This is a genomic window from Phaeobacter sp. A36a-5a (genome assembly GCF_037911135.1).
Lineage (GTDB): Bacteria > Pseudomonadota > Alphaproteobacteria > Rhodobacterales > Rhodobacteraceae > Phaeobacter > Phaeobacter bryozoorum.
In genome coordinates, this window is record NZ_JBBLYU010000002.1 from 172,730 (window position 1) to 283,286 (window position 110,557).

A 110,557-nucleotide genomic window follows, 5' to 3' on the forward strand; every position below is an offset into this window, starting at 1 on the left:
TGGCGGAGGTGACCCAGGATTTTGTCAAAGGCATACGTGGTCCTTTTCGTTTGAGAGCAGCTGCTCTCGTCATCTTTCCCGAAATACTCCGGGGGTGAATGCGGCCTTCAGGCCGCAGAGGGGGCAGCGCCCCCGTTGGATTACTTCTTGCCTGGTGTGCCGTCGAATTTCTTCTCGATATCGGCCCAGCAGTCGATGTAGTCATCCTGCAGCGGTGCTTCGTTCGCGGCAAAGCCTGTCAGATGCTGCGGGAAACGGGTCTCGAACATGAAGGACATTGTGTTCTCGAGCTTCTCGGGGCCGAGGTTGGAGTTCGACGCGCCTTCAAAGGCGTTCTTGTCCGGCCCGTGCGGCAGCATCATGTTGTGCAAGGACATGCCACCCGGCGCGAACCCTTGCGGTTTGGCATCATACTGGCCGTAGATATTGCCCATTAGCTCCGACATGATGTTCTTGTGATACCACGGCGGGCGGAAGGTGTTCTCAGCCACCATCCAGCGCTCGCGGAACAGCACAAAGTCAATGTTGGCAGTGCCCGGCACCCCCGACGGTGCCGTCAGCACGGTAAAGATCGACGGGTCCGGGTGGTCGAACAGGATCGCGCCGACCGGGCAATAGGTGGTCAGGTCGTATTTGTAGGGCGCATAGTTTCCGTGCCAGGCCACCACATCCAACGGCGAGTGGCCGATCCTGGTCTCATGGAATTGACCGCACCATTTGATGGTCACGGTGGACGGCGTCTCGCGATCCTCGAACGCCGCCACCGGCGCCTTGAAGTCGCGCGGGTTGGCCATGCAGTTGGCGCCGATGGGCCCGCGGCCGGGCAACTCGAATTTCTGGCCGTAGTTCTCGCAGACAAAGCCGCGGCAGGGGCCTTCCAGCACCTCCACCCGGTACACCAGACCGCGCGGGATGATGGCGATTTCCTGCGGTGCGAGGTCGATGATACCCAGCTCAGTGGCAAAGCGCAGGCGTCCTTCCTGTGGCACCACCAAGAGTTCAGAATCGGCGGAGAAGAAGTAGCTGTCCACCATCGACTCGGTGACCAAATAGATGTGGCTGGCCATGCCGACCTGGGTGTTCACATCGCCTGCGGTGGTCATCGTGCGCATGCCGGTGAGCCAAGTCAGGCCTTCATCCGAATGCGGCACCGGATCCCAGCGGTACTGGCCCAGCGAGATCACGTCCGGATCGACGCAGGGGGCAGACTTCCAATGCGGCAGGTCGATCTTCTGATAGCGGTGCGAATGCTTGACGGACGGGCGGATGCGGTAGCACCAGGTCCGCTCCGGCACATCGGCGGTAAAAGCGGTGCCGCTCAGCTGTTCGCCGTAAAGACCATAGTTGCACTTTTGCGGGCTGTTCATGCCTTGCGGCAGCGCACCGGGCAGCGCCTCGGTTTCAAAATCATTGGCAAAGCCCGGCATATAGCCCTCGTGTGGCCCGGTAAGGGACGGGGCCTGGATCATTTTGTGGGCATCGACTTTGCGATTCATGGCGCGCTCCTTTTCTTAACTCTCTGTTTCGGTAATAGTTGATTTTGTAACTAACAAGGCATAGGTCACCCTCATGACCGAAAAAGATGACTTCGCGCTGCAGGATTTCTTACCCTATCTCCTCAATCGCGCCGCAGAAGAGAGCTCGCTTGAGTTTCAACAACACTACAAGAATCGCTACGGGATGCTCCGTACCGAATGGCGGGTCCTGTTTCATTTGGGCAGCTACGGGCGCATGACCGCAAAGGAAATTGGCCAGCGCGCCAAAATCCATAAGACCAAGATCAGCCGTGCCGTTGCGAAGCTCGCCGAGCGTCGATTTGTATTGCGTCACCGGGATGAACGAGACCGACGATCGGAGCATCTGGAACTGACCCCGCAGGGGCAGGCCGCCTATCGCGATCTTCGGGAGCAGGCCGCCATCTATGATGGGCAGCTTGCATCCCGACTCAGCGAAGGTGAAAGCGAGGCGCTACGCCACATGCTGCGCAAACTGGCCGGAATTGAACCATAGACATCCGTTGGTTGAGGCTTCAGATTGGGCCGGAACCACAATGTGAGGCCGTGCACAATGACGGATGCTGCTCTGCGCGCCACGCCGATAATCGACTGGCTGACTGCTGAAGGACTAAGAGGGGCAAGCCGTCAGGAGATGCTGCAAGGCTTTTGCCAGAGGCTTGCTGACGACGGCGTGCCGCTCCTGCGGTTTCATCTGGCGCAGCGTGCCTATCACCCAAAATACGGTGGTATCGGCTTTAGCTGGACCCGCGCGGACGGCTTGTCGCATGAATTTTATGAACACAGCGATACACCGCGGGATGAGTGGCTCTACAGCACCTTCTATTATATGTTGGAACGCCAAGTGCCTGAGTTTCGCACCAAACTGACCGGGCATGTGCTGGAGCGGTTTCCTGCACTAGCGCAGTTCAAACAGCGCGGGGCCACGGATTACTTTGCGCTGGCAATGCGCTTTGGTGATTTTGCCGATGCCCCTTTTGATCCTAAGCGGCCGGGAGAGGGCATCCTGTCATCCTGGTCAACCGATCATCTCGATGGTTTCTCAGAGGCGGATCTCACGTTGATCCGTTTTATCTACCCGCATCTGGCGCTGGCGCTGCGGGCGGCCTCTGCCCAGCAGATGGCCAAGGATCTGCTTCAGGTCTATCTCGGTCGCGATGCTGGTCAGCGGGTTCTGTCAGGAGAAATACAGCGGGGCTCGTCACGCCAGATTGATGCGGTGATCTGCTATTTCGATCTGAAAGGCTTTACCCAACTGGCTGAGCAAATTCCGGGCGCCGAATTGATCGACATGATTAACGACTACTTTGGTCTGGCGGTCGAGACCATTCAGACCCATGGAGGGAATATCCTCAAATTCATGGGTGATGGCATATTGGCGATGTTTGACCTTGGCAGTATCGGCGAAGATGCAACAGCAGCGCTCGCGGCGGCCAGTGGCTTGCAGAGCAAGATACGCAATCGCAATGTCGAGCGTGCGCAGCAGGGTAACCCGGTTGCTGATTTCACGCTGGCCCTGCATGCCGGCGAAATCCTCTATGGTAATATAGGATCTGAGAACCGGTTGGATTTCACGGTGATCGGACCAACCGTCAACCTGACGGCACGGCTGTCAGGTATGCACGCCTCTGTTGGTCGCAGCATCATTGTCTCGGAACAGGTTCAACGGGCAGCCCAGCCGACCAGTCACGATCTGGTGTCGCTGGGTCGCTATATGCTGCGCGGTGTTGCCGAGCCGGTTGAGCTCTTCACGATTTACGAAGGCAGCGCAGCGGGCCTTTCTGATCGGGCGTCAGAACAACGCTCAGCCTGAACAAAGGTAAAAATTGCCATAATTTACGCATTTTTTCCGCGTAGAGCAGAGCTGGGACAGATTATGGCCAACGAGATTCGTGCAAGAAATCTTGAACTGCCATGCCTGACTTTATTGAGAGAGCAGCGAGGAAAGTGTGATGAAACTGGCAGTGCGCATACATGACCTGATAACCGTTGCGGCCGTTTTGTGTGCAACTGCCCCCATGGCATTTGCGGCTGGTGAATGGCCTGACGCGGGCGGACCGGGCAATGGGAACGGCAATGGCAATGGTTGGGGCAATGGTTGGGGCAACGGCGGGGGCAATGGGAACGGCAACGGCAATGGCCAGACCGTGCCTGAGATCGACGTCAGCGCAGGTATGCTCGCCGTGGCTGCGGTCGCCGCTGCTTTGCTTCTGAGCTGGGAGTTGCGCCGGCGCCGGTCTGTCTAGAACCAATGGCTGCCAGGGCGTCGCTTGAGTCAACCATTCTTGACCTAGATAAGTGTCCAGTTCCCGGTCGCAAAGGCAACATAGGCGATCAGGGCATTTGCCACCATATGGGCCAATATGGCGGCCGGTAACCCGCCCCCACGCAGATATAGGGCGCCAAAGATTGCGCCAGCGGCCATACCAAGCGCGAAGCGGTCATGCATCAGACCGAACAGAAGGCTGCTGACGACCAAGGCGATAACCGCCCGTAGAACCTGACCCTGCCCGGCCATGCGGCGCAGCAGATACCCGCGAAAGAACAGCTCTTCGATGATGGGCACCAGAATTATGGTCCCGAGCAGGCGTGTCGCAATCCATAGGGTATCCCGGTGCTCTGTAATGTTGCCACGGCTGATGTCGGGTGTGGCCATCACGATCCAGACGGCTGCAATTGCGGCCCCGGCGGTGATATCCATAGGGCGTGGCCTGTAGGCCAGCGCCCTAAGGGCAGGCCAGAACAACAGCAATGCGGCTGCCATCATTGCGGTACGCAGCGGATATCCGTCGGCAGGTTCTGCCCAGATTGCAGAAACCAATACGCCGCTCAGCATCATCACGACAAAAGGCACTATGCTCGCGATCAGCATATCGGCGCGCAGCGGTGGCAGGTCGGCGGTTGCGGCGGCCACCCTAGCGGGGTTGCTCTGCAACCAGCGAGAGCGATGGGCAATCGCCAGGATCAGCAGCGCAAGACAGGTGAACATCAGCCAGCCGGCATAGCTGTGAAATCCGTTGACCGCATGTTCCGGTGCAATCCAGGCGCCGATCAGGATCAGTATAGCGATACGCGCGACATTGAAGCCCCAGCTGAGCAGCAGAGCGGCGGGAAACAGGAACAGCCAATATCGTGTCTGCCTGAGATCGCGGCCCATCAACAGCGCATAAAGCCCCATAAAGGTCGTGACGAGGGCAAACCCTTCGACGCCTGAGCAGGGTTCGCCGATCTCCACCAGAAAACCGTCGACACGGATCAGATGCAACGCCGGATCGGACCAGACAGTGGCACCTGAGTTTTCCAGAACCCATGTCACGAGGAGGAACGTCACCGACGTCAGCGCTTCTATGTTCCAGATCGGCTCCATCATGCGAGTGATATCGGGCATGACCAGTGCCACAAGAAGCGCCAGGATCAGAGGCAGGCCGCAGCCGCGCAGCCAGACAACCCAATCTCGAAGTGGCATCAGGGCCAGCAGACCGCCTAGCCCGGCGATGCCGCCGCCTAGGCAGACCAGAATAAGGGTCGGCGAAATCCATGCGTTGATACCACTGGGCCCAAACAGGGCCAGCGGGACCAGCGCGATCAGAAGACCGACGAGGTTCAGGATAACTGCCGATGGGCGTTGCGAGGCGCGCCCGACAAATGCGGCCAGCGCAGTATAGGCGCTGCGCACCAGCACAAGATAAAGGCTGAGCACGGTCAACAACGCCAGCAAGCGCCCGGCGAGTGATCGCACGGTGGTGCAGGCCAGATCCGCGCCGGTGAATTTGCAATGCACATTGGCCAGCAGCTGGTAGGCGACCATGACAAGCAACAGCTCGGCAATCGCCAACCCGAGGATCAGGAATAACCGTCGGCTGCCCTTGCCCAACACCTGGTCGATAGGGCGCGACGGCTGTGGCTGATCAGATATCGACATCCACGCCTGGCAGATTCAGCGATTTCATCATGTCGCGCAGTTCCTGCCGTGCCGCGATGTTGGAGATATTCAGCTGTTTGACGCCAATATCCTTGAGGTCCAGCAGGGTCAGCCCGCGCGGAAACAACTCCCGGAACACCACCCGTTCCGAAAATCCGGGGGCAACGCGGAATCCGATCCGTTTCGAAAGCATGGAAATCGCGCGTTCCATCTTTTCCTTGTTCACCATGCGCTGAGTGCCAACTCGATTTCGGATCACAATCCAGTCAATTGGTTTCAGGCCAGCCTGCGCGCGCAACTGTCGCGCGTTCCAGACCATTTCGGAATAAACGGACGGCCCGGTGATCTTTTCACCCTTTTGGTCAGTATGCGCCAGGAGGTCGAAATCGACAAAACTGTCGTTCAGTGGCGTGATCAGCGTGTCGGCCAGGGAATGGGCGACCTGACTGAGCCGGGTGTGCGAACCCGGGCAGTCGATCAGGATAAAGTCGTTGTTGGGTTCCAGCTCGGAGACCGCCGCAGACAGCCGGTGGTCATAGATGTTCTCGCCGGGTTGCAGGCTTTCGGGATCGATTTCGGGCAGCTCATGCAGCTCCACCAGCGGCAGGTCCAGCGCGGCCTTTTCCATGAACGCCTTGCGGTTTTCCAGATAGCGCCCCAGTGAACGTTGACGCAAGTCGAGGTCCAGGGCGGCAATCTTGTATCCCAATCGGGCCAGGGTGGTTGCCACATGCATGGAAACGGTGGATTTGCCCGCGCCCCCTTTTTCGTTGCCGACGACAATAATATGCGCCACGTTCGCTTCCCCCAATCACTGCGCAAAATACCGCGCATTTTGGGATGAGTATACTGCCCGCGCGAATCGATGGAAAGCGGGATATCCGCACGTTAGGCCCTGTTTTAGGGTCTAGGGTTCATCCCGCGTTAACCGGAGAGGGCGCTGCGCGGGCAGGCGTGGCACCAATAAAAAACGCCGCCCAAAATGAGCGGCGTTTTCCGAAAGAACAAGACCGGATCGGCTTAGAAGCCCAGGCCTTCGTATTTTTTCTTGAACTTCGATACGCGACCACCGGCGTCCATCAGGCGGGTCGAACCACCGGTCCATGCGGGGTGCACGGTGGGGTCGATGTCCAGCGAGAGAGTGTCACCCTCTTTGCCCCAGGTGGAGCGCATCTTGAGGATGGTGCCATCGGTCATTTTGACGTCGATGAAGTGGTATTCGGGATGGGTGTCGGCTTTCATGATACCACTCCTTACGCTTTGGCTTTGTAGTTTGTATCTTCTGCAATCCGTGCGGATTTACCGCGACGGGCGCGCAGATAGTACAGTTTCGCACGGCGAACACGGCCGCGGCGCACAACAGTGATGCTGTCGATGTTGGTCGAGTGCAGCGGGAAAACACGCTCCACACCTTCGCCAAACGAAATCTTGCGAACGGTGAACGAACCGGCGATGCCGGAGCCATTCTTGCGGCTGATGCAGACACCTTCGTAGTTCTGCACGCGCGAGCGGCTGCCTTCGGTCACTTTGTAGCCAACGCGGATGGTGTCACCGGCTTTGAAATCGGGGATCTCTTTCCCCAGGGCGGCAACTTGTTCCGCCTCCAACTGTGCGATCAGATCCATCGCAGGTCTCCTATGGTTGCTCGTGGTTTTGTCCACGAAGTTTTGCGCGGTTGCGAGAGCTCTTGGTCTTCATCGGGTCCCGCCATTTGCAGCCCGCCAGAGATCGTCCCGTTCTTTCCTGAGAGCGAGCTGACATCCCCCCAGATTGCCGAAGAAGGCGGGTCGGAGGTTTCATGATGCAACAGCACACCGGTCCATAGACGCAAAAGCGAATCCAGACAGGGGCCTTCTATGCCTGTTTTGCTGGCGGATCAAGAGCCCAGGTTCAGTCTGGGACCGGCCTGTCCACTTGCGGGCGCTCACTCGGCCTTTTTGCGGTTCAGAAAGGCCTGCCAAAGGTCAGGGCGCCGCGCCTGCGTGATCTCTTCGCTCATTTTCTGGCGCCATTCAGCGATCTTGCCGTGATGGCCGGACATCAGAACATCAGGTATGGGGTGACCCTTCCAGTCTGCCGGGCGGGTGTATTGCGGGTGCTCGAGCAAGCCTGAGGAGAAGCTCTCTTCCTCGGCAGAGGCTTGGTTGCCCAAGACGCCTGGGATCAGCCGAACGGTGGCATCAATCATGGCTTGGGCGGCAATCTCGCCGCCGGTCATCACAAAATCTCCAAGGGAGACTTCCTGAATGCCATAGTGCTGCAAGACGCGCTCGTCGACACCCTCGAATCTCCCGCAGAGCAAGGTGACCCCGTCGCAGCGTGCGAGGTTCTGCATCAACGCCTGATCCATCCGGCGACCGCGCGGAGACAGATAGATCAGGGGCCAGTTACCGGAGGTGCCTGTCATTGTGTGTTCAATAGCGTTGCCAAGAACGTCGGCCCGCAGGACCATGCCGGCGCCGCCACCTGCCGGAGTGTCATCGACATTGCGATGCTTACCGATGCCGAATTGGCGCAGGTCAATGGTTTCCAGCTGCCATAACCCTTCCTGCAACGCCTTTCCGGTCAGGCTTTCGCCAAGTATGCCGGGGAAGGCATTCGGGAACAGCGTCATGATCTTGGCCTTCCAGACGCCGACCAGATCCGGCGTCGGCGTCATCAGCTCGCGCGGTTTAAATGAGGGGCGAATGGCTTTGCGGCCATGAGATTTGTTTTGTGCACTCATGTGGTGCTGTTTAATCCAGTTAGAACGACACGCAATAAAAAGCTTTGGTGTTTGGATGAATTCGGAAATGGCCCTTATTGTTACCGACCGTGAGTATCAGGCCGCAATCGACGATGTGCAGGCGCGCGCAAAAGCGTTCTGGCCACGTATTGCGTCGGATCTAGGTCTGCCGCCCCATGGGGTCAGTTTTCGCAGACTACAGGTGCATAGTCGGCGCCAACACTGTCGCAGTGTGCTCGAGGTCAAAACGGCCAGTGGGCAAAGCTATGTCTTGAGGGCGGTTTTTGACGAAGCCAACGCCGCGCGGCAGATCAGGTTTCTTGACCGGCATCAGCAAGCGGCGCTTGGCCTGCAATCGGTCTGCAGTGTGTCATCGCCTGACGTGCTGTGGCGAGATCAAGATAGTGCTGTGGTTTTGATGGACTTTGTCCAAGGGGATACCGCCTACCGCGAGCTGGCTATGACCGAATACGGGTTTGGTGACCGGGCAGAGGTTCTTCGACGGATTGGACATGCGGTCGCTGAATTGCACAGGGTTTCGGATGCCGGAGATATGCAATTCTGGCCAAAACCGTTTCTGAAACAGGTCTCAGCGCGGGCGGAGGCGGTACGTGCCGGGGAGTTCCAGGTCTTGAAGCCCAAGAGGTACCTGGGCCTCTGCGCGCTGCTTCACCGGGAGGCACGGCGCGCCCGTGCACAGACATTTCGTGGTGCATTGGAGCATGGAGATCTTCATCTACGCAATATCTTGATGTGCGATGGTGAGGTGTCATTCATTGACTATTCAAACCACGACGGAACATTCCCGCAGCGCGATATTGCCGATATCTGGTTGTCCAACTGCCCCGACCACCTGGCTGCAGAAGGGCGCGCGCCTGGTTTCGGAGGTGTTGCCAAAGCCGATTGGGCAGCATTTGAGGACGGCTATGGTGCAGAACTGACGACGGATCCGATCTTTAGGTTCTTCTTTACTTGGCGCCTGTTCAAGCTGTGGTCAGCGCTGGGCGGCAAACTATCGGAGCCGCGACAGAGAACAAAGGATCTCGGGGTCGCTGTTGAACATGTGCTGGAGCAGCTGTTGGCAGCTGAAGGCTGACGGGCTCAGAATACGCCGTCCGGCGGGTCTGCGATGATGCGTCCGCTGGCAAGATCGACCGTCGGCACCGCAGCCAGTGTAAAGGGCAGCAATACTGTTTTGCTGTCTGCCGGGAGGGCGACTTCCAGAAGATCACTGGCGCCGTGGTTCTGCACAGATTTCACGGTCCCCAGCAGGGTCCCGCCGGTGTCGTACACCTCCAGCCCCATCAGATCGGTGTGGTAGTATTCATCATCCGGCAGGCTCGGCAGACGGTTACGCGGTGCAAACAGGCGGACCCCCTTTAGAGTATCGGCCTGCTCCTTGGTCTCGATTCCGCCGATACGGGCGGTAAACCCGTTCTTGATGGCGCGGACCAAGGTGATCGTATAGGTCTGGCTGCCGTCTTCGGTGCTGAGCGGGGAATAGTCTTCGATATCCTCGGGCATCGCACAAAAGCTCTTCAGCCGCACTTCGCCCCGCACTCCGTACGAGCCGGAAATGGCACCAACGCAAATCTGCTCAGTCATTCAGTCCATCCTTTGCAGAACCGCGCAGCAGTCCAAGTGCCGCCCGCGAGTCCGCAGCGTTCTGTTTGGTAATTGCGTTCATATAGAACGCCTGCGGTAAAGGCGATCAGAACAAAAACCGCAAGCCGTATCAATCGCCACATGGGCGGATTACCGAGTTTCGATCGGCAATGCGTTGCGACGGGTTTCCCAACCCAGTTGTTCCAGTTCGGGCGTCTTGGACATCCGCTCCGGGTGACCAACACAGAAATAGCCGATCAGCTGCCAGTCCGCTGGCACATCCAGATCCCTGTTCAACCGTTGTGGTTCAAGGATGGATACCCAGCCCAGCCCCAGCCCTTCGGCGCGCAAGGCCAGCCAGAACAGAGTCACGGCGGTGACCACCGAATAGCGACGCATCTCCGGCATGGTGCCGGCGCCCAGCTTGTGACCTTTTGTGGTGGAATCGTCGCAGTAGATCGCCAACTGAACCGGTGCTTCGCGCATGCCGGAAAGCTTCAGTTTGGCGTAGCGTTCGGCCTTGGCTTCGGAGAAACCCGCTAGCGCTTCGGCGTTTGCGCTTTCAAAATTGGCAAGTGCGGCGGCCCGGGCTGCGTCACTTTCGACGCGAATGACCCGCCATGGTTCGCTGAGACCCACGGAGGGAGCCAGCTGAATGGTGTCGAGACAGCGCGCAAGCACTGTCTCGTCCACCGGATCAGAGCGGAACCGGCGCACATCGCGCCGGACACGCATCAACAGATCAAGTTGCATGCGGAAGTCTTCAGAGAATGAATTGTCCCGCATGTTCATCAACTTACTCCGCTTCTGCAGTCGCTTCAGCAGCTTTGGCTGCTTTCTCTTCAGCACGTTCCTGGGCTTTCTTGCCCGGGGTGCCTTTCTTAGGGTTGTTGCGTTCAACCTTAGCGCGTACGCCGGCGGATTCCAACATGCGAGCGATACGATCTGTGGGCTGGGCGCCCTGGTCCAGCCAGTGCTGCACACGCTCCATGTCCATTTTCACGCGCTCTTCGCTGTCTTTCGGCAGCAGCGGGTTGTAGGTGCCCAGCTTTTCGATGAAGCGACCATCGCGCGGCATGCGGCTGTCGGCAGCCACGATGCGGTAGAAGGGACGCTTTTTCGAGCCGCCGCGGGCCAGACGAATTTTCATTGCCATGGGTTCAGTCTCCTTTAATGGCGTTTGCAGGGAAGTCCCTGTTATTCCTGGTGTTTCTTGTGGTGTCGGATGACTTCCTGAATAATGAAATTCAGGAAAGCCTTGGCGAAATCGGGGTCCAGGTCGGCCTGTTTCGCCAGGTCTTCGAGCCGTGCGATCTGCGCTGTCTCACGCGTCGGATCGGACGGGGGAAGGTCGTGTTCTGCCTTGAGTCGGCCCACCGCCTGGGTGTGCTTGAACCGCTCGCCCAACGTGTAGACGAGGATCGCATCGAGGCGATCAATACTCTCGCGGTGGCCTTTCAGCAACGCCGCTGCGCGGGCGACGGGATCTTGAGTCTCTGTCGTCATTTCTGGCTCCACAAGGCAATGAAGGCATATCGCATCAGGCAGCGTTGGGTGAATAGATCAGTCAAGCGCCCAACCCTCCGGTTTGAACATGGGATCTGCGTAGTGGCTTATCTCCATCTCGATCCCATGGGACAACTGGCTGTTTTTGAGCGCTTCTGGTGCGGGATGCCTGTAGACGGCGTCGTTGCCATCAATGGTTGCGGCGTCCTGGTCCTTCTTGGCACCCAGCCGTTCGGCAAGACGGATCGAATCCAGGTTCTTGGGGTCAATATAGCTGACCGCCCCATCCCAGCCGAGCGTATTGTAATAGTAGTTCCGTGCCGCGTGGGTTGCTTCCAGCGCATAGCCTTTACCTGCTGCATCGGGCCAGATGATCCAGGCGATCTCACGCTCGGGCCAGCCAGCAGGCATCCAGCCACCGGCCATGCCGTAAGTTTCCTCGGTGGTCTTATCGTGGATCATCCACATGCCAAAGCCACGCACCTGCCAGTGGCCGATTTCGGCGGCATAGAGCATCCAGGCCTCATAGGGGTTCAGTGGACCGCCCATGAAACGCGCACGATAGGAACTGAACGTGGCTTTGAAGTCGGGATAATCCACGGCTTCCGGGCCACGTAGAATCAGGCGCTTGGTTTCGATTACGGGGATGGACGATGGCATCAGATGCCCCCCGCGCTGAAGTCGCAGTGGCAATAGATCATTGAAGGCGCCCTGTGATTGCAGGCCGGTCCAGCAGATGTTTGCGGGGCTGATGGCGCCAGGTGCGCATATTGTGTGCAGGCGCGAGGCGGAACGATACCAATTTTTCTGGGCGGGCGCCGATTCGCTGCGCTAGGGCAATGGAGGCTGCGTTGTCCTCGGGAATGAAGGAGGCGATGCTGCTCCAGTTTTTCTCGCGGAACAGCCAGTCGAGAACGACCTCTGCGGCCTCGCTTGCGTAGCCTTTACCACGGGCATCCTCGGTCAGGTGCCACGAAAGCTCCGGCTCTGGCCAGCCCTTCGGGAACCAGGGGCCAATCATGCCGACCGGGCGCCCGGTATTGCGCTCGATGAGGGCGAATAATCCGTAACCACGCAGGTGCCAGTGGCCGATGATCGTCGCTATCGACCACCACAGCGCATCAGGATCGTCGACCGCGTCGATGAAGCGCGGCGCACCAATGCGCAGGAAGGCATCATGCGCGTCAAAACCGGCCTCCGCAGGGGAGACCAACAATAGCCTCTTCGTCATGAGGCTAGGGAAACGATTGTCTGTGTCTGGCATACCCACACTCGTTTCGGCCCCTGCCGCGCGCGCACCAGTGACCTGTTTCGGCATCAATGACGGCTCGATCATGCCAGATGCCGGGAAACAAGGGGTTAAGGCGCTGTTGCGCTGTGGCAAGGCGGCCACAGCGGAGCGGATGTGGGTAAAGACGCGTGTGGGAAGGTGGGTGGCCATCATGCGTAGGCCTCCGGTCCGCGCAGGACCAAGTGTTCGGTTTCAAGCTGAAGGATAGCCGGGATCTGCATCATGCCAGCCCCCGCAGATCATGCACGATCACCACGTCGTCGGCGCATTCGCCCTCTGCGTCGGGGTCGATAACACCGCCGAGACGCTGGCCCAGGGCGATTGATCGGTGGTTGTTCGGGTCGATAATATTGATCAGACTGTCCCAGCCGAAATTCTGTCGCGCCCAGGTCATGACAGCTTGCGCGGCCTCGGCAGCGATTCCCTTTCCTTCAGCTTCGGGGACGACGAACCAGCCCAGTTCCGGGCCGGGATAGCCGTCGGGTTGGTAAATCCCGACCTCGCCCGCATAGGCGCCGGTTTCTCGGATTTCGACACCGAAGGGGCCGTACCCACGAAGTGTCCAAAGTGCCACATCCCCGGCCCAGACTCTCCACGCTTCGCCGCGCGGCAGGATGCCACGCTCGTAGCGGGCGCGTTCGGACGCAAAGAACGCGGCCCAATGCTCAAAATCCTCAAGCTTGGGGGCGCGCAGCGTCAGGCGCTCGGTCTGAAGGGTAGGGATGGAGGCGATCATGCGGCTTATTTCTTCTTGCCGAAACCGGAGAGGCCGCCGGGCAGCCCCATGCCACCCCCAAGACCACCAAGCCCGCCGAGACCGCCGGGCAAACCGCCCTTGCCGCCCATCGCCTTGGCCGCCGCTTCCAGCGCATTTGGGTCCATCTGGCTCGGATCCATGCCGACCATTTCGGGCATGCCACCTTTGCCGAACATGCCTTTCATAGCCTGCTTCAGCATCTTGCCTTTGCCCATCTTACCCATTTTCTTCATGACGTCGGCCATCTGGCGATGCATTTTCATGAGCTTGTTGAGGTCAGAGACCTGCATGCCGGATCCTGCTGCAATCCGTTTCTTGCGAGACGCCTGGAGCAGGGCAGGATTGGCGCGTTCTTTCTTGGTCATCGACTGGATCATGGCGATCTGCTGACGCAGAACCTTGTCGTCGAACCCCGAATCCTCAACCTGCTTGGCCATCTTCGCCATGCCAGGCATCATCTGCATCATGCCCTGCATGCCGCCCATCTGGATCATCTGCTCAAGCTGCATCTTCAGGTCATTCATATTGAATTGACCCTTCATCATGCGCTTCATCATGCGCTCAGCCTGTTCGGCCTCGATGGTTTCTTGGGCCTTTTCGACCAGTGCAACGATGTCGCCCATGCCGAGGATCCGGCCCGCGATTCGATCCGGCTCGAAGGTTTCGATGGCGTCCATTTTCTCGCCGAGACCAACAAAGCGGATCGGCTTGCCGGTGACAGCGCGCATCGAAAGCGCCGCACCGCCACGGCCGTCGCCATCCATCCGGGTCAGGACCACACCGGAGATGCCAATTTTGGCATCGAATTCTTCGGCCACTTCAACGGCGACCTGACCTGTCAGCCCGTCAACAACAAGCAGGGTTTCGCGGGGGGAAACGACATCACGGACGTCTTCGACCTCCCGCATCAACACTTCGTCGATCTGCAACCGGCCCGCCGTGTCGAGCATATAGACGTCGTAACCACCAAGCGCCGCCTGCTGTTTGGCGCGTTTGGCGATATCGACGGGTTTCTGGCCTGGAACGATGGGCAGCGTGTCGACACCGATCTGTGTGCCCAGCACAGCCAGCTGGTCCATCGCGGCAGGGCGATAGACGTCAAGCGACGCCATCAGGACGCGCTTGCCTTCTTTATCTTTCAGGCGCTTGGCAAGCTTGCCGGTGGTCGTGGTCTTACCTGACCCCTGCAAACCGACCATCAGGATCGGCGCGGGAGGATTGTCGACCTTCAGCTGTCCGGGATCTTCGTCGCCGCGCAGCACGTCAACCAGTGCGTCATGGACGATCTTTACAACCTGCTGGCCCGGGGTGACCGATTTGGTGACGGCTTGGCCCGTTGCCTGCTCCTGTACGCGCTTCACAAAATCGCGGGCGACCGGCAGGGAGACATCTGCCTCGAGCAGCGCGACACGGACTTCGCGCAGGGCGGTCTTTACATCTTCTTCAGAGAGCGCGCCCTGTTTGGTCAACCGGTCGAAGACACCGGATAGGCGTTCGGATAGATTTTCAAACATGCCTGCGGCCTCCTATGCCGGTTTCGAAGTGGACGCCCCACATGTAGGGAGCAAATGGTCCATGCACAATCGCCCCCACGGGCGTAACACGCTGGTGGGGGGCGATCCCTGACACGGGCAGGGACCGGAAGACTCATCATGGCTCCCGGATTTGCAGCATGCGTTACGCCTTTGTCCGGAGTGAGTCAACCCGGCGCGCCCAGACAGAGCGAGGGGGAGGCTGCCATGCGCTGGGTGCAACGGTTGACGTGAGCCACCTCCCTGAGGGAATATCGCAGGGAGACGGCACCTCGGCGACCACCTTCACAGGCGCTTATTCGGGTGTTCCCCCATATGACGAAACTACGGTGTCGAGTAAGCGGCACCACGCGAGAGGCAGTTATTCTCAAGGCATCTGTTGCGGCAATCTAATGCCGCATTCCTTCATCGGGCGGCTTTGCAGCCATTAGAAGGATCATGACAGATGCGTGTATTTTCGATCATCGGCCCCTCCCAATCCGGTAAAACGGAGTTGGCAACGGCACTGGCGACACTTCAGGAGCCTGGGCAAAAACCACAGCACGCCACGGGCGTTGCAGATCTGAGAGCCTTCCAGTTCATGGAGGAAAACTGGGGGGTGATTGATATCGCCGGCGGGGTTGAAAACCTGGCCATCGCCGGGCCCGCTTTGGCCGCCAGTGATGCAACGGTGGTCTGCGTGCCTGCTGATCCCGCCGCCGGGGTCTTGGCCGCGCCCTATCTGCGTATGGTCGAAGAGGCGGGTGTTCCCGCCTTTCTTTTTATCAACCGTATGGATCAGGCCGCAGGGCGGGTGGCGGATATTGTTGCTGCGCTACAAACCTATTGTCGGCACAATATCGTACTGCGTCAGATCCCTATGCGGGCGGGTGGTGAGGTGATCGGGGCAGTAGACCTGATCTCCGAGCGGGCGTGGAAGTATCAGGAGGGGCAGCCCTCGGCCCTTGTGGCCTTCCCTGACAGCATCCATGCACGCGAGCGTCAGGCGCGCGGAGAGATGCTGGAGGCGCTGGCGGACTATGACGACGATCTGCTGGAGCAATTGATCGAGGATCGCAAGCCGCTGACCGAAGCGGTCTATGATGTCGCCACGCGGGTATTGCAGCACAATGACCTGATCCCTGCGTTGCTGGGGTCGGCGCTGCATCGCAACGGGATTGTGCGGCTTATGAAATCCCTTCGGCATGAGGCCCCGGCAGTTGATGTTGCTGCGCAGCGGTTGGCGGGGGACGGAACGCCCCTTGCAGTGGGCTGCATCGGTGACCTCGTCAAACATCTTGGCAAGACAGTTGTGGTCCGCGCGCTCAGCGAACCTGTCGGGATCGGCGCACAGGTCGGTGGCGGCAACCTGGGGGCGATGACCCAACTGAACGGTGATGGCGGGCTTGCAAAGAACGGGGCAGGCGTCCAGACGCCTTCACGATCTGCGGGGAATGGCAGCAATGGTGCCTCATCTGATGCCGGTGAGTTGGCGCCAGGCGATATCGCGCAGGTGGTCAAGTCTGATCATCTCAGTCTTGGATATACCTATCTTAAAGACCACGCTGCGGAACTGCCGGACTGGGCGCAGCCACGCCCGGCAAGTTATCAACGGATCCTCACCCCTTTACATGATCGCGATGATGTCCGCCTTACCTCTGCACTGGAAAGAATTGCTGAGGTAGATCCGGGGCTGCGAGTTGATCAGGATGAAATGAGCGGTCATGCGCTGCTCCACCTCCAGGGGCCGTTGCACCTGCGCCGGATTCTGTCGCTGCTAAAAGGGTCGTTTGGCATTGAGGTCAGTGACGAACCGGTGCCACCCGCCCTTCGGGAGACGATCACCCGTCCTGCCACAATCCATCATCGCCACCGCAAGCAGTCCGGGGGGGCGGGCCAGTTTGCGGATGTCGTGCTGAGCATCGCCCCCGCAGCGCGCGGATCAGGGTTTCAGTTTACAGATGAGGTCAAGGGTGGTGCCGTACCCAAAGGGTATATTCCTTCAGTCGAAGCCGGCGCGCGAGAGGCTCTGCAAGCGGGTGTCAACGGTCACCCTGTGGTCGACGTGAAGGTAACCCTGCTGGATGGCAAACACCACTCCGTCGACAGTTCCGATTTTGCTTTCCGCACCGCTGGCAAATCTGCGGTGCGTGAGGCATTGGCGCAGGCCGGGTCTGTGGTGCTGCAACCGATTATGCGCGTGGAAATTCACGTACCCTCCGTCTTTACCGGCGGGCTGGTCCCCGTGGTGAGCGGAATGCAGGGGCAGATCCTGGGCTTTGCCGCCCATCCAGATGCCGCCGGGTGGGATGTGTTTGAAACCCTACTGCCTGTCGCCGCGCAGGAGCAGCTGTGCAACAGCCTGGCCAGTGCGACCCGCGGTACGGCGTGGTTCTCAAGCGGTTTCGATCATTATGAGGAGGCACGGCGGGTGTAGCCGGTCTATGGCAGACTGACCAACCAACATTGAAACGCCGGCGAAACTATGATGTTACCCCTTGCGTCCTTGTGGGTTTCTTATTGATCTGCTGACATCACGTGATTTGCAGAACGATAACAGCATGAGGCCGCAATGGATGCATCAACCGAGCTACAGGACAGCCTACCGGTTTCCTGCGATAAACTGCTGGCGCAGCTGGATGTCTGGGGCATCGGCTACCGGTTGCACCGCCATCCACCGCTGCGCACGGTTGAGGAGGCAAAAGCGGTCGAAGCGGAGTTCGTAGAGCCGGGGAAGACCGCATTGCGGTTGAAGAACCTTTATTTGCGGGACAAGAAGAAACGCAACCACCTGATCAGCTTGGAACAGGACCGCGACGTCGATCTGAAGCGTCTCGCCGCTGAGCTGGGGCTGGGGACGCTGTCATTCGGCTCGGCAGAGCGGCTGTTTCAGACCCTCGGTGTGCGCCCAGGAGCGGTGACGCCGCTTGCGATGATCAATGGTGTCGAAAGAGATGTGCATTTCTACATGGACAAGGCTGCCCAGCAGGTCGACCTGATCTACATGCACCCGCTGGTTAATGATCGGACGGTCGCGCTGAGCCGTCCGGCCTTTCTCGATGTGATGCAGCGTTTGGGTGTGGCGATCACCTGGGTCTGAACTGCTCAAACTCTGGCTGACCTTTGCGCAATTGCGAACCTTTCTCTGGCCGTCCTTGGTGGAATGTGCATGTTTGCAGTAAGTGGGGCGCAAGTTGAGAGATAGCCATGGAGAACTGGGACGAGGTACGCACTGCCTATCAGGTCGCGCGCATGGGGACGGTCAGCGGCGCCGCCGAAGTTTTGGGGGTTCACCATGCCACGGTCATTCGCCACGTCGATGCTATTGAGGCGCGGTTGGGCGTGAAGCTGTTCCAACGCCATGCCCGTGGCTACACACCGACAGAGGCCGGGCAGGATCTGCTGCGCGTGGCGCAGGCCACAGATGATCAGTTTGGCCAGCTTGTCGGTCGGCTCAAGGGGCACGGCGATGCTGTCTCGGGCGAACTGGTCGTGACATCGCTGTCGTCGATGTCGGCGCTTCTGGTTCCTGCACTGACCGAGTTTCAGCGTCAGCATCCGGAGCTGGTGATCCGGTTCCTGACCGGCAGCCGCCTGTTTCGCCTGGAATACGGTGAGGCGCATGTGGCGATTCGTGCCGGATCTCCGCCTGAGCAGCCTGACAACGTGGTTCAGCCGTTTATGCGTCAGCAACATGGGCTTTACGCCAGCAGGTCCTATCTGGAGCGGTTCGGCCCCTTGAACGGGCTTGAGGATATGCCCAATCATCGCTTCATTTGTAACGATGATATCGACAGCCGCGCGCCTTACTCCCGCTGGCTGCGAGCGCATGCCCCCGAGAGCGCGCTGTCGTTCCGCTGCGTCAATGGGGCGTCGATACAGGACGCGCTCTTGGCCGGGGCGGGGATCGGTTTTCTGACCAAATGGGAAGCTGCGCGGCATCCCGAGCTGACACAGATCATGGAGCCGCTGCCCGAGTGGAGTGGCGATTTGTGGCTGGTCACCCATGTGGATCTGCACCGCACCACCAAGGTTCAGAGCTTCCTCAGCTTTCTGAAAGCAGAAGCCAAGGCCTGGGCCGAATGACACCGGCCCATCGTGGCCATCTGGCTATGCTGCTCTTCTCGGCGTTGGTGGCCGGATCGTTTTCGCTTGGCTCCATGGTCGCCAACGACATCGCTCCGATGGCCCTGAACGCGGCGAGGTTCATAATTGCTGCGGTTGTGATTGGCATTGCCGCCCAGGTGACTCATGGCCTGCGGCGACGGAATTTTCAGGCGCCCTGGCGCTTCATCCTTCTGGGCGGCTTCTTTGCGGTCTATTTTGTTCTGATGTTCTATGGCCTGCAAACGGCAGCGCCGGTCAGTGCGGCCGCCGTCTTTACGCTGACACCGGTTCTGAGCGGCATTTTCGGCTGGCTGCTGTTGCGCCAGGTTACGAGCTGGCGGATGGCGTTGGCTTTGGCGATCGGCGCGGCGGGCGCGATCTGGGTCATATTTCGTGGTGATCTGGCGGCGATCTGGGCGTTTGAGGTCGGTCGCGGAGAGGTGATCTATTTCTGGGGCTGCGTGGCTCATGCCGTCTATACGCCGATGGTGCGGCTGCTGAATCGCGGGGAACCTGCGGTGGTGTTTACCTTTGGTATGCTGGTTGCCGGGGCCATCATCCTGGTGGTGGTGGGTTGGGCTGATATCCGCGCGACGGATTGGGTCGGGCTGTCACCGCTTGTCTGGCTGGTTCTGCTTTATGTGGCGCTGATTGCCAGTGCCGCGACCTTTGTCTTGCTGCAATACGCGACGCTTCATCTGCCGTCCGCCAAGGTGATGGCCTATACCTATCTGACGCCGAGCTGGGTCATCCTGTGGGAAATCGCATTGGGTCGACCGGCTCCGGGCGGTATCGTGGCGCTGGGCGTGCTCTGCACGATCTGGGCGCTTTGGCTTCTGCTGCGGGAAGGTCGCCCACCGATGGCAGCGGCAGAGGCTGGCGGATCGGCGTCAATCCGATGACAGATCGTTCGCCGGGGTTCCGAGTTCGGTTTCCAGGAACCGCTCGAACGCATCCAGATTGACGGGCTCGTACTGACCAAACCCCTGCATCCAGACACTGGCGGACCGCATGGCATCCGGTTGTAGCTTGCACCATTTGACCCGGCCCCGTTTTTCCTGCGCGATCAAACCGGCGCGGCTCAGGATCGTCAGGTGTTTGGAGATTGCCGCCAGCGACATGTCAAAGGGATCCGCAACGTCTGTAACAGCCATATCATCCTCCAGCAGCATGGTCAGAATGCTGCGTCGTGTTGGATCCGCAAGCGCGGCAAAGACAATATCAAGGGGGTCGCTCATTCTGACACACCTAAACCGCAGAATGCGGGTCGACAATCCCAAGCTGTGAACCCCATAACTCCCGGGTCAGAGATTGCAGCACCGGAGAGACGTGACATGGCACTGAAATATTGGGCGGCGATCTTTGTGCTGGGCATCGGTTGGGGCATGTCCTTCATGTTCAACGCTGTGCTGCTGCGCGAATTGGGGCCGCTGTCGGTTTCGATGGGCCGTGTCGGCTTTGGGGCGCTTGGATGCTGGATCTATGTTTTGGCGGCCCGCAAGCGGGTGCCGGAGCAACCGTCGCGCTGGTTGGCTTTGTTTGGCTTCGGCGTATTGAGCTACGCTGCGCCCTTTGCCTTTTACGCACTGGGTCAGCAGCATATTGCCAGCGGCGTGGCCGGGATACTCAATGCCTTTACCCCGGCGCTAGCAGTTGTTGTGGCGCATTTCTGGCCGGGTGGAGAGCGGGCGACAGTGCTGAAATCAATGGGTGTGATGTTTGGGTTCCTCGGTATTCTGGTGCTGTCGTTGCCGCTTTTGCAAGGGGGGCGGCAGTCCGAGATATGGGCCGTGCTCGTGACGCTTTGTGCGCCGCTGTGCTACGCGTTCTCAGTCAATATTGCCCGGCAGTTTCGCGATATGGATCCGGTGGTCCTGGTTGCCATCGCCCTTACCGGAGCAACAGCCGCGATCGCGCCGCTTGCGATCTGGGCCGAAGGCGTGCCTGTCATCACACGGCTGGAGACCTGGGGTGCGCTGCTGGTGATTGGCTTCATTCTGACCTCCGCCGCCTTTATCCTGTTCTACTGGGTTCTGCCGCGGGTGGGGCCAACCAATATTACCCTGCCCACCTTGATTGCGCCGGTTTCGGCTTTGGTGATGGGGGCCTGGGTGCTTCAGGAACCTCTTAAAGTGGAGCATCTGGCGGGCATGGCTGCGATCTTGCTCGGGCTGGTGATGATCGACGGCCGTTTGGTTGGCAAAATCCGGCGCAAACCCGCGCTCTGAGGAAAATCAACCTTTTGGTTGAATATGAGTTTTCAGGGTGAGTTTCACGGGGCCGCTACGAAAAGTCATCCGCGGCCAAGAGGGGTTGTCTTTAATATTTATTATTTTCAGTATCTTGCGCGTCCTGCCGCAGTGCAATCTGCGTTGTTGACTCTGGACCTAGGACTCCTTAGCACCGCATCAGAATTCACGTGAGGATGGCGCCCGTGTCACAAGAGCCGGAAAAGCAGCGTTTGGCGCAGCTCGAGGCCAGGCTGGCAGAGGCGCGTAAGGCCCATGAGCCCAAGCCGCGTGTGGACGAACATTATTCGACGGCAAGCGATGCCTGGAGAATGGTGATTGAATTGGTGGCCGGTCTGATGATCGGCTTTGGCATCGGGTACGGTTTGGATCTTCTTTTTGGGACCATACCGATCTTTCTGGTGCTGTTCACAATGCTGGGTTTGGCGGCCGGGGTAAAGACAATGCTCCGCAGCGCGCAAGAGATCCAGGAAAAGAAACTGGCCGAAATGGCCGAACAAGATGCGCAAGACCGGGATTGATCCCCCGGCGACAGGAGAAACGGGACAATGGGCAAACTAATCTTTGGTGCAGCTTTTCTGCTGGTACTTGCGTCTGGGCTGTTCTTTGCGCCCGCTATTCCGGGGCTCCAGATTCACCCGACTGACCAGTTCCTGGTAAAGCCGCTGGGTGGCGCAGCAGAGCTGAACTTCTACACCCCGACCAACGTGACCCTGTGGATGGGGCTGGCGATTGTCGCAATCTTCGCTCTGATGGTACTGGGATCGTCCAAGCGCGCGATTGTTCCGTCGCGCATTCAGTCGGTTGCTGAACTTGCCTACGGGTTCATCTACAAGATGGTCGAAGACGTCACCGGTAAAGACGGTCTGAAGTTCTTCCCCTACATCATGACCCTTTTCATGTTCATCCTGACCGCGAACATGCTGGGCTTGATCCCCGGCAGCTTCACCACCACCTCGCATTTTGCAGTAACTGCGGTTCTGGCGATGCTGGTTTTTGTGACCGTGACCGTGACCGGCTTTGTGCTGCACGGCACCAAGTTCCTGGGCCTGTTCTGGGTCAGCTCCGCACCGTTGGCGCTGCGCCCGGTGCTCGCGATCATCGAACTGATTTCCTATTTCGTGCGCCCCGTCAGCCATTGCATTCGTCTTGCAGGTAACGTGATGGCTGGCCACGCGGTTTTGAAGGTATTCGCAGGTTTTGCAGGCGCATTGGGCCTGTTCAGCTTCCTGCCGATCTTTGCCATCACCGCGGTTTACGCACTCGAAGTTCTCGTGGCCTTCATTCAGGCCTACGTGTTCACAATTCTGACCTGCGTGTACCTGAAGGACGCGCTTCATCCGTCGCATTAAGTCGCGGTTAGGTCCGAACAACAAGATCCTCAACTTCCAATCGTAAGGAGATACACAATGGAAGGCGAACTCGCACACATCGGCGCTGGCCTGGCTGGCATGGGTACTGGTATTGCTGCACTGGGTGTTGGCAATGTTGCTGCTAACTTCCTGGCAGGCGCTCTGCGCAACCCCTCCGCGGCTGCTTCCCAGACCGCAACCCTCTTCATCGGCATCGCATTTGCAGAAGCTCTGGGCATCTTCTCGTTCCTGGTCGCTCTGCTGCTGATGTTCGCCGTCTAAGACCCTTCGGAACCATTTTCCTTACGGCCGGGCGGTGTGGACGACTGCGCCGCCCGGTGTAACGGCAAGTTCCCTAGGAGGACGACATGGCAACTCAGACGCAGGACGCAGGTCACGGTGCCGCAGAGGCTGCCCACGGTTCGGGCGGCATGCCGCAGCTGGACTTCTCGACCTATTCGAACCAGATCTTCTGGCTCGTGGTCACGCTCGTCGTGATCTATTTTATCCTGTCGCGCATCGCGCTGCCCCGCATTGCGGCAGTGTTGGCCGAGCGTCAGGGAACCATTACCAACGACCTCGCCGCGGCTGAAGACCTGAAGGCCAAAGCCGTTGAGGCCGAAACCGCTTACAATCAAGCTCTGGCGGATGCCCGTGCCGAGGCTCAGCGCATCGCTGCTGAGACCCGTGCGGAAATCCAGGCAGATCTGGATGAGGCCATTGCCAAGGCAGACGCACAGATATCGGCCAAAGCAACGGAATCAGAAGCCGTCATCGCCGAGATCAAGGCCGGTGCCATCGCCAGCGTCGAAGCCGTCGCTGTAGATACCGCCGCCGAAATCGTCGCCGCATTTGGTGGCAAGGCAGACGAAAAAGCCGTCGCAGCCGCGGTTGCCGACCGGATGAAAGGATAAGAACATGCGCTCAGTATTGGCTCTTGCTCTGACCTTTGGTGCCACCAGCCCCGCGTTTGCGGCGTCTGGCCCGTTCCTGTCGATGAGCAACACCGACTTTGTCGTGACGCTCGCGTTCCTGCTGTTCGTCGGTATCCTGCTCTATGCCAAGGTGCCCGGTCTGCTGGGGGGTCAGCTTGACGCCCGTGCGGAAGGCATCAAGAAGGACCTCGAAGAGGCCCGTGCCCTGCGTGAAGAAGCCCAGACCATTCTGGCGTCTTACGAACGTAAGCAGCAGGAAGTTCAGGCGCAGGCCGACCGGATCGTTGCTTCGGCACGTGAAGATGCTGCCAAGGCGGCTGAGCAGGCCAAGGCGGATCTGGAAGTCTCGATCGCCCGTCGTATGACGGCTGCCGAGGAGCAGATCAAGGCAGCGCAGGATTCTGCGGTGAAAGAAGTACGCGATCAGGCCATCCTCGTTGCTATCGCGGCGGCGGATGCTGTGATTTCGAAGCAGATGACAGCGACAGAAGCCAACAAGCTGATCGACGCTGCTATCGCTGACGTGGACGCCAAGCTGCACTAACCTGCACTTGTTATCGGCGCGTATTAAAAAAACCCGGCTCATGTGGCCGGGTTTTTTGTTCGCCCAGCTGTGGGCTTGGCCATTGGAGTGGGGCGGTTGCTGACCTAAATGGTGGATCGGGCGCGGGCCGAACGATAGAAGTGAGCCAAGATCCCGAGCCGGAGCTCGGGCCTCCAAGTCCCGAAGGAGACTCACATGCGCGCCCACCCGACGGCTATTGTCAGCCCCAATGCCAAGATTCACCCAAGCGTGGAAATCGGTCCGTTCTCGATCATCCATGACAATGTCGAGATCGGTGAGGGCACAAGCATAGGAAGCAATTGCGAACTCGGCGTTGAAACCCGGCTTGGGGATGGGTCGCCGCTGCGGATCTCGGCACGCTCCAACATACGTTCACACAGCGTTTTCTATGAAAGCTCGACTTTTGGAGAGGGGCTGGTGACCGGTCATCGTGTCACCGTCCGTGAACTGACCTCGGCCGGACGCGGTTTCCAGATAGGCACTCTGGGCGATATTCAGGGTCATTGCACCGTTGGTGATTACGTCCGGCTGCACAGCAATGTCCATATCGGCCAAAAGAGCGTCATCGACGATTATGTCTGGATCTTTCCCTATGTTGTGCTGACCAATGACCCCCATCCGCCCAGCGAGGTATTGCTTGGTGCTCGGATCAAGTCATTTGCTGTGATTGCCACGATGACCACTGTCCTCCCCGGGGTGACTGTCGGCGAGGGTGCCCTGGTTGGAGCCTGTAGCGCAGTCACGAGAGATGTTGCAGATCATCGGATCGCGGTTGGGAACCCGGCGGTCGACAGGGGGGATGCGAATAAGGTCCGGCTGAAAGACGGCACCGATCGGCCAGCCTACCCGTGGAAGTCGCATTTCCACCGAGGATACCCCGAAGAGGTCGTGGCGGAGTGGCTCGCGTCCATGCCCGAAGCCTGACCCCGGCCGTGCTGAATGGGGTCGGCGCCTGGCTCAGGATTTGCTGATTTCGTGCTCAAGCCTCTGCTTGGCGATTTCCGCGTTGCGCAGGGTGCGCTGATGGTCGCTGAGCGCCTGTTTCACGTAATCCAGATGGGTTTCGACCGCCGCCCGCGCTGCATCCGGGTCGCGCGCCTGCAAAGCGGCGTTGATGGCGCTGTGCTGCGCGAGCAGGGCCTCGCGCGTGGTGTGCTGTTGGAACATGATCTGGCGGTTGTAGAAGACCCCCTCCCGCAGCAGGTCAAACATCGACCGCATCATATGCAGCATGACGACATTGTGGCTCGCATCCATGATCGCGGAATGGAACTGCGCGTCCAGAGCTGCCGCTTCCTCTGAAGTGGCAGGATCACCGGCCTGTTCCATCTTTTCAAAGATGGTCTGAATGACCTGAAGATCATAGTCGGAACCGTATTTGGCCGCGCGCTCCGCCGCGAGGCCTTCCATGTCCCGGCGAAAGCTGAGGTAGTCGAAGACGGCCTCATCATGGCTGGCAAAGAGCTGCACCAGGGCAGGCGAAAAGGCTGAGCCGAGCACATCGGCAACAAAAACACCGGCACCGGCCCGCGACGTGAGCAGGCCTCGGCTCTGCAATTCTGCCAGTGCGTCCCGTAGGGATGGCCGCGATACGCCCAGACGCTCCGCCAGTTCGCGTTCCGCAGGCAACCGCTCGCCCGGTGTCAGGATGCCTCGCAGAATGAACTGTTCGATCTGGCGCACCACTGAAGCAGAGAGTTTTTCGGGCTGAACTTTTTGAAAGGGCATGATGATTGCCTTCTGAGGTGCGTTATTGGTCAAAACATATGACCACGCGGCAGGTGCGGCTGCAAGAGGGCGGCATCCATTCGGCAGACAACCTGCGCGTTCCATGCTAGCTGTGAGAGCAAGACCGAAGAATTTGTCACAACCGTCACGGTGATACGCATGTTCGACCCGGCCAGATCCACGGTTCTATTCCGCTCGATTTTTACATTCCTCCTTGTCGTATTACTTGCCGCCTGCGATACCGCAAGTCCGCATTTTCGGGGCCAGACCGTGCAGAGGATTGCCGTGGACGGCAGCGTTTTTGATGTCAGGATGCGCGGTCGGTTGGCAGAAGCCGTTCGCGTCAACCCACAGTATGCGCCGCGGCTTGGACCGATCAGAGGTCGGGCGGCCCGTGCCATGGAATTGGCCAGTGGGTGTAGCGTGGGCTATGTACTGGGCGATCAGGCCGTGCTGGTCGGGCGATTGGACTGTGTAGCCGGTTAAGCGGGAAATAGAAAGTTATCCACAATATATGGTGGCGATATCGCGCTGAGCTAGCGGATTTGGGGGGCGGCCACATTGACAGTGGTGTAACAAACCCATGACACTTGGACCCCAATGAATCACAGGATATCGGCTTGCGCTTCTCGAAACTCAGACTGAATGGCTTCAAGAGCTTTGTGGACCCAACGGATCTGCTGATCGCGGATGGCCTGACTGGGGTTGTCGGGCCAAATGGCTGCGGCAAATCGAACCTGCTCGAGGCGCTGCGTTGGGTGATGGGCGAAAACCGCCCGAAGGCCATGCGCGGCGGTGGCATGGAGGACGTGATCTTTGCGGGGACAAGTTCCCGGCCTGCGCGTAACTTTGCTGAGGTCAGCCTGCAAATCGACAATAGCGAGCGGCTTGCGCCGTCCGGATTCAACGAAAGTGACAATCTGGAAATTCTGCGCCGCATCACCCGTGATGTTGGCAGTGCCTACAAGACCAATGGCAAGGATGTGCGCGCCCGCGACGTGCAGATGCTGTTTGCTGATGCCTCGACCGGCGCACATTCGCCAGCGTTGGTTCGACAGGGACAGATTGCCGAACTGATCAATGCCAAACCGAAGGCCCGGCGGCGTATTCTGGAGGAGGCTGCAGGTATTTCGGGACTCTACCAGAGGCGGCATGAGGCTGAACTGAAGCTCAAGAACACCGAACAGAACCTGCTGCGCGTGGATGACGTGATCGAGCAACTGGCTGCTCAGCTTTCACAACTGGCCCGTCAGGCCCGACAGGCGCAGCGCTATCGTGATATCGGTGAGCAGCTGCGCCGGGCGGAGGGGATGTTGCTGTATCGCCGCTGGCGCGAGGCCGATGACGCGCGGCTTGAGGCAGAAGATGTCCTACGCGCGCGTGAGACGCAGGCCGCCAAGGCCGAGGCGCTGGCCCGTGTCGCAGATGGGAAGCGACTAGAAGCAGAGGGTGCATTGCCGCCTCTGCGCGAGGAAGAAGCGATCGCAGCGGCGGTCCTGCAACGTCTGTTCGTGCAGCGCGATGCGCTGAGCGATCAGGAGGCACAGGCACGCCAGACAATCGAGACGCTGACCAACCGTGTGGCGCAGTTGGGCCTTGATATCGAACGTGAAAGCGGGCTGAACCGGGATGCCGGCGAGACAATCGAGCGGCTGGACTGGGAACAGCGCGAATTGGCGCGGGCGGCCATTGGCCATGATGACCGCATGGCCGAAGCCGTTGAGCGATCCCGCGAGGCCGGATCTGTTCTTCAGGCGCGCGAAGAGCATCTGACGAGTTTGACCGAAGATGTGGCACGGCTAGCCGCGCGCCACCAGTCCGCGCAGCGCCAGGTTGAGGATTGCCGTCGCGCACTGAGTCGTGCGGAAGAGGAAGGCGGCAGTTCCCGCGAGGCGATGGCGGCCGCCCGCGAAACACTGGCCGAAGCCGAGGCCGCATTTGCAGCGGCAGTCGACGCTGAAGAAGAGGCGCGCGCGGCTGCAGAACTGGCAGATGAAACCCTCGCGGCGGCGGATGAAGCCCGCAATGACACCCAGTCGCGAGAAGCAGAGGCCCGTGCTCGCCGCTCCGAAGCTGAAGGAGAGCTGGGTGCGCTGCGTGCTGAGGTGACGGCCCTTGCGAAGCTGGTGGAACGTGACACTGCCGAGGGCGGGCATGTTCTGGATGAAATGCGTGTCGCCGCCGGTTATGAAAAGGCACTCGGGGCGGCGCTGGCAGATGATCTGCGTGCGCCTCTTGCTGAGATCGACGGGCCAAGTGGATGGGTTACCCTGCCGCCTTATGACGGCGATGCGGCTCTGCCTGCGGGCGCTGTGCCGCTGTCTCTGCATGTCAGCTGCCCGGCAGCGCTGCAGCGCCGGATTTCGCAGGTTGGTCTGGTCGACGGTGATGCCGCAAGAGACCTGCATTCGCGCTTGTTGCCGGGGCAGCGTCTTGTGACATTGGAGGGGGATCTCTGGCGCTGGGACGGGTTCCGCGCCTGGGCGGAGGATGCACCCAGTGCTGCAGCGCTGCGTTTGGAGCAGATGAACCGTCTCGAGACGCTGAAACAGGACATGGAGCATGTAGGAGCGCGTGCCGATGGCGCCAGGGCGGCACATGAGGTCCTGATGCGAAAGCTTGAGGAGGTGACCGCCGCTGATCAGGCCGCCCGTCAGGCGCGCCGGGTCGCGGATCAGCGCGTCGCCGATGCTGCGCGTGCGCTGAGCAGGGCCGAAAGCCATCGCAACCTCTCCGAAGGTAAACTCGAAACTCTCAGCATTGCAGTGACCCGCCATGACGAGGATGCAGCGGCGGCAAAGGCGCAGCTGGCTGAGGCTGAGACTGCGGTGGAGGGCCTTGAAGACCTCTCCGAAGCGCGCGCCAAGGTCGAGGATGTGAAGCAAGCGGTCGAAGCCGCGCGGATCACTATGCTGACGCATCGATCAACGCAGGATGAATTGCGTCGCGAAGGCGAGGCTCGGACCGCACGCGGACAGCAGGTGACCAAAGAGCTCTCCGGCTGGCGTCATCGTCTGGACAGCGCCGAGAGGCGCATTGCCGAGCTGACCGAGCGTCGCGCGGCAACAGAAGACGAGCTGGAAGAGGCCCATGCGGTTCCAGCTGAAATTGCGGAGAGACATGACGAACTGAATGCCGCGATTGAAGAGGCAGAGGCGCGCAAGGCTGCCGCGTCGGACGCGCTGATCGGCGCTGAAACCGTGTTGCGCGATGCCGTGCACGCCGAGCGCGAGTGCGCGCGCCTTGCGTCAGAGGCACGTGAAGCACGAGCCCGCTCCGAAGCGCGTTGCGATGCCGCCCGTGAGGCGGTGGGACATGCGGAGGCGCGGATCCGTGAGGAACAGCAGACCGTGCCGGACGACCTGTTGGCCCGCCTTGATGCTACGCCTGAAGACATGCCCAATGCAGAGGAGCTGGAAGCGGAGGTCAACCGTCACAAGCGCCAGCGCGATGCGCTGGGAGCCGTCAATCTGCGCGCCGAAGAAGACGCCCGTGTGGTGCAGGAAGAGCATGACCAGCTGGTCACCGAGAAAGCCGATCTGGAAGAGGCGGTGAAGACGTTGCGCGCAGGGATCGCCAGCCTCAATCGTGAGGGACGTGAACGGCTTCTGACCGCCTTTGAGGAGGTGAACGCCAGCTTTACCATGCTGTTCACCCATCTGTTCGGCGGCGGCGAGGCCAATCTGGTTATGGTCGAAAGTGACGACCCGCTGGACGCCGGGCTTGAGATCATGTGCCAGCCACCGGGTAAGAAGCTGTCAACGCTCTCACTGTTGTCCGGCGGAGAACAGACTCTGACCGCTATGGCCTTGATTTTTGCGGTGTTTCTGTCGAACCCGGCACCGATCTGTGTGTTGGACGAAGTCGACGCACCTCTGGATGATGCCAATGTCACCCGTTTCTGTGATCTGCTGGATGAGATGTGCCGACAGACCGACACCCGTTTTCTGATCATCACGCACCACGCGGTGACCATGGCGCGGATGGATCGGTTGTTTGGCGTGACCATGCAGGAGAAAGGCGTGAGCCAGCTGGTGTCTGTCGATCTCAAGAAGGCCGAATCTCTGGTCGCCTGAACCCTTGTTCAACAAGGCCGCTGGTTCTATCGTCGCCGCGACAATGACAGGATTTGCAATGAAATTTCTTTCTCTACTGACAGCCGCAGCCCTGGTCGCCATTCCTGATCTGGGGCACGCTGAAAATATCCTTGCGAAGGATGCAACCACGCTTGCGAATTTTTTTGAGACTGAAGGGGTCGATTTTGAGGTCACAACTGACGATGTGGGCGACCCCAAGCTAAAGGTCGACTATTACGGCAATGACTTCTCAATCTATTTCTATGGCTGCGAGAACAATAGGAACTGCGATGCGATACAGTTCTTTTCGGGCTACCAGACGGATGGCGGCGTGCGTGTGGCGAAGATCAACGAATGGAACACGGAGAACCGCTTTGGCCGTGCTTATATCTCGGACGAGGGATCCGCTCGGGTTGAGCTGGACGTCTATCTTGGCAAAAGCGGGATGAACCCGGACGATTTCGCCGAGCTCTTGAGCTACTGGTCCAGGATCATACAGGAATTCGAAGAATTCATTGATTGGTGACCCAGAAGGTTTCGTCACCGAAACGTGACAGATCAGGCTCTGAAATACCGCTAGGCTGGCTGCATGAGATACCCCATGTTGCTGGCCTTTTATGTTTTCCTTGCTGCAGTTGCCGGCTTCGGTACCGTGTCGGCCCAAGACGGTGCGATGCGCAGCGGAGATCGACCTTTTGATGCCGAGGCCTTGGCGGCGCTGCCCGGACGTTCCTTTGTCTTTTACGATGATGGCGAGGCGCTGTTCGGCTCGGATGGGGCCTACGCCTACACATATTCTGCGAAGAATGGCGGAGGTACGGCCTGGGGCAGCTACAGCGTCAAGCCGGACGGCCTCATATGCGTAACCTTTGTCAACGGCGCCTCACGCTGCGATCAATATGTGACAAACCGTGACCGCACGGTGGTAATCACCTCCGACGGTCAGAGGTTCCCGGTGCGCTCGATCCGGTGAATATCAGGGGTGCTGCACCAGCTGATCAGAGACGCGACAGCAGCGTTTCGGTCGGCCAGGCGTCGGCTGGTAAGCCCAGGCGCTCCTGCTCTTTTTGCACCGCGATCCGTGTCTTGGCGCCAAGGATGCCATCCACATTGCCGACGTCATGGCCCCGCGCGATGAGTTTGCGCTGAAGCTGTTCCATCTGCTTGGCCACAAGACCTGTATCAGGTGCGCCCGCATCATAGGGGGCGGCTCCTGACAGGCGGGTGGCGAAATATGCCGCCGTCAGCACATAGGTAAAGCTCTGGTTCCACTCGAAATAGACGTCGAAGTTCGGATAGGCCAAGAAGGCAGGCCCTTTGTGACCCTGTGGCAGAATGAGTGCAGCCTTGGTGCCGGTGGCTGCCAGCCGACCGGACCGGGACCGCACGCCCAAAGCCCGCCAATCGCCGACTGTCTGCTTGTGATGAACACCACTCAGGCGGAGGTCCAGATCTTCGGGGATTGTCACCTGCTGCAACCAGGGTTCGCCGGGCCGCCAGCCCAAATGCGACAACATCTTCGCCCCGGACATCAGCGCATCGGGAGCGGAGGTCTTGAGGCTGACGAGGCCGTCACCATCCGCATCGACCCCGTTTTCGAGGATATCGCCGGGCAGCATCTGCACCATTCCGATTTCGCCCGCCCAGGCGCCGGTGGTGCGGCGTGGATCAAAGTTGCCCTGACGAAACAGTTCCAGCGCCGCAAACACCTGCGGGCGGAACAGCTCAGGTCGGCGGCAGTCATGGGATAGGGTTACAAGGGCGTTCAGCGTGTTGAAATCCCCTTGAACGGCGCCATAGTCGGTTTCGAAGGCCCAGAACGCAAGCAGCACGCTGCGATCTATGCCATAGGTCGTCTCGATCCGGCGGAAGGTCGTATCATATTTGCGCGCCATCGCCAGACCCCGGTCCAGCCGGTTTTTGGAAATCAGGCGCCGCGAAAATTCGATGAACGGTTTTTGGAATACACCCTGCGCGCGGTCCGCTTTCAGGACCGACTGATCCTGCCGAACACCTTCGAAGAACCGGTTCACCGTAGCGCTATCATATCCGCCGGTCAGCGCTTCTTCTTTCATCAACTGGACGAAATTGCGAAATCCGCCGCCACATTGTGCTTGGGCCTGAAGAGGGAGCAGGAATGAGACGAGGGCGAGAAGGCTGGGGCGCAACACGGTTGGCGTGTCCTTTTTGAGAGTGCTGCCCCTTGTTAGCTACAATAGCGCGGCAATGGCAACCGTTAGCGCAAGCCCCAGCGCCCAAGACATCCAAAGCAGGCGAACGCAACGGGTGATACTATGGGCACTGGCGCTTTTCGAGCCGACAGCATTGACCCAAGGAAAATCCTGCATTTTTCCATCGTAGGAGCGGGGCCCGGCCAGCGCGACCTGAAGCGCGCGTGCCATCGCAGCCTCGGGCCAGCCTGCATTCGGGGAGCGATGGCGGCCTGCGTCCTGTGCAATTTCGGGCCAGCTTGGCAGCACGCGGCCAACGGCTGCGATCATCAACGCTGACAGCCGCGCCGGTATCAGGTTCAGCGCGTCATCCAGCCGTGCAGCTGCCCAACCAAAATTTCTGTGGCGCGGCGTTTTATAGCCAATCATGCTGTCGGCTGTATTGGTGATCTTGTAGATCATCAGCCCGGGCAGGCCACCGACAAGAAACCAGAATGCGGGGGCGATCACCCCGTCGGAGAAATTTTCGGCACCGCTTTCGATGGCTGACCGCGCGATCTGCGGGGTTGTCATGCCGGTGGTATCGCGGCTGACGATCATAGAAACCGCCGTACGACCCTCTGCGAGATCGTGGCGCAGGCCGTGGGCAACAGCTTCGACGTGTTCGCAAAGCGATCGTTGTGCCAGCAGAACTGCAGCTACCAGAAACTGCATGACCGGCCCAAACAGCGACAGAACCCAGCCAAGCCAGCCTGCCCCCAGAACCAGAAGGACGATGGCCAGAACACCTTTGGCCCTGCGTTGTTTGCCGGTGTTGAGCGACCGGTCGGTAAGCTCAACCGCACGACCCATCAACACCGCAGGGTGCGGCAGCCGCGTCCAGAGCCAGCGTGGTTCGCCAAAAACAGCATCCAGCAGCAAGGCCGGTATCAGCAGTTCCGCAGTTGTCACAGAGCCGCCTCAAGCCTCGCCCAGCCATCCCCTGTGGGCAGGCCGAGACGCAGATAGTTTTTTGAATAGGGGAAAATACGCGTCCAGATATGTGCACGTGCAAGCTGGGTTTGCCAGGCCGCAGCGTCGTCCACATCATATAGGCGGAACAAATCGGTGCCACCGACAATCTGGGCGCCCTTGGCGATGAGCATCTGATCCAGGCGCTCGGCATCCTGCCGCAGCCTCAGCCGTGTGGTGGTGGCCCAGTCCTCGTCCCGCAACGCCTGCGCGCCGATGCGCAAGGCCGGACCGGAGACCGCCCAGGGGCCTTGCCAAGCTGCCAGACCGTCGATCAGGCAGGGGTCGCCGATAGCAAAGCCAAGCCGCAGGCCCGCGAGGCCCCAGAATTTGCCGAAACTCTTGAGGATGATAACGCCCGGGCGATCTGCAAGATGAATAAGGCTGTCCTCAGGGCAGACATCGCAAAAACTCTCATCAATCACGACCAGCGGGGCCTGTGCATCCTCAGCACTCCACCGGCGTCCGTCGGGATTGTTTGGATGGACCAGAACCCGCGCCTCTGCCGGGCCCCCGGTGACTGTCTGCCACCCGTGAGTGGTAAAGGCAGCGGCATGTTCGTTATAGGTCGGTGGCGTGATCTGCACCCACCGTGGGTCAGCCAAGGCCGGAATGGCGGCAATCAGCGCCGAGGCGCCTGGGGCAGCGAGGATTTTTGCATCTTTCGGCACCTTCCAGAAAGCGCGCGCTGCGGCAACCAGATCGGCCTGTGCCGCCTTGTCGGGCAGGGCACCCCAATCCGCAGATGTCAGGCCAGTGATCGGATATGGCACGGGGTTGATCCCGGTCGAAATATCGACCCAATCTCTGGCTTCACCACCATATTCCGAAATAGCGGCACTAAGGTTGCCGCCGTGGTCCCGCTGAGGGACCTCTGTCAGATCCAGCATGCCTGTCATCTTGGGCCTTAACAAATGAACCAGAACCGAGGGCCAAGAAAACCGCTGACCCAATACCGCCGTATGGAGCAGCAATGACGAGAAAGCAACCATAGCCCCATGCAATCAACAATTCGCTAATCTCGGGGAGATTGCGGCGCGGAAAATCTCGCTATGGGTGTGCTTGGCGAATGCCCGACAATGGGGACGTAATATCTCGTTTGCCGGAAACCGGCTGTCCGGGAGCAACTGTCGATTCCCGCATCGACGGTTTTGATCGCCGATCACAGCGGCAAGGAACATCCATGGGCGACAATCCGTGAACCAAGTGAGGATTGTCGCCCGCGCATTCGGCGTACCACGAATGCGCGGTTGCAGGCAGGCACGGCAGCAACCATGCGACAGTGGCAGGCTGACAGGTCAGTCGCGGCCGTGAGGCGCCATCCAGTCGATCTGCGGGTTGATCGGGATGATCCGATGCGGGTTGATGGTCTCATGGCTGTAATGATAGTGGCGCACGATGTGATCCATTCCGACGGTGCCAGCCACGCCGGGCCATTGATACAGCGCGCGAGTATAGGCCCAGAGATTCGGATAATCGATCAGCCGTCGCCGATTGCATTTGAAATGCAGGTGATAGACCGGATCAAAACGGACAAGGGTGGTGAACAGCCGCCAGTCTGCCTCGGTCAACGCGTCGCCAAGCAGGAAACGATGTTCGGACAGGATGTCTTCCAGCCAGTCGAGGGTCTCGAACAGCGGCTCAACAGCGGCGTCATAGGCCTCCTGCGTGGTGGCAAACCCGCATTTGTAAACACCATTGTTCAGCGTGGAATAGACCCGATTGTTCACGGCTTCGATCGGTTCGCGCAGTTCTTCGGGCCAGTAGTCATCATCATTGTGGCTGATGCCGTCGAAGGCGCTGTTGAACATGCGGATGATGTCGGCGCTTTCATTGGAAACGATGGTATTTTGCGTTTTGTCCCAGAGGATTGGCACGGTGACCCGACCGGAATACTGTGGGTCGGCGCGGGTGTATATCTGGTGGAGATGATCATTCCCGAACAGCGTGTCACCCGTCGCGCCGTGGTCGTCCTTGGCAAAACTCCACCCTGAGTTCAGCATATCCGGGTGTACGACCGAAACGCTGATATGATCTGCCAGCCCTTTGAGTTGGCGGAAGATGAGCGCACGATGCGCCCATGGGCAGGCCAGCGAGACATAGAGATGATAACGCCCGCTCTCCGCGGCAAAGCCTCCTTTGCCGGTTGGCCCGGCCAGACCATCTTTGGTGATCCAGTTTCGAAATTGCGCCTGCGAGCGTTTGAACGCGCCACCGGTTGATGCTGTGTCGTACCATTGGTCGTGCCAAACGCCATCAATCAAGAGGCCCATCACCGTCTCCTGTATGCTGTGAATACATATGTCGAGAGGTAACCTAGGTTGAGCGGGGGCGCGCGCCCATCGCAGTTTACGCGCATTATCCCTGCGCCAGTGCACAGCTGCGACAAGGGGCGTATCCAGCCTGCAACGCGCAGATCAAAAGTGGTGCTGCGCGCAAGATGTGGAAATGACTCAAAAAGTTCACTTGATTTTATCCTTTCCAAGTTCACACTTGTGGTGAACCGGGCAAAACGCCCGCTCGCGCTGGAACAATTATCGCCATGCGATGACGCCAGCGTTTGCCAGATCGAAAGGTCACTGCGATGACGACATTTGTTCCGAAGTCTGTGCTGGACGCGCTGGATGCCGCGCGGCTGGATGGAATGAAACGCAAGAGCCGCCTGCGCGTGGCTGTAGACGATCACATGTTTCCGGTCTTGCGCATGTGGAAAGACGGCTTTTCGATCGAGGCAGCAGATGCACCGCAGCTGCGGGGCCTGGTTGATCTGTTTGACGGCAGTCGGCATCTGTCCCAATGCCTGATCGTTGCCTCTGATGAGGAGGGCGGCGAAATGCGGTATGAGTTCAAACGCGCAACACCGGCCTCGGACAAGGCACCATTGGATTTCTACCGTGCTCCGGACGCGCCGGTGGGGCTGATTGCACAGGATGACCTGCGGCTCTGAGCCGGGCGAATTTGCTTGGGTATATTGATATTTGATTGGAAAACGGGGGCCTTAAATAGAGCCCCCGTTTTTTTCTCCTCGGTCTCGCGTATCTGAGCGAGACCGATTTTCCACCCGGCATTATTGAAGGTCGGCGAATGCCCTGCGCAGACGCTCGCAGGCCTCTTCGACCCGTGCGCGCTGGGTGCCTAGGTTGAACCGCAGGAAGCTGCCGCCACCAGTTCCAAAACTGGGCCCGTGGTTGGCAGCAATCTTCGCGTCGTTTTCAACCCGTGCGGTGAACTCCTCGCGGCTCATGCCAGTGCCGGAGAAATCGACCCAGGCCAGATAGGTCGCTTCCAGCCGGGTTGAATGTAGACCGGGGATCTCGTTCACGGCGGCATCGAAGATCTGCCGGTTGCGGTCCAGATAGGGCACCAGTTCATCCACCCAGGCGGCGCCTTCCGGAGAGTAGGCGGCAGCCGTTGCCCATTGGCCGGGAGAGTTCGGCGACAACGCCAGCGCCAGCATCCGGCGGGAGAATTTTGCGCGCAGATCGGGATCGGGAATGATGACCTGGCCGGTGTGCATACCGGCAAAGTTGAACGTCTTGGACGGCGCGGTCAGCATCAACAGGCGATCGGTGATATCCGGTGCCGCGTTTTGCATCGGGATATGAGTTGCACCGTCGAATACCAGATCGTGATGAATCTCATCGGAGAGCAGGATCAGATCGTGCCGCTTGGCAAAATCGGCAACGCTGCGCAGTTCATCCTGGGTCCAGACACGGCCGACCGGGTTATGGGGAGAGCAGAGGATGACCATCTTTTCCGAACCGGTCATCTGCGCATCATAGGCCGCAAAATCCATTTCGTAGCGCCCATCGTTGACGGCAAGTTCGCATTCGACCACCTCACGTCCGGCGTTGCGAATGACCTTGGCGAAGGCGTGATAGACTGGCGTGAACAGCACAATGCCGTCACCCGGTTGCGTATAGGTATCCAGACACATACCGACGCCGTTCACTAGACCGGTTGTCGTGAAAATCGCGTCGGGGTCGACCGACCAACCGTGACGGTTCTGCATCCACCAGCAGATTGCGGACCGGTAGGGGCTGTCGCAGTTCACATAGCCATAGACACCATGGTCGGCCATTTCCCGCATCTTGTCGGTCACGACCGATGGCACTGCGAAATCCATATCGGCCACCCACATCGACAGACCTTTGTCTCGTGGCACGCCATAGAGATCCTCCATCATGTCCCATTTGATGCAATGTGTATTCCGGCGGTCAATGATCTTGTCAAAATCCATGTCTGAACTCCCGTTGTTCAGGGGCGAAGCTAACGGCAATCCAGCGACACGCAAGGGGGCCGTTGCAGGGCGGGCGTCAATGGCCTAAATCAGCGGCATGAAACGACCGATCCTGATCCATCCTGATCCCCGCCTCAAGAAGGTATGCCCAGCTGTTCCCGACCTTTCGGACGCATTGCGCACGCTGGCCGACGACATGCTGGAAACCATGTATGCTGCGCCGGGTATCGGCCTTGCCGCGCCGCAGATCGGCGTGCTGGACCGCCTTATCGTGCTGGATTGTGTCAAGGAAGAGGATGGCCCGGCCCGCCCTCTGGTCATGTTCAACCCAGAAGTGGTTGCAGCATCGGATGACATCAATGTCTATGAGGAAGGCTGCCTGTCCATTCCCGATCAATACGCCGAGGTGACACGCCCCAAGGTGGTTGACGTCGAATGGATGGATCGCAACGGCAATCCCCAGCGGGAAACCTTTGATGGTCTTTGGGCGACCTGCGTCCAGCATGAGATCGACCATTTGAACGGCAAGCTGTTCATTGATTACCTGAAACCGTTGAAACGGCAGATGATCACACGGAAAATGCAGAAACTGAAGCGCGAGCGCGGACGCGGTAGCTGACGTTGGGCGGGTGGCTCCGTCTGTGGACAAGATGGCGTACGTTGGCTGCTTTGACCCGGAAAGGTGGACAAGATGACGGTTCTCCAGATCAGGGCTTGGCCCGACCCGGTGCTGAGTAGCCCAGCTACGCCGGTGACTGACCCGTCAGAGGTTGCGGATCTGGTGCGCGATATGCTCGATACCATGTATGCCGCGCCGGGTCGTGGACTGGCCGCGCCCCAGGTCGGTGTTCTGGCACGGGTATTTGTTATGGATACGACCTGGAAGGAAGGCACGCGCGACCCGCTGGTCTGCCTGAACCCAGAGATCATCGCCCTTTCCGATGAGATGGCGACACGCACCGAGGGGTGCCTGTCGATCAGGGGCCTCAGTCTCGATGTGACGCGCCCAGCCTGGGTAGATCTCGGTTGGACCGACATGAAGGGCGTGCGCCATCAGCGCCGGTTTGACGGGTTTGCTGCGGCTTGCGTGCAGCATGAATACGATCATCTTGATGGTCGTGTCACTTTTGACCGGGTGGACCCAGAGGCGCGCGCTGCGGCCCTTGCCACCTATGAAACTAATCTGGAGACACCCCGATGACCGTGCGCCCCTGCCTGCCCTGGCCCGACAAGCATCTGCGCAGCCGCGCCGAGGACGTGAGCGAAATCACCGAGGATACGCTGACCCTCTGGCAGGATATGATCGACACGATGGAGGCAATGCCCGGTGTTGGCTTGGCCGCAAACCAGATCGGCGTCCTGCAGCGACTGGCAGTTGTCGACGGCTCCAGCGAACGAGGGCGCGCTGTCCGGCTGGCGAATCCCGAAATCCTGCATGCTTCGGTCGCGCTGCGGGAACATGAGGAGGCCAGTCCCAACCTCCCCGGCGTCTCGGCCAAAATCAAACGACCGCGCGCGGTGACCGTGCGATATATGGATGAAACCGGCGCGGTGGTCGAACGGGATTTCGTCGGGATCGAGGCCACCAGCGTGCAACATCAGATCGATCACCTGAATGGCCGTATGTATTTTGACCGGCTGTCGAAGGTGAAACGCGATATGCTGATCCGCAAGGCGAAGAAGCTGAATGGCTGAGACACGTGCGGGGACAAACCCGCGGTTCGGGGCCTGTTTCAGGCGAATGGATTGAGAGTAAGGGGCAGCGGATGCGTATTGTTTTCATGGGGACGCCGGAGTTTTCGGTTCCGGTGCTGGATGCCCTGGTTGACGCGGGTCATGAGATTGCTGCGGTCTACTGCCAACCGCCCCGTCCGGCCGGGCGCGGCAAGAAGGATCGACCAACGCCCGTTCATGCCCGCGCGATTGAACTGGGTCTTGATGTCCGTCACCCGGTCAGCCTCAAGGGGGCCGAGCAGCAGGCCGAATTCGCGGATCTACGGGCGGATGTCGCGGTGGTCGTGGCCTATGGTTTGATCCTGCCACAGGCGGTGCTGGATGCCCCCATACACGGCTGCCTCAATATCCACGCGAGCCTGCTGCCGCGTTGGCGCGGAGCGGCACCCATTCACCGCGCCATCATGGCGGGCGACAGTCAAACTGGCGTCTGCATCATGAAGATGGAGGCGGGGCTTGACACCGGCCCGGTCCTGCTGCGCGAAGCGACCGAGATTGGCCCGGAGGAAACCACCGCCCAGCTCCATGATCGGCTGTCGGAAATGGGGGCAGACCTGATCGTCCGTGCCCTGGACGGGCTGTCTGACCTGACACCTGAGGTGCAGCCGGACGCGGGCGTGACCTATGCCCATAAGATCGACAAGGCCGAAGCCCGCATCGACTGGCAACGCTCCGCGGTGGAGGTTGATCGGACGATCCGCGGGTTGTCTCCGTTTCCCGGTGCCTGGTGCGAGATCGAGGGTCAGCGCGTAAAACTGTTGGCATCCCGCGTTGTCGACGGGGCCGGCGTGGCGGGAATCGTTCTGGACGATGCGCTGCGGGTTGCCTGTGGTGAGGGCGCGGTTGAGCTGTTGCGATTGCAGCGGGCAGGCAAGGGAGCACAGGAACGCGAGATTTTCCTGCGTGGCTTTCCCGTAGCGCGCGGCACACAGCTTTAAGGGAGGCGGGTATGTTTCTGGCCCTGTTCGGCAGCGTCGTTATTGCCGGGATCGTCGGCTACCTGGCGGAGCGCACCGGTTTTACCCACAATGGGTATCTCTCGTCGATCATCATCTGCGTTGGCGGCGCGTTCCTGTTCCATTTTGTGGTGATCATGTTTGGCGTCGGCTTTCGCGCACCGGGTTGGAACGCCATCGCCGCATCCGTCGGCGCGTTGGTCATCGTGCCGTTTCACTGGCGCCGCTGAACCTTCCTGCCGACTGTTGCTCAGCTGCGCGGCGGGCGTGAACGATAAACTGGCAGATGCCAGCCAAATGCGATTGAGCCCGCCCGCAAAACCCAGCAGACCACCGCGCAGGCCACAAGCGCCCAGCGGGTCGGCAGGCCAAATGCCATGCTGACCACCGCCGTAATCGCGCCTGCCATGGCGCATGAGATATAGAGCTCGCCCTGTTTCAGCACCAGCGGCACTTCATTGCAGACCACATCACGCATCAACCCGCCCAGGGTGCCTGTTGCCATGCCCATCAGCACAACGATCACCGGCGTCTGGCCGGTTAGCAAGGCAGCGCCGGTGCCCGCCGAAACTGCGATTGCCAGTGCAAAACTGTCGAGCCAGACAATCCAGCGCAGCCGACTTTCCACCAAATGGGCGGTGAAGAAGACAATCACCGCAGTCACCGCCGCCAACAGGATTATCGTAGAATCGCCGATCCAGAACACTGGGTTGCGATCCAGCAAAAGATCCCGCACCGTCCCTCCGCCGACGGCGGTCAGGCAGGCCACGAAAGCAAAGCCGACAATGTCGAGCTGTGCCCGGCTGGCCACCAGGGCGCCGGAGGCCGCAAAGACCAGAACGGACGCATAGTCCAGAAGGGTAAGGATGGTCATGCCTTTGCTTTGCCAGTCTTGAACGGGGCCATGCCTGCACGCGCAAGTTCATCGGCGCGTTCGTTCTCGGGATGGCCTGCGTGGCCTTTGACCCATTCCCACGTGACCGTGTGACGGCGCTGCGCCTCGTCCAGACGTTGCCACAGCTCAACGTTTTTCACGGGTTTCTTTGACGCGGTCTTCCAGCCATTTCGTTTCCAGCCGTGGATCCAGCCGGTGACACCGTTTTTGACGTAGGCTGAATCGGTCACCACGGTGAGGGTAGAGGGGCGCGCCAGGCTTTCCAGGGCATTGATCGCTGCCAGCAGTTCCATCCGGTTGTTGGTGGTCTCGGCTTCGCCGCCCTGCAGTTCCTTTTCCTTGACAACAGTGTCGCCGTCCATTGCGCGAAGCAAAACCCCCCAGCCACCCGGGCCAGGATTGCCGGAGCAGGCGCCATCCGTGTAGGCGAAGAGATCAGCCATGACAGGCCACCGAAATCCAGCGCGCCATGGCGCCGTCCAGCCCTGCGTTTTCGCCGGTGGTGCGGTTGTCCGGGGTGAACCCAGCAGTGCGCAATAGATCGATCAATTCGTCTTCCTCGTAGTAGGTATAATATCGCCCAAGGGCATCGCGGGCCTCGCCCTTACCGAGCTTTAGCGCGATGTAAAAGGGCCGACCTGACCGCAGCGCCTGCCGGATGGCCCTCAGGTGACGCGGAAAATCGGCACGCGGCGCATGTAGCAGACTGAAATTGGCCCAGATGCCATCATAGATGTCGCACCCCGACAGCTCATCAAAACTAGCGAGACACGTCTCAACACCCGGCATCTGTTCCGCCAGTGCGATCATTTCCACGGAAGCATCCATCGCCACAGGGCGCAACCCGGCTGCGGCCATAACCGCGCTGGAGGTGCCGGGACCGCAGCCCAGATCCAGCACCCGTGCGTTCGGCGGGCAGGCAGCGATGAACTCGTGCAGGCGTGGGTCTTCTCGCAGGTGTGTCTGGTTCCGGTCAGCATAATCCGCTGCCTTGTTGTTGTAGATCTCCAGTGTCTCGCGGTCAGGCCCGCTCACAGGTAGACACCGACGGCGAGGCTGGCGACCACGATGCCGGTCAGCAGCAGGCGCAGCTGCATCCACCATGATGGGGTCAGACGCCAAACGTAAAAGGCATAATCCAGCAGCAACAGGCCGGCAAAGCCGTAGATCAGGTTTATGCCCGCGCTGGTCGGTCCACCGCCGGTCATGAAGAATGCCCAAAGCGCTGGCAGCACCGACAGGGCATAACCAGTTGCCGCCTGCATACCCGATGTCTTGGTCGCAAATCCCCAGAGCACGCCGGACATGAAGCTGAGGATCACAGAGCCGTAGAACAGCTGCACATAGGGGCCGACAAACCGCGCCCCAAGATGGCTGGCACCCCAGACCTGCAACGCCGGGATCTGCGTGGTGAGTGCTCCCCAGACGAATGGGATCAGCCCGGCCAGCCCCAAGACCAGCGGTGCCGGTGGTATCCTGCTCATGCCCGTTCCATCGCCAATCGGGCCGCCAGCGCGGCAAACAGCGCAGCAAAGCTGCGATTCAGCCATTTGATCACGGTGTCCGACCCCAGGATCAAGCTTCGCGCCTGCGCTGCAAAGAGCCCGTAGAACACAAAGACACCAAAAGTCATGGCCATGAAAATCAATCCAAGCACGACCATCTCCTGTGTCGCTGTTGCGGCCGCGCCTGACAGGAACGGCGGGAGAAGCGCCAGAAAAAACACCGAAAGTTTCGGGTTCAGGATGTTGATCAGGGCGCCGCGCTTGGCGATCCTTAGACCATGATCCGGAGCAGCAGGCGCGCCGGACAATGACAGCGCGCCGTCAGTTTTCAGCATTTGCCAGGCCAGATACAGAAGATACAGAACGCCCGCAATCTTCACCGCCTGAAACAGCACCGCCGAGGTGTGCAGAACCGCAGCCAGCCCCAGTGTCGCAGCCACAAGATGGGGCACGATGCCAAAGGTGCAGCCGACCGCTGCCCAAATCGCGGCACGCCGCCCCTGACCAAGACCAAGCGCCAGCGTGTAGAGCACACCGGTCCCTGGCGCGAGGACGACGACAAATGCGGTGATCAGAAATTGCAGTGAAATCAATTGACCAGCTCCTTTGATAGACAAGGTGGTTCAGGCCAAGGGTAATCGGCTGCCGGTCAGTTGCAAGACAAAGAAATCCGCAGACCGGCAAAGCGGCTGCGTCATTATCGTTTGCAGGGGACAAGCCGCCTCAGGCTGTTTCCCGCAGAACCCGGGGAACTTTGAACTCAACCCGTTCAATCGCGGTTTCCACCAGCTCGACTGTTACCTCGAACCGCTCGCGGAAGGCATCGATGACTTCGTTCACCAAGAGCTCGGGCGCAGAGGCTCCAGCGGTGATCGCGACCGAGGAAATTCCCTCAAGCGCGCGCCAATCAATGTTTTCGGCCCGTTGTACCAGCTGTGCATATTGGCATCCCGCCTTGGCGCCAACTTCGACCAACCGTCGTGAGTTCGATGAATTGGGAGCGCCGACAACCAATAGGGCATCTGCCTTCGGGGCGACTTCCTTGACGGCCTCCTGGCGGTTGGTGGTGGCATAGCAGATGTCTTCCTTGTGAGGGCCGACAATATTCGGAAACCGAGCCTGAAGTGCTGCAACAATATCCTTGGTGTCATCGACCGACAGGGTCGTCTGGGTGACATAAGCGAGATTGTCAGGATCGCGAACCGTCACCGTGGTGACATCATCCGGGGTTTCCACCAGCAGCACTTCTCCCTCGGGCAGCTGTCCCATGGTGCCAATGGTTTCAGGATGCCCCTTGTGACCGATCATGATCATCTGGAGCCCGTTTTCCGCATGGCGCTGCGCCTCGATATGGACCTTCGACACCAGCGGGCATGTGGCATCGACATAGATCATCTCGCGCCGGTCTGCCTCGGCCGGGATCGACTTCGGGACGCCATGCGCTGAAAAGATCACCGGCCGATCATCGGGGCATTCATCCAGCTCTTCAACGAAGACGGCCCCTTTGTCGCGTAGCCCGTCGACCACATATTTGTTGTGCACGATCTCATGGCGCACATAGACAGGCGCCCCCCATTTCTCGAGCGCCATTTCGACGATCTTGATCGCCCGGTCGACACCGGCACAAAAGCCGCGCGGCGCGGCGAGATATAGCGTGAGGGGGGGCTTGGTCATTGCGGTCTCCTTATCGCTCAGAGCTAGGGCTTTCTGTCGGCGAGGTCCAGCCCCGTGGCAATTGATTAAGCGGCGGTCCCCGGGACAAGGAAACCAAAAACAGCGCAAGCAAAAGCCCGCAAACAATGAATATCACTGCTGCGGGCCATGTCTGGGTCGTGGTGGCCTCCGGCAGGCCACAGATCTGTATCAGCCGGTGGCGGCTGATACGGAGCGCGGGTCACTTTGTTCGCGGGGAGGGCGGCCGATCACGTCCTTCAACTCTTCCAGCTCGATGAAATTATCGGCCTGTCGGCGCAGCTCGTCCGAGATCATTGGCGGCTGGCTGCGGATGGTGGAGACAACGGAGACGCGCACACCCTGCCGCTGCAGGCTGGCGATCAACGGGCGGAAATCACCATCACCGGAGAACAGCACGATATGGTCCACGCGGGGAGCAAGTTCCATGGCATCGACCGTCAGCTCGATATCCATATTCCCCTTCACCTTACGCCGACCCATGCTGTCGGTATATTCCTTGGCTGGTTTGGTCACCATGGTGAAACCGTTGTAATGCAACCAGTCAACCAATGGCCGGATCGGAGAGTACTCATCATTTTCCAGCAGAGCTGTGTAGTAAAACGCGCGCAACAACTTGCCCCGGCGCATGAATTCCTGCCTGAGCAACTTGTAATCGATGTCAAACCCAAGCGCCTTTGCTGCCGCATATAGGTTCGATCCATCGATGAACAGCGCGAGCCGTTCGTCCTTGTAAAACATCAAATATGTCCTTCCGGTAGGTCCGTCCCAGCAGTGAGGTTCCGTGAGTGAATGCTGAAATACGCTAAAACGGGTGGACTTAATGTAGGTTATTTGACATTTGCCGCAAGTGTATCGGGATTAAGAAACGAGGGCAAAAATGACCGAATTCCGGTCAGAGGCGCTTATCGCCATGGGGGGAAACCTGCCTATCGGCGAACAGTCGGTTAAGCATACCCTCATAGGGGCTGTTGGGCAGTTGTCCGAATCAGACATCAGGCTAAGGGCAATCTCGCGCTTCTATCAAACGCCTTGCTTCCCGGCGGGCTCGGGTCCTGACTATGTGAACGCAGCGATTGCGATCGGCACAAACCTGCCCCCGCGTGAACTGTTGGAACTGTTGCATGAGGTGGAGGCGGATTTTGCCCGCCGACGTGTGCAGCGCTGGGGCATGCGGACACTGGATCTGGATCTGGTCGCTTATGACGATCTGGTCTGTCCGGATGTGGCGACCTTCGAACGGTGGAGGGATCTGCCACTGGATCTGCAGATGAAAGAGGCGCCGGGCCAGTTGCTGTTGCCGCATCCCAGGCTTCAGGATCGTGGCTTTGTGCTGGTGCCTCTGCGCGATGTTGCACCTGATTGGCGCCATCCGATTCTGGGTCAGACCGTGCGTCAACTCTGTGCGGCGCTGCCAATGTCCGATTTGACCGAGATTTCGCCGGTCTGAGCCGCCAATGCGCCCCATTCGGCGCTTGTCAAGAGAAAGCTTTGGTTTTAGAAGTCACCCTTCTGGACTTATTTTTGATTTGGAGAGTCGCCCATGGCCCGCGTGACGGTTGAAGACTGCGTAGACAAGGTTCCCAACCGCTTTGAGCTGGTGATGCTCGCAGCGCATCGCGCTCGTGAGATTGCCGCTGGTGCGCCGCTCACGGTTGAGCGTGACAACGACAAGAACCCCGTCGTGTCCCTGCGTGAGATCGCTGATGAAACGCAGAGCGCCGACTCCCTGCGTGAGCGTCTGATCGAAAGCAACCAGACCCAGATCGAGGTTGATGAGCCGGAGGATGACTCCATGGCCCTGCTGATGGGCGCGGAAAGCGACAAGCCTGCCACGGATGATATGTCGGAAGAGAAACTGCTGCGTGCGCTGATGGAGGCGCAAGGGCAAGGTTAAGACGTCGCAAGACATAATGAGCTGAGGCTGCGGACCGGAAATGATTTCACCAGAAGACCTGATTGCTCTGGTCCGCAACTACAATCCCAGGACCAATGCGGACAGGATCGCTGATGCTTATGCGTTCGGCGAACAGATGCACGACGGGCAGTTTCGCCATTCGGGTGAGGCGTATTTCACCCATCCCGTGGCGGTTGCTGCCATCTTGACAGAGCAGCGGCTGGATGACGCCACGATCATCACGGCGCTGCTGCACGACACCATCGAAGATACCAAGGCGTCTTACGACGAAATCGCCAGCCGCTTTGGCAAAGAGGTGGCGATGCTTGTTGATGGTGTAACCAAGCTGACCAATCTCCAGCTGTCCAGCCGCGAAACCAAACAGGCAGAAAATTTCCGCAAGCTGTTCATGGCAATGTCCAAGGACCTGCGGGTTATCCTCGTGAAGCTTGCCGACCGTCTGCACAACATGCGCACCATCAAAGCGATGCGCCCGGAGAAACAGGCCCAGAAAGCCCGTGAAACCATGGATATCTACGCGCCACTGGCTGGTCGCATGGGGATGCAATGGATGCGCGAGGAGCTGGAGGATCTGGCCTTTCGCGTGCTCAATCCAGAAGGTCGCCAGTCAATTATCCGCCGCTTTGTCACGCTACAGCGGGAAACCGGCGATGTGATCCATCGGATCACCGGGGACATGCGGGCCGAACTGGAAAAGACCGGGATCGAAGCCGAAGTTTTTGGCCGCGCCAAGAAACCCTATTCCATCTGGCGTAAGATGCAGGAAAAGGATCAGGGCTTTTCGCGACTGTCCGATATCTACGGGTTCCGCATTATCACAACGAGCGAGGAAGACTGTTACCGGGCCCTGGGCGCCATACATCAGCGTTGGCGTGCTGTCCCTGGGCGGTTCAAGGATTACATCAGCCAGCCAAAGTCCAACGGCTATCGGTCGATCCATGCAACCGTCTCCGGGCGCGACGGCAAGCGGGTAGAGGTGCAGATCCGCACCCGGCAGATGCACGATGTGGCAGAAACCGGTGTGGCGGCCCATTGGTCCTACCGCGATGGCGTGCGCTCTGAGAACCCCTTTGCGGTTGATCCGGCCAAATGGATTGCGTCCCTGACGGAGCAGTTTGATGCGGAGGAGGATCACGATGAATTCCTCGAAGCCGTCAAACTGGAGATGTATTCCGACCAGGTGTTCTGCTTCACTCCCAAAGGCGATGTGATCAAGCTCCCAAAGGGCGCGACTCCGATCGACTACGCCTATGCCATTCACACCCGTATCGGCCACGCCTGCGTCGGGGCAAAGGTGGATTCGATCCGCGTGCCGCTTTGGACACGCCTGCGCAATGGCCAGTCGGTCGAGATCATCACTGCTGAGGGCCAGACCCCGCAGGTAAGCTGGCTGGATATTGCAACCACCGGCAAGGCGCGTACCGCGATCCGCCGTGCCCTGCGCGAGGCTGACCGCGCCCGGTTCGTGAAACTGGGCCACGAGTTGGCGCGATCCGCGTTTGAACATGTCGGGCGCAAGGCCACTGACAAGGCGTTGGAGACGGCGGCCCGTGCGCTTCGCGTCAGCACGGTCGATGAATTGCTGGCCCGTTTGGGGGCTGCGGTACTCACCGCGCATGATGTGGTTCAGGCGGTCTATCCGGAACTGGCCGCTGACAACAGCGATGAGGTTTCGCCGCGTCGTGCGGTGATTGGCCTTGAGCCGGGGCAGAGCTTCGAGCGGGCCCCCTGCTGCCAGCCACTGCCCGGCGAACGGATCATCGGCATCACCTATCGTGGCCGGGGTGTTGTGGTCCATGCTGCAGATTGCGACGCTTTGGGAGAGGTCGAGGATCAGCCCGAACGCTGGGTCGATCTGCACTGGCACAGTGGGACCCACCCCGCAGTCTACGGCGTGACGCTGGAGCTGACGATTGGCAATGACGCCGGTGTCCTGGGACGCATTTGCACATTGATCGGCGAAAAAAAGGCCAATATCTCCGACCTTGAATTTGTCGATCGGAAACCAGACTTTTACCGGCTGATGATTAATGTCGAACTGCGGGATGTAGAGCAGCTGCATTCGCTGATGTTGATGCTGGAAGCAGAGAGCGATGTCGCCGCCGTTGCACGGTACCGCGATGTGCCGGAAAGCCGCCCAAAGCTCGGGTAGCCGTTCAGTAGGATTTGGGAAGGACGCGAACCTTTGGTATTCAGGCGCCGTGATAGACGTCCGCCTCTGCGCGCGGTTGCCGATTTCCTGTGGCCGCGGGGCGGGTGGGGGCGCGCGTTTCACTATGTGAAGCATCGTGTGCGTCGTCTGCCCGATTCGCCGGAGCGGATCGCCCGCGGTGTCTGGGCGGGGGTATTCACCACCTTTACCCCATTCTACGGGATGCATTTCGTTGTGGCCGCGATTATCGCGCGGCTGATGAACGGCAATATCCTCGCCGCCCTCAGCGGCACGTTTTTTGGCAACCCGCTCACCTATGTGCCGATCGGCGTTGCCTCTCTGCAGACCGGCCACTGGATCCTTGGGACAGAGTTCGACGCCGATGTCGACAAGTCTCTGGTCGGGAAATTTCTGGCCGCCGGGAATGATCTTTTTGACAACCTGATCGCTTTGGTAACTGATCGTCCGGCGGATTGGCAGGGGCTGACCCTGTTCTACCACGATGTGTTCTATCCTTATCTCGTCGGTGGCGTGATCCCCGGCCTCATCACTGCAACCGTCTGCTATGTGCTGAGTGTACCGGTCATCCGCGCCTATCAGCAGCGCCGCCGCACCAAGATCAAGGCTAAGTTCGACGTCATCAAGAAACGCGCCTCGCTGGACGCCGCAGACGACAGCAGCAGCTAAGCCGCTGCCAAACTGCGCGATTTGGCGGTTTCCGGGCTTGCCCTTGCCAGCGCAACCCCTAGTGTCAGGCAAAAGGCACTCAATTGGGAACTGCGATCCATGGCACAGACTTCCTCGCACAACACAGGCCTGCGGCTTGGCGTGAACATTGACCACGTGGCCACCGTTCGCAATGCACGCGGCGGCCAGGTACCTGATCCGGTGCGCGCTGCCAAGCTGGCCGAGGAAGCCGGAGCCGACGGGATCACCGCTCATCTTCGCGAAGACCGCCGTCACATCACTGATCGCGATATCGACGGGCTGATGGAAGCGTTGAGCGTGCCTCTGAACTTTGAGATGGCCGCGACCGAAGAAATGCAGAAGATCGCCCTGCGCCACAAACCCCATGCGGTTTGTATCGTGCCGGAAAAGCGGGAAGAACGCACGACCGAGGGGGGGCTGGAAGTGGCCCGCGAGGAAAACAAACTCGCCCATTACATCGCGCCGTTGCGCGATGCCGGGTGCAGGGTGTCGATCTTCATTGCCGCTGACCAGCGGCAGATCGAGGCGGCACATCGCATCGGTGCTGAGGTGATCGAGCTGCATACGGGTGCCTATTGTGAGGCTCATGCCGAGGGCGATTTTGCCAAGCGCGATGCCGAGCTGGCAGCCCTGCGCGAAATGTCCAGCTTTGCCCATTCCCTGGGGCTGGAGGTTCACGCGGGCCATGGTCTGACCTATGATTGTGTGCAACCGATCGCGGCCTTTCCAGAGGTGCGCGAACTGAACATCGGCCATTTCCTGATCGGCGAGGCCATCTTCAGAGGGTTGACCCCGGCCATCGCCGAAATGCGCCGCCTGATGGATGAGGCGCGCGTCTAGGACAGCCACCGACGCCCACGGGTCTTGCCAGTTCCGGTCAGATCGCCTTTGATCGGGGCATGATATTGGGCGTTGGCACTGACTTGGCAAATATCGAGCGTATTCAGCGCACTTTGGACCGGTTTGGTGACCGGTTCAAAAACCGTGTTTTCACCGAAATCGAACAGCGCAAGGCCGAGCGGCGCATGGATGTCGCCGGAACCTATGCCAAACGCTGGGCTGCCAAGGAGGCCTGCTCCAAGGCACTCGGCACCGGGTTGCGGATGGGAATCGCCTGGAAAGACATGGCCGTTTCCAATCTGCGCAGCGGCCAGCCGGTCATGCATGTCACCGGCTGGGCCGCAGATCGGCTGGCAAAGATGACTCCCCCGGGTCACGAGGCCATCATCCATGTCACATTGACTGATGATCATCCCTGGGCGCAGGCTTTTGTCGTCATCGAAGCGCGCCTAATCACCAGTGAACCGCTTGCGACGCCGGGCGATGCTTGACTTACCCGGAGCGGCCCCGCATGTAGCGCCGGACCCTTGTTTACAGTTAGACCGGAGAGCCTGATGACGGCCAAAGCAACAGTCGGAAGTTCGATCCTTGAGACGGTCAAGACCATTGTCTACGCCCTGCTGATCGCAGGTGTATTCCGCACCCTGTTCTTTCAGCCGTTCTGGATCCCTTCGGGCTCGATGAAGGAAACCCTGCTGATCGGCGACTTTCTGTTCGTGAACAAAATGGCTTACGGCTACTCTTCGGCGTCCTGCCCCAGCCTGAAATTCCCCAGCGTCGGCATCGACATCGACAGCAGCGATATCTGTGGCTTCCTTGACGGTGATAACTCGCGCATCTGGGCCGATGAACCCGAACGCGGCGATGTCGTTGTCTTTCGTCACCCGGTAAACCAGAACGATTTCATCAAGCGGCTGGTTGGCTTGCCGGGGGACAAGATCCAGGTCAAAAACGGCGTCCTGCATATCAATGGCGCGGCTGTTGCCCTGCAGGATGCAGGCGAGTTCGAGGAGCTGATGGCGCCGCAGGGACCTGCCGGATCTTATCCTCTTTGTGAAAACGCCCCTGTGGGTGAAGGGGCAACCTGCACGAAATCCCGCCAGATCGAAACTCTGCCGGGCGGCAGTCAGCACGTTGTGCTCAACATCGGCAATCAGGGTATGGATCACACAGGCATTTATCAGGTGCCTGCTGGTCACTATTTCTTCATGGGTGACAATCGCGACAATTCCTCCGACAGCCGACTGCCGCAATCGGCCGGTGGTGTCGGCTATGTGCCTTTCGAAAATCTCATTGGTCGCGCAGATCGGATCATGTTCTCCTCGGCTGGCCGGTCGATGCTGTTTTTCTGGACCTGGCGCGCGGATCGCTTCTTCAAGGGGATCGAGTGAAACTCTCTAAAGAAATGCGCGCGTTTGAGACGCGGATCGGCTATCATTTCTCCCAGCCGGCACTCTTGGTGCGCGCCCTCACACATGCCTCGGTCTCGTCTCCGAACCGGCAGGACAACCAGCGGCTTGAATTTCTGGGCGACCGGGTTCTGGGGTTGGTGATGGCGACGGCGTTGTTGGATACGGACAAGACCGCAACCGAGGGCCAGCTGGCGCCACGTTTCAACGCCTTGGTGCGCAAGGAAACCTGTGCCGATGTGGCACGGGAGATTGATCTGGGGGCCGTGCTAAAACTGGGCCGCTCCGAGACCATGTCAGGCGGTCGACGCAAACTGGCCTTGCTGGGGGATGCAATGGAGGCGGTCATCGCCGCAGTCTACAAGGACGGTGGTTTTGAGGCCGCGCAGCAGTTGATCCTGCGGCTCTGGGGCCATCGAATTGGCCGGGTCGAGGCGGATGCGCGCGATCCCAAGACCACATTGCAGGAATTTGCTCAGGCGCGCGGAGAGCAGCCGCCCACCTATGTACTGGTTGAGCGCAAGGGTCCCGACCACCAGCCGGAATTTACCATCTCCGTGCAGCTGCAGGACGGCACCGAAGGCCGCGCAACCGCCGGATCAAAACGTCAGGCCGAACAGGCCGCAGCCAAATCTCTGTTGGCTCGATTGGAGCAGGAAAAATGACCACACGCGCCGGCTTTGTTGCCCTGATTGGTGAGCCCAACGCGGGCAAATCCACCCTTCTCAACCGTATGGTTGGGGCAAAGGTGTCGATTGTAACCCATAAGGTGCAGACCACTCGCGCCCGCATCCGCGGTGTCGCCATGGAGGGGGAGAGCCAGATCGTCTTTGTCGACACGCCTGGTCTGTTCCAGCCGCGGCGGCGTCTGGACCGCGCGATGGTTGCTGCCGCCTGGGGTGGAGCTGCGGACGCTGATGTGGTTGTTCTGATGGTTGAGGCGCATCGTGGTATCACCGAAGGGGTAGAGCGCATCCTGGAAGGTTTGGAGAACATCGGCGAGGGGCGCAAGATTGCCCTCGCAATCAACAAGATCGACCGTGTTCAATCCGAAGTGCTTCTTGGCCTGACCAAGGAACTCAACGACCGCTACCCCTTTGCCGACACATTTATGATCTCGGCCGAGAAGGGCCACGGTGTCGACCATCTGCGCAGCTGGCTGGCGGAGCAGCTGCCAGAAGGCCCGTGGCTCTACCCAGAGGACCAGATCGCCGATCTGCCAATGCGGATGATCGCCGCAGAGATGACCCGCGAGAAACTGACCCTGCGCCTGCACCAGGAACTGCCCTACCAACTGACGGTGGAAACTGAAAACTGGGAAGAGCGCAAAGATGGCTCCGCCAAGATCGACCAGATCATCTATGTCGTGCGCGATGGTCACAAGGGCATCATTCTGGGCAAGCGTGGCGAGACCATCAAGGCTGTGAGCCAAGCGGCGCGCGCTGAGCTGGAAGAGTTCCTGGACCGCAAGGTGCATCTCTTCCTGCAGGTGAAGGTCCGCCCGAACTGGCTGGAAGAATCCGAGCGCTATTCCGAGATGGGCCTCGATTTCAAGGACGGGAATTGATCCCATATGGCGCGGCTGACCGCCAGTTTCTGGGTGCAGGCCTATCTCACCCGATTGCGGCTCGCCGACATCCCTGCCTTTGTGACCTCTCATGGTGATGACACAGCGGGGGCCGTATTGGTGAAGCTGAACACGCTGGACCGTCGGGCGCAGGCTCTGCACCGCTCCTATGACCTGATGAGCGGCTTGCGCAGCTGGGTCACTCTGGCCGAGGGGGATGAGGCGGATGTCGATGCCGCCATCGCCAAACAGCGCAGTTTCGACCTTGACCTCTGGGTAATCGAGGTCGAAGATCGCGATGGGCGGCATTTGCTGGACGAGCCGGGGCTAGATTGATCATGGAGTGGCGCGACGAAGGCATATTGCTGACGATGCGCCGCCATGGGGAAAGTGCTGCCATCGTGGATGCGTTTACCGTCGAACACGGGCGTCACTCCGGGATCGTCCGCGGTGGCGCGGGGCGCCGGATGGCGCCGGTGTTGCAGCCGGGTGCCCAACTGGACCTGACCTGGCGCGCGCGGCTCGAAGACCATCTTGGCAGCTATCAGGCTGAGCTGATCCGCAGCCGCGCCGCCACGGCAATGTCCAGCCGATTGGCGCTTGCCGGGCTGAACGCGGTGACGGCGCTGCTCGCCTTCTGCCTGCCTGAACGCGAACCGCACCCGGACCTGTATCTGCGCAGCGCGCAGCTTCTGGACCTTCTGGGGCGTGACGATATCTGGCCGCTGGCCTATCTGCGCTGGGAAGTTGCGCTGCTGGAGGAGATGGGCTTCGGCTTGGATCTCGATCACTGCGCCGTCACTGGCAGTCGACATGAGCTGATCTATGTCTCCCCCAAAAGCGGGCGAGCGGTGTCGCGCGCTGGGGCGGGGGAATGGGCCGACCGCATGTTGCCCTTGCCGGACGTGTTACTGGGACGTGGAGGGGCCGAGACGCAGGACATCGTGGCGGCTTTGTCCACCACGGGCTTCTTTCTGGAACACAGGCTTGCACCATCGCTGGGCAACATCCCGCTACCAGAGGCGCGGGGGCGCTTTTTGGATGTGCTCAGTCGGCAGCCTTGAAAACCATCTCGCGCCCGGTGTCATTTGACAGGATCATGACGTCGCCCTTGATCTCCACGATCTGCATCTGCTGCAAGGCGTCGAGAACCGCCACCTCTTCTCCGAGAGCCGGACAAACACGGCGCGTGGTCGCCATCTGCGCTAGGTCAAACCACGGGTAGGGGACGTCCAGCCGTGCGGTGAAACGATTGCAGGGCAGGGCGCCGGACACGTTCTCCCCGCGATCAAAGGACAGGGTTGTGGCGTCTTTCACAATATGGCCGTCGATCTCCTGCAGCTGCCATAGCACGCCACGGCCGCCGTAGCCGCGCAGGGTTTCATCACCGAAACAGCCCGTTAGGGGCAAAGCGCAAGTCAGGGTGACGAGAGAGAAAAACTTGGTCCGCATCGCCGCACGCTACTCGATGAGGGGGCGAGGTCAACCAACCAGGGAGGTGCAAAGATAAAAAAGACCCGGCGCGAAACGCACCGGGTCAGAGGAGTGTCCAGGGGAGTTAATGACTGAACTCAGGCCAAGAGGCGTCTCGCGATGACTTGCGCCTGAATTTCTGCAGCGCCTTCAAAGATGTTGAGAATGCGGGCATCGCAGAGCACGCGGCTGATCTTGTATTCCAAGGCAAACCCATTGCCTCCGTGGATCTGCAGGCCGTTGTCGGCAGCCGCCCAGGCAACACGTGCGCCAAGCAGTTTTGCCATGCCCGCCTCTAGGTCACAGCGATGGCCGTTGTCCTTTTCCCAGGCGGAGAAATAGGTTAGCTGACGCGCGATCATGATCTCTACCGCCATCATCGCCAGCTTCGATGCCACACGCGGGAAGGCGATCAGCGGCTTGCCGAACTGCTTGCGGTCCTGGGCATATTGCATAGCGATATCCAGAGCCGATTGCGCAACACCGATGGCGCGGGCTGCGGTCTGGATACGGGCGGATTCAAACGTTTCCATCAGCTGTTTGAAACCTTTGCCCTCTTCACCACCGAGGAGGTTCTCACGCTTCACGTGAAACCCGTCAAAGCCCAGCTCGTATTCCTTCATGCCGCGATAGCCCAGAACCTCGATCTCGCCACCGGTCATACCTTCGGTTGGGAACGGGTTTTCATCGGTGCCCGGTGTTTTTTCCGCAAGGAACATCGACAGGCCACGGTGATCTGTGCTGTCGGGGTCGGTCCGCGCGAGGAGGGTCATCACATGGGTCCGGGCGGCATGGGTGATCCATGTCTTGTTGCCGGTGATCTTGTAGTCGCCATTGTCATCCTTCACCGCGCGGGTGCGAAGAGATCCAAGATCAGAGCCTGTATTCGGCTCGGTGAATACCGCCGTCGGCAGGATTTCCGCGCTGGCAATCTTGGGCAGCCAATTGGCTTTCTGTTCTTCAGTGCCGCCTGCGATGATCAGCTCGGCGGCAATCTCGGAGCGGGTGCCAAGGCTGCCAACACCGATATAGCCGCGCGACAGCTCTTCGGAGACAACACACATCGACGCCTTGGAGAGACCAAAGCCGCCGTATTCTTCGGGAATGGTCAGACCAAAGACGCCCATCTCGGCCAGTTCCTCGATGATCTCCATCGGAATCAGCTCATCCTTCAGATGCCAGTCGTGGGCGTTTGGCTCGACCTTTTCGACCGCGTAGCGACGGAACTGGTCGCGGATCATCTCCAGTTCTTCGTCCAGACCTGAGGCGCCGAACATCACCGATCCGGCCTGTTCCTGCATCAGCTCAACCAGCCGGACGCGCGCTGCCTGCGTGTTGCCGCTGTCACAGAGCGTCATGACAGCAGGGGCCATCAGCATCCGCTGGCTCTCTTGCGACAGGCCCAGATCCTGCAAACGCAGGATTTCGCCCTGGTTCATCTGGATGCCGCCGTAGATCTGCCAGAGGTATTCGCCAAAACCGATTTGTAGCAGCAGGTGCTCCATCTCGCCAAACTTGCCATTTGAGTGCAGGTCGCTGGCCCAGCGGTGCATCTGGCGCAGGCTGTAGGCGTAGGTCGAGAGCCAGGCGAGGCCATGGGCGGCGGTCTGGTTGGCCTCGACCAGCGCGCCAGAGACCCGTCCGCCTTCGCTGACCTGATCGCGGACGGTGCTACGGGCCGCCTCCAGCAGCTGGTCAACCGGTTCCAGCGCAGCAGCGGTCAGCGCCAGCAAATCAGGAATAAGTGTTGGTTGCATTTGCGGGTCCTGTCCGTCGTGGGCCATGAATCACATCCTTTTCAGCTGGCTCAGTGGTAAATCATTTTGCAGTTGCAGCGCAACAAAAATACCCGAGGGCATTATGATTGGATCAAAAATTACGTAACGATTTTGCGCGCGCGGCGATGGAAACCTGTGCTAAGGGTTTGATCATGTCCGATAATTCGATCCTTACCGTTTTCCTCTCTGCGGGTCTTACCCTGGAAAACTTGATCTTTGCGTTTGCGATTGCAGCACTTGCCGGCACGGTCAAGGGGATGGTTGGTTTTGCCATGCCGATGATCCTTGTTTCAGGACTTAGCCTGTTCTTACCGCCCGATATTGCGCTTGCCGGGTTGATCCTGCCCACGCTGGTGACCAATGGGATGCAGGCCCTGCGGCAAGGGGTAATGGCGGCCTGGGAGTCGATTCGGCGGTTCAGGATCTTTCTGCTTGTGGGTCTGATCTTTCTGCTGGGCAGTGCGCAGCTGGTCCGCGTATTGCCACAGGACTTCATGCTGATCCTGATAGGCGGGCCGGTCACCCTGTTTGCTTTGTTGCAGCTGTTTGGGATTCCAATCCCCATTTCCAGCGCCACACCGCGTATTGAGGCAACGGTGGCTGCTGTCGCCGGCTTCATCGGTGGCTTCTCCGGTATCTGGGGGCCGCCCACGGTGGCCTATCTGACGGCGCTTGGAACCGAAAAGCGCGAGCAGATGCGGGTACAGGGAGTCATTTACGGGCTGGGCGCCGTGGCGCTGCTGGTGGCGCATATCGGGTCCGGCGTCATGAGAGCCGAGACCGCGCCCTTTTCAATGTTGCTGATCCCTCCGGCGATTCTGGGAATGTGGATCGGCGGACGGTTGCAGGATCGGATCAATCAGGTCACCTTTCGGCGGGTAACTTTGGTTGTATTGCTGCTGGCGGGGGCAAATCTGCTGCGGCGGGGCCTCATCTCATAGGCTCTAACACCATCACTTGAGCCTGTATGATCCGAACGGGCAGACGAAGGACGGCATATGGTGAAGAGATTTGGCGCGGAACAGTTGGCCACTGCATCTATTGTCGTTGCGCTGCTGGTGCTGGCGCTGAAGGCGCTGGCCTGGTGGATGACCGGATCAATTGCCCTGTTTTCCGATGCGATGGAGTCTCTGGTCAATATCGGTGGTGCTATAATGGCGTGGTTCGCGGTTCGCTACGCCAATCGCCCGCCTGATGCTGGTCACCCCTTTGGCCATCACAAGGCCGAGTATTTCTCGGCGGTGCTGGAAGGGATCATGATTATCGTCGCGGCCCTACTGATCCTGCATGAGGCGATAGAGGCGCTGCGCACCCCGGCGCCATTGGTGTGGAGCCCGTTGGGGCTGCTGGTGAATGCCGGGGCGATGCTGGTCAATCTCTGGTGGGCGCGGGTTCTGATCGGGCGTGGTACGGCCTTGGCCTCGCCTGCCTTATCTGCCGGTGGGCGCCACCTGATGAGCGACGTCTGGACCTCTGCCGGGGTTCTTTGCGGCCTTGGTCTTGCGCTTGCGACAGGCTGGCCATGGCTGGATCCGCTTCTGGCGCTGCTTGTGGCAGTCAATATCCTGCGCGAAGGGTACCGCGTCGTAGCCAGTTCTGTTGGCGGGTTGATGGATCAGGCCGCGCCATCCCACGAACGCGAGGAGATTGCCGAGATCATCCACCGGACCGCGCAGGGTGCCTTGCAGGTGCACGGTCTAAAAACCCGGCGCGCCGGGCAGGCGGTTTTTGTCGAGTTCCATATGGTTGTCGCAGGAGAGATGACCGTGCGGGCGTCGCACGCGATCTGTGATCGTATCGAAGAGGCGATCCGCGTCTCCCTGCCTACAGCGCAGGTTACGATCCACGTGGAACCGGAACACAAACTGGAAGATGGCGGGATCAAACCGGGGCAGTAGATCGGTCATTGCCAGACACGAAAAAGCCCCGGCCATGGACCGGGGCTTTTCTGATCTGACTGTGGTCGGCTTAGCTGATCGCGGCTGCCTTCACATCATCGTCGATGTAGGGCAGGTACTGCTCGAAGTTGTCGGAGAACATCTGAACCAGCTTCGCAGCCTGCGCGTCATATGCGGCCTGATCGTCCCAAGTCCGGCGCGGATCCAGCAGAACCTCGGCCACGCCCGGAACGGTCACAGGTACGTCAAAGCCAAAGTTGCCATCCTTGCGGAACTCAGCCTCGGCCAGCGAACCATCCAGGGCGGCGGTCAGCAGAGCGCGGGTTGCGCGGATCGGCATCCGTGAACCGATACCATAGGCGCCGCCGGTCCAGCCGGTGTTTACCAGCCAGCAGGTGGCGCCGTGCTGGGCGATCTTCTCACGCAGCAGGTTGCCGTAAACCTCCGGGCGGCGCGGCATGAAGGGCGCGCCAAAGCAGGTGGAGAAGGTCGGCTCCGGCTCGGTCACGCCGCGCTCTGTGCCCGCCACCTTGGAGGTGAAGCCGGACAGGAAGTGGTACATCGCCTGCGCTGGGGTCAGCCGCGCGATCGGAGGCAGCACTCCGAAGGCATCGCAGGTCAGCATGATGATATTCTTCGGGTGGCCGCCACGGGCGCTTTCCGAGGCGTTGGAGATATAGTGCAGCGGGTAGGCGCAGCGCATATTGGCCGTCAGGCTGTCGTCGTTGAAATCTAGCTTCTTGGTCTCTGGGTCGAACACCATGTTCTCGATCACGGTGCCGAACTTGGAAGTAGTGGCGTAGATTTCCGGCTCTGCCTCGGCATTCAGGTTGATGGTCTTGGCATAGCAGCCGCCTTCAAAGTTGAAGGTGCCGTTGTCGGCCCAGCCATGTTCATCGTCGCCGATCAGCACCCGGTCGGGGTCTGCGGAGAGGGTGGTCTTGCCGGTGCCGGAGAGGCCAAAGAACACGGCGGTGTCCACAGGGTTGCCCTTGGCGTGGTTGGCGGAGCAGTGCATCGGCATGATGCCTTTTTCCGGCAGCAGGTAGTTCAGCAGCGAGAAGACGGATTTCTTGTTCTCACCGGCATATTCCGTACCGCCAATCAGGATCATCTTGCGATCGAAGTTCATCGCAATCACGGTCTCACTGCGACAGTTGTGGCGCTCAGGGTTCGCCTGGAAGCTCGGGCAGTTGATCACGGTGAAGTCGGCGATGAAATCATCCAGATCCTCACGATCCGGGCGGCGCAACATGGTGCGGATGAACAGCCCGTGCCAGGCCAGTTCGGTGACCATGCGCACATTGATCGCATGGACAGGGTCGGCCCCGCCGACCAGATCTTGCACGTAATAATCTTTGCCCTGCATATGGACGAGCATGTCCTCGTAGAGCGCATCAAAGCCCTCTGGGCTCATCTCGGCGTTGTTTTCCCACCAGATGGTATCAGCGACGCTGTCGGTTTTCACCACGTGCTTGTCCTTGGGGGAGCGGCCGGTGAACTTGCCGGTGGTCACCAGGAAGGCGCCGCCGTTGCCAAGAGTACCTTCGTCGCGCTTCAGAGCTGCCTCGATCAGAGCTGGCTCCATGAGGTTGTAATAGACGTTCCCCAGTCCTTCGATACCTTGATCTTCGAGGCGGAATTGCGGGTTAACCCGTCCAGATGCCATGTGTTCTTTCTCCTGTGTCGACCATTGAAGGCCGCAAACAATAAAAGCCGCGCCCTGGGGCAGAGATCGGCACAACCGGCCGATGTGGGTGGTCTTAACATGAGGTTTTACTGGCTGAACAGAACGGTTTGACGCAGTTAGCGCCATCAAGGCGATGTTTAGCGCAACCATTTTTTTTAAAGACAATTTGCGAGGGTAGATGCCGGAATGTTCAGCGCCTGCTAAGGTATTTTTGTCTCAATTGAGGCGAAACTGTGTCGAGATTCCTCAATTGGCATTGATTCGCCGAGGTAGAACGGCGATGAACGTCTAAAAAACGCAAAAAAGAGCAGATTAGGGGCCAATCAGATGTCTAAGATTGCTTTAGTCGATGATGATCGGAATATCCTGACTTCGGTCTCGATGACCCTTGAGGCTGAAGGCTTCGAGGTTGAGACCTATAATGACGGGCAGGCTGCGTTGGACGCGTTCAACAAGAAGCTGCCCGATATGGCCGTCCTTGATATCAAGATGCCACGGATGGACGGCATGGACCTGTTGCAGCGACTGCGCCAGAAGACCCAGATGCCGGTGATCTTCCTCACCTCCAAGGATGATGAGATCGACGAGGTTCTGGGCCTGCGCATGGGCGCTGATGACTACGTCAAGAAACCGTTTTCGCAGCGGCTGCTGGTCGAACGCATCCGCGCATTGCTCCGCCGTCAGGAGGCGATCAGCGGCGATGCAGTGGCCACCACCACCGAAAACAAGGTGATGGAGCGTGGCAACCTGCGGATGGATCCCCTACGCCATTCTGTCAGCTGGAAGGGGCAGGATGTATCGCTCACGGTGACTGAATTCCTGCTCCTGCAGGCACTGGCACAGCGACCGGGTTTCGTCAAAAGCCGCGACCAGCTGATGGATGTCGCCTATGACGATCAGGTCTATGTGGACGACCGGACCATCGACAGCCACATCAAACGCTTGCGCAAGAAAATGCGCAATGCGGACCCTGAATTCTCGGCGATTGAGACCCTTTATGGTATCGGGTACCGTTACAATGAAGAGTAAGCCCTGCTCAGGGTCAGGCGGAGTACAACGCCGATGCGCGATTCTGGCATAACCCGCCCACGGCGGGATAGTGATGTTGTTCTGGGCGATGATTGGGTCGCGCCGGAGCAGAACGTCGCGCGTGAACTTCAGGACCGGCGGGCCCGTCGCGGCGTCCTGACGCTGCGGGCGTCGCCGCTCACACGCAGGATCATCACGCTGAACCTTATTGCGCTGATCATTCTGGTGTCGGGTATCCTCTATCTCAATTCCTCGCGTCAGAGCCTTGTGCTTCAGCGCGCAGGTGCCCTGGCGGCCGAAGCGATGCTGATCTCGGATGTGTTTGAGGCACAGCTGCCTGAACTGGGCACCGTGAGCCTTGCGGTCGGCGACGGGATAGATCCGGTAACGACCCTTCAGAACATCAGCCTGCGGGCCGGTGCGGAAGTGTTTGTCTTTGACACAGCAGGGACGCTGATTGCCCAGACCAAGGGGATCGAACAGGGCGGCGCGCTGGACCTTCTCAATGACGCCAGCCCATCAGCAACCCTGATCAGCGATGCTCTGGCGGCTGTTTGGTCCTTTGTGGGCGGACTGTTGAAGTCGGACACGCCGGAGACCCCCGCCCAGCCTCTTGAGGACCAGCTGCGCGCTATGGTGCAACAGGCGCTGGTAGGCGGGACAGAGGTAAAGGCCGTTGTTGATACCAGCGGCGGTACGGTCTTCTCCGCTGCCACGCCGATCCTGTTTCAGGGAGAAGCGATCGGCGTTGTCACGCTGGCCTCACCAACCGGCGAAATCGACGCATTGGTTCGCGGCGAGCAGGAGCGCGTCCTGCAGATGTTTGTGGTCGCGCTGGTCGTATCCATCGGGTTGAGCCTGGTGCTGGCCTCCACGATCGCAAACCCGCTCGCAGACCTCGCAGAAGCCGCAGAGCTGGGTCGCGATGGCGACTCCCGAAAATCAAAGCCTGGGCGCATTCGCATTCCCGATCTGAGCGCCCGCCCGGATGAAATTGGCCGTCTCAGCCGCGCCCTGCGTGGTATGGTCAAGGCGCTCTATAATCGCATCGACAGCAATGAACAGTTTGCCGCAGATGTGGCTCATGAGATCAAGAATCCGCTGGCCAGCCTGCAATCGGCGGTCGGTACGCTACGGATGGTCAAACGCGAAGATCAGCGTGACAAGCTGCTGGATGTCATCGAACACGACGTGCGGCGTCTGGACCGGTTGGTCAGCGATATCTCCAATGCCTCGCGGCTGGACGCTGAGCTGGTGAAAGAGGAGGAGGAGAGCTTTGATCTCCTCCATATGCTTGGCAACCTCAATCAATTCCTTGGCGAGGATGCGCGCGGCAAGGGGATCGACTACATCACCGACCTGCCAAAGACACCGATAACAATTCAGGGGCTGGAGGCCCGGCTGGCGCAGGTCTTCGTCAACCTGATCACCAACGCGATTTCCTTCTGCGAGGACGGCGATGCCATCCGCGTCTGGGCGCGCCGTCGCGACAACCGCGTTCTGGTCGTGGTTGAAGATACCGGTCCCGGCATCCCCGATCAGGCCCTGAGCAAGGTGTTCAAACGCTTCTATTCACAACGGCCCGTTGAGCATTTTGGCAATAACTCGGGCCTTGGTCTGGCGATTTCCAAACAGATCGTCGAAGCACACGGTGGTGTGATCTGGGCCGAGAATATCCGCCCGACCGAAGCTGACATCACCTCGGAACCTCTGGGGGCTCGGTTTGTCGTCGGCCTCCCGGTCTGACCCATGGCTGCGACGCCGACCTGTCGGCTTCACGCCAGCTGTGTCGCGGTGGCGGGGCAGGGTCTGTTGATCACGGGCGGCTCCGGCAGTGGAAAATCGACACTGGCCCTGCAAATGATGGCGCTCGGGGCGGAACTGATCGCGGATGATCAGGTGATCATAACTGCCAGCGATGACGCTCTGGTGGTCAGCGCGCCGGAACCATTGCGCAATATGATCGAGGCGCGCGGGTTGGGCCTGCTGTTCGCCCGGGCAGCAGACCAGGCGCATTTGGCCGGTGTCGTCGATCTGGATCATGTTGAAACCGAACGCCTGCCGCCCCAGATTGAAACCACGATCCTCAACCGGCCAATCCGCCAGCTGCGTCGTGTCGACGGCCCGCATTTCGCCCCTGCGCTGCTGCAGTTTCTCAAACACGGAGCCTTGAATCCCGATGCCTGACCCGGATGCTGTCCCTGATCCAACGGCGGTGCCGATCGTTCTGGTGACAGGCCCGTCCGGTGCCGGGCGCACCACGGCCATCAACGTGCTGGAGGACCTCGGTTTTGAGGCGATTGACAATCTGCCTTTGCGCCTGCTGCCCGGTCTGGTGGAGACCAACAGCCTGACCCGACCGATGGCGCTGGGTCTGGACAGTCGCAACCGGGATTTCTCCCCCGCCGCCTTGCTTGATGTTATCGACATGCTGGCTGCGCGCCGGGATCTGCATCTGACCGTGCTCTACCTAGATGCCGACCCCGATGTCCTGCTGCGACGCTACTCGGAGACCCGGCGCCGACATCCGCTTGCCCCGGCCGAGGATCCTGAGGTCGGGGTGCTTCGCGAGATTGATCTGATGCTGCCGATCCGCGACCGTTCCGACCTGTTGCTTGATACCTCGGAGATGAACATCCACCAGCTGAAGGCGGATATCGAACGCCGCTTTGCCCCCGAAGGGCGGGCGCTGGCGGTTTCCTTGCAGAGCTTTTCCTACAAACGCGGCGTGCCACGCAGCATTGATATGGTGTTCGACTGCCGGTTCCTGCGCAATCCCTATTGGGAGAAAGACTTGCGAAGCCTAGACGGGAGGGATCCGAAGGTGCAGAGCTATGTCCAGGAAGACAGCCGCTATCAGCCGTTCTTTGACCGGGTGCTTGATCTGATCCGCTTGCTGTTGCCTGCGTATCGAGAAGAGGGTAAATCGCATCTCTCTATAGCATTTGGATGCACCGGAGGGCAGCACCGCTCGGTCACGATGGCAGAAACCCTGGCCAAGGACCTTGCGGAAAACGGGCAGCAGGTGTCAATTAGACACCGCGAGCTGCACGGCCAGCGACAGAAGTGAGGGACCGGCTTGATCGGAATCGTGATCGTTGCACATGGGGGGCTGGCCAGAGAATATCTGGCCGCCGTGGAACATGTTGTGGGTCCTCAGGTCTGCCTGGAGGCGATCAGCATAGGCCCAGAAGACGACCGGGATGAGAAGCAGCGCGAGATCTGCCGTGCTGCCGATGCCGTCGACAGCGGCGGCGGTGTCGTTGTGGTCACGGACCTGTTTGGCGGTTCTCCGTCGAACCTCAGCCTCTTGGCCTGTACGCCACCAGATCGCCGGATCCTCTACGGGGCCAATCTGCCGATGCTCATCAAACTGGCAAAATCCCGCCATCTGCCTGTTGCGGATGCGGTCAGGCATGCCATGGAGGCGGGCCGCAAGTACATTAACGCCCAAAATATCAACCCCGAAGGGGAGCAAGCGCACTAAATGGTTCGTAAAACGCTGAAAATCGTCAATGAAAAAGGACTGCACGCGCGCGCCTCAGCGAAGCTGGTCGAGGTGGTCGAGGGCTTTGATGCCACGGCCGAAGTCTCGCGGGACGGGCTGTCGGCCTCCGGGGACAGCATCATGGGGCTTTTGATGTTGGCAGCCTCAAAAGGAACGACTATTGACATCGAGACCTCGGGCCCGGATGCAGAGGCGCTTGCCTCGGCGTTGGACACGCTTGTTGCTGACAAGTTCGGCGAAGGCTACTGAGGCTCATTCAAAGCTACGGAACAGGACAAGGCACTTGGCGGATACTGCGCATGATCGCGACGCTGGCGCGACGCCAGGGACCGAAGAGACCGGCGAGATCTATGACCGCCGGACTCTCACCTACGCCAATTCCTTTGACGACCGCTGGACGTCTTTTGCGATCCGCGCCATCGAATGGTGCACGGGCAAGCTGACGATCCTCAGGATGGTGCGCCGGTTCGAGCGCAGCAACGCCGAATACCGGGGCCAGAAATTCTGGCGCGGTGCCCTCAATGTCATGGGAATCGATCTGGAAACACCGCAGGAGCAAATCCTGCGCATCCCGCGAGAGGGGCCGGTGGTGGTGGTTGCAAATCACCCGCATGGGATGGTCGATGGGATGATCTTTGCGGATCTCATTGGCAGGGTGCGTCAGGATTATCGCATCCTGACCCGCTCCGTGCTGACCGGCCTGGACGAGGCGGCAACCTCTTTTATGATCCCGGTCCCGTTTCCCCATGACCCCGAAGCACAAAGCAAGATGGTCGAAATGCGGGCCAAAACGATGGCACATCTGAAAGAGGGGGGCGTGGTCGCGCTGTTTCCCTCCGGTGTGGTGATGTCCTCGGACAGCTGGTTCGGCCCCGCAATCGAGCGGGAATGGAACGTGTTCACCGCCCAGCTCATTCGCCGCTCCGGCGCGCGTGTGGTGCCCATCTTTTTTCCGGGCAGCAATTCTCGCTGGTACCAGATTGCCAATCAGGTCTCGCCGATCCTGCGTCAGGGGTTGTTGCTGCATGAGATCGTGCGATCCTGCAACAAGCCGCAGAGCCCGGTTGTCGGAGAACCCCTTAGCGATGCGCAGATGGAAAAGCTGCAGAGCGATCCGCGCGGCTTTATGGCCTGGCTGCGCGAACATACGCTGTCGCTCGGTAAGCCGGGCTAGAGCCGCCGCGCGTCATCTTCTGGCTGGAAATATCCCGGGGGATGAGCAGGCTTCCCGGAAACCGTCTGGCAGACGGTTTCGCCTGCGAAGGGGGCAGCGCCCCCTTTCTGAGATATCCGCCTATCGCGTCGGCACTGGGATCTCGCCCCGGTAATCATAGAACCCGCGTTGCGTTTTCCGGCCCAGCCAGCCTGCTTCGACATATTTCGTCAGCAGCGGGCAGGGGCGGTATTTGGTGTCCGCCAGACCATCATGCAGTACATTCATGATGGCAAGACAGGTATCCAGACCGATGAAATCAGCCAGCTCCAATGGTCCCATCGGATGATTGGCGCCCAGCTTCATCGACTCATCAATGGATTTCACGGATCCCACGCCTTCATACAGGGTGTAGACCGCCTCATTGATCATCGGCATCAGGATCCGATTGACGATAAAGGCGGGGAAATCCTCCGCGCTTGCTGCGGTCTTGCCCAGTTTTTCCACCACCGCGTGACAGGCCGAGAAAGTGGCCTCATCTGTGGCGATGCCGCGGATCAGTTCGACCAGCTGCATGACCGGCACCGGGTTCATGAAGTGAAACCCCATGAAACGCTCCGGTCGGTCGGTCCGGCTGGCCAGTCGGGTGATCGAGATCGACGAGGTGTTGGAGGTGAGAATCGTGTGCGGCAGCAGATGCGGCAGCAGATCCTCGAAAATGGCCTGCTTCACCGTTTCGCGTTCTGTCGCCGCTTCGATGACCAGATCAGTCTTGCCGACATCCGCCAGCGTTAACGTTGTCGAAATGCGCCCTAGTGCAGCGTCAACATCCGCCTGCTCAATCTTGCCCTTGCTGGCCTGCCGGGTCAGGTTCTTCTTCACCGCATTCACGGCACTGTCCAAGGCCTGTTGGCTTATGTCATTCAAAACAACATCATAGCCTGCCAGCGCCATCACATGTGCGATGCCATTGCCCATCTGGCCTGCACCAATCACGCCTATTTTCTGGATGTCCATCGCTCATGCCTCTTGGGAGTTTTCCGGCGGATCATACTGGCGGGTCCGTGGGCGGCACAAGGCCGATTGGCCGGGTTTTTAGGCAAAGTTGAGCATTAGCAATTCGTCAACGGATCTCGGATTAAGTGAGTCTCGGGTGAAATTTGGTGGGTATTATGAGCTATGAACTCAAGAGCGCGACAGCGCTTGCGGGCGAGCCTTGCAGCTATGCGGGCTCGAAATTATTGGTCCGCGGGCCGGCGCGTAATCTGACTGAACCATATTTGGCATTTATCGGCGGCACAGAGGTCTTTGGACGCTTTGTCGAACGTCCCTTCGTGGCCGAAGCAGAAACGATTCTACAGCGCCCCTGCGTAAACCTTGGCAGCGTGAATGCCGGGGTCGACAGCTTTTTGAGCGATCCGGATATTCTGGATATTGCCCGCAAGGCCGAAGCATCTCTTGTCCAGGTGCTGGGGGCACAGAATATCTCCAACGGCTATTACAAGGTTCATCCCCGGCGCAATGACAGGTTCTTATGCGCTCATGAGCCGCTGCGGGATCTGTATCCGGAAATGGATTTCACGGAGTATCACTTTAACAAGCACCTGCTGAGCGCGCTCCGATCTTGTTGCAGAACCCGTTACGAAACCGTTCGCGATCATCTGCAAGAGACCTGGGTTGACCGTATGGGAGAGCTGATCGCGGCGCTTAATGGGGAGGTGACTTTGCTCTGGATCCATTACGACGTCGATCATCAGGCCCTGTTTGGACATGAGCCTGCGCTGGTTGACCGGCCGATGGTGGATGCACTGCGTGCGCGTGTGCTCGGGGTTGTTGAGATCCCTGTCCATACCGCGCGGGATGCCGCAGACATTGACGGCATGTTCTACGGACAGCTTGACCTGCCGTCGGCCCAGCGAATGGTCGGCCCGAAGGAGCATGTTAGAATTGCGGCGCAGGTGGCGCAGTATCTGCAACCCCGCCTCAGAAACTGATCGCGACCCGAAAGGTTGTTGGAAACAAAAAAAAGCCCGCGACAGATGTCGCGGGCTTTTCACATGTTTACGCGATGCGCTTACAGTTTTTCGATCAGCTCGGGCACGGCCTGGAACAGGTCGGCCACCAGGCCGTAATCGGCAACCTGGAAGATCGGAGCCTCTTCATCCTTGTTGATCGCAACGATGATCTTGGAGTCCTTCATGCCTGCCAGGTGCTGAATTGCGCCGGAGATCCCAACCGCAACATAAAGCTCAGGCGCCACGACCTTGCCGGTTTGACCCACCTGCCAGTCGTTCGGTGCATAGCCCGAATCCACGGCCGCGCGGGAGGCGCCAACCGCCGCACCCAGCTTGTCGGCCAGGTTTTCGATCAGTTTGAAGTCCTCTTCGGACCCAACACCACGACCACCGGACACAACAACACCGGCCGAGGTCAGCTCGGGGCGATCGCTGGCGGCGACTTTGTCCTCGACCCATTCGGACAGGCCGGGGTTTTCGGCAGCGGAAATGGTGTCAACGGAGGCGGAGCCGCCGTCACCAGCCGCGTCGAAGGTGGATGTCCGGAACGAGATCACCTTTTTGGCGTCGCGCGACTTTACGGTCTGAACCGCGTTGCCTGCGTAGATCGGACGCTCGAATGTGTCGCCATCGACAACACCGGATACGTCCGAAATGACCATCACGTCCAGCAGGGCTGCAACGCGGGGCAAGACGTTCTTGGCGTCAGTGGTCGCAGGCGCCACGATGTGCTCATAGTCGGATGCCAGCGAGGCGATCAGCGCAGCAGTCGGTTCCGCCAGACGGTGGCCGAGCGAGGCGTCTTCAGCAACCAGAACCTTCGACACGCCTGCAATCTTGGCGGCTTCTGCACCGGCTGCTGCCGCAGAGGCGCCAGCGGCCAGAACGGTCACGTCGCCCAGCTTGCTTGCCGCGGTCACGGCTTTTGCGGTTGCGTCCAGCGCCAGGGCGCCATCGGTCACTTCGGCAAGGAGAAGAACAGCCATTACACAGCCCCCGCTTCTTTGAGTTTACCGACCAACTCATCCACGGAGCCCACGATGATGCCTGCGGCACGGGCTGCGGGTTCAGTGGTGGAGATGATTTCCAGACGCGGGGAGACATCGACGCCGTAGTCGGCGGCGGTTTTCTCGTCCAGCGGCTTTTTCTTGGCCTTCATGATGTTCGGCAGCGAAGCGTAACGCGGCTCGTTCAGGCGCAGGTCAACGGTGACGATGGCGGGCATCTTCACCTTGATGGTCTGCAGGCCGCCGTCCACTTCGCGGGTCACAACGGCGCTATCGCCATCGATGTCCAGCTCAGAGGCAAAGGTGCCCTGCGACCAGCCCAGAAGCGCCGACAGCATCTGACCGGTGGCATTCATGTCGTTGTCGATCGCCTGCTTGCCTGCCAGAACCAGGCCGGGCTGCTCTTCCTCGACCACTTTGGCGAGGATTTTGGCAACGGCCAGCGGCTCGATGTCGGTATGCACGTCATCTGCTGCAACAACCAGGATCGCGCGGTCGGCACCCATGGCGAGCGCGGTCCGCAGGGTTTCCTGCGCCTGCTTCACACCGATGGAGACAACGACGATCTCATCAGCTTTGCCGGCTTCCTTGAGGCGGATCGCCTCTTCGACGGCGATTTCGTCAAACGGGTTCATCGACATTTTGACGTTGGCGAGATCGACACCGCTGCCGTCCGCTTTGACGCGGACCTTCACGTTGTAGTCAATCACGCGCTTGACAGGCACAAGTACCTTCATTTTGCGTTCTCTCCTTAACAAACGGTAAGCCGCCGGGGCGACTCTCCTCCATGCTCTCGCGATGTTGATAGCGGCTTAGATTGCGCCGCAACAGGGCAAAATCGTCACGTTACCGCCCTCCGACGTCGCGTCTGACGGTTTGCATTAGCAGTTTTGCAGGAATGTTTCGCCGATAATGCTGCACTGCCGCAGCGGCAGCTATACCGGTGCTTGATCTCGATGGGACAGGTTGCCGCAGCGCTATGCGATCACCGACCAGCTCTGCCACGCGCCGCTCGGCCGGGCGCGTGGGGTATTGTCATTGCGGCGCTTACCGATTGGCGCCGGGCACCCAGAGCACATCGCGCGCGCCGTTGTCATTGGCAGCACGCGACGCAACAAAGAACCAGTCGGACAGCCGGTTGAGATATTTCACCGCTGCCGGATTGATGTCCTCCTGCGTGGCAAGCTCGGTTGCCAGACGTTCGGCGCGGCGCGCCACGGTACGACATACATGGAGATGTGCGGAGAGAGCTGCGCCGCCGGGCAGCACAAAGCTGCGCAGAGGCGCGAGATTGGCGTTCATGACATCAATTTCCGCCTCCAGACGCGCAACCTGTGCATCGGCAACACGCAGTGGCGGGTATTCGGCATTGGCATCTTTGTCCATTTCAGGTCGGCAGAGGTCCGCGCCCAGGTCAAACAGGTCATTCTGAATACGCGCCAGCGCCGCGTCCATCTCACCATCGGCCTCCAGTCGCGCCACCCCGACAAAGGCATTCAGCTCGTCCGAGGTGCCATAGGCATTGACCCGCGCGGAATGTTTGGCAACGCGGTCTCCATTGCCAAGAGCGGTGTCGCCCTTGTCGCCGGTACGGGTGTAGATCTTGTTCAATACGACCATGATTTACTGACCTCCCTGAGCGCGAAGATAGACATATCCGAGGATGAACACCACGGCGAGGAACTGAAACAGGATGCGCAGGCGCATCATCTTGTTGGCATTTCTGGCATTGAAGGCGCCGCCGGCGCCGAAGCCACCAATGCCGATTACCAGCACGATGACGGTTGCGGCGATCGCAGCAATCGCCAGGATGTAGAGCGGATCGCCCATCTTCTCATATTCCTTGTTTCTTGCCGCGACAGCCGCCGCCTTCATGGCAGGGCCCGCCGCGCATCAGCTATCTAAGCCGCGCGAGGATACGGTCAATCGCGCGCGTGGTCAGGATGCGTTTTAGCACACCTCCGATATGGGTCGGCACGGTGACATAGTAACGCGGACGTGGCCGTCGGCTCTCGCAGGCATGGATCAGTTTGGCCGTGACTGAGGATGCCGGGAGTTCGAACCTGTCTGGTCCATTGCTTTCATAGAGCCGCTTCAGAAGGCTGGCCTCATAGCGGTCGCGCAGGGCGGAGTTCTCCCAATCGACGTATTTCTCGAAATGGGGAATGGCCTTTTCGCGGATCTTCGACGTCACAGGGCCGGGCTCGATCAGAATGACCTTGATGCCGCTGTCGCGCAGCTCAACCCGCATGGTATCGGTCAGCCCTTCGATGGCGTGTTTGGTCGCCACATAGGCGCCGCGCCAGGGGAAGCTCACAAAACCGAGGATCGACGAATTCTGAACGATCCGCCCGTGCCCCTGTGCGCGCATCACCGGGATGACGTTGCGGGTCAGCTCGTGCCAGCCAAAGACATTGCTTTCAAAGATGCTGCGCAGCCCTTCGGTCGAGACGTCCTCAACAGCGCCGGGCAGCCCGTGCGCACCATTGTTGAACAATACGTCCAGCGTGCCGCCGGTGCGCTCCAGCACCTCTGCCAGACCGCTGCGCAGGCTTTCTGCATCTGTGTAATCCATCAGCGGGCTGACAAATCCCTGCGCGCGCAGCCTGTCGCAGTCGACCGGTTTGCGGCAGGAGGCGAACACGGTCCAGCCACGTTCGCGCATACCATGCGCAGCATCCAGACCGATCCCGGAGGAACAGCCTGTGATCAGGATCGTTTTCTGCATAAAACCCCTCGCGCGGTCACCTGTACCGGCGCTTTATGGGCGTTTCTTGCTCACCAGGGAAGCCGCAATCCAGCCAACCTTGCCGTCTTTTACGGTGCGCAGGTGCAGCCAGCCGGTGCCAATGTCCTCAACAACCGTGACTTTCTCGCCGTTGCTGAGCCGATCCAGGATCGGGTAAACCGTGCCGGGGCCTGTCCGCATGTTGACGCGGGTTGCAGTGATGGTGCGGATGTCTTCTGCGGGTTCGGCCGGGTTCAATTCGGCGGCATCCGCTTCGAGCGCGGCCTGAATCAGGGGTTGCCCCGACAGCCCATCCGACAGCGAGGCCAGCTGCACCGTTGCCGTATCGCCCGAACCCGGTATCCGCGCAGAGGCGGGCGCCGCAGCCTGGGCTACGGAAAATGCAGCGTCACTGTTGCTCAGCCCCTCACCAACGGCTGCGATCTGCGCCATCGCGACACGCGAACGCAGATTGGGGTCTGCGGAGGGGCGCGGCGATTTTGCGTTCATTGAGGTTGTAGCTGCGGTCTGTGGCACGCGCAGGGCCACCTTGCTGACCAGCGATTCTGCGGTCACCGCGGTGCGGCGCGCTGCGGTGTCGCTGGTGTCGACATCACTGCCAAAAGCAGCCTTGGCGATGTCGATGGCAGCAGAGGGGCCTTTGGGCGGCTCAAAATCAGCGCCGCCACTGGCTTCGTAAAAACCCCAGCCCAAAAACAGAAATGATGCGATAACAAAGCGTGACATATACAAATCCCCCCCAGGATCAGCCTGAAAACCTGTGCAAATTCATGATTATCGAGCATTCGCTCGGCTGCAGGTAATACGCACCCGCTGCACAGATTGTTCCTGCTTAACTTAGATCTTACAGCAGTTTTTCGAGTCGTAGTAGGGGAGAGGTGGCGACTTTCTCCCCCAAGCCAGCTTTGTCGGTCGTACGGGCGGTGGTCGGGCGACGGGCAGACCCTGCCGGTTGTGGTCGGGTCGATATATGGGGGTAACTCCGCATTTTCGCACGGCCCCGCTTTACCAAGACCGGAGGGGGCAGTATCACCAGAGCATGACCGACCTGGTAGATGATCAAGACACCCCCGATTCCCCCGCAACCGGAGAAATACTGGAGCCGCTGCGCCGTGCGATTGGCGAGCGGTACCTGACTTATGCTCTCAGCACCATCATGCACCGGGCGCTGCCCGATGCCCGCGATGGCCTGAAACCGGTGCACCGCCGCATTCTCTACGCGATGAGCCGCCTGCGTCTCACCTCAACGGGCGGCTTTTTGAAATCGGCCAAGATCTCCGGCGACACCATGGGTGATTTCCATCCCCACGGCGACGCGGCGATCTACGACGCGATGGCGCGTCTGGCGCAGGATTTCAACGTCCGCTATCCGCTGGTCGACGGGCAGGGCAACTTTGGCAACATCGACGGCGATAACCCGGCGGCCTCTCGTTACACCGAGGCACGGATGACCTTTGTGGCCGAGGCGATGCTGGACGGGCTGAGCGAGAACGCCGTTGATTTCCGTGACAATTACGACGGGCGTTTGACCGAACCGGTTGTTTTGCCCGCAACCTTCCCGAATATCCTGGCCAATGGTGCGGCCGGTATCGCGGTGGGCATGGCGACCAATATCCCGCCGCATAATATCGGCGAACTGATCGATGCCTGCCTGCATCTGATCAAGACCCCGGATGCCCGTGATGACACGCTGTTGAACTACGTGCCGGGACCGGACTTTCCGACCGGCGGCGTGATTGTCGAGCCACGCGAAAATATCGCCAAGGCCTATAACACCGGGCGCGGATCCTTCCGTCTGCGCTGTACCCATGAGGTTGAGGATCTGGGCCGTGGCCAGTGGCAGATCGTCATTACCGAAATCCCCTATCAGGTCCAGAAATCCAAGCTGATCGAAAAGATCGCCGAGCTGATCCAGACCAAGAAGATTCCGATCCTGGCCGATGTTCGGGACGAATCAGCCGAGGATATCCGCATCATTCTTGAGCCGAAGTCCAAGAATGTGGATCCCGAAGTGCTGATGAACATGATGTTCCGCAATTCGGATCTGGAAATCCGCTTCAGCCTGAACATGAACGTGCTGATCGACGGCGTGACCCCCAAGGTCTGTTCGATGAAGGAGGTGCTGCGCGCCTTCCTTGATCATCGTCGCGACGTGTTGCAGCGCCGGTCGCAGCACCGGATGGACAAGATCGATCACCGGCTCGAGGTTCTGGAAGGGTTCATTATCGCTTTCCTCAATCTGGATCGCGTGATTGATATCATCCGTTATGACGATGATCCCAAGGCCGCGTTGATGCGCGAGAACTGGGCGCTGGATCACCCGCGCGCCTACACCGAAGCCGATTATATCTCGCCCGCCGCCGGGCCTGGAGAGCTGAGCGAAGTCCAGGCCGAAGCGATCCTGAACATGCGGTTGCGCAGCCTGCGTCGCCTGGAAGAGATCGAACTGGTGCGCGAACGCGATGCCCTACAGGAAGAACGCGCCGGTCTGGTCGAATTGCTGGCCTCCGAGGAGCTCCAGTGGAGCCGCATCGCCGAACAGCTGAAGGACACCAAGAAGCAGTTTGGCAAATCCTATGAGGGCGGTCCGCGTCGCACCCGCTTTGCCGAGGCGGGCGAAGTCGAAGATGTGCCGCTCGAAGCGATGATCGACCGCGAACCGATCACCGTGGTCTGCTCGCAGATGGGCTGGATCCGCGCCATGACCGGCCATATCGACCTGGGCCGGGAATTGAAGTTCAAGGATGGCGATGGCCCTCGCTTCATCTTCCATGCAGAAACCACGGACCGGCTTCTGGTCTTTGCGTCCAACGGGCGGTTTTATACGATTTCCGCGTCCAACCTGCCCGGCGGGCGCGGCATGGGTGAACCCCTGCGCCTGATGGTGGATCTGCCGAATGAGGTCGAGATTGTCGATATCCTGATCCACAATCCAGACGGTCGCCTGCTGGTCGCCTCGGATGCGGGCAACGGCTTTATCTGCGCCGAGAAAGATATCGTTGCCCAGACACGCGGCGGCAAGCAGGTGCTGAACGTCAAGGATGACGACCGTGCCAAGATCTGCATCCCCGTGATCGGCGATCACGTTGCAGTGGTGTCTGAGAATGGCAAATTCCTGGTCTTCGCGGTTGAGGAAATGCCCGAGCTGTCCCGTGGCAAGGGCGTGCGGTTGCAGAAATACAATATGGCCCGTGGCAAGCAGGGGTCGCTGGAGCTGGATGGCGGTTTGAGCGATGTCACCACGTTCAACTGGGATGACGGTCTCAGCTGGGAAATGGGCGGTGGCAAGACCCGTCATGAAACCGATCTGGGCCAGTGGTTGGGCAAGCGCGCAGGTGTCGGCAAACGGCCGCCCTACGGGTTCCCGCGCAACTACAAGTTCAAATAGGATCAGATGTGGCTGCCCTGCACCTGTGACCTCAGCGCCACCCGGTGGAACCGTAGGGCCATGACGGCTTTACCGGTTCCGTACCGCGCGGCTATCTGGGGATGTCTTCTAACTGAAATGAGACTGCTATGATCCGGATCTTTACCCTCCTGACCGCCATGGTCGCTGTCGCCGCCTGTACCGCCGCTGCGCCGGACGAACCGCTGGAGGAACTCGGGAACTTCAGGCTGGGTCATAACATCGTCATCGCATCCAAGGTTCAGATGGTGCCGGGGTCGCGGAAAGTCTCAAAAGAGGAATGGGTCGATATCCTCACCAATGAGGTCAATGCCCGCTTCAGCCAGTATCAGGGCGACAAGATCTATCATTTCGGGATCAGCGTTGAAGGGTATTTTGTCGCCCCCGGCGGCGTACCCCTCGTGCTCAGCCCGAAATCGGTTCTGGCGGTCAATGTGACCGTTTGGGACGACGCCGCAGGTGCCAAACTGAACAAGGTCGTCAAGAAATTCACCGTCTTTGAGACAACAACGGCAGACAGTTTCCTGGTGGGATCCGGTCATGCCCGGACCCGCGAAGAACAGATGCGGGGACTGGCGCGCAACGCCGTGGGCCAGATCGAGGATTGGCTGGTCGAGCAGCGCAAGGATGAGGGCTGGTTCGGGCCCGAACAGACCTCCGGACAGGTTGACCAACCGCGCACCACCGGGGTGACAGAACCACCGGTAGCCGCGGCGGGCTGATTCCGCCTCACGCGCGCGGTGGATCCAGATCCGTTTCCGCCAGGCTCTGACCGGCCGACCCCCTGACACCGACATGGCCGATCATGCCCGATGCAATGAACCCTGTTGCCATTCCCCTGTGGCGGCAACTCTGTGGCCTGTGGTTCATGATCTGGCGGTGATTTGCGACAGGACGCACAGGAACGGGTTGATTTTCACCTATAAACCAAATAAGCCGCGCGCGCAGAGGAAATTCGGGTCGGGTTTCGACCCCCAATTCAAAAGGGCGCCTACAGAATGGCTAAGGAAAAGTTTGAACGTACAAAACCGCACGTCAACATCGGCACCATCGGCCACGTTGACCACGGCAAGACCACGCTGACCGCAGCGATCACCAAGTATTTCGGTGACTTCAAAGCCTACGACCAGATCGACGGCGCACCTGAAGAGAAAGCCCGCGGCATCACCATCTCGACCGCGCACGTGGAATATGAGACCGAAGGCCGTCACTACGCCCACGTCGACTGCCCCGGCCACGCTGACTATGTGAAAAACATGATCACCGGTGCGGCGCAGATGGACGGCGCGATCCTGGTTGTGAACGCTGCTGACGGCCCGATGCCGCAGACCCGCGAGCACATCCTGCTGGGCCGCCAGGTTGGCATCCCGAAGATGGTCGTGTTCATGAACAAAGTGGACCAGGTCGACGACGAAGAGCTCCTGGAGCTGGTCGAAATGGAAATCCGCGAACTGCTGTCTTCCTACGACTACCCGGGCGACGATATCCCGATCATCGCAGGGTCCGCTCTGGCGGCGATGGAAGGCCGTGACGACGCGATCGGCGCCGACAAGATCAAGGAACTGATGGCGGCTGTTGACGATTACATCGACACGCCTGAGCGCGCTGTTGACCAGCCGTTCCTGATGCCGATCGAAGACGTGTTCTCGATTTCCGGCCGTGGCACCGTTGTGACCGGTCGTATTGAGCGCGGCGTGATCAACGTTGGCGACTCGATCGAGATCGTTGGTATCCGTGACACCTCCACCACCACCTGTACCGGTGTGGAAATGTTCCGCAAGCTCTTGGACCGTGGTGAAGCAGGCGACAACATCGGCGCGCTGCTGCGTGGTGTTGACCGTGACGGCGTTGAGCGTGGTCAGGTTCTGTGTAAGCCGGGTTCCGTGAAGCCGCACACCAAGTTCGAAGCTGAGGCCTATATCCTCACCAAGGAAGAAGGCGGTCGTCACACCCCGTTCTTCGCGAACTACCGTCCGCAGTTCTACTTCCGGACCACCGACGTGACCGGCACCGTGACCCTGCCCGAGGGTACCGAGATGGTTATGCCCGGCGACAACCTGAAGTTCGACGTTGAACTGATCGCGCCGATCGCGATGGAGCAGGGCCTGCGCTTCGCGATCCGCGAAGGTGGCCGCACCGTCGGCGCCGGCGTTGTGTCGAAAATCACCGACTAAGGTCGAGTTTCCAACGGAAACTCTGGCCTGTGGTGAGTGGTGACAGGTGGTTTTCCGCAGGGAAATCACCGACAGCCCGCACGGGTGAGAAAATAGAAAGGCCGCTCCAACCGGGGCGGCCTTTTTCTATGCGATGACGCTGGAACAGGGCAGGGGGCGACCTGACCGCCAGGCCTTTGGCCATGTCTATCTGCGCGGAGGCTGCCCGACGGCCCGGTCGGCCGTGTCCGTAATCTTGTCCAGCGAAGCCTGCAGGCTCAGCCGCAGCGTCTCAACCTGCTCATCGCTTGGCTTCTTCGGCACCTCATCCGTCCATTCCTGACAGAGGAGAACACCACGTGAGAACGGCAGAGGCAGCATCTGCTGATCCCAGGTTGGCAGCTTAATCACTTTCCGTTCTGCAAACGCGACAGTGAACACACGGCATCCGGTCATCCGCGCCCAAGTGATCGGTACGCCCGAGGATATGCGAGCCGGCCCTCTTGGTCCGTCAGCGGCAATGCCGATAGAACACCCCTCCTTGGTGCGGCGCAGGACTTCGCGGGACAGCGCCACATGGCGTTTGTGGCTGGACATCGGGATGGTCTCAAACCCCAGACGCACCAGAATCTGTCCCGCCAGCCGTCCGGCGCGGGCGGCGGAGGTCAGCGCGCAGATCCGGCCCAGAGAGGTGTCAAAGAGATAGGGGGCCATGATCAGTCGCTGGTGCCAGAGCACAAAGATCACCGGCTCTCCAGAGGCGACACAGGCATCCATTTCCTCGAACCCGCGGCGCTCCCAGCGCGAGGTGCGATGGGCGAATCGCACATATCCCGCCAGCAGGGCCTCGATGGCGCGGTTCACTTTCGGACTGTCGGCGATCTTTTTGCGCAGGCTCACTCTGGGATCTTTCCTCTGGACATTTTTCTCTGTCATACTGAAGCATGGCGAGTGGGGCCAGTCATCGCGGGAGGACGGGCGGAAATCCGGGCGATTTCGTTGATTTCCCTCTTGCCAGCCGCGCAGCTCTGGCTTAGGAACTGCCGCACCGTAGGGGTATAGCTCAGTTGGTAGAGCGACGGTCTCCAAAACCGTAGGTCTCGGGTTCGAACCCTGATGCCCCTGCCACTCTCTCATCTCAGACACAAGACATCCTAGCTCGGGGCTCATTTCGATTGGCTGCCCCGCAGCTGCGCCTGTCCGCTCTCTCTCGTTGTGGATCGGTCCCGTCGGATCCAGTCCATATGGAAGACAAAACGCCTCCGCCGCCTTTCTGGGGCGGGGGAAGCGTTGGGTTTCAGGGTGAAGATTGCCCTGATCAGGCGGCGTGAATGGGCGTGCCTGCGGTCTGTGCCGCGCTGTAACTGTCGGTTGGTTTTGCAGGCACCACATCCTCGGCCGGAACCGTCACATGCTGTGGCAGCAGTGCGTCGCTATGGCGGGCAAAAACCATGTCCAGCCCGCGTTCCAGATCCCGCATGTAGCGCGTGGTATCAAACAGCGGTGCTTTCGTCTGCATCAGCCGCAGTTTGCTGCGCAGTGCCAGCAGCTGATCCCGGTCCTCGGCCAGTTCCAGCGCCCGTGCCTCATAGGCCTGGGGCGTGGTGGTCAGCAGGTCTTCAATGTCGGCAGCGGCCAGCAGGCTTGCGGTGGTGCGGGCAGCGAACTGGCGCCCCGCCATTGTCAGCACCGGTAGCCCGGCAGCCAGTGCGTCGCGCGCTGCCGGACCGGCATTGAGGGTGAAGCTGTCCAGGAACAGATCTGCGACCATGCTGCGCGCCATACGCTCCTCGCCGGTGCTGGCGGCGGCAAAGATCACGCGATCCGGGTCGACACGGCGGTCGCTTGCGGCCTGTCGCAGTGCAGCCTGTGCCTCTTCTGGGTAGTCCGGGAGCCACAGAACGCTGCCCTCCACACGGGCCAGCAGGCGCATCCAGATATCAAATTCACGTGGGGTTAGCGCATGGCTAGCGGTAATGCTGCAGAAGACGAAGGCATCATCGGGCAGGCCGCAGTCGCGTCGGCTGAACTGGTGGCCGGAGAGGTCCTGCAGAGCTGTAACACTCTGATAGCTGTGCGGCATGCGGATCACGTGTTCCTCGAAATAGCGCTCGCTGCCGGGCGGGCAGGTAACCGCATCGCCGAGGATATAGTCATACGCCGGAGTGCCCATGGTGCCCGGAAAACCGGGCATGGCAATCTGTACCGGCGCGATCCGGGCCGAAAACACGGTTGCGTCGGCTTCGTGGGTATAGCTGGTCAGTTCAATTGCGATATCCAGCTGATCCGCGACGGCCTGTGTCTTGATGGTGGTTGCGGACAGTCCGCGGATATCGCGGTGGTGGACGCCGACCAGATCCGCGCGCGGTGCGCTGGCCGCATAGACGTAAAGCGCGAATCGGCTCTGATTGTGGCGGGCCAGCAGGCTGTCGAGCAGTCGCAGCGCATCGAGATCCTGGGCCGAGCTGACGAAATAGCCGACACGCAGCCGCTGTGGGCGTGTCTCGGCCCTCGGCCGTTGCGGCGCCGGGTCAGATTGCGGGCGGGAGCTGGCATGGGCCTGCATCCGGATGCGCAGTAGGTCTGGATTGTCCTCAAGCGCGATCTGCGCTTGCGGGGCGCAGGCGGACCCACGCAGCCCAAGGTGCCGACGGTGCTCCTGATATTCGTCCAGCCAGCGCCAATCGCACAGCTCCGCCATCAGGCGCAGTTTCTGGGCGCGGGCGCGATCGTCATTGGGGCGGGCCAGCAGAATCTGGTCCAGATGACGGATCGCCTCGCTCTGCTGGCCGATCATACCGGTGAGCTGGGCAAGGTTGTACCGCGCTTCCAGGAAGTTCGGGGCAAAGCGCGCGGCCTGACCATAGAGATCGCGGGCGATCCCCATGTTCCCCAGCTGACGCTGGATATTGGCACGGTTGTAAAGCAGTTGCGCGTTGTCAGGCGCTTGATCAATCGCGGTGGCGAAACACTGATCGGCCTCGATGATGCGATCCTGCTCCAGCAGCGTGTTGCCCAGATTGTTGAGCGCGGGCAGGCAGGTCGAATCCAGTATCAGAGCCTTTTTATACAGGGCAATCGCATCCACTGGCCGGTTCTGGCGCCGGTAGACATCACCCATCGCGGCAAAGGTCGTGGCGGAGGTCGGGTTCAGCTCGCAGGCTTTGTTCAGGCAGGTCGCCGCTTCATCGAGGGCGGTCTGCGCAAGATGGCAGCGGCCCAGCAGTTCCCACAGAAATGCTGATCTCCGATGGCTGTTCAGCAGCTCTGCGCAACGGGTTGCGGCCTGCTGGAAATGTCCATGCTGAAACAGCGCGGTCAGTTGCTCCTGATGTTCGGGGTCCAGCTTCGCATTGTCTTGCGGTGGCAGCCGCCGACTACGGCCAGAGAGCTTGCTGGAAATCTGCATTGTCAGCGGCGGGGTTGCCTGCGCTTCGCGCTGGGTGGCAGCCCCTGCCGGGGTGGTTTGGCTCAGGCTGGTCGCCTGCTGATCGTTCTGTGCGAGGGTCATGGAATCCTATCTCATAATCGCGCTCGGTAACGGGCAGGGCGCGATGTGCTGACATCTGCGGTGCCCCATGGCGGATATTTATGGCCCGCGAAAATTAAGATAGAATTGATTGCTTCTCGGCGGATGCTGCGGCGCGGACCTGAAGAACCCGCCCCGAGCCATCGGTGAAGGTGCAGCAGGGCTTGAAATTGCCATGGTCTGCGGTTAAATCGCTGCTTGATTGCAAGCAGAGAGAACCCCGCCTCATGGCCACCACAAACCCCGTCCAGTTCATCCAGCAGGTTCGCGCCGAAGTTTCCAAGGTCGTCTGGCCGACCCGCCGTGAGGTGCTGCTGACCACCGTGATGGTGTTTGTCATGGCGGCGTTGACGGCCGTGTTCTTTGCCATCGTGGATATCCTGATCCGCTTTGGGCTTGAGGGCATTCTGGGCATGTTCGGCTAAACCCGTCTGGCAGCCCCGATCGCGCAACCCGTTGTGGCGAAGGGCAGCTTGGCTTCGCAATTGGCGGCTCACCTCTTGATCTTGGACTCCCGGGGCGGTAGGTGAGCGACTAACTCTGACGTAGGCGTGTGGCGATTCGTGTCGCGCGCCGCTTTTTGTTAGAGCGCAGCCCCAAGGCTGTATCTTATTTTAGCAGTGGCCCGACGCACTTGTCGGCCAAGAGACACAAGGACGATCAGGTTCATGGCGAAACGGTGGTATTCGGTCAGCGTTCTTTCGAACTTCGAAAAGAAAATCGCAGAGCAGATCCGCACGTCGGTCGCAGAGCAGGGTCTGGAAGACGAAATCGACGAAGTTCTGGTCCCCACCGAAGAGGTGATCGAAATTCGTCGCGGCAAGAAAGTCTCGACAGAGCGTCGCTTCATGCCCGGCTACGTGCTGGTGCATATGGAAATGTCCGACCGCGGCTATCACCTGATTTCCTCGATCAACCGCGTCACCGGTTTCCTCGGCCCGCAGGGCCGTCCGATGCCGATGCGCGATGCCGAAGTGCAGGGCATCCTGGGCCGCGTTCAGGAAGGCGAAGAAGCGCCGCGCACGCTCATCTCCTTTGAAGTGGGCGAAAAGGTCAAGGTCAACGACGGACCGTTCGAAGATTTCGACGGCATGGTCGAAGGCGTCGACGACGACAATCAGAAACTCAAGGTCACCGTGTCGATCTTCGGCCGCGAGACCCCGGTGGAGCTGGACTTCACTCAGGTGACCAAGCAGGGGTAATAGCCCTTTCCGGTAGAATTCAAGGCGCCGCGTTGCATCTGCATCGCGGCGTTTTTGTTCGTGGCTGGGCTGGTTTTCGGCGGGCAACAGCCCTGATCCTTTGTAGCCCTATCTTCGGGCATTTGGATGCTCGGCGCCCCATATCTTCTGCGCATCCTTTACCGTCAGCTTGTGTTCAATCCGACTTAGCTCATGCAACGCACGGGCCCTGTCACCAGTTCGAGACAAAGCCTTTCTGAAGGTCCGTTCAACGGAGATCGCACTCCACGGCAAAGCGGCAGAAGAAATCCATCTACGCAGGTCTGGGGGAAGTTGGTCGTAGTCCTGCATCGGATTGCTTCGCTTCTGCGAGCGCTTCAGGCTGGTGCGACCAAGATTTCCAGACATGATCGGATTCCTCCTCAGGTGTCGACGCCGGTTTCTATAGGGAGACCGTTTCAGTGACTGTTATGTGATAACATATGCATCTGCAAGCCGGTTGCTCATTGTAGTTGCTCTGGCAAGGCCAGTTGGTCATGTTGAATCGCCTGGTGTCCCCACTTGCCAACCCCCGCAATCCCCTATACATGCCGCCTCTATCGTCTTCGGGCGAGATTCTCTCGTGGGAGATGGAGGGATCGCGATCCTGATATCGGACCACGCAACATACATAGGGTGAAACGCGTTTCACCCGAGTTGAAAGGAACACCAAATGGCTAAGAAGCTTGTTGGCACGATGAAGCTGCAAGTGCCCGCCGGTAAGGCAAATCCATCCCCGCCGGTTGGTCCGGCACTGGGTCAGCGCGGCATCAACATCATGGAATTCTGCAAGGCATTCAACGCCAAGACCGCAGACATGGAGCCCGGCGCGCCGTGCCCGACCGTGATCACCTACTATCAGGACAAGTCCTTCACCATGGACATCAAGACGCCGCCTGCGTCTTACTACCTGAAGAAGGCCGCCAAAGTGAAATCCGGCGCGAACAACCCGTCGCGCGAAACCGTGGGCACCGTCAGCGTTGCTCAGGTGAAGGAAATCGCCGAAGCAAAAATGAAAGATCTGAACGCGAACGATATCGAAGCCGCGATGCAGATCATCCTGGGCTCTGCCCGCTCCATGGGCATCGAGGTGAAGTAAGATGGCTAAGCTCGGTAAACGGACCCGCGCTGCGCGCGAAGCTTTCGCTGGCAAGGACAACCTGTCGGTGGAAGAAGCGGTTGCCCTGATCAAGGCAAACGCAAACGCAAAATTCGACGAAACCGTCGAAATCGCCATGAACCTCGGCGTTGACACCCGTCACGCAGACCAGATGGTTCGCGGCGTGGTTGGCCTGCCCAACGGCACCGGCAAAGACATGCGCGTTGCTGTTTTCGCCCGTGGCGCGAAGGCTGACGAAGCCAAGGAAGCTGGCGCGGACATCGTCGGTGCAGAAGACCTGATGGAAACCATCCAGGGCGGCACCATCGATTTCGATCGCTGCATTGCAACCCCTGACATGATGCCTATCGTTGGTCGTCTGGGTAAAGTGCTTGGCCCCCGCAACCTGATGCCGAACCCGAAGGTAGGCACCGTGACCATGGACGTGAAAGCGGCCGTGGAAGCAGCCAAGGGTGGCGAAGTTCAGTTCAAAGCTGAAAAAGGCGGCGTTGTGCACGCTGGCGTTGGCAAAGCTTCCTTCGACGAAGCCAAGCTGATCGAAAACGTACGTGCCTTCATCTCTGCGGTTGCCAAGGCAAAGCCGTCGGGTGCCAAGGGCGCTTACATGAAGAAAATCGCTCTGTCCTCCACTATGGGTCCGGGCGTCACCGTTGACGTGGAAACCGCTGTTACCGAGTAATCTCGGCAGGCGGGGCGAGGGCTGACAGTGCGCCGAGTCGCATGTGTCAGAAACGCCGCATTGACGATAGACCGGGGTCCCTGATGGGGGCCCCGGTTTTGCCTTTTCGGGGGTGTCATTGTGGCGATCTCGGCTGATCCTGGCCTTGGTGGTCTTTCGGACGATTTTGCCCTTGGAAATCCCTAAAAATGGGACTAACTACGACCCCGAGATAAAGCGTGCGATTCGTCGTGCGCTTTATTTCATTTCGTCCAAGATGGTGGGTGGCCTGTCGATCGGGTCTTAATTTCCCTCCTGAGACGGGAACGACCAAAGGATCGAGGGAATTCCTACCCTCGGGTGATTTTGGCTCACCCCGTTAAAACGGACTTGAACGCCGGGCAGCAATGTTCGGCACATCAATGAGCCGGGATGCGCAAGTGTCCCTAAACTTGGAGAGAACTGTGGATAGAGCCCAGAAAGAGAGAGTGGTCGAGGAACTCGGCCAGATCTTCGAAAGCTCTGGCGTGGTGGTCGTAGCCCACTATGCCGGTCTGACAGTTGCAGAGATGCAGGATCTGCGGGCGCGTGCAAGCGACGCCGGTAGCTCCGTGCGTGTTGCCAAGAACAGGCTCGCCAAAATCGCCCTCGAGGGTAAGCCGTGTGAAAGCATGTCTGACCTGCTGACAGGGATGACCGTACTGACCTATTCCGAAGATCCCGTGTCCGCCGCTAAGGTGGCCGAGGATTTCGCCAAGGAGAACAAAAAGTTCGAGATCCTTGGCGGCGCGATGGGTGAGAACGCTCTGGACCGTGCCGGCGTTGAAGCCGTGTCGAAAATGCCTTCGCGCGACGAGCTTATTGCTCAGATCGCAAGCTGCATTGGCGCACCTGCTTCCAACATCGCTGGCGCAATTGGCGCACCTGCAAGCAACATCGCAAGCATCCTTTCGACCATCGAAGAGAAGGCGGAAGCTGCGTAAGCGGTTGGCACTGAATGACTGGCGTCGGGCATATGCCCGCACGTTGGAACACACACACTGTAAACGGAAAGAGCTGATAAAATGGCTGATCTGAAGAAACTCGCAGAAGACATCGTTGGTCTGACCCTGCTTGAAGCACAAGAACTGAAAACCATCCTGAAGGATGAGTATGGCATCGAGCCCGCAGCTGGCGGCGCCGTTGTCATGGCAGCTGGCGGCGACGCCGGTGGCGCAGCGGAAGAAGAAAAGACCGAATTCGACGTCGTTCTGAAAAATGCTGGCGCATCCAAAATCAACGTGATCAAAGAAGTTCGCGGCATCACCGGTCTTGGTCTGAAAGAAGCCAAAGAACTGGTCGAAGCTGGCGGCAAGATCAAAGAAGGCGTCAGCAAGGACGAAGCCGAAGACATCAAAGGCAAGCTGGAAGCAGCTGGCGCCGAGATCGAACTGGCCTAAGCTACGCGATACGGGACAACATGGGGTGTCGGTTTCGACGTCCTCTGAACATCCCGGAAATTTGGCTGGGCCCGGTGAAAACCGGGTCCAGCCGAACCTGTCTTAGAAAGGGCCCAACTAAACGGGCGTTTTTTCAGGCGAGGTTCAAAGGATCGGGAGGCCGCCATTCGGGAAGGTGGTCATGAATTGATCCGAACACGCTGTCTCGTATGGACAAGGTGCCGGGGCCCGGCGGCATCCTTGTTCAGTGAGAATTGGAAAGGTGACATCTGACATGGCTCAATCGTTCCTTGGCCAGAAACGTCTTCGCAAATACTACGGTAAAATCCGCGAAGTCCTGGACATGCCGAACCTCATCGAGGTCCAGAAATCTTCTTACGACCTCTTCCTGCGCTCTGGTGATGCAGAACAGCCGCTCGACGGCGAAGGCATCATGGGCGTGTTCCAGTCGGTATTTCCGATCAAGGACTTTAATGAGACGTCGGTTCTGGAGTTCGTGAAATATTCCTTTGAACGTCCGAAATATGACGTTGAGGAATGTATGCAGCGCGACATGACCTATTCGGCTCCGCTGAAGGTCACTCTGCGTCTGATCGTCTTTGATGTGGACGAAGACACCGGTGCAAAATCGGTGAAGGACATCAAGGAACAGGACGTCTACATGGGCGATATGCCCCTGATGACGCCGAACGGCACCTTTGTGGTCAACGGCACCGAGCGTGTGATCGTGTCCCAGATGCACCGTTCGCCGGGCGTGTTCTTCGATCACGACAAGGGCAAGACACATTCTTCGGGCAAGCTGCTGTTTGCCTGCCGCATCATCCCGTATCGCGGCTCCTGGCTGGACTTCGAATTCGACGCCAAGGACATCGTCTTTGCCCGCATCGACCGTCGTCGTAAGCTGCCTGTGACAACCCTGCTGTATGCGCTGGGTCTGGATCAGGAAGGCATCATGGATGCCTATTACAACACCATCTCCTTCAAGCTGGAAAAGAGCCGTGGCTGGGTCACGCCGTTCTTCCCCGAGCGCGTGCGCGGCACCCGTCCGACCTACGATCTGGTTGACGCCGCCACCGGTGAGATCTTTGCCGAAGCTGGCAAGAAGGTCACACCGCGCGCCGTCAAGAAGATGATTGACGAAGGCAACATCAGCGAGCTGCTGGTTCCCTTTGAGCATATCGTTGGCAAATATGTCGCCAAGGATATCATCAACGAAGAAAACGGCGCCATCTATGTCGAGGCCGGCGATGAGCTGACCCTCGAGTATGACAAGGGCGGCGAAATCATCGGCGGGACCGTCAAGGAACTGCTGGATGCCGGTATCACCGACATTCCGGTTCTGGACATCGACAACATCAATGTCGGCCCCTACATGCGCAACACCATGGCGCAGGACAAAAACATGGGTCGCGATACCGCGCTCATGGATATCTACCGCGTCATGCGCCCGGGCGAGCCGCCGACCGTCGAAGCTGCCTCCGCGCTGTTCGACACGCTGTTCTTCGATTCCGAGCGTTACGACCTCTCCGCCGTTGGCCGTGTGAAGATGAACATGCGCCTTGCTCTGGACGCCGAGGACACTCAGCGCACCCTGCGCAAGGAAGATATCATCTCCTGCATCAAGGCGCTGGTTGAGCTGCGTGACGGCAAGGGCGACATCGACGATATCGACCACCTCGGCAACCGTCGTGTGCGCTCCGTTGGCGAACTGATGGAAAATCAGTACCGCGTCGGTCTGCTGCGCATGGAACGCGCCATCAAGGAGCGGATGTCCTCGGTCGAGATCGACACGGTGATGCCGCAGGATCTGATCAATGCAAAACCGGCTGCTGCTGCGGTGCGTGAATTCTTCGGCTCCTCGCAGCTGTCGCAGTTCATGGACCAGACCAACCCGCTCTCCGAAGTGACGCACAAGCGTCGTCTCTCGGCGCTTGGGCCTGGCGGTCTGACCCGCGAGCGCGCCGGCTTTGAGGTCCGCGACGTGCACCCGACCCACTATGGCCGGATGTGCCCGATTGAGACACCGGAAGGCCCGAACATCGGTCTGATCAACTCGCTGGCGACCTTTGCTCGCGTGAACAAATATGGCTTCATCGAAACACCTTACCGCGTCGTCAACGACGCCAAGGTGACAGACGAAGTCCACTATATGTCCGCGACCGAGGAAATGCGTCACACCGTGGCGCAGGCCAACGCGACGCTGGATGAAGACGGTAAATTCGTCAACGATCTGGTCTCGACCCGCCAGTCCGGCGACTACACCCTGGCACCGCGCGAAAGCGTGGATCTGATCGACGTCAGCCCGAAACAGCTGGTATCGGTTGCGGCCTCGCTGATCCCGTTCCTTGAGAACGACGATGCTAACCGCGCTCTGATGGGCTCGAACATGCAACGTCAGGCGGTTCCGCTGTTGCGTGCCGAGGCGCCGCTGGTCGGCACCGGCATCGAAGAGATCGTGGCACGGGATTCCGGCGCGGCCATCATGGCCAAACGCGCAGGCATCATCGACCAGATCGACGCGCAGCGTATCGTGATCCGGGCAACCGAAGATCTGGAACTGGGGGATGCGGGTGTTGATATCTACCGTATGCGCAAATTCCAGCGTTCGAACCAGAACACCTGCATCAACCAGCGTCCGCTGGTGAAAGTAGGCCAGGAAGTCCGCAAAGGCGAAGTGATTGCCGATGGTCCGTCCACCGATATGGGTGAACTGGCTCTGGGTAAAAACGTCGTCGTGGCCTTCATGCCCTGGAATGGCTACAACTACGAAGACTCCATCCTGATCTCCGAGCGCATCGCGCGTGACGACGTCTTTACTTCGATCCACATCGAGGAATTCGAAGTCGCCGCCCGTGATACCAAGCTTGGGCCGGAAGAGATCACCCGCGACATCCCGAACGTCGGTGAAGAAGCGCTGCGCAACCTCGACGAGGCGGGCATCGTTTACATCGGTGCCGATGTGGAGCCGGGCGATATTCTGGTTGGCAAGATCACACCCAAGGGCGAAAGCCCGATGACCCCGGAAGAAAAGCTGCTGCGCGCCATCTTTGGCGAGAAAGCATCTGACGTGCGCGACACCAGCTTGCGCGTGAAGCCGGGCGACTACGGGACCGTGGTCGAGGTGCGGGTCTTCAACCGTCACGGCGTCGAGAAAGACGAACGTGCGTTGCAGATCGAGCGTGAGGAAGTCGAGCGTCTGGCCCGTGACCGGGACGACGAACTGGGCATCCTGGATCGCAACATCTACGCCCGCCTGCGTGGCATGCTGCTGGGTAAAACCGCAGTCAAAGGCCCCAAGGGTATCAAGGCCGGTTCCGAAATCACCGAAGAGCTGCTGGACACACTCAGCCGCGGTCAGTGGTGGATGCTGGCGCTGGAAGACGAGCAGAGCGCACAGGTCGTCGAGGCCCTGAACGAGCAGTATGAAGCACAGAAACGTGCTCTGGATGCCCGTTTCGAAGACAAGGTCGAGAAGGTCCGTCGCGGCGACGATCTGCCCCCGGGCGTCATGAAGATGGTGAAAGTCTTTATCGCGGTGAAGCGCAAGCTGCAGCCGGGCGACAAGATGGCCGGCCGTCACGGGAACAAGGGTGTGATCTCGAAAGTGGTGCCGATGGAGGACATGCCGTTCCTCGCCGATGGTACCCCGGTCGATTTCTGTCTCAACCCGCTCGGCGTTCCGTCGCGGATGAACGTTGGTCAGATTCTGGAGACCCACATGGGTTGGGCCGCACGCGGTCTGGGTATCAAAGTCGATGATGCGCTTCAGGAATACCGTCGTTCTGGCGATCTGACCCCGGTGCGTGAAGCGATGCACCACGCCTATGGTGATGACGTCTACGGTGAAGGTATTGCCGATATGACCGAGACCGATCTGGTCGAGGCTGCCGGTAATGTGACCCGTGGCGTGCCGATCGCGACACCCGTCTTCGACGGCGCCAAAGAGGCGGACGTCAACGATGCACTGGTGCGCGCTGGCTTTGACACTTCCGGTCAGTCGGTCCTGTTTGATGGTCGTACGGGTGAGCAATTCGCACGCCCCGTCACCGTCGGCATCAAGTATCTGCTGAAACTGCACCACCTGGTCGACGACAAGATCCACGCGCGTTCGACCGGCCCGTACTCCCTCGTCACGCAGCAGCCGCTGGGTGGTAAGGCGCAGTTCGGTGGTCAGCGCTTTGGTGAGATGGAAGTCTGGGCTCTGGAAGCCTATGGCGCCGCCTACACCCTGCAGGAGATGCTGACCGTGAAGTCGGATGACGTTGCAGGCCGGACCAAGGTCTATGAATCGATCGTCAAGGGCGAGGACAACTTCGAAGCGGGCGTACCGGAATCGTTTAACGTTCTGGTGAAAGAAGTCCGTGGCCTCGGCCTGAATATGGAACTCCTGGATGCGGAGGGTGACGAGTAAGGGGAACAGGATTTTTCAAAAAATCTTGGCAGATTTCTTCACAGAAATTTGCCTCCCCCTCCAGCCTTTCGCACGAATTTGAGGACATCAAAATGAACCAGGAACTGACGAATAATCCGTTCAACCCGCTGACGCCGCCGAAGGTCTTCGACGAGATCAAGGTGTCGCTGGCCTCGCCTGAGCGGATCCTGTCGTGGTCCTACGGCGAGATCAAAAAGCCGGAAACCATCAACTACCGGACGTTCAAACCTGAGCGTGACGGTCTCTTCTGCGCGCGTATCTTTGGCCCGATCAAGGACTACGAATGCCTCTGCGGCAAATATAAGCGTATGAAATATCGCGGCGTTGTCTGCGAAAAATGCGGTGTGGAAGTCACGCTGCAAAAGGTCCGCCGTGAGCGCATGGGCCACATCGAACTGGCGTCGCCGGTTGCGCATATCTGGTTTCTGAAGTCGCTGCCGTCGCGCATCGGCCTGATGCTGGACATGACCCTGCGCGATCTTGAGCGGGTTCTGTATTTCGAAAACTATGTTGTCATCGAGCCGGGTCTGACCGACCTCACCTACGGCCAGATGATGACCGAAGAAGAATACATGGACGCCCAGGACCAGTTCGGCATGGATGCCTTCACCGCCAATATCGGCGCTGAAGCGATCCGCGAAATGCTGGCGGCCATCGACCTTGAAGCCGAAGCCGAACAGCTGCGCGCTGAGCTGGCCGAAGCCACAGGCGAGCTGAAGCCCAAGAAGATCATCAAGCGCCTCAAAGTGGTTGAGAGCTTCCTGGAATCCGGCAACCGCCCGGAATGGATGGTCATGACCGTGATCCCGGTCATTCCGCCGGAACTGCGTCCGCTGGTGCCGCTGGATGGTGGCCGTTTTGCGACCTCCGACCTCAATGACCTCTATCGCCGCGTGATCAACCGGAACAACCGCCTGAAGCGGCTGATCGAACTGCGCGCGCCGGATATCATCGTCCGCAACGAAAAGCGGATGCTGCAGGAATCCGTGGACGCGCTGTTTGACAACGGCCGTCGCGGCCGCGTCATCACAGGCGCCAACAAGCGTCCGCTGAAATCGCTCTCTGACATGCTGAAGGGTAAGCAGGGTCGTTTCCGTCAGAACCTTCTGGGTAAGCGGGTCGACTTCTCCGGCCGTTCGGTGATTGTGACCGGTCCTGAGCTGAAGCTGCACCAGTGCGGCCTGCCCAAGAAGATGGCGCTCGAACTCTTCAAGCCCTTCATCTATTCGCGTCTGGAGGCCAAAGGTCTGTCCTCCACCGTGAAACAGGCGAAAAAGCTGGTTGAGAAAGAGCGCCCCGAAGTGTGGGATATCCTCGACGAGGTTATTCGCGAGCACCCTGTTATGCTGAACCGTGCGCCGACGCTGCACCGTCTTGGCATTCAGGCGTTCGAACCCACGTTGATCGAAGGTAAGGCGATCCAGCTGCACCCGCTGGTCTGCTCGGCGTTCAACGCGGACTTCGACGGCGACCAGATGGCTGTGCACGTCCCGCTGAGCCTTGAGGCCCAGCTGGAAGCGCGCGTCCTGATGATGTCCACCAACAACGTTCTGTCGCCTGCCAACGGCGCGCCGATCATTGTTCCTTCGCAGGATATGATCCTAGGTCTCTACTATGTGACCCTGGAACGCGAAGGCATGCCCGGCGAAGGCAAGATCTTTGGTACCATCGACGAGGTTCAGCACGCGCTGGACGCCGGCGAAGTGCATCTGCACACCAAGATCACCGCGCGGATCACTCAGATCGACGAAGAAGGCAACGAGGTCCTCAAGCGTTTTGAGACCACCCCGGGCCGTGTCCGTCTGGGCGCGCTGCTGCCGAAGAACGTCAAGGCACCGTTTGAACTGGTCAACCGTCTTCTGCGGAAGAAAGAGGTTCAGCAGGTCATCGACACCGTCTACCGCTACTGCGGTCAGAAGGAATCCGTGATCTTCTGTGACCAGATCATGACCATGGGTTTCCGTGAAGCGTTCAAGGCGGGCATTTCGTTCGGCAAGGACGACATGGTGATCCCCGACACCAAATGGACGCTGGTCGATGAGACCCGCGATCAGGTGAAGGACTTCGAACAGCAGTACATGGACGGCCTGATCACCCAGGGCGAAAAGTACAACAAAGTTGTCGATGCCTGGTCGAAGTGTAACGACAAGGTCACCGATGCGATGATGGGCACCATCTCCGCTGACAAGCGGGATGAGAACGGCGCCGTGATGGAACCGAACTCGGTCTACATGATGGCCCACTCCGGTGCGCGTGGCTCGGTGACCCAGATGAAGCAGCTGGGCGGGATGCGTGGCCTGATGGCGAAGCCGAACGGCGACATCATCGAGACCCCGATCATCTCGAACTTTAAAGAAGGCCTGACCGTTCTCGAGTACTTCAACTCGACCCACGGTGCCCGTAAGGGTCTGTCGGATACGGCTCTTAAGACGGCGAACTCGGGTTACCTGACCCGCCGTCTGGTGGACGTGGCACAGGACTGCATCGTGCGTGATCGCGATTGTGGCACCGAAGCAGCGATCACCGCCGAAGCCGCTGTCAACGATGGTGAAGTTGTGGCCTCGCTGGGCGAACGTATCCTGGGCCGTGTCGCGGCAGAGGATATCAAGAAGCCCGGCACCGAGGAGATCATCGTGGCCGCTGGCCAGCTGATCGACGAGCGCATGGCAGATGCAGTGGAAGAGGCCGGCGTTCAGTCGACCCGTATCCGCTCGCCGCTGACCTGTGAAGCCGAAGAGGGCGTCTGCGCCCAGTGCTACGGTCGTGACCTCGCCCGTGGTACGCAGGTGAACACCGGTGAGGCTGTCGGCATCATCGCGGCCCAGTCGATCGGTGAACCCGGCACACAGCTGACGATGCGGACCTTCCACATCGGTGGCGTTGCGCAGGGTGGTCAGCAGTCCTTCCTGGAAGCCTCGCAAGAGGGCAAGATCGTCTTCGAGATGCCGCAGACCCTGGAGAACGCCAATGGCGAGACCCTGGTTGTTGGTCGGAACATGAAGCTGATCATTCAGGACGAGCACGGCGAAGAGCGCGCCAGCCACAAGCTGGGCTACGGCTCCAAGCTGTTCGTCAAGGAAGGCCAGTCGGTGTCCCGTGGCGACAAGCTGTTCGAATGGGATCCCTACACCCTGCCGATCATCGCCGAAAAACCCGGTACCGCGAAATATGTGGACCTGGTTTCCGGCATCGCCGTTCGCGACGAGACCGACGAAGCCACCGGCATGACCCAGAAGATCGTGATCGACTGGCGTGCGGCTCCGAAAGGCTCTGACCTGAAGCCGGAAATCATCCTGGTCGATGGTGACGGTGAACCGGTGCGTAGCGATGCGGGCAACCCGCTGACCTACCCGATGTCTGTGGACGCCATTCTGTCGGTCGAAGAAGGCCAGCAGATCATGGCCGGTGACGTTGTTGCGCGTATCCCGCGTGAAGGCGCCAAGACCAAGGACATTACCGGTGGTCTGCCGCGCGTTGCGGAACTGTTCGAAGCCCGTCGTCCGAAGGATCACGCGATCATCGCCGAAATCGATGGGTACGTGCGCTTTGGCCGCGACTACAAGAACAAGCGTCGCATCTCGATCGAGCCTGCGGATGACTCGATGGAGCCCGTCGAGTACATGGTGCCCAAGGGCAAGCACATTCCGGTTCAGGAAGGTGACTTTGTCCAAAAGGGTGACTACATCATGGATGGCAACCCAGCGCCGCATGACATCCTGTCCATCATGGGTGTTGAGGCTCTGGCGAACTACATGATCGACGAGGTTCAGGACGTCTATCGCCTGCAGGGTGTGAAGATCAACGACAAGCACATCGAGGTGATCGTTCGCCAGATGCTGCAGAAGTGGGAGATCTCCGACTCCGGCGACACGACGCTGCTGAAAGGCGAGCACGTGGACAAGCAGGAGTTCGACACCGCCAACGAAAAGGCGCTGGCCCGTGGCAAGCGTCCGGCTCAGGGCGAACCGATCCTGCTCGGCATCACCAAGGCGTCGCTGCAGACCCGTTCCTTCATCTCGGCGGCCTCCTTCCAGGAGACCACCCGTGTCCTCACCGAAGCTTCGGTACAGGGCAAGAAGGACAAGCTGGTCGGCCTCAAGGAGAACGTCATCGTGGGTCGCCTGATCCCGGCCGGTACCGGTGGCGCCACCCAGCGTGTGCGCAACATCGCCCAGTCGCGTGACAATGTCGTCCTCGAGGCGCGCCGTGAGGAGGCCGAAGCAGCCGCCGCTCTGGCCGCCCCGTCGATGGATGATGTCAGCAGCGAGGCGAGCTTCGACACTCTGGTGGAAACCCCAGAGAGCCGCGACTGATCCACGTTGATCTGAAATGAATAAGCCCCCCGCAACCGATGTTGCGGGGGGCTTATTCTTGGAGATGTCCGTAAACCATATTGGCCCGCTCTGCGGACAGAGCCGTCGCTCAGGTCGCAGGGGGCAATGCCCGCGGGCAGCCCAAAGCTGAAATTGAATTTCGCTCAGAGAGTCGAATTCGAGGACCCTGAGTTCATCTGTTACCGGCTTGCCTACCCCGCAACATGGCGCGTTGGTGGGCAGCTGCCAAAGCTTTGGCGCAACGACTGGTTTCTTGTGGGCAATGCCATAAAGGTCGCGGATTTCTGGCAGCTCGATCCGGAAGGCAACTCCGATCACCTCGGACAGGCGGTCAACCTGCGGGTGACGGCGGCGCGGATAGACGCTCGACCGTTCTCGGTGCTCGAAGGCGAGGAGTGAGCTTCTGGTCAGCCCCCCAGCCGTTCGAGCACACGGCACATGCGGTCGATGGCGCGGCGCACTTCGGGCAGGTGGCGGTCTGCTTCATGGGTTACCAGCCACTGATCATGGGTCAGCTCCGGCACCACAGGACCAGCGCGTCGCAAGCCCGGCTCCGCTTCGCCGATGAAGATCGGAAGCAGGGCGGTCCAATGCCCGGCCAAGGCAAGGTCCAGCGCATTGCGCGGGCTGTTCACTTCACACACGGCATCGCCGCCAGTGATTTGCGCCACCCAGCGTGCTGAGGGCGTTTCGGTCACCACTCTGATCCAGCGCTCCGGTGCACCGGGCGCGGCGTACGGCGCGAACTCCACAGCGGCCAGCTTGCGCCCCGCCAAAGTCTCCTCCGTTGGGCGCCGGTTACGGAAGCCGATGACCACTTCCCGATGCACGATGTCCATCACGCGTTCTGCGGACACAAAGCGCAGGCGGATGTCCGGCGGGGATCCGGTCAGGGCGCCAAATGACCGCAGCAAGGCCAGCGTCGTCTAGGTGCCTGCGGAAACCTTGACCAGTGGCAGTCTGTCTTTACCGGGGCGCTGCACCAGCCGAGCAATCCGCGCCTCAACTCCCGACAGTCCCCCCAGAAGCGCCTGTCCTTCGCAGGTCAGCCGATAGCCCCTGTCGTGACGCACGAACAGTTCCCGACCAAGGCTGCGTTCAAGCCCGTGCATCCGGCGCCCCAGCGTGGCGGCGCTACGCCCGGTGGTTCGCGCGGCGGCCGACAGCCCGCCGTCCCGCGCCACTGCTAGGAACAAGTTCAAGTCTTCCCAGTCGAGTGTTCCTGCAATCGTCTCGTTCGTTTTCGGATCATCCGCGACCATCATTTCACCAGCGAAAAGAGAAGTTCAAACCGTTTCGTTTCATGACGCCAACTTGTTCACTATCCTGCTTTCAGGTCAAGCGCCGCAATCCCAGCAACTTCGAAAGGAGATCACTCGTGCCCCATACGCTCAAGACATCGACCGAATTTCCTGCCGCGCGCTCCTCGCCCGAACAAAGGGCACAGGACGCTTTCATGGATATGCATGACGGAAAGGGTGCCCACGCCCTGCTCTGGGGCATAGAAACCATTGCATCGGTCGGCACTTTTCTGGGGCACCTTCTGGCGAGCGTAGCAACGCTTCTCAGCCGTACTCAGGCAAGCCTGGCACGAAAACAAGGGAAATCCACCAAATGACAAACTTGCTCGGAGACGCCGAGAAGCGCCCCATTGGTCGAAATGGTCCGAACGTTTCGCGATTTGGTCTCGGGACCATGACGTTCGGTGTCGAAACCCCGGAAGACGAAGCCCATCGTCAGCTAGATTACTTTGCCGATTCGGGCAGAACGCTGATCGACACCGCGGACGCCTATGGGGGGGTGCCTCCGAAGAAATCATCGGGAAGTGGGCCGCGAGACGTCCTCAGGGGTATGGGGACATGATCCTCGCCACCAACGCCCGCTTTGCACCACCGCCGAACAGTTCTGGGGCTTCGCGCCGGGGCCTGCAGTTAGCCCTCAAAGCCAGCCTCACTCGTCTGCGCACGGAAACCATCGACGTTTTTTTTTCGTTCACGGCTAGGACCGTGAGACAAACATCGACGAGACACTCTCGACGCTATACGACTTCGTTCGAGAAGGCAAAGTTCATCACGTCACTTGGTCTAACATCGCTGGCTGGCAACTTCAGAAAATTGTCTCTCATGCGCGCGCGCACCGCCTGCCGGTACCAGTCGCGCTGCAACCGCAGTACAACCTTCTCGACCGGTCCATCGAATTGGAAGTCCTGCCCTGTCGTGCCGAGGAAGGCGTCGGTCTGACACCGTGGTCGCCGCTCGGTGGCGGGTGGCTGACGGGAAAATACAATGAAAAAGCACGGCCCAGCGGCGCAACCCGGCTGGGAGAAGACCCCAACCGTGGCGTCGAAGCCTACGATTTACGCAACATCGACCGTACTTGGCGGATCCTCGCGGCTCTGAAACAGGTCGCGCGAGATCTTGAGCGTCCACCGGCGCACGTCGCGCTGGCTTGGTTGGCGGATCGCCCCTGCGTCAGTACCCATTGCTCGGCGCGCGCACGAAAAAGCAGCTTGCGGACAATTTGGCCGGCGCCGACCTGGTGCTGACGCAGGAACAAAGCGCCCGCCTGACGCGAGCGTCGGCCCCGGGCCTGCCGAATTACCCGTACGGGTTCCTTCAGGACTGGTCAGGATTGGACTTCTGGCAGAATCTGGGGACTGCAACCTCAAAGTGAAACTTGACCTTCTACGGTGAGATAATACTTACGCCCACTCTATACCCTGAGCAGTTAGTCCCACTGTGTGGTGGCCTGTAACGACTGACGCAGACTGAGAAGGGGTCTGATCCGGCTTGGGGCGGAATCGTATCATAAGGCATTCCCGACCTTCGCTGCATGGCGCAAGAACTGGTAAGGAGCGGACGAAGTGCGCATTCGCTGCGGATGCGCCAACGGCTGCTTTCGGACATGGACGGGCCGAGAGGCTTTTGTTCGCTACAGGGCTGTGACGTTTGAATTTGGTCCCTATCGACTTATTCGGCAGCGTCAGAAACTCGATCCTGTCTTGGGGAGCATCCGAATTTGCGGGCATATTCTCTCGAGAACTGAGCCGAACTTTCGTATCCCACCCCGTAGGCAATCTCGGAGACCTTTGAGCCGGTGGTTTGAAGCTCATTACGGGCATGAAGCAGACGCAGATCTTTCTGGTATTGCAGCGGAGAGTTGCCCGTGACTGCTTTGAACTGTTCGAAAAAGGCCGAACTGCTCATACCCATACGAGCGGCAAGCTCTCCGACGACAAGGGGTTTGCCCAGATCTGACCGGATTTCGTGCGTCGCCGCAAAGATCCGGCTGGCCGTGTTATCGTGCCACACCAGTTTTTGAAGCGTGCCACCATGTTGCCCGATCAGCAGGCGGGCATGGATTTCCCGCGACGTGATCGGCGCCAGCATGTGTCGCGCCACTTCGGTTTCGCACTGGCGAAAGTATCGCAACAGGGCGTCTTGCATGTCGTCACCAGTGGGTGCGAGGCAAATCGAAAACGGATCTGACACACGTTGGGCGGATGACTGCGGCAAGGACGGAGCCAGGGCGCGAAGGAGATCCAGATCAAGGGGGAATACGAGCGCGACATAGGGATGATCGGGCGCGGCCTCGGTGATCCTTGAAACAACGGGCAGCGCGTTGCTGACGATCAGCGACTGCCCGGCCCGCACGGTGAGTGTTCTGGTGCTGGTCCCAACCTCTTTTGCACCTTGCAGGACCGCGCACAACAGCGGGCGGTAGACATTTGCGTCATGTTGGGTGGTCGCCGGGTGGGTGAGAAAAACCGTCCCGCCATCCTTATGTGTTAGTACACCCTGCGCAACGCCCGCGTGGTCAAGCTGCGCCAAAACATAGTCCAATAGCGTCTGAGGTCCCATGAATGCCTCCTGTGGATCGACCTACTTTACCACGGGAACAAAGCAAACGCTTACCCAAAACTTCGACTTATCGAGGATTGTGCAAGAAAGCTGAAGAATACTGAAAGAAAAATCCTGCCTTGTTGATTATCGTATGAACAGAAAGTTAGGGATTCGAGATATGAAAACCATTCTTATCACCGGGGCCTCGTCGGGAATTGGCGCGGCGACCGCCCGGCATTTCCAAGCAAACGGTTGGAATGTCATCGCCACGATGCGCAGCCCTACGGACAGCCCGGAGCTCGGCGCGCTAGAAAACGTGCATCTGGCCCAACTGGATGTGACGGATGCGGGTTCAATTGCAACGGCCGTAGGCGAAGGCATCGAACGGTTCGGGCAGATTGATGTTTTGCTGAACAATGCGGGCTATGGCGCCTATGGTGCGTTAGAGGCCTTTTCGATGGATCGCATCCGGCGTCAGTTTGACACCAACGTGCTTGGATTGATCGAAGTGACCAAGGCGGTTCTGCCCCACTTTCGTCAAAACCGGTCGGGCACGATCATCAATATCTCGTCCATTGGCGGGCAGATCACATTTCCACTTGGCGCGCTTTATCACGGCACCAAGTTTGCAGTTGAGGGACTTTCGGAGTCGCTGCATTACGAGCTGGAGCCCCTTGGCATTCGGGTCCGTATTGTCCAGCCGGGCATGGTACGAACCAACTTTGGGGGCAGTTCTTTCGATTTCGCCATGGATGAAAACCTGCCGGACTACGCGCCAATGGTTGAAGCCATGGGGCGCCTGTTTGGCAAGCTGGCCGCGAACCCTTCTGCGCCCGAAACTGTCGCGCAGGTCATTTGGGATGCGGCCAACGAGACCGGAAGCCGCCTGCGCTTTCGCGCTGGACCTGATGCTGAAGAGCTGCTCGATGCCCGCAAACAACAAGATGACGAGACGTTCATCGGTGGTCTCAAGCAAAAGATGGGACCCTGAAGGCTATCCAATCATTCATAGAAAGAGGGCATGATCCATGTACCGCGAAGCAATCGAAAAAGGCGGCTTGGCCATTGTAACCGGGGCGGCAAGCGGCGTCGGCAAAGTCGCAGCTCAACGACTGGTACAAGACGGTCTGGGGGTTGTGCTGGTAGATCTGGCAGGTGAGGCCTTGGACCGAGCCGAGGCGGAATTGCGCGATCTGGCGGGCGCGTCCGCAATCGTTCAGGCGGTTCCGACAGATGTCACAGACACCGACGCCATGACTGCCTTGGCGGATCAGGTCTTTGCGCTCGGAGAGGTAGCAGTCCTGATGAACAATGCCGGTATCGCGCTGCCGACCGGCAGTTGGAAAAACGCAGAGAACTGGCGCAAACTTTTAGAGGTCAATCTCTTTGGTGTCATGAACGGCGTGCATGCTTTCTTGCCACGCATGATAGAAGCTGCACGCCCGGCGGTGGTGATCAACACAGGGTCAAAACAGGGGATCACCACACCGCCCGGAAACCCTGCCTATAATACCAGCAAAGCCGCCGTGAAAGTCATGACAGAAATGCTGGCGCACGATTTGCGACAGGCCGAGGCGAAAATCACCGCCCATCTGTTTGTGCCGGGGTTTACCTATACTGGTATGATTAAGAAGTTCATGTCGGAAAAACCCGCCGCCGCGTGGACGAGCGAAGAGGCAATCGACTACCTGCTGAAGCGCATGTCGGACGGGGATTTCTATATTCTCTGCCCGGACAATGATGTGTCCGCAGAGCTCGACCGCAAACGGGTTGAATGGGCCGTGGGCGACATTATCAACAACCGCACGGCGCTCTCACGCTGGCATCCTGACTATGCGGATGCCTTTGCCGCGCACGAGGCCTTGGAATAGCCGCTCCAAAAGAGCGGCCGTAAATGGAGCCAGTGAAACTGTTGTCCAAATAACAAGGCTTACTCCTCATCTAAATACCTAGCGGACATTCGTGCGAAGCGCGGCATCAAGTATTTTGGGCTCCAAGCGGACCAACGCGATTTGCGGACATCTCGTTTTGCGTTGCGACGGCTTCGTTTGCGGGCCGACCGCGCGGTTCGCGTGATTTAGGATCTTCCCAATTTGCGCCGGGAATGGTCTCTTGCTGCGGATGACGAAGTGCCCCGTCGGGCCGAAACAGGACAGCGCAGAATGGATATCAGACTCAGCATCGTTGGCCTTGTGCGCTTCTCCGTGCTGACCCCGACCTATTATTCCGAGAAATTCGCGACCCTTGCCGATACGGCGGCTCATCTTTTCGCACCGGACCGGATGGAACTCAGGTTCCGGGTGTTTGAGCGGCTCTGCCTGCGCTCTCTCCTGCGCCAGAGCGATCAGGGATTTCACCTGATCGTCCTCACGGCTGAAGATATGCCCGAGCCCTATCTGGAACGCCTGTCGCGCCTGCTGGAACCCGCCGACAATATCACGCTGATGCCGGTGGGGCCCGGCGTGCATTACAAGATGCTGAAGCAGGGCTATAACGCCGTCCCAACAGAGGGGGCGACCCATCGCCTGATGTTCCGTCTGGATGACGACGATGCGGTGGATCTCGATTACATCGCCCGCAATCGGCGCCTCGCCACCGGGATGATCCCGCTACAGGGAGAGAGCACCCCCTTTATCCTTGCCAACAATCGCGGCATCTACCTGCGCCGCAGCGAGGGGCCGCAGGGCGTGCAGGACGAGATCTTCGATGCCTGCGAAAAGGCGCCGCTCTCGGTGGGGGCCGCGCTTGTGGCACCTGTCGGATATGGCGGCAATCCCTACCGCTACAATCACCGCCGCTACGCGCAGCACTGGAACGTGGTGTCGGATATCTCGACGCCGGGTTTCCTGCGCACCATTCATGGTGACAATAAATCCAGACCTGCGCAGATGGGGATCACCCACAAGATGTCCGAGGCCGAGATCGCCGCAGCACTTGACCGCCACTTTGCGATGACGCCGGACCAGCTGCGAGCTGTGCTGCCGTGATGTCCCGGCTGACCGGAAACCAGCTGGGCGCGCTGCTGATGATTGGCAGCATGGCGGGTTTCACGATCAATGACGGGATGGTCAAACTCGCGGGGCAGAGCCTGCCGCTCTCGCAGATCCTGGTGGTGCGCGGTATTGCCGTCAGCCTGCTGATCTACGCGCTTGCCCGCGCTTATGGCAGCTTGCGCCTGTCGCTGAGCCGCCGGGATTGGGGGCTTGTCGCAGGCCGCAGCCTGACTGAGGTGGCCACCACCTATTTCTTTCTCAGCGCCCTGTTGACCCTGCCCATCGCCAATGTGACGGCCATTTTGCAGATGCTGCCGTTGACCGTGACCCTCGCCGCGGTGCTGCTCTTTGGGGAACAGGTCGGCTGGCGTCGGGCCGCAGCGATTGGCGCGGGTTTTATCGGAATGCTGCTGATCGTGCGACCGGGACCGGAGGGCTTTGATAGCGGCACCGGCTACGCCCTTGCAGCGGTTCTTTGTATCACCGCGCGTGATCTCTTTACCCGCCGGATGTCGGCGGCGGTGCCCTCGCTGACCGTCAGCTTGATGGCGGCGCTGTCGGTCCTGCTGTTCGGTCTTGTGCTTGGCTTGCAGGAGGACTGGCAGCCGCTGACCCTGACGACCACGTTTATCCTGCTTTTTGCAGCCGGCTGCATCTTCGTCGGCTATCTGTTCTCGGTGATGGTCATGCGGGTTGGTGATGTGGCGGCGGTTTCGCCCTTTCGCTACACCGGGCTGCTCTGGGCCCTGCTGCTTGGCTGGCTGATGTTTGACAGCTGGCCGGATGCGCTCACCCTGCTGGGGGCGGCCATCGTCGTGGCTGCCGGTGTTTTCAGCCTGCTGCGGGAGCGCCCCCGCCGCCGCGCCAGCGCGCCCCTGTCACCGCCCGAGTAGACGCGTCAGGCCCGGATTGCAAAGCGCGCTTCGAATTCGCCTTCCTGCGCTGGGGTGAGGCGGCTCAGCTCCGGTTCTCTGGCACCTTTCTGACGGGAGTCATTATAGGCGTTGAGCGTGCGCACAAACATCGGCGCATCCGGTATCGTGATGCTGGGCATGAAACGCGCAATCTTGTGATGGGCAAAATTCATGATGCTCTGCTTGCAATTGCCGGCCACATACATGCCCATCGCCGCAACAAAATAGGGCCGGTACCCCTCTGCCGCATAGATCCCGTCCGACGCGAAGCGCGCGGTGAAGCCCTTGCAGAAATCAATCGCAACCGTCTGGTTCTGTGCGATCAGCCCCTGACACTGGCCAGCGGTCTGGCGCAGCCGCTCGACAAAATCCACCGAGACCGCATCATCATCGTCATGACGGAATTGCAGGCAGGGCGCGCTCAGGTCATTGCGGGCGGTATTCAGAACCTCCTTCATGACCTGCCGGTGGTTGCCGGGGGGCAAGGCACGGATCTGCACCTGCGGCATATCCGCCGTCAGATCGCGCAGCCGTGCCAGATGTGGCGCTGGCAGGCTCTCGCCAATCACAATCACCAGCGTGAAGTCCTGATCGGTCTGGGTACGCAGACAGGGCAGGGCGACCCGTTCCAGCAGGTCAAACCGCTCCTTCAGCCGGGCCTCGGCATAGAGATAGGCGATCCGCTCATCAAGCGTGTCATGTTCAACCTGAAACCCACCAATGGCGGGATAGGAAAAACGGCATAGACCTATGACCTGCATCGCTGTAGACCCTCGCGCCTGCGGCCTCTCATGCGGGTCCGCCTGTCGCGGCGCACTATGCACCGCGCAGGTTGTACGGGCAAGCTGTAGCCCACGGGCGCTGTCCGGCCGCCGGCGCGCGCGCACGCCGCGCCGATGCGGCTGGGGGAGCTGCTGTTGACATCCCCCGCGACTCCCCATATACGCCCGCCTATCCGGCAACCGGGGGTCGCCCCAAAAGCCGATATCAAAATCTAAGTGGCTCAAGATCTCGTGCGCCTATTTGCGCGGATCCTCTGTAAACCCACCGCGTCGTTTACCTCGGAATGGAAACGATTGCGGTTTTTGCGCTTGCGGACGCGTAAGTGCGACGAATTTAGCCGTACGTTCAAGGACGTGCATGACACATGTGTTGTTGAGACGGGGAAAAAACCGGAATGCCAACGATCCAACAGCTGATCCGCAAGCCGCGGCAGCCGAAAGTAAAACGCTCTAAGTCCATGCACCTGGAACAGTGCCCGCAAAAACGCGGCGTCTGCACCCGTGTGTATACCACCACACCGAAGAAACCGAACTCCGCTATGCGGAAAGTTGCGAAGGTCCGCCTGACCAACGGTTTCGAAGTGATCTCCTACATCCCCGGTGAAAGCCACAACCTTCAGGAACACTCCGTGGTTCTGATCCGTGGCGGCCGTGTAAAAGACCTTCCCGGTGTCCGTTACCACATCCTGCGTGGTGTTCTGGATACCCAGGGCGTCAAAGACCGTAAGCAACGCCGTTCGAAGTACGGCGCGAAGCGTCCTAAATAAGAAGGATATTGATAAATGTCTCGCCGTCACGCTGCTGAAAAACGCGAAGTTCTGCCCGACGCCAAGTTTGGCGACCGCGTTCTGACCAAATTCATGAACAACCTGATGATCGATGGTAAAAAATCGGTCGCAGAAAGCATCGTTTACAACGCATTCGACCGCGTTGAATCGAAAATCAAACGTGCCCCCGTGGAAGTTTTCCACGAAGCCCTGGACAACGTGAAGCCTTCCGTCGAAGTGCGCTCGCGTCGTGTGGGTGGTGCCACCTACCAGGTGCCCGTCGAAGTGCGCCCCGAGCGCCGCGAAGCCCTGGCGATCCGCTGGCTGATCAAAGCCGCCCGCGCTCGCAACGAAAACACCATGGAAGAACGCCTCGCCGGTGAGCTGCTGGACGCTGTACAGTCCCGCGGTACCGCCGTGAAGAAGCGCGAAGACACCCACAAGATGGCAGAGGCTAACAAAGCCTTCTCCCATTATCGCTGGTAAGCTAGGGGACCTAGACCTATGGCACGCGAATATCCGCTCAACCTGTACCGTAACTTCGGTATCATGGCGCACATCGACGCAGGTAAAACCACCTGCTCCGAGCGTATCCTGTATTACACCGGCAAATCCCACAACATTGGTGAGGTGCACGATGGTGCAGCCACCATGGACTGGATGGAGCAGGAGCAGGAACGCGGGATCACCATCACCTCGGCTGCGACCACCACCTTCTGGGAACGCACCGAAGATGGTCAGACCGCTGACTCTCCGAAGCACCGCCTGAACATCATCGACACCCCCGGCCACGTTGACTTCACCATCGAAGTTGAGCGTTCGCTGGCGGTTCTCGACGGTGCTGTCTGTGTTCTGGACGCCAACGCCGGTGTTGAACCCCAGACCGAAACCGTGTGGCGTCAGGCTGACCGCTACAAGGTTCCGCGTATGGTGTTCGTCAACAAGATGGACAAGATCGGCGCTGACTTCTTCAACTGCGTCAACATGATCGAAGACCGCACCGGCGCCCGCGCGGTTCCGGTTGGTATTCCGATCGGCGCAGAAACCGAGCTGGAAGGCCTGGTTGACCTCGTCAACATGGAAGAATGGCTGTGGCAGGGTGAAGACCTTGGCGCGTCGTGGATCAAAGCACCGATCCGTGACAGCCTGAAAGACATGGCCGAAGAATGGCGCGGCAAGATGATCGAAGCGGCCGTCGAAATGGACGACGACGCGATGGAAGCCTATCTGGAAGGCGAAGAGCCCGACGTCCCGACCCTGCGCAAACTGCTGCGCAAGGGTACTCTGGCCCTGGCATTCGTTCCGGTTCTCGGCGGCTCCGCATTCAAGAACAAAGGCGTTCAGCCGCTGTTGAACGCTGTGATCGACTATCTGCCCAGCCCGCTGGACGTTGTTGATTACATGGGCTTCAAACCCGGTGACGAAACCGAAACCCGTGACATCGCCCGCCGTGCGGACGACGACATGGCGTTCTCGGGTCTGGCGTTCAAAATCATGAACGACCCCTTCGTCGGCTCGTTGACTTTCACCCGGGTTTACTCCGGTACCTTGGCCAAGGGCGACACGCTCCTGAACTCCACCAAGGGCAAGAAAGAACGCGTCGGCCGGATGATGATGATGCACTCCAACGACCGTGAGGAAATCACGGAAGCGTTTGCAGGCGACATCATCGCGCTGGCAGGTCTGAAAGACACCACAACCGGTGACACGCTCTGCGCGGTCAACGATCCGGTGGTTCTGGAAACCATGACCTTCCCCGATCCGGTGATCGAGATCGCGGTTGAGCCGAAAACCAAGGCCGACCAGGAGAAAATGTCCCAGGGTCTGCAGCGTCTGGCTGCCGAAGATCCGTCCTTCCGCGTGGAGACCGACATCGAGTCCGGTCAGACCATCATGAAGGGTATGGGCGAACTTCACCTGGACATCCTGGTTGACCGTCTGAAGCGTGAATTCAAGGTCGAAGCCAACATCGGTGCGCCGCAGGTTGCCTACCGCGAGACCATCGGTCACGAGGTCGAGCACACCTACACCCACAAGAAACAGTCGGGTGGTTCGGGTCAGTTCGCCGAGGTGAAGATGATCATCTCGCCGACAGAGCCGGGCGAAGGCTACTCCTTCGAGAGCCGCATCGTTGGTGGTGCCGTTCCCAAGGAATACGTCCCCGGTGTTGAAAAAGGCATCCAGTCTGTCATGGATAGCGGCCCGCTGGCCGGCTTCCCCGTGATCGACTTCAAGGTTGCCCTGATCGACGGTAAGTTCCACGACGTTGACTCCAGCGTTCTGGCCTTCGAAATCGCTGCACGTATGTGTATGCGTGAAGGCATGCGCAAAGCTGGCGCCAAGATGCTGGAACCGATCATGAAGGTGGAAGTTATCACACCTGAGGACTACACCGGTGGCATCATCGGCGATTTGACCTCGCGTCGTGGTCAGGTGACCGGCCAGGAACCCCGCGGCAACGCAATTGCGATCGACGCATTTGTGCCGCTGGCGAACATGTTCGGCTACATCAACACCCTGCGTTCGATGAGCTCGGGCCGCGCCCAGTTCACCATGCAGTTCGATCATTACGATCCGGTTCCGCAGAACATCTCTGACGAGATCCAGGCAAAATTCGCTTAAGCGAACAGATATTGAGGGGTTCGCGCCACGGCGCGTGCCCTTCTCAACACGAAAAGGAGGCCTCTCATGGCTAAGGAAAAGTTTGAACGTACAAAACCGCACGTCAACATCGGCACCATCGGCCACGTTGACCACGGCAAGACCACGCTGACCGCAGCGATCACCAAGTATTTCGGTGACTTCAAAGCCTACGACCAGATCGACGGCGCACCTGAAGAGAAAGCCCGCGGCATCACCATCTCGACCGCGCACGTGGAATATGAGACCGAAGGCCGTCACTACGCCCACGTCGACTGCCCCGGCCACGCTGACTATGTGAAAAACATGATCACCGGTGCGGCGCAGATGGACGGCGCGATCCTGGTTGTGAACGCTGCTGACGGCCCGATGCCGCAGACCCGCGAGCACATCCTGCTGGGCCGCCAGGTTGGCATCCCGAAGATGGTCGTGTTCATGAACAAAGTGGACCAGGTCGACGACGAAGAGCTCCTGGAGCTGGTCGAAATGGAAATCCGCGAACTGCTGTCTTCCTACGACTACCCGGGCGACGATATCCCGATCATCGCAGGGTCCGCTCTGGCGGCGATGGAAGGCCGTGACGACGCGATCGGCGCCGACAAGATCAAGGAACTGATGGCGGCTGTTGACGATTACATCGACACGCCTGAGCGCGCTGTTGACCAGCCGTTCCTGATGCCGATCGAAGACGTGTTCTCGATTTCCGGCCGTGGCACCGTTGTGACCGGTCGTATTGAGCGCGGCGTGATCAACGTTGGCGACTCGATCGAGATCGTTGGTATCCGTGACACCTCCACCACCACCTGTACCGGTGTGGAAATGTTCCGCAAGCTCTTGGACCGTGGTGAAGCAGGCGACAACATCGGCGCGCTGCTGCGTGGTGTTGACCGTGACGGCGTTGAGCGTGGTCAGGTTCTGTGTAAGCCGGGTTCCGTGAAGCCGCACACCAAGTTCGAAGCTGAGGCCTATATCCTCACCAAGGAAGAAGGCGGTCGTCACACCCCGTTCTTCGCGAACTACCGTCCGCAGTTCTACTTCCGGACCACCGACGTGACCGGCACCGTGACCCTGCCCGAGGGTACCGAGATGGTTATGCCCGGCGACAACCTGAAGTTCGACGTTGAACTGATCGCGCCGATCGCGATGGAGCAGGGCCTGCGCTTCGCGATCCGCGAAGGTGGCCGCACCGTCGGCGCCGGCGTTGTGTCGAAAATCACCGACTAAGGTCGAGTTTCCAACGGAAACTCTGGCCTGTGGTGAGTGGTGACAGGTGGTTTTCGCTAGAAAATCACCGAGCGCCACTCAGGTGAGAAAATAGAAAGGCCGCTCCAACCGGGGCGGCCTTTTTCTATGTGGCGCGAGGCTCTTCGGGAGTCGGTAGCCCTGATGCTGCGCCTTGAATTGCGCACGCATAGGTGGCTAAGAGGGTGTCAAAATCACGCCATAATAGTTTCACATTCCAAGCGGTTTCCTCCGCCAAGAAAGGGGAAAGCTTTTAGGGAGTTCTTTGAATGGGACGTTTAATTTATTTGTTTCTGATCGCCCCTTGGTGGGTATACGCAGCTGCTGCCGCAGGTTTCTTGTATTTGAGTGAGCAAGTTTATCAGAACGAGTTGAAAGAACAGGCCGATGCCACAGCTGCGTTGGCCCAGCCGATTCCGGGCCGGGTGGATTTGTCTGCTTTTGACAGGCAGAGCGATGTCGGTCTGGCGGACGAGGTTCACATTGGTGGGTGGATCAATACGAATTTCAATTATCATCTTCGCAAGACCAAGAAAGGCAGCGTCCGCACAGAAGGGTATATGTATGTGCTGCAAGGCGCCGCTGACACTTCGAGCACTAAACAGGTCCGTGCCATTATTTTGATGTCGGAGCGTGAGAAAGCTGATTTCATCAGCCGAATCTCCGAGTTTCAGGTCCCTGGTAAGCTGGACGAGACTGGGCATTCGTACTTTGCGTTCAATGGTGTGAGCACCAATGCAGGATCTTTTTCAGACCTTGTTAACGATGCCTTCAAAGAACAGGGGCTGACGAAGGGCCCGGACTTCATAGTCGTCGAGCCTTTTTGGGAAGGCCGGGAAAAGGGATTGACCTATGCGGGCGATCCTCAAAGGTTGCGCGGGAAGTTGTGGAAGCTTTCCGGCGTTCTGCTTGTACTGGCAGCGATCAAATTCGGATTGGCTCGCCGTAGCAAGCAGCGGCAGAGCGAACGGGACGCTGCCAGTGTCGAACGGGCAATCTTCGCCAGTTCTCCCATCGCCAGTGCTGGCGAGAAAGGTGCCCGGTTTGGCAGGCCGGACCCTGGAGTGTCTCAGCCGAAAACGCTGCGCCAGACTGCAGCAAGAGTGCAGAAAACGTTACCTGAGCGGTCCAGTCCTGAACTGCAGTCCGAGGAAGAAGGGGAGGCCCATGGATTGGCAAAAGCAGGGTTTATGCAGCGATTTACCCAGGCGTCCAGAAAATCCCAGATGATCCTCTTGGGGATGGTTTTTATTCTTCCGTTTTGCGTAATGAAACCCGCCTTTGGAGGGATGGTTCTGCCTATCGCGTTTATGGTCTACATCTACTGGTCAATTGGCGCGAAGGCTGCGTCATCTGTACGGGAGGCGTTGGAGGAGGTTGGCCTTCTCAAACCCAGAATCTCCCGCTTAGCAAAGCAGGACCCTTTCAGCCGACTGGAAGCCCAAGCAAGGAATTTCCGATAGCGCAAGTCAGGGCGGTTGGCCTGACTGCCCTAACTATCTGGACAAGATGATAATCAAACCCCAAACCCGTCGCCCGTCCCAAACGCAAACGTATCGGTGCGGAACCCCTTGCCACACACGGCTATCAGGCGTATACGGCGCCATCCCGCACTGCGGGGCAAAGGCGGGGTGATTCCCGCCTTTTGGGTTCGATGAGGGTGCGCGGTGGTCGCTTGCCCTCCTCTCAACCCCAACGCCTGAAAAAAAGGCATGACTATGCAAAGCCAAAATATCCGTATCCGGCTGAAGGCATTCGACTTCCGCGTACTGGACGCCAGCACGCAGGAAATCGTGAACACTGCCAAGCGGACCGGCGCGCAGGTGCGCGGCCCGATCCCCCTGCCGAACAAGATTGAGAAATTCACCGTTCTGCGTGGCCCGCACGTTGACAAGAAATCTCGTGACCAGTTCGAGATCCGCACCCACAAGCGGCTCCTGGACATCGTTGATCCGACCCCCCAGACCGTGGACGCGCTGATGAAGCTCGACCTCGCCGCTGGTGTGGACGTCGAAATCAAGCTGCAATCCTAAGATCGGAGGGTAAACATATGCGCTCTGGTATTATCGCAAAGAAAGTCGGCATGACCCGGCTGTTCCTCGAAGACGGCAAGCAGGTTCCTGTGACCGTTCTTCAGCTGGACGGCCTGCAAGTGACCGCACAGCGCACCGAGGAAAAAGACGGCTACACCGCCGTTCAGCTCGGCGCAGGTTCGGCCAAGGTCAAGCGCGTCTCCAAAGCCATGCGCGGCCACTTCGCAGCAGCGAAGGTTGAGCCCAAGCGCAAGCTGGTTGAGTTCCGCGTGCCTGCGGACGCCCTGATCGAAGTGGGCGCGGAAATCTCCGCCGAGCACTTCCTCGAAGGTCAGAAGGTAGACGTGACCGGCACCTCCATCGGTAAAGGTTTTGCCGGTGCGATGAAGCGTTGGAACTTCGGTGGTCTGCGCGCCTCGCACGGTGTGTCGATCTCCCACCGTTCCCACGGTTCGACCGGTCAGTGTCAGGATCCCGGCAAGGTTTTCAAAGGCAAGAAAATGGCCGGCCACATGGGTGCTGCCCGCGTGACCACTCAGAACCTTGAAGTCGTCAAGACCGACGCCGATCGTGGCCTGATCATGATCAAAGGCGCCGTTCCCGGCTCCAAAGGTGGCTGGGTCACCGTCAAAGACGCCGTGAAAAAGAAAGCCCCCGAAGGTCTGCCTTTCCCGGCAGCTCTGAAGTCGGCTGCAGCGGAAGAAGTCTCCGCGGAAGGTGGTGAAGCATGAAACTTGATGTGATCAAACTGGACGGCGGCAAAGCCGGCGACATCGAGCTGGATGCAGAGCTGTTCGGCCTGGAGCCGCGCACCGACATCCTGCACCGTGTGGTGCGCTGGCAGCGTAACAACGCGCAGGCCGGTACCCACAAGGTCAAGACGCGGTCCGAGACCTCCTACTCGACCAAGAAGATCTATCGCCAGAAGGGCACCGGCGGCGCACGCCACGGTGACCGTAATGCGCCGATCTTCCGCAAGGGTGGTGTCTACAAGGGTCCGACCCCGCGTTCGCACGGCCACGAGCTGACCAAGAAATTCCGCAAGCTGGGTCTGCGCCACGCGCTGTCCGCCAAGGCAAAAGCGGGTGAACTGGTCGTTATCGAAAACGCCGATTCCGAAGGCAAGACCGCCGCTCTGGCCAAACAGGTCAAGGACCTGGGCTGGAAGCGCGCGCTGGTCATCGATGGTGCATCCGTGAACGAGGGCTTCGCCCGCGCCGCGCGCAACATCGAAGGTCTGGATATCCTGCCGACAATGGGCGCAAACGTCTATGACATCCTGAAGCGTGACACCCTGGTGCTCACCAAAGCAGGTGTCGAAGCACTGGAGGCTCGCCTGAAATGAGCGCGAAGGCAGAACACTACGACGTGATCCGCAAGCCGATCATCACCGAAAAAGCAACCATGGCATCCGAAACCGGTGCGGTAGTCTTTGAAGTGGCGATCGACTCCAACAAACCCCAGATCAAAGAAGCCGTTGAGGCGCTCTTTGGTGTGAAGGTCAAAGCGGTCAACACCACCATCACCAAGGGTAAGGTCAAGCGTTTCCGCGGCCAGCTGGGCAAGCGTAAAGACGTGAAAAAAGCCTACGTCACCCTGGAAGAAGGCAACACCATCGACGTGTCCACCGGACTCTGAGATCTGTTTGTCTGAGACTTAAGAAGGCCCCTGCGAAAGCGGGGGCCTTTTTCGTTGGGGGGCGAAAAGAGTAGATGCAACCAAGTCCTCTAGTGACTATGGTGTTCAATTATGGATGGATTTCGAGTTCATTGTTTGCGGTTTAGAGTGTTCCAGCGAAAAGAGTTGTGAGGATAGATGTCTTTGACTATTGCGGATATTGGCACCCTGGTCGCGGCAGTTGCCGCAGTTTTGTCGTTGGTCTGGGCCATCGTTCTGTGGAAGCGCCAAAAAGTCCATGAGGAGCTCCAGGAGTTTAGAAAGGACCTTTCGGACTTCAGGGGTGCCTTAGCTCTATTTTGTGACTATGTGGGCGATACATCCGCAATCGAAGCGGGGAATCTGTCGGCTTTCCGCCTGCTCGAGATGGCACATACTCGTGAGCCTATAGATCTGAAGTCATTTCTTAGACGGTGTGACAAAACCGAAGTAATT

Annotated in this window: 118 protein-coding genes, 1 tRNA gene and 2 pseudogenes (2 of these 121 cut by a window edge); 75 read left to right on the plus strand and 46 right to left on the minus strand. The window is 59.5% G+C overall.

Translation table 11 applies throughout. From position 1 onward, the window contains the following. On the minus strand, positions 1–34 hold the 5' portion of the coding sequence (fahA, locus tag WLQ66_RS11375) for a fumarylacetoacetase (RefSeq protein ID WP_340546489.1). The gene continues 1,223 nt to the left of window position 1, outside the view; the window shows 34 of its 1,257 coding nt (coding positions 1–34); the start codon lies at positions 32–34; its stop codon lies beyond the left edge, outside the window. Between the two features lie 106 nt (positions 35–140). Further along, positions 141–1,496, minus strand: a complete 1,356-nt coding sequence (gene hmgA / locus WLQ66_RS11380; RefSeq protein ID WP_340546490.1) for a homogentisate 1,2-dioxygenase — start codon at positions 1,494–1,496, stop codon at positions 141–143. Between the two features lie 73 nt (positions 1,497–1,569). Here hmgA and WLQ66_RS11385 point away from each other — a divergent pair, with 73 nt between their 5' ends. The 3 genes from WLQ66_RS11385 (at position 1,570) to WLQ66_RS11395 (ending at position 3,760) form a co-directional block, all read left to right on the plus strand. Next, positions 1,570–2,010 carry a MarR family winged helix-turn-helix transcriptional regulator gene (locus tag WLQ66_RS11385; protein ID WP_340546491.1) on the plus strand — a complete coding sequence of 147 codons (441 nt, stop codon included), beginning with the start codon at positions 1,570–1,572 and terminating at the stop codon, positions 2,008–2,010. 57 nt (positions 2,011–2,067) lie between these two features. Then, positions 2,068–3,327, plus strand: a complete 1,260-nt coding sequence (locus tag WLQ66_RS11390) for an adenylate/guanylate cyclase domain-containing protein (RefSeq protein WP_340546492.1) — start codon at positions 2,068–2,070, stop codon at positions 3,325–3,327. Between the two features lie 139 nt (positions 3,328–3,466). After that, positions 3,467–3,760, plus strand: a complete 294-nt coding sequence (locus tag WLQ66_RS11395) for a VPEID-CTERM sorting domain-containing protein (RefSeq protein WP_340546493.1) — start codon at positions 3,467–3,469, stop codon at positions 3,758–3,760. Positions 3,761–3,804: 44 nt separating this feature from the next. On the opposite strand, the gene xrtE is transcribed toward WLQ66_RS11395, so the two are convergent. The 5 genes from xrtE to trmD form a co-directional block, all read right to left on the minus strand. Beyond that, positions 3,805–5,436, minus strand: coding sequence for an exosortase E/protease, VPEID-CTERM system (gene xrtE / locus WLQ66_RS11400; RefSeq protein ID WP_340546494.1), 1,632 nt, complete (start codon positions 5,434–5,436; stop codon positions 3,805–3,807). Continuing rightward, positions 5,423–6,232, minus strand: a complete 810-nt coding sequence (locus WLQ66_RS11405; RefSeq protein WP_340546495.1) for a division plane positioning ATPase MipZ — start codon at positions 6,230–6,232, stop codon at positions 5,423–5,425. The genes xrtE and WLQ66_RS11405 overlap by 14 nt, the downstream gene beginning before the upstream one ends. A gap of 224 nt (positions 6,233–6,456) precedes the next feature. Beyond that, positions 6,457–6,678 (minus strand): 50S ribosomal protein L31, encoded by a 222-nt coding sequence (gene rpmE, locus WLQ66_RS11410; RefSeq protein ID WP_340546496.1) that lies wholly within the window; start codon positions 6,676–6,678, stop codon positions 6,457–6,459. 11 nt (positions 6,679–6,689) lie between these two features. Beyond that, positions 6,690–7,061 (minus strand): 50S ribosomal protein L19, encoded by a 372-nt coding sequence (gene rplS / locus WLQ66_RS11415; protein WP_014876109.1) that lies wholly within the window; start codon positions 7,059–7,061, stop codon positions 6,690–6,692. 299 nt (positions 7,062–7,360) lie between these two features. Further along, entirely contained in the window at positions 7,361–8,161 is an 801-nt protein-coding gene (gene trmD / locus WLQ66_RS11420; RefSeq protein WP_340546497.1) for a tRNA (guanosine(37)-N1)-methyltransferase TrmD, read from the minus strand. A 55-nt stretch (positions 8,162–8,216) separates the two neighbouring features. Between trmD and WLQ66_RS11425 the strand changes: the two genes are divergently transcribed. After that, complete coding sequence (locus WLQ66_RS11425) at positions 8,217–9,257, plus strand: phosphotransferase (protein WP_340546498.1); 1,041 nt, start codon at positions 8,217–8,219, stop codon at positions 9,255–9,257. 5 nt (positions 9,258–9,262) lie between these two features. Here the strand turns inward: WLQ66_RS11425 and rimM are convergent, their stop codons facing one another. The 8 genes from rimM to ffh all read right to left on the minus strand — a co-directional run bounded on the left by rimM (position 9,263) and on the right by ffh (position 14,834). After that, positions 9,263–9,766: a ribosome maturation factor RimM gene (gene rimM, locus WLQ66_RS11430; protein ID WP_340546499.1), complete on the minus strand. Its 504-nt coding sequence runs from the start codon at positions 9,764–9,766 to the stop codon at positions 9,263–9,265. 150 nt (positions 9,767–9,916) lie between these two features. Further along, positions 9,917–10,558 carry a 5,6-dimethylbenzimidazole synthase gene (gene bluB / locus WLQ66_RS11435; RefSeq protein WP_340546500.1) on the minus strand — a complete coding sequence of 214 codons (642 nt, stop codon included), beginning with the start codon at positions 10,556–10,558 and terminating at the stop codon, positions 9,917–9,919. Positions 10,559–10,562: 4 nt separating this feature from the next. Then, positions 10,563–10,922, minus strand: a complete 360-nt coding sequence (gene rpsP / locus WLQ66_RS11440) for a 30S ribosomal protein S16 (protein ID WP_340546501.1) — start codon at positions 10,920–10,922, stop codon at positions 10,563–10,565. A gap of 41 nt (positions 10,923–10,963) precedes the next feature. After that, positions 10,964–11,272: a chorismate mutase gene (locus WLQ66_RS11445; RefSeq protein WP_340546502.1), complete on the minus strand. Its 309-nt coding sequence runs from the start codon at positions 11,270–11,272 to the stop codon at positions 10,964–10,966. 57 nt (positions 11,273–11,329) lie between these two features. Next, the gene (locus WLQ66_RS11450) at positions 11,330–11,932 is read right to left on the minus strand and encodes a GNAT family N-acetyltransferase (RefSeq protein WP_340546503.1); all 603 of its coding nucleotides are present in this window, start codon (positions 11,930–11,932) and stop codon (positions 11,330–11,332) included. Positions 11,933–11,969: 37 nt separating this feature from the next. Then, the gene (locus WLQ66_RS11455) at positions 11,970–12,716 is read right to left on the minus strand and encodes a GNAT family N-acetyltransferase (RefSeq protein WP_340546504.1); all 747 of its coding nucleotides are present in this window, start codon (positions 12,714–12,716) and stop codon (positions 11,970–11,972) included. Positions 12,717–12,783: 67 nt separating this feature from the next. Further along, on the minus strand, positions 12,784–13,299 hold the full coding sequence (locus tag WLQ66_RS11460) for a GNAT family N-acetyltransferase (protein ID WP_340546505.1): 516 nt from the start codon (positions 13,297–13,299) through the stop codon (positions 12,784–12,786). 5 nt (positions 13,300–13,304) lie between these two features. Continuing rightward, positions 13,305–14,834, minus strand: coding sequence for a signal recognition particle protein (ffh, locus tag WLQ66_RS11465; protein ID WP_340546506.1), 1,530 nt, complete (start codon positions 14,832–14,834; stop codon positions 13,305–13,307). A gap of 463 nt (positions 14,835–15,297) precedes the next feature. On the opposite strand from ffh, the gene WLQ66_RS11470 reads away from it, so the two are divergent. The 4 genes from WLQ66_RS11470 to WLQ66_RS11485 all read left to right on the plus strand — a co-directional run bounded on the left by WLQ66_RS11470 (position 15,298) and on the right by WLQ66_RS11485 (position 19,840). Beyond that, a complete protein-coding gene (locus WLQ66_RS11470; RefSeq protein WP_340546507.1) occupies positions 15,298–17,268 on the plus strand; it encodes an elongation factor G in 1,971 nt (656 codons plus the stop codon). Between the two features lie 135 nt (positions 17,269–17,403). After that, a complete protein-coding gene (locus WLQ66_RS11475; protein WP_340546508.1) occupies positions 17,404–17,931 on the plus strand; it encodes a prolyl-tRNA synthetase associated domain-containing protein in 528 nt (175 codons plus the stop codon). A 107-nt stretch (positions 17,932–18,038) separates the two neighbouring features. Next, positions 18,039–18,917 (plus strand): LysR family transcriptional regulator, encoded by an 879-nt coding sequence (locus tag WLQ66_RS11480; protein ID WP_340546509.1) that lies wholly within the window; start codon positions 18,039–18,041, stop codon positions 18,915–18,917. After that, a complete protein-coding gene (locus tag WLQ66_RS11485; RefSeq protein WP_340546510.1) occupies positions 18,914–19,840 on the plus strand; it encodes a DMT family transporter in 927 nt (308 codons plus the stop codon). The genes WLQ66_RS11480 and WLQ66_RS11485 overlap by 4 nt, the downstream gene beginning before the upstream one ends. On the opposite strand, the gene WLQ66_RS11490 is transcribed toward WLQ66_RS11485, so the two are convergent. After that, positions 19,829–20,176, minus strand: a complete 348-nt coding sequence (locus WLQ66_RS11490; RefSeq protein WP_340546511.1) for an ArsR/SmtB family transcription factor — start codon at positions 20,174–20,176, stop codon at positions 19,829–19,831. The two genes, WLQ66_RS11485 and WLQ66_RS11490, sit on opposite strands and share 12 nt — an antisense overlap. A 96-nt stretch (positions 20,177–20,272) precedes the next feature. Here WLQ66_RS11490 and WLQ66_RS11495 point away from each other — a divergent pair, with 96 nt between their 5' ends. The 7 genes from WLQ66_RS11495 (at position 20,273) to WLQ66_RS11525 (ending at position 24,963) form a co-directional block, all read left to right on the plus strand. Beyond that, positions 20,273–21,166, plus strand: coding sequence for a DMT family transporter (locus WLQ66_RS11495; protein ID WP_340546512.1), 894 nt, complete (start codon positions 20,273–20,275; stop codon positions 21,164–21,166). 197 nt (positions 21,167–21,363) lie between these two features. Further along, positions 21,364–21,708: an AtpZ/AtpI family protein gene (locus tag WLQ66_RS11500; RefSeq protein WP_374015478.1), complete on the plus strand. Its 345-nt coding sequence runs from the start codon at positions 21,364–21,366 to the stop codon at positions 21,706–21,708. 27 nt (positions 21,709–21,735) lie between these two features. Next, entirely contained in the window at positions 21,736–22,539 is an 804-nt protein-coding gene (locus WLQ66_RS11505; RefSeq protein WP_340546514.1) for a F0F1 ATP synthase subunit A, read from the plus strand. Positions 22,540–22,596: 57 nt separating this feature from the next. Next, entirely contained in the window at positions 22,597–22,821 is a 225-nt protein-coding gene (locus WLQ66_RS11510; protein WP_008562443.1) for a F0F1 ATP synthase subunit C, read from the plus strand. A gap of 86 nt (positions 22,822–22,907) precedes the next feature. Then, complete coding sequence (locus WLQ66_RS11515; RefSeq protein ID WP_340546515.1) at positions 22,908–23,453, plus strand: F0F1 ATP synthase subunit B'; 546 nt, start codon at positions 22,908–22,910, stop codon at positions 23,451–23,453. Positions 23,454–23,457: 4 nt separating this feature from the next. Next, positions 23,458–24,018 carry a F0F1 ATP synthase subunit B gene (locus WLQ66_RS11520; RefSeq protein ID WP_260082157.1) on the plus strand — a complete coding sequence of 187 codons (561 nt, stop codon included), beginning with the start codon at positions 23,458–23,460 and terminating at the stop codon, positions 24,016–24,018. A gap of 195 nt (positions 24,019–24,213) precedes the next feature. After that, positions 24,214–24,963, plus strand: a complete 750-nt coding sequence (locus WLQ66_RS11525) for an acyltransferase (RefSeq protein ID WP_340546516.1) — start codon at positions 24,214–24,216, stop codon at positions 24,961–24,963. 33 nt (positions 24,964–24,996) lie between these two features. On the opposite strand, the gene WLQ66_RS11530 is transcribed toward WLQ66_RS11525, so the two are convergent. Then, on the minus strand, positions 24,997–25,767 hold the full coding sequence (locus tag WLQ66_RS11530; RefSeq protein WP_340546517.1) for a FadR/GntR family transcriptional regulator: 771 nt from the start codon (positions 25,765–25,767) through the stop codon (positions 24,997–24,999). 620 nt (positions 25,768–26,387) lie between these two features. Here WLQ66_RS11530 and WLQ66_RS11535 point away from each other — a divergent pair. The 3 genes from WLQ66_RS11535 (at position 26,388) to WLQ66_RS11545 (ending at position 30,816) form a co-directional block, all read left to right on the plus strand. Beyond that, positions 26,388–29,843 (plus strand): chromosome segregation SMC family protein, encoded by a 3,456-nt coding sequence (locus WLQ66_RS11535; RefSeq protein WP_340546518.1) that lies wholly within the window; start codon positions 26,388–26,390, stop codon positions 29,841–29,843. A 58-nt stretch (positions 29,844–29,901) separates the two neighbouring features. Then, positions 29,902–30,369, plus strand: coding sequence for a YbjN domain-containing protein (locus tag WLQ66_RS11540; protein ID WP_340546519.1), 468 nt, complete (start codon positions 29,902–29,904; stop codon positions 30,367–30,369). Positions 30,370–30,444: 75 nt separating this feature from the next. Next, positions 30,445–30,816, plus strand: coding sequence for a hypothetical protein (locus tag WLQ66_RS11545; RefSeq protein ID WP_340546520.1), 372 nt, complete (start codon positions 30,445–30,447; stop codon positions 30,814–30,816). Positions 30,817–30,841: 25 nt separating this feature from the next. On the opposite strand, the gene WLQ66_RS11550 is transcribed toward WLQ66_RS11545, so the two are convergent. From WLQ66_RS11550 to WLQ66_RS11565, 4 genes are all read right to left on the minus strand, one after another. Continuing rightward, positions 30,842–32,014 (minus strand): lytic murein transglycosylase, encoded by a 1,173-nt coding sequence (locus tag WLQ66_RS11550; RefSeq protein WP_340546521.1) that lies wholly within the window; start codon positions 32,012–32,014, stop codon positions 30,842–30,844. A gap of 39 nt (positions 32,015–32,053) precedes the next feature. Then, positions 32,054–32,965 (minus strand): adenosylcobinamide-phosphate synthase CbiB, encoded by a 912-nt coding sequence (cbiB, locus tag WLQ66_RS11555; protein WP_340546522.1) that lies wholly within the window; start codon positions 32,963–32,965, stop codon positions 32,054–32,056. After that, entirely contained in the window at positions 32,962–33,915 is a 954-nt protein-coding gene (locus WLQ66_RS11560) for a threonine-phosphate decarboxylase (RefSeq protein ID WP_340546523.1), read from the minus strand. The genes cbiB and WLQ66_RS11560 overlap by 4 nt, the downstream gene beginning before the upstream one ends. A 408-nt stretch (positions 33,916–34,323) precedes the next feature. Then, the gene (locus WLQ66_RS11565; protein WP_340546524.1) at positions 34,324–35,298 is read right to left on the minus strand and encodes a glutathione S-transferase family protein; all 975 of its coding nucleotides are present in this window, start codon (positions 35,296–35,298) and stop codon (positions 34,324–34,326) included. 311 nt (positions 35,299–35,609) lie between these two features. Between WLQ66_RS11565 and WLQ66_RS11570 the strand changes: the two genes are divergently transcribed. Further along, positions 35,610–35,972: a hypothetical protein gene (locus WLQ66_RS11570; protein WP_340546525.1), complete on the plus strand. Its 363-nt coding sequence runs from the start codon at positions 35,610–35,612 to the stop codon at positions 35,970–35,972. Positions 35,973–36,092: 120 nt separating this feature from the next. On the opposite strand, the gene WLQ66_RS11575 is transcribed toward WLQ66_RS11570, so the two are convergent. After that, a complete protein-coding gene (locus tag WLQ66_RS11575; RefSeq protein ID WP_340546526.1) occupies positions 36,093–37,265 on the minus strand; it encodes a MalY/PatB family protein in 1,173 nt (390 codons plus the stop codon). A gap of 97 nt (positions 37,266–37,362) precedes the next feature. On the opposite strand from WLQ66_RS11575, the gene def (WLQ66_RS11580) reads away from it, so the two are divergent. The 5 genes from def (WLQ66_RS11580) (at position 37,363) to WLQ66_RS11600 (ending at position 40,185) form a co-directional block, all read left to right on the plus strand. After that, on the plus strand, positions 37,363–37,884 hold the full coding sequence (gene def / locus WLQ66_RS11580; RefSeq protein ID WP_340546527.1) for a peptide deformylase: 522 nt from the start codon (positions 37,363–37,365) through the stop codon (positions 37,882–37,884). Between the two features lie 72 nt (positions 37,885–37,956). After that, complete coding sequence (gene def, locus WLQ66_RS11585) at positions 37,957–38,466, plus strand: peptide deformylase (RefSeq protein WP_340546528.1); 510 nt, start codon at positions 37,957–37,959, stop codon at positions 38,464–38,466. Beyond that, complete coding sequence (gene def / locus WLQ66_RS11590; protein ID WP_340546529.1) at positions 38,463–38,960, plus strand: peptide deformylase; 498 nt, start codon at positions 38,463–38,465, stop codon at positions 38,958–38,960. The genes def (WLQ66_RS11585) and def (WLQ66_RS11590) overlap by 4 nt, the downstream gene beginning before the upstream one ends. Before the next feature lie 71 nt (positions 38,961–39,031). Further along, positions 39,032–39,937, plus strand: coding sequence for a methionyl-tRNA formyltransferase (gene fmt / locus WLQ66_RS11595; protein WP_340546530.1), 906 nt, complete (start codon positions 39,032–39,034; stop codon positions 39,935–39,937). 11 nt (positions 39,938–39,948) lie between these two features. After that, positions 39,949–40,185 (plus strand): hypothetical protein, encoded by a 237-nt coding sequence (locus WLQ66_RS11600; RefSeq protein WP_340546531.1) that lies wholly within the window; start codon positions 39,949–39,951, stop codon positions 40,183–40,185. A gap of 20 nt (positions 40,186–40,205) precedes the next feature. On the opposite strand, the gene WLQ66_RS11605 is transcribed toward WLQ66_RS11600, so the two are convergent. The 7 genes from WLQ66_RS11605 to WLQ66_RS11635 form a co-directional block, all read right to left on the minus strand. Further along, the gene (locus tag WLQ66_RS11605; protein WP_340546532.1) at positions 40,206–40,829 is read right to left on the minus strand and encodes a trimeric intracellular cation channel family protein; all 624 of its coding nucleotides are present in this window, start codon (positions 40,827–40,829) and stop codon (positions 40,206–40,208) included. Beyond that, positions 40,826–41,293 (minus strand): ribonuclease HI, encoded by a 468-nt coding sequence (rnhA, locus tag WLQ66_RS11610; protein WP_340546533.1) that lies wholly within the window; start codon positions 41,291–41,293, stop codon positions 40,826–40,828. The genes WLQ66_RS11605 and rnhA overlap by 4 nt, the downstream gene beginning before the upstream one ends. Beyond that, on the minus strand, positions 41,286–41,885 hold the full coding sequence (locus WLQ66_RS11615) for a class I SAM-dependent methyltransferase (protein WP_340546534.1): 600 nt from the start codon (positions 41,883–41,885) through the stop codon (positions 41,286–41,288). Before WLQ66_RS11615 ends, rnhA begins: the two co-directional genes overlap by 8 nt. Beyond that, positions 41,882–42,334 carry a DUF3429 domain-containing protein gene (locus WLQ66_RS11620; RefSeq protein WP_340546535.1) on the minus strand — a complete coding sequence of 151 codons (453 nt, stop codon included), beginning with the start codon at positions 42,332–42,334 and terminating at the stop codon, positions 41,882–41,884. The genes WLQ66_RS11615 and WLQ66_RS11620 overlap by 4 nt, the downstream gene beginning before the upstream one ends. Continuing rightward, positions 42,331–42,948 carry a LysE family translocator gene (locus tag WLQ66_RS11625; protein WP_340546536.1) on the minus strand — a complete coding sequence of 206 codons (618 nt, stop codon included), beginning with the start codon at positions 42,946–42,948 and terminating at the stop codon, positions 42,331–42,333. Before WLQ66_RS11625 ends, WLQ66_RS11620 begins: the two co-directional genes overlap by 4 nt. Before the next feature lie 130 nt (positions 42,949–43,078). Then, on the minus strand, positions 43,079–44,029 hold the full coding sequence (ispH, locus tag WLQ66_RS11630; RefSeq protein ID WP_340546537.1) for a 4-hydroxy-3-methylbut-2-enyl diphosphate reductase: 951 nt from the start codon (positions 44,027–44,029) through the stop codon (positions 43,079–43,081). A gap of 189 nt (positions 44,030–44,218) precedes the next feature. Beyond that, a complete protein-coding gene (locus WLQ66_RS11635; protein WP_340546538.1) occupies positions 44,219–44,788 on the minus strand; it encodes a LabA-like NYN domain-containing protein in 570 nt (189 codons plus the stop codon). A 139-nt stretch (positions 44,789–44,927) separates the two neighbouring features. On the opposite strand from WLQ66_RS11635, the gene folK reads away from it, so the two are divergent. The 11 genes from folK to recO all read left to right on the plus strand — a co-directional run bounded on the left by folK (position 44,928) and on the right by recO (position 53,705). Continuing rightward, complete coding sequence (gene folK, locus WLQ66_RS11640) at positions 44,928–45,497, plus strand: 2-amino-4-hydroxy-6-hydroxymethyldihydropteridine diphosphokinase (protein ID WP_340546539.1); 570 nt, start codon at positions 44,928–44,930, stop codon at positions 45,495–45,497. A 93-nt stretch (positions 45,498–45,590) separates the two neighbouring features. Continuing rightward, positions 45,591–45,944 carry a DNA-directed RNA polymerase subunit omega gene (gene rpoZ / locus WLQ66_RS11645; RefSeq protein ID WP_061049565.1) on the plus strand — a complete coding sequence of 118 codons (354 nt, stop codon included), beginning with the start codon at positions 45,591–45,593 and terminating at the stop codon, positions 45,942–45,944. Between the two features lie 40 nt (positions 45,945–45,984). Continuing rightward, positions 45,985–48,117: a RelA/SpoT family protein gene (locus tag WLQ66_RS11650; protein WP_340546540.1), complete on the plus strand. Its 2,133-nt coding sequence runs from the start codon at positions 45,985–45,987 to the stop codon at positions 48,115–48,117. Between the two features lie 33 nt (positions 48,118–48,150). Then, positions 48,151–48,804 carry a DUF2062 domain-containing protein gene (locus tag WLQ66_RS11655; protein ID WP_340546541.1) on the plus strand — a complete coding sequence of 218 codons (654 nt, stop codon included), beginning with the start codon at positions 48,151–48,153 and terminating at the stop codon, positions 48,802–48,804. A 99-nt stretch (positions 48,805–48,903) separates the two neighbouring features. Beyond that, positions 48,904–49,665 (plus strand): pyridoxine 5'-phosphate synthase, encoded by a 762-nt coding sequence (locus tag WLQ66_RS11660; protein ID WP_340546542.1) that lies wholly within the window; start codon positions 48,904–48,906, stop codon positions 49,663–49,665. A gap of 59 nt (positions 49,666–49,724) precedes the next feature. Next, the gene (gene acpS, locus WLQ66_RS11665; protein WP_340546543.1) at positions 49,725–50,156 is read left to right on the plus strand and encodes a holo-ACP synthase; all 432 of its coding nucleotides are present in this window, start codon (positions 49,725–49,727) and stop codon (positions 50,154–50,156) included. A 63-nt stretch (positions 50,157–50,219) separates the two neighbouring features. After that, complete coding sequence (lepB, locus tag WLQ66_RS11670) at positions 50,220–51,056, plus strand: signal peptidase I (RefSeq protein WP_340546544.1); 837 nt, start codon at positions 50,220–50,222, stop codon at positions 51,054–51,056. After that, a complete protein-coding gene (gene rnc / locus WLQ66_RS11675) occupies positions 51,053–51,739 on the plus strand; it encodes a ribonuclease III (RefSeq protein ID WP_340546545.1) in 687 nt (228 codons plus the stop codon). The genes lepB and rnc overlap by 4 nt, the downstream gene beginning before the upstream one ends. Continuing rightward, complete coding sequence (era, locus tag WLQ66_RS11680; protein WP_340546546.1) at positions 51,736–52,641, plus strand: GTPase Era; 906 nt, start codon at positions 51,736–51,738, stop codon at positions 52,639–52,641. The genes rnc and era overlap by 4 nt, the downstream gene beginning before the upstream one ends. Positions 52,642–52,647: 6 nt before the next feature. Continuing rightward, positions 52,648–52,977: a DUF1491 family protein gene (locus WLQ66_RS11685; RefSeq protein WP_340546547.1), complete on the plus strand. Its 330-nt coding sequence runs from the start codon at positions 52,648–52,650 to the stop codon at positions 52,975–52,977. A 2-nt stretch (positions 52,978–52,979) separates the two neighbouring features. Then, positions 52,980–53,705: a DNA repair protein RecO gene (recO, locus tag WLQ66_RS11690; RefSeq protein ID WP_340546548.1), complete on the plus strand. Its 726-nt coding sequence runs from the start codon at positions 52,980–52,982 to the stop codon at positions 53,703–53,705. On the opposite strand, the gene WLQ66_RS11695 is transcribed toward recO, so the two are convergent. Both WLQ66_RS11695 and WLQ66_RS11700 read right to left on the minus strand, forming a co-directional pair. Beyond that, positions 53,689–54,093 carry an META domain-containing protein gene (locus tag WLQ66_RS11695; RefSeq protein WP_340546549.1) on the minus strand — a complete coding sequence of 135 codons (405 nt, stop codon included), beginning with the start codon at positions 54,091–54,093 and terminating at the stop codon, positions 53,689–53,691. The genes recO and WLQ66_RS11695 overlap by 17 nt on opposite strands. Before the next feature lie 119 nt (positions 54,094–54,212). Continuing rightward, positions 54,213–55,898: an acyl-CoA dehydrogenase family protein gene (locus tag WLQ66_RS11700; RefSeq protein WP_340546550.1), complete on the minus strand. Its 1,686-nt coding sequence runs from the start codon at positions 55,896–55,898 to the stop codon at positions 54,213–54,215. Between the two features lie 146 nt (positions 55,899–56,044). Here WLQ66_RS11700 and WLQ66_RS11705 point away from each other — a divergent pair, with 146 nt between their 5' ends. Continuing rightward, positions 56,045–56,833, plus strand: coding sequence for a sulfite exporter TauE/SafE family protein (locus tag WLQ66_RS11705; protein WP_340546551.1), 789 nt, complete (start codon positions 56,045–56,047; stop codon positions 56,831–56,833). Between the two features lie 57 nt (positions 56,834–56,890). Continuing rightward, positions 56,891–57,790, plus strand: coding sequence for a cation diffusion facilitator family transporter (locus WLQ66_RS11710; RefSeq protein WP_340546552.1), 900 nt, complete (start codon positions 56,891–56,893; stop codon positions 57,788–57,790). Between the two features lie 70 nt (positions 57,791–57,860). Here the strand turns inward: WLQ66_RS11710 and WLQ66_RS11715 are convergent, their stop codons facing one another. Then, positions 57,861–59,459, minus strand: coding sequence for a phosphoenolpyruvate carboxykinase (locus WLQ66_RS11715; RefSeq protein ID WP_340546553.1), 1,599 nt, complete (start codon positions 59,457–59,459; stop codon positions 57,861–57,863). Positions 59,460–59,807: 348 nt separating this feature from the next. On the opposite strand from WLQ66_RS11715, the gene WLQ66_RS11720 reads away from it, so the two are divergent. The 7 genes from WLQ66_RS11720 to WLQ66_RS11750 are packed head-to-tail and all read left to right on the plus strand — an operon-like array spanning position 59,808 to position 65,191. Further along, positions 59,808–60,509, plus strand: a complete 702-nt coding sequence (locus tag WLQ66_RS11720; RefSeq protein WP_340546554.1) for a response regulator transcription factor — start codon at positions 59,808–59,810, stop codon at positions 60,507–60,509. Between the two features lie 33 nt (positions 60,510–60,542). Then, the gene (locus tag WLQ66_RS11725; RefSeq protein ID WP_340546555.1) at positions 60,543–62,255 is read left to right on the plus strand and encodes a sensor histidine kinase; all 1,713 of its coding nucleotides are present in this window, start codon (positions 60,543–60,545) and stop codon (positions 62,253–62,255) included. 3 nt (positions 62,256–62,258) lie between these two features. After that, entirely contained in the window at positions 62,259–62,696 is a 438-nt protein-coding gene (locus WLQ66_RS11730) for an HPr kinase/phosphorylase (RefSeq protein WP_340546556.1), read from the plus strand. Then, on the plus strand, positions 62,689–63,579 hold the full coding sequence (gene rapZ / locus WLQ66_RS11735) for an RNase adapter RapZ (RefSeq protein ID WP_340546557.1): 891 nt from the start codon (positions 62,689–62,691) through the stop codon (positions 63,577–63,579). The genes WLQ66_RS11730 and rapZ overlap by 8 nt, the downstream gene beginning before the upstream one ends. Before the next feature lie 9 nt (positions 63,580–63,588). Next, a complete protein-coding gene (locus WLQ66_RS11740) occupies positions 63,589–63,996 on the plus strand; it encodes a PTS sugar transporter subunit IIA (RefSeq protein ID WP_340546558.1) in 408 nt (135 codons plus the stop codon). Further along, on the plus strand, positions 63,997–64,266 hold the full coding sequence (locus WLQ66_RS11745; RefSeq protein WP_340546559.1) for an HPr family phosphocarrier protein: 270 nt from the start codon (positions 63,997–63,999) through the stop codon (positions 64,264–64,266). It abuts the gene before it with no gap. Positions 64,267–64,300: 34 nt separating this feature from the next. Next, positions 64,301–65,191 carry a lysophospholipid acyltransferase family protein gene (locus tag WLQ66_RS11750; RefSeq protein ID WP_340546560.1) on the plus strand — a complete coding sequence of 297 codons (891 nt, stop codon included), beginning with the start codon at positions 64,301–64,303 and terminating at the stop codon, positions 65,189–65,191. 120 nt (positions 65,192–65,311) lie between these two features. Here the strand turns inward: WLQ66_RS11750 and WLQ66_RS11755 are convergent, their stop codons facing one another. Continuing rightward, positions 65,312–66,187, minus strand: a complete 876-nt coding sequence (locus WLQ66_RS11755) for a 3-hydroxybutyryl-CoA dehydrogenase (protein ID WP_340546561.1) — start codon at positions 66,185–66,187, stop codon at positions 65,312–65,314. 155 nt (positions 66,188–66,342) lie between these two features. On the opposite strand from WLQ66_RS11755, the gene WLQ66_RS11760 reads away from it, so the two are divergent. Beyond that, complete coding sequence (locus WLQ66_RS11760) at positions 66,343–67,164, plus strand: DUF6473 family protein (RefSeq protein ID WP_340546562.1); 822 nt, start codon at positions 66,343–66,345, stop codon at positions 67,162–67,164. Between the two features lie 80 nt (positions 67,165–67,244). On the opposite strand, the gene WLQ66_RS11765 is transcribed toward WLQ66_RS11760, so the two are convergent. From WLQ66_RS11765 to WLQ66_RS11790, 6 genes are all read right to left on the minus strand, one after another. Further along, positions 67,245–68,171: an electron transfer flavoprotein subunit alpha/FixB family protein gene (locus tag WLQ66_RS11765; protein ID WP_340546563.1), complete on the minus strand. Its 927-nt coding sequence runs from the start codon at positions 68,169–68,171 to the stop codon at positions 67,245–67,247. Next, positions 68,171–68,929 carry an electron transfer flavoprotein subunit beta/FixA family protein gene (locus WLQ66_RS11770; RefSeq protein WP_340546564.1) on the minus strand — a complete coding sequence of 253 codons (759 nt, stop codon included), beginning with the start codon at positions 68,927–68,929 and terminating at the stop codon, positions 68,171–68,173. Before WLQ66_RS11770 ends, WLQ66_RS11765 begins: the two co-directional genes overlap by 1 nt. A gap of 310 nt (positions 68,930–69,239) precedes the next feature. After that, the gene (locus WLQ66_RS11775; RefSeq protein WP_340546565.1) at positions 69,240–69,812 is read right to left on the minus strand and encodes a cob(I)yrinic acid a,c-diamide adenosyltransferase; all 573 of its coding nucleotides are present in this window, start codon (positions 69,810–69,812) and stop codon (positions 69,240–69,242) included. Positions 69,813–69,815: 3 nt separating this feature from the next. Continuing rightward, on the minus strand, positions 69,816–70,022 hold the full coding sequence (locus tag WLQ66_RS11780) for a twin transmembrane helix small protein (protein WP_040176068.1): 207 nt from the start codon (positions 70,020–70,022) through the stop codon (positions 69,816–69,818). Positions 70,023–70,089: 67 nt separating this feature from the next. Further along, a complete protein-coding gene (locus tag WLQ66_RS11785; protein ID WP_340546566.1) occupies positions 70,090–70,920 on the minus strand; it encodes an SDR family NAD(P)-dependent oxidoreductase in 831 nt (276 codons plus the stop codon). Between the two features lie 33 nt (positions 70,921–70,953). Then, on the minus strand, positions 70,954–71,667 hold the full coding sequence (locus WLQ66_RS11790) for an SH3 domain-containing protein (protein ID WP_340546567.1): 714 nt from the start codon (positions 71,665–71,667) through the stop codon (positions 70,954–70,956). 313 nt (positions 71,668–71,980) lie between these two features. On the opposite strand from WLQ66_RS11790, the gene WLQ66_RS11795 reads away from it, so the two are divergent. From WLQ66_RS11795 to tuf (WLQ66_RS11805), 3 genes are all read left to right on the plus strand, one after another. Further along, positions 71,981–74,329 (plus strand): DNA topoisomerase IV subunit A, encoded by a 2,349-nt coding sequence (locus WLQ66_RS11795; protein ID WP_340546568.1) that lies wholly within the window; start codon positions 71,981–71,983, stop codon positions 74,327–74,329. 128 nt (positions 74,330–74,457) lie between these two features. Then, positions 74,458–75,069: a hypothetical protein gene (locus tag WLQ66_RS11800; protein ID WP_340546569.1), complete on the plus strand. Its 612-nt coding sequence runs from the start codon at positions 74,458–74,460 to the stop codon at positions 75,067–75,069. Positions 75,070–75,345: 276 nt separating this feature from the next. Then, positions 75,346–76,521 carry an elongation factor Tu gene (gene tuf, locus WLQ66_RS11805; protein ID WP_340546570.1) on the plus strand — a complete coding sequence of 392 codons (1,176 nt, stop codon included), beginning with the start codon at positions 75,346–75,348 and terminating at the stop codon, positions 76,519–76,521. 186 nt (positions 76,522–76,707) lie between these two features. Here the strand turns inward: tuf (WLQ66_RS11805) and WLQ66_RS11810 are convergent, their stop codons facing one another. Beyond that, positions 76,708–77,400 carry a lysophospholipid acyltransferase family protein gene (locus WLQ66_RS11810; protein ID WP_340546571.1) on the minus strand — a complete coding sequence of 231 codons (693 nt, stop codon included), beginning with the start codon at positions 77,398–77,400 and terminating at the stop codon, positions 76,708–76,710. A gap of 152 nt (positions 77,401–77,552) precedes the next feature. Between WLQ66_RS11810 and WLQ66_RS11815 the strand changes: the two genes are divergently transcribed. Next, positions 77,553–77,628: transfer RNA gene (locus WLQ66_RS11815), tRNA-Trp, on the plus strand. 190 nt (positions 77,629–77,818) lie between these two features. Here WLQ66_RS11815 and WLQ66_RS11820 read toward each other — a convergent pair. Beyond that, complete coding sequence (locus WLQ66_RS11820; RefSeq protein WP_340546572.1) at positions 77,819–80,011, minus strand: O-linked N-acetylglucosamine transferase, SPINDLY family protein; 2,193 nt, start codon at positions 80,009–80,011, stop codon at positions 77,819–77,821. A 245-nt stretch (positions 80,012–80,256) separates the two neighbouring features. On the opposite strand from WLQ66_RS11820, the gene secE reads away from it, so the two are divergent. Both secE and nusG read left to right on the plus strand, forming a co-directional pair. Further along, a complete protein-coding gene (gene secE / locus WLQ66_RS11825; RefSeq protein WP_008560174.1) occupies positions 80,257–80,454 on the plus strand; it encodes a preprotein translocase subunit SecE in 198 nt (65 codons plus the stop codon). Between the two features lie 243 nt (positions 80,455–80,697). After that, positions 80,698–81,231: a transcription termination/antitermination protein NusG gene (gene nusG, locus WLQ66_RS11830; RefSeq protein WP_014876030.1), complete on the plus strand. Its 534-nt coding sequence runs from the start codon at positions 80,698–80,700 to the stop codon at positions 81,229–81,231. 108 nt (positions 81,232–81,339) lie between these two features. Here the strand turns inward: nusG and WLQ66_RS11835 are convergent, their stop codons facing one another. Then, positions 81,340–81,618, minus strand: coding sequence for a DUF6525 family protein (locus tag WLQ66_RS11835; protein WP_340546573.1), 279 nt, complete (start codon positions 81,616–81,618; stop codon positions 81,340–81,342). A gap of 304 nt (positions 81,619–81,922) precedes the next feature. Between WLQ66_RS11835 and rplK the strand changes: the two genes are divergently transcribed. From rplK to WLQ66_RS11870, 7 genes are all read left to right on the plus strand, one after another. Continuing rightward, a complete protein-coding gene (gene rplK, locus WLQ66_RS11840) occupies positions 81,923–82,348 on the plus strand; it encodes a 50S ribosomal protein L11 (RefSeq protein WP_014876029.1) in 426 nt (141 codons plus the stop codon). A gap of 1 nt (position 82,349) precedes the next feature. Beyond that, on the plus strand, positions 82,350–83,048 hold the full coding sequence (gene rplA / locus WLQ66_RS11845) for a 50S ribosomal protein L1 (RefSeq protein ID WP_340546574.1): 699 nt from the start codon (positions 82,350–82,352) through the stop codon (positions 83,046–83,048). Between the two features lie 443 nt (positions 83,049–83,491). Next, complete coding sequence (gene rplJ, locus WLQ66_RS11850) at positions 83,492–84,010, plus strand: 50S ribosomal protein L10 (protein WP_340546575.1); 519 nt, start codon at positions 83,492–83,494, stop codon at positions 84,008–84,010. Between the two features lie 81 nt (positions 84,011–84,091). Beyond that, the gene (rplL, locus tag WLQ66_RS11855; RefSeq protein ID WP_340546576.1) at positions 84,092–84,466 is read left to right on the plus strand and encodes a 50S ribosomal protein L7/L12; all 375 of its coding nucleotides are present in this window, start codon (positions 84,092–84,094) and stop codon (positions 84,464–84,466) included. A gap of 274 nt (positions 84,467–84,740) precedes the next feature. Then, positions 84,741–88,877 (plus strand): DNA-directed RNA polymerase subunit beta, encoded by a 4,137-nt coding sequence (rpoB, locus tag WLQ66_RS11860; protein ID WP_340546577.1) that lies wholly within the window; start codon positions 84,741–84,743, stop codon positions 88,875–88,877. Between the two features lie 92 nt (positions 88,878–88,969). Continuing rightward, positions 88,970–93,211: a DNA-directed RNA polymerase subunit beta' gene (gene rpoC / locus WLQ66_RS11865; protein ID WP_340546578.1), complete on the plus strand. Its 4,242-nt coding sequence runs from the start codon at positions 88,970–88,972 to the stop codon at positions 93,209–93,211. 126 nt (positions 93,212–93,337) lie between these two features. Continuing rightward, positions 93,338–93,631, plus strand: a complete 294-nt coding sequence (locus tag WLQ66_RS11870) for a hypothetical protein (protein ID WP_340546579.1) — start codon at positions 93,338–93,340, stop codon at positions 93,629–93,631. Positions 93,632–93,639: 8 nt separating this feature from the next. On the opposite strand, the gene WLQ66_RS11875 is transcribed toward WLQ66_RS11870, so the two are convergent. Beyond that, positions 93,640–94,146, minus strand: a complete 507-nt coding sequence (locus WLQ66_RS11875; RefSeq protein ID WP_340546580.1) for a LysR substrate-binding domain-containing protein — start codon at positions 94,144–94,146, stop codon at positions 93,640–93,642. Between the two features lie 12 nt (positions 94,147–94,158). Then, positions 94,159–94,497, minus strand: a complete 339-nt coding sequence (locus WLQ66_RS11880; protein WP_340546581.1) for a LysR family transcriptional regulator — start codon at positions 94,495–94,497, stop codon at positions 94,159–94,161. Between the two features lie 113 nt (positions 94,498–94,610). On the opposite strand from WLQ66_RS11880, the gene WLQ66_RS11885 reads away from it, so the two are divergent. The 3 genes and pseudogenes from WLQ66_RS11885 to WLQ66_RS18820 form a co-directional block, all read left to right on the plus strand. After that, complete coding sequence (locus tag WLQ66_RS11885; protein ID WP_340546582.1) at positions 94,611–94,850, plus strand: hypothetical protein; 240 nt, start codon at positions 94,611–94,613, stop codon at positions 94,848–94,850. A 77-nt stretch (positions 94,851–94,927) separates the two neighbouring features. After that, a pseudogene (locus tag WLQ66_RS18815) lies at positions 94,928–95,208 on the plus strand (aldo/keto reductase); the annotation flags it as partial. A 38-nt stretch (positions 95,209–95,246) separates the two neighbouring features. Continuing rightward, positions 95,247–95,777 (plus strand): annotated as a pseudogene (locus WLQ66_RS18820) (aldo/keto reductase); the annotation flags it as partial. 424 nt (positions 95,778–96,201) lie between these two features. Here the strand turns inward: WLQ66_RS18820 and WLQ66_RS11890 are convergent. Continuing rightward, positions 96,202–97,092 carry an AraC family transcriptional regulator gene (locus WLQ66_RS11890; RefSeq protein ID WP_340546583.1) on the minus strand — a complete coding sequence of 297 codons (891 nt, stop codon included), beginning with the start codon at positions 97,090–97,092 and terminating at the stop codon, positions 96,202–96,204. 160 nt (positions 97,093–97,252) lie between these two features. On the opposite strand from WLQ66_RS11890, the gene WLQ66_RS11895 reads away from it, so the two are divergent. The 4 genes from WLQ66_RS11895 to WLQ66_RS11910 all read left to right on the plus strand — a co-directional run bounded on the left by WLQ66_RS11895 (position 97,253) and on the right by WLQ66_RS11910 (position 100,960). Then, positions 97,253–98,065, plus strand: coding sequence for an SDR family oxidoreductase (locus WLQ66_RS11895; protein ID WP_340546584.1), 813 nt, complete (start codon positions 97,253–97,255; stop codon positions 98,063–98,065). A gap of 37 nt (positions 98,066–98,102) precedes the next feature. Beyond that, positions 98,103–98,945 carry an SDR family NAD(P)-dependent oxidoreductase gene (locus WLQ66_RS11900; protein WP_340546585.1) on the plus strand — a complete coding sequence of 281 codons (843 nt, stop codon included), beginning with the start codon at positions 98,103–98,105 and terminating at the stop codon, positions 98,943–98,945. Between the two features lie 291 nt (positions 98,946–99,236). Continuing rightward, positions 99,237–100,061, plus strand: a complete 825-nt coding sequence (locus WLQ66_RS11905) for a glycosyltransferase (protein ID WP_340546586.1) — start codon at positions 99,237–99,239, stop codon at positions 100,059–100,061. Further along, a complete protein-coding gene (locus tag WLQ66_RS11910) occupies positions 100,058–100,960 on the plus strand; it encodes a DMT family transporter (protein ID WP_340546587.1) in 903 nt (300 codons plus the stop codon). Before WLQ66_RS11905 ends, WLQ66_RS11910 begins: the two co-directional genes overlap by 4 nt. A 5-nt stretch (positions 100,961–100,965) precedes the next feature. Here WLQ66_RS11910 and WLQ66_RS11915 read toward each other — a convergent pair whose 3' ends face one another. After that, the gene (locus WLQ66_RS11915; RefSeq protein WP_340546588.1) at positions 100,966–101,742 is read right to left on the minus strand and encodes a putative rhamnosyl transferase; all 777 of its coding nucleotides are present in this window, start codon (positions 101,740–101,742) and stop codon (positions 100,966–100,968) included. 416 nt (positions 101,743–102,158) lie between these two features. On the opposite strand from WLQ66_RS11915, the gene rpsL reads away from it, so the two are divergent. From rpsL to WLQ66_RS11965, 10 genes are all read left to right on the plus strand, one after another. After that, complete coding sequence (gene rpsL / locus WLQ66_RS11920) at positions 102,159–102,530, plus strand: 30S ribosomal protein S12 (protein ID WP_005621086.1); 372 nt, start codon at positions 102,159–102,161, stop codon at positions 102,528–102,530. A gap of 15 nt (positions 102,531–102,545) precedes the next feature. Continuing rightward, positions 102,546–103,016 (plus strand): 30S ribosomal protein S7, encoded by a 471-nt coding sequence (gene rpsG, locus WLQ66_RS11925; protein WP_014876015.1) that lies wholly within the window; start codon positions 102,546–102,548, stop codon positions 103,014–103,016. 18 nt (positions 103,017–103,034) lie between these two features. After that, positions 103,035–105,152, plus strand: coding sequence for an elongation factor G (gene fusA, locus WLQ66_RS11930; RefSeq protein ID WP_340546589.1), 2,118 nt, complete (start codon positions 103,035–103,037; stop codon positions 105,150–105,152). A gap of 66 nt (positions 105,153–105,218) precedes the next feature. After that, positions 105,219–106,394, plus strand: coding sequence for an elongation factor Tu (gene tuf / locus WLQ66_RS11935; protein ID WP_340546570.1), 1,176 nt, complete (start codon positions 105,219–105,221; stop codon positions 106,392–106,394). Positions 106,395–106,681: 287 nt separating this feature from the next. Further along, positions 106,682–107,875 (plus strand): hypothetical protein, encoded by a 1,194-nt coding sequence (locus WLQ66_RS11940; RefSeq protein WP_340546590.1) that lies wholly within the window; start codon positions 106,682–106,684, stop codon positions 107,873–107,875. A 255-nt stretch (positions 107,876–108,130) separates the two neighbouring features. Then, positions 108,131–108,445 carry a 30S ribosomal protein S10 gene (rpsJ, locus tag WLQ66_RS11945; RefSeq protein WP_008563081.1) on the plus strand — a complete coding sequence of 105 codons (315 nt, stop codon included), beginning with the start codon at positions 108,131–108,133 and terminating at the stop codon, positions 108,443–108,445. 17 nt (positions 108,446–108,462) lie between these two features. Beyond that, a complete protein-coding gene (gene rplC / locus WLQ66_RS11950; RefSeq protein ID WP_102870588.1) occupies positions 108,463–109,176 on the plus strand; it encodes a 50S ribosomal protein L3 in 714 nt (237 codons plus the stop codon). Continuing rightward, on the plus strand, positions 109,173–109,790 hold the full coding sequence (gene rplD, locus WLQ66_RS11955; protein WP_340546591.1) for a 50S ribosomal protein L4: 618 nt from the start codon (positions 109,173–109,175) through the stop codon (positions 109,788–109,790). Before rplC ends, rplD begins: the two co-directional genes overlap by 4 nt. Continuing rightward, positions 109,787–110,083 carry a 50S ribosomal protein L23 gene (locus WLQ66_RS11960; protein ID WP_102849743.1) on the plus strand — a complete coding sequence of 99 codons (297 nt, stop codon included), beginning with the start codon at positions 109,787–109,789 and terminating at the stop codon, positions 110,081–110,083. The genes rplD and WLQ66_RS11960 overlap by 4 nt, the downstream gene beginning before the upstream one ends. 177 nt (positions 110,084–110,260) lie before the next feature. Next, positions 110,261–110,557, plus strand: the 5' portion of a protein-coding gene (locus tag WLQ66_RS11965; RefSeq protein WP_102870587.1) for a hypothetical protein. 561 nt of this gene lie beyond the right edge of the window; the window shows 297 of its 858 coding nt (coding positions 1–297); it begins with the start codon at positions 110,261–110,263; the stop codon falls past the right edge of the window.

Excerpts from the sequence above, each read along its gene's own strand:
- hmgA (WP_340546490.1), bottom strand. The coding sequence starts at position 1,496 with ATGAATCGCAAAGTCGATGCCCACAAAATGATCCAGGCCCCGTCCCTT.
- WLQ66_RS11385 (WP_340546491.1), top strand. The coding sequence starts at position 1,570 with ATGACCGAAAAAGATGACTTCGCGCTGCAGGATTTCTTACCCTATCTC.
- WLQ66_RS11390 (WP_340546492.1), top strand. The coding sequence starts at position 2,068 with ATGACGGATGCTGCTCTGCGCGCCACGCCGATAATCGACTGGCTGACT.
- WLQ66_RS11395 (WP_340546493.1), top strand. The coding sequence starts at position 3,467 with ATGAAACTGGCAGTGCGCATACATGACCTGATAACCGTTGCGGCCGTT.
- xrtE (WP_340546494.1), bottom strand. The coding sequence starts at position 5,436 with ATGTCGATATCTGATCAGCCACAGCCGTCGCGCCCTATCGACCAGGTG.
- rpmE (WP_340546496.1), bottom strand. The coding sequence starts at position 6,678 with ATGAAAGCCGACACCCATCCCGAATACCACTTCATCGACGTCAAAATG.
- rplS (WP_014876109.1), bottom strand. The coding sequence starts at position 7,061 with ATGGATCTGATCGCACAGTTGGAGGCGGAACAAGTTGCCGCCCTGGGG.
- trmD (WP_340546497.1), bottom strand. The coding sequence starts at position 8,161 with ATGAGTGCACAAAACAAATCTCATGGCCGCAAAGCCATTCGCCCCTCA.
- WLQ66_RS11425 (WP_340546498.1), top strand. The coding sequence starts at position 8,217 with ATGAATTCGGAAATGGCCCTTATTGTTACCGACCGTGAGTATCAGGCC.
- rimM (WP_340546499.1), bottom strand. The coding sequence starts at position 9,766 with ATGACTGAGCAGATTTGCGTTGGTGCCATTTCCGGCTCGTACGGAGTG.
- bluB (WP_340546500.1), bottom strand. The coding sequence starts at position 10,558 with ATGAACATGCGGGACAATTCATTCTCTGAAGACTTCCGCATGCAACTT.
- rpsP (WP_340546501.1), bottom strand. The coding sequence starts at position 10,922 with ATGGCAATGAAAATTCGTCTGGCCCGCGGCGGCTCGAAAAAGCGTCCC.
- WLQ66_RS11445 (WP_340546502.1), bottom strand. The coding sequence starts at position 11,272 with ATGACGACAGAGACTCAAGATCCCGTCGCCCGCGCAGCGGCGTTGCTG.
- WLQ66_RS11450 (WP_340546503.1), bottom strand. The coding sequence starts at position 11,932 with ATGCCATCGTCCATCCCCGTAATCGAAACCAAGCGCCTGATTCTACGT.
- WLQ66_RS11455 (WP_340546504.1), bottom strand. The coding sequence starts at position 12,716 with ATGATGGCCACCCACCTTCCCACACGCGTCTTTACCCACATCCGCTCC.
- WLQ66_RS11460 (WP_340546505.1), bottom strand. The coding sequence starts at position 13,299 with ATGATCGCCTCCATCCCTACCCTTCAGACCGAGCGCCTGACGCTGCGC.
- ffh (WP_340546506.1), bottom strand. The coding sequence starts at position 14,834 with ATGTTTGAAAATCTATCCGAACGCCTATCCGGTGTCTTCGACCGGTTG.
- WLQ66_RS11470 (WP_340546507.1), top strand. The coding sequence starts at position 15,298 with ATGCGTGTATTTTCGATCATCGGCCCCTCCCAATCCGGTAAAACGGAG.
- WLQ66_RS11475 (WP_340546508.1), top strand. The coding sequence starts at position 17,404 with ATGGATGCATCAACCGAGCTACAGGACAGCCTACCGGTTTCCTGCGAT.
- WLQ66_RS11480 (WP_340546509.1), top strand. The coding sequence starts at position 18,039 with ATGGAGAACTGGGACGAGGTACGCACTGCCTATCAGGTCGCGCGCATG.
- WLQ66_RS11485 (WP_340546510.1), top strand. The coding sequence starts at position 18,914 with ATGACACCGGCCCATCGTGGCCATCTGGCTATGCTGCTCTTCTCGGCG.
- WLQ66_RS11490 (WP_340546511.1), bottom strand. The coding sequence starts at position 20,176 with ATGAGCGACCCCCTTGATATTGTCTTTGCCGCGCTTGCGGATCCAACA.
- WLQ66_RS11495 (WP_340546512.1), top strand. The coding sequence starts at position 20,273 with ATGGCACTGAAATATTGGGCGGCGATCTTTGTGCTGGGCATCGGTTGG.
- WLQ66_RS11500 (WP_374015478.1), top strand. The coding sequence starts at position 21,364 with ATGGCGCCCGTGTCACAAGAGCCGGAAAAGCAGCGTTTGGCGCAGCTC.
- WLQ66_RS11505 (WP_340546514.1), top strand. The coding sequence starts at position 21,736 with ATGGGCAAACTAATCTTTGGTGCAGCTTTTCTGCTGGTACTTGCGTCT.
- WLQ66_RS11510 (WP_008562443.1), top strand. The coding sequence starts at position 22,597 with ATGGAAGGCGAACTCGCACACATCGGCGCTGGCCTGGCTGGCATGGGT.
- WLQ66_RS11515 (WP_340546515.1), top strand. The coding sequence starts at position 22,908 with ATGGCAACTCAGACGCAGGACGCAGGTCACGGTGCCGCAGAGGCTGCC.
- WLQ66_RS11520 (WP_260082157.1), top strand. The coding sequence starts at position 23,458 with ATGCGCTCAGTATTGGCTCTTGCTCTGACCTTTGGTGCCACCAGCCCC.
- WLQ66_RS11525 (WP_340546516.1), top strand. The coding sequence starts at position 24,214 with ATGCGCGCCCACCCGACGGCTATTGTCAGCCCCAATGCCAAGATTCAC.
- WLQ66_RS11530 (WP_340546517.1), bottom strand. The coding sequence starts at position 25,767 with ATGCCCTTTCAAAAAGTTCAGCCCGAAAAACTCTCTGCTTCAGTGGTG.
- WLQ66_RS11540 (WP_340546519.1), top strand. The coding sequence starts at position 29,902 with ATGAAATTTCTTTCTCTACTGACAGCCGCAGCCCTGGTCGCCATTCCT.
- WLQ66_RS11545 (WP_340546520.1), top strand. The coding sequence starts at position 30,445 with ATGTTGCTGGCCTTTTATGTTTTCCTTGCTGCAGTTGCCGGCTTCGGT.
- WLQ66_RS11560 (WP_340546523.1), bottom strand. The coding sequence starts at position 33,915 with ATGCTGGATCTGACAGAGGTCCCTCAGCGGGACCACGGCGGCAACCTT.
- WLQ66_RS11565 (WP_340546524.1), bottom strand. The coding sequence starts at position 35,298 with ATGGGCCTCTTGATTGATGGCGTTTGGCACGACCAATGGTACGACACA.
- WLQ66_RS11570 (WP_340546525.1), top strand. The coding sequence starts at position 35,610 with ATGACGACATTTGTTCCGAAGTCTGTGCTGGACGCGCTGGATGCCGCG.
- WLQ66_RS11575 (WP_340546526.1), bottom strand. The coding sequence starts at position 37,265 with ATGGATTTTGACAAGATCATTGACCGCCGGAATACACATTGCATCAAA.
- def (WP_340546527.1), top strand. The coding sequence starts at position 37,363 with ATGAAACGACCGATCCTGATCCATCCTGATCCCCGCCTCAAGAAGGTA.
- def (WP_340546528.1), top strand. The coding sequence starts at position 37,957 with ATGACGGTTCTCCAGATCAGGGCTTGGCCCGACCCGGTGCTGAGTAGC.
- def (WP_340546529.1), top strand. The coding sequence starts at position 38,463 with ATGACCGTGCGCCCCTGCCTGCCCTGGCCCGACAAGCATCTGCGCAGC.
- fmt (WP_340546530.1), top strand. The coding sequence starts at position 39,032 with ATGCGTATTGTTTTCATGGGGACGCCGGAGTTTTCGGTTCCGGTGCTG.
- WLQ66_RS11600 (WP_340546531.1), top strand. The coding sequence starts at position 39,949 with ATGTTTCTGGCCCTGTTCGGCAGCGTCGTTATTGCCGGGATCGTCGGC.
- WLQ66_RS11605 (WP_340546532.1), bottom strand. The coding sequence starts at position 40,829 with ATGACCATCCTTACCCTTCTGGACTATGCGTCCGTTCTGGTCTTTGCG.
- rnhA (WP_340546533.1), bottom strand. The coding sequence starts at position 41,293 with ATGGCTGATCTCTTCGCCTACACGGATGGCGCCTGCTCCGGCAATCCT.
- WLQ66_RS11620 (WP_340546535.1), bottom strand. The coding sequence starts at position 42,334 with ATGAGCAGGATACCACCGGCACCGCTGGTCTTGGGGCTGGCCGGGCTG.
- ispH (WP_340546537.1), bottom strand. The coding sequence starts at position 44,029 with ATGACCAAGCCCCCCCTCACGCTATATCTCGCCGCGCCGCGCGGCTTT.
- WLQ66_RS11635 (WP_340546538.1), bottom strand. The coding sequence starts at position 44,788 with ATGTTTTACAAGGACGAACGGCTCGCGCTGTTCATCGATGGATCGAAC.
- folK (WP_340546539.1), top strand. The coding sequence starts at position 44,928 with ATGACCGAATTCCGGTCAGAGGCGCTTATCGCCATGGGGGGAAACCTG.
- rpoZ (WP_061049565.1), top strand. The coding sequence starts at position 45,591 with ATGGCCCGCGTGACGGTTGAAGACTGCGTAGACAAGGTTCCCAACCGC.
- WLQ66_RS11650 (WP_340546540.1), top strand. The coding sequence starts at position 45,985 with ATGATTTCACCAGAAGACCTGATTGCTCTGGTCCGCAACTACAATCCC.
- WLQ66_RS11660 (WP_340546542.1), top strand. The coding sequence starts at position 48,904 with ATGGCACAGACTTCCTCGCACAACACAGGCCTGCGGCTTGGCGTGAAC.
- acpS (WP_340546543.1), top strand. The coding sequence starts at position 49,725 with ATGATATTGGGCGTTGGCACTGACTTGGCAAATATCGAGCGTATTCAG.
- lepB (WP_340546544.1), top strand. The coding sequence starts at position 50,220 with ATGACGGCCAAAGCAACAGTCGGAAGTTCGATCCTTGAGACGGTCAAG.
- era (WP_340546546.1), top strand. The coding sequence starts at position 51,736 with ATGACCACACGCGCCGGCTTTGTTGCCCTGATTGGTGAGCCCAACGCG.
- WLQ66_RS11685 (WP_340546547.1), top strand. The coding sequence starts at position 52,648 with ATGGCGCGGCTGACCGCCAGTTTCTGGGTGCAGGCCTATCTCACCCGA.
- recO (WP_340546548.1), top strand. The coding sequence starts at position 52,980 with ATGGAGTGGCGCGACGAAGGCATATTGCTGACGATGCGCCGCCATGGG.
- WLQ66_RS11695 (WP_340546549.1), bottom strand. The coding sequence starts at position 54,093 with ATGCGGACCAAGTTTTTCTCTCTCGTCACCCTGACTTGCGCTTTGCCC.
- WLQ66_RS11700 (WP_340546550.1), bottom strand. The coding sequence starts at position 55,898 with ATGGCCCACGACGGACAGGACCCGCAAATGCAACCAACACTTATTCCT.
- WLQ66_RS11705 (WP_340546551.1), top strand. The coding sequence starts at position 56,045 with ATGTCCGATAATTCGATCCTTACCGTTTTCCTCTCTGCGGGTCTTACC.
- WLQ66_RS11710 (WP_340546552.1), top strand. The coding sequence starts at position 56,891 with ATGGTGAAGAGATTTGGCGCGGAACAGTTGGCCACTGCATCTATTGTC.
- WLQ66_RS11715 (WP_340546553.1), bottom strand. The coding sequence starts at position 59,459 with ATGGCATCTGGACGGGTTAACCCGCAATTCCGCCTCGAAGATCAAGGT.
- WLQ66_RS11720 (WP_340546554.1), top strand. The coding sequence starts at position 59,808 with ATGTCTAAGATTGCTTTAGTCGATGATGATCGGAATATCCTGACTTCG.
- WLQ66_RS11725 (WP_340546555.1), top strand. The coding sequence starts at position 60,543 with ATGCGCGATTCTGGCATAACCCGCCCACGGCGGGATAGTGATGTTGTT.
- WLQ66_RS11730 (WP_340546556.1), top strand. The coding sequence starts at position 62,259 with ATGGCTGCGACGCCGACCTGTCGGCTTCACGCCAGCTGTGTCGCGGTG.
- rapZ (WP_340546557.1), top strand. The coding sequence starts at position 62,689 with ATGCCTGACCCGGATGCTGTCCCTGATCCAACGGCGGTGCCGATCGTT.
- WLQ66_RS11745 (WP_340546559.1), top strand. The coding sequence starts at position 63,997 with ATGGTTCGTAAAACGCTGAAAATCGTCAATGAAAAAGGACTGCACGCG.
- WLQ66_RS11755 (WP_340546561.1), bottom strand. The coding sequence starts at position 66,187 with ATGGACATCCAGAAAATAGGCGTGATTGGTGCAGGCCAGATGGGCAAT.
- WLQ66_RS11760 (WP_340546562.1), top strand. The coding sequence starts at position 66,343 with ATGAGCTATGAACTCAAGAGCGCGACAGCGCTTGCGGGCGAGCCTTGC.
- WLQ66_RS11765 (WP_340546563.1), bottom strand. The coding sequence starts at position 68,171 with ATGGCTGTTCTTCTCCTTGCCGAAGTGACCGATGGCGCCCTGGCGCTG.
- WLQ66_RS11770 (WP_340546564.1), bottom strand. The coding sequence starts at position 68,929 with ATGAAGGTACTTGTGCCTGTCAAGCGCGTGATTGACTACAACGTGAAG.
- WLQ66_RS11775 (WP_340546565.1), bottom strand. The coding sequence starts at position 69,812 with ATGGTCGTATTGAACAAGATCTACACCCGTACCGGCGACAAGGGCGAC.
- WLQ66_RS11780 (WP_040176068.1), bottom strand. The coding sequence starts at position 70,022 with ATGGGCGATCCGCTCTACATCCTGGCGATTGCTGCGATCGCCGCAACC.
- WLQ66_RS11785 (WP_340546566.1), bottom strand. The coding sequence starts at position 70,920 with ATGCAGAAAACGATCCTGATCACAGGCTGTTCCTCCGGGATCGGTCTG.
- WLQ66_RS11790 (WP_340546567.1), bottom strand. The coding sequence starts at position 71,667 with ATGTCACGCTTTGTTATCGCATCATTTCTGTTTTTGGGCTGGGGTTTT.
- WLQ66_RS11795 (WP_340546568.1), top strand. The coding sequence starts at position 71,981 with ATGACCGACCTGGTAGATGATCAAGACACCCCCGATTCCCCCGCAACC.
- WLQ66_RS11800 (WP_340546569.1), top strand. The coding sequence starts at position 74,458 with ATGATCCGGATCTTTACCCTCCTGACCGCCATGGTCGCTGTCGCCGCC.
- tuf (WP_340546570.1), top strand. The coding sequence starts at position 75,346 with ATGGCTAAGGAAAAGTTTGAACGTACAAAACCGCACGTCAACATCGGC.
- WLQ66_RS11820 (WP_340546572.1), bottom strand. The coding sequence starts at position 80,011 with ATGACCCTCGCACAGAACGATCAGCAGGCGACCAGCCTGAGCCAAACC.
- secE (WP_008560174.1), top strand. The coding sequence starts at position 80,257 with ATGGCCACCACAAACCCCGTCCAGTTCATCCAGCAGGTTCGCGCCGAA.
- nusG (WP_014876030.1), top strand. The coding sequence starts at position 80,698 with ATGGCGAAACGGTGGTATTCGGTCAGCGTTCTTTCGAACTTCGAAAAG.
- WLQ66_RS11835 (WP_340546573.1), bottom strand. The coding sequence starts at position 81,618 with ATGTCTGGAAATCTTGGTCGCACCAGCCTGAAGCGCTCGCAGAAGCGA.
- rplK (WP_014876029.1), top strand. The coding sequence starts at position 81,923 with ATGGCTAAGAAGCTTGTTGGCACGATGAAGCTGCAAGTGCCCGCCGGT.
- rplA (WP_340546574.1), top strand. The coding sequence starts at position 82,350 with ATGGCTAAGCTCGGTAAACGGACCCGCGCTGCGCGCGAAGCTTTCGCT.
- rplL (WP_340546576.1), top strand. The coding sequence starts at position 84,092 with ATGGCTGATCTGAAGAAACTCGCAGAAGACATCGTTGGTCTGACCCTG.
- rpoB (WP_340546577.1), top strand. The coding sequence starts at position 84,741 with ATGGCTCAATCGTTCCTTGGCCAGAAACGTCTTCGCAAATACTACGGT.
- rpoC (WP_340546578.1), top strand. The coding sequence starts at position 88,970 with ATGAACCAGGAACTGACGAATAATCCGTTCAACCCGCTGACGCCGCCG.
- WLQ66_RS11870 (WP_340546579.1), top strand. The coding sequence starts at position 93,338 with ATGCCCGCGGGCAGCCCAAAGCTGAAATTGAATTTCGCTCAGAGAGTC.
- WLQ66_RS11880 (WP_340546581.1), bottom strand. The coding sequence starts at position 94,497 with ATGATGGTCGCGGATGATCCGAAAACGAACGAGACGATTGCAGGAACA.
- WLQ66_RS11890 (WP_340546583.1), bottom strand. The coding sequence starts at position 97,092 with ATGGGACCTCAGACGCTATTGGACTATGTTTTGGCGCAGCTTGACCAC.
- WLQ66_RS11895 (WP_340546584.1), top strand. The coding sequence starts at position 97,253 with ATGAAAACCATTCTTATCACCGGGGCCTCGTCGGGAATTGGCGCGGCG.
- WLQ66_RS11900 (WP_340546585.1), top strand. The coding sequence starts at position 98,103 with ATGTACCGCGAAGCAATCGAAAAAGGCGGCTTGGCCATTGTAACCGGG.
- WLQ66_RS11905 (WP_340546586.1), top strand. The coding sequence starts at position 99,237 with ATGGATATCAGACTCAGCATCGTTGGCCTTGTGCGCTTCTCCGTGCTG.
- WLQ66_RS11915 (WP_340546588.1), bottom strand. The coding sequence starts at position 101,742 with ATGCAGGTCATAGGTCTATGCCGTTTTTCCTATCCCGCCATTGGTGGG.
- rpsL (WP_005621086.1), top strand. The coding sequence starts at position 102,159 with ATGCCAACGATCCAACAGCTGATCCGCAAGCCGCGGCAGCCGAAAGTA.
- rpsG (WP_014876015.1), top strand. The coding sequence starts at position 102,546 with ATGTCTCGCCGTCACGCTGCTGAAAAACGCGAAGTTCTGCCCGACGCC.
- fusA (WP_340546589.1), top strand. The coding sequence starts at position 103,035 with ATGGCACGCGAATATCCGCTCAACCTGTACCGTAACTTCGGTATCATG.
- tuf (WP_340546570.1), top strand. The coding sequence starts at position 105,219 with ATGGCTAAGGAAAAGTTTGAACGTACAAAACCGCACGTCAACATCGGC.
- WLQ66_RS11940 (WP_340546590.1), top strand. The coding sequence starts at position 106,682 with ATGGGACGTTTAATTTATTTGTTTCTGATCGCCCCTTGGTGGGTATAC.
- rpsJ (WP_008563081.1), top strand. The coding sequence starts at position 108,131 with ATGCAAAGCCAAAATATCCGTATCCGGCTGAAGGCATTCGACTTCCGC.
- rplC (WP_102870588.1), top strand. The coding sequence starts at position 108,463 with ATGCGCTCTGGTATTATCGCAAAGAAAGTCGGCATGACCCGGCTGTTC.
- rplD (WP_340546591.1), top strand. The coding sequence starts at position 109,173 with ATGAAACTTGATGTGATCAAACTGGACGGCGGCAAAGCCGGCGACATC.
- WLQ66_RS11960 (WP_102849743.1), top strand. The coding sequence starts at position 109,787 with ATGAGCGCGAAGGCAGAACACTACGACGTGATCCGCAAGCCGATCATC.